The sequence below is a fragment of the Secundilactobacillus silagei JCM 19001 genome (genome assembly GCF_002217945.1).
GTDB lineage: Bacteria > Bacillota > Bacilli > Lactobacillales > Lactobacillaceae > Secundilactobacillus > Secundilactobacillus silagei.
In genome coordinates, this window is the sequence record NZ_BCMG01000005.1 from 1 (window position 1) to 115,343 (window position 115,343).

At 45.4% G+C, this 115,343-nt stretch carries 122 protein-coding genes, 1 tRNA gene, 1 pseudogene and 2 other annotated features (1 of these 126 running past the window's edge); of the genes and pseudogenes, 24 read left to right on the top strand and 100 right to left on the bottom strand.

Features of this window, described 5'->3' with window-relative positions; translation table 11 throughout:
* Window positions 1–3,789: beta strand repeat-containing protein (locus tag CES79_RS05560; RefSeq protein WP_143456346.1), on the bottom strand; the 3,789-nt coding region annotated here is incomplete at its 3' end.
* Between the two features lie 419 nt (window positions 3,790–4,208).
* On the opposite strand from CES79_RS05560, the gene CES79_RS05565 reads away from it, so the two are divergent.
* Window positions 4,209–4,811 (top strand): TetR/AcrR family transcriptional regulator, encoded by a 603-nt coding sequence (locus tag CES79_RS05565; RefSeq protein WP_089136567.1) that lies wholly within the window; start codon window positions 4,209–4,211, stop codon window positions 4,809–4,811.
* Between the two features lie 173 nt (window positions 4,812–4,984).
* Here the strand turns inward: CES79_RS05565 and glpK are convergent, their stop codons facing one another.
* From glpK to CES79_RS05580, 3 genes are all read right to left on the bottom strand, one after another.
* Entirely contained in the window at window positions 4,985–6,496 is a 1,512-nt protein-coding gene (gene glpK / locus CES79_RS05570) for a glycerol kinase GlpK (protein ID WP_089136568.1), read from the bottom strand.
* A 172-nt stretch (window positions 6,497–6,668) separates the two neighbouring features.
* On the bottom strand, window positions 6,669–6,857 hold the full coding sequence (gene thmT / locus CES79_RS05575; RefSeq protein WP_054656371.1) for a 2-hydroxymuconate tautomerase: 189 nt from the start codon (window positions 6,855–6,857) through the stop codon (window positions 6,669–6,671).
* Between the two features lie 64 nt (window positions 6,858–6,921).
* Entirely contained in the window at window positions 6,922–7,812 is an 891-nt protein-coding gene (locus tag CES79_RS05580; protein ID WP_089136569.1) for a YitT family protein, read from the bottom strand.
* 172 nt (window positions 7,813–7,984) lie between these two features.
* Between CES79_RS05580 and CES79_RS05585 the strand changes: the two genes are divergently transcribed.
* A complete protein-coding gene (locus CES79_RS05585) occupies window positions 7,985–9,406 on the top strand; it encodes a C69 family dipeptidase (protein WP_089136570.1) in 1,422 nt (473 codons plus the stop codon).
* Window positions 9,407–9,448: 42 nt separating this feature from the next.
* Here CES79_RS05585 and CES79_RS13140 read toward each other — a convergent pair whose 3' ends face one another.
* From CES79_RS13140 to recG, 17 genes are all read right to left on the bottom strand, one after another.
* Window positions 9,449–9,580, bottom strand: a complete 132-nt coding sequence (locus CES79_RS13140; RefSeq protein WP_263851316.1) for a hypothetical protein — start codon at window positions 9,578–9,580, stop codon at window positions 9,449–9,451.
* 341 nt (window positions 9,581–9,921) lie between these two features.
* Entirely contained in the window at window positions 9,922–10,284 is a 363-nt protein-coding gene (gene rplS / locus CES79_RS05590; RefSeq protein ID WP_054656370.1) for a 50S ribosomal protein L19, read from the bottom strand.
* 123 nt (window positions 10,285–10,407) lie between these two features.
* Window positions 10,408–11,163, bottom strand: coding sequence for a tRNA (guanosine(37)-N1)-methyltransferase TrmD (gene trmD, locus CES79_RS05595; protein WP_054656369.1), 756 nt, complete (start codon window positions 11,161–11,163; stop codon window positions 10,408–10,410).
* Entirely contained in the window at window positions 11,163–11,684 is a 522-nt protein-coding gene (rimM, locus tag CES79_RS05600; RefSeq protein ID WP_054656368.1) for a ribosome maturation factor RimM, read from the bottom strand. Before rimM ends, trmD begins: the two co-directional genes overlap by 1 nt.
* Before the next feature lie 66 nt (window positions 11,685–11,750).
* Window positions 11,751–12,008, bottom strand: a complete 258-nt coding sequence (locus tag CES79_RS05605) for a KH domain-containing protein (RefSeq protein ID WP_089136571.1) — start codon at window positions 12,006–12,008, stop codon at window positions 11,751–11,753.
* Between the two features lie 9 nt (window positions 12,009–12,017).
* Window positions 12,018–12,293, bottom strand: a complete 276-nt coding sequence (rpsP, locus tag CES79_RS05610) for a 30S ribosomal protein S16 (protein WP_054656367.1) — start codon at window positions 12,291–12,293, stop codon at window positions 12,018–12,020.
* A 143-nt stretch (window positions 12,294–12,436) separates the two neighbouring features.
* Window positions 12,437–12,724, bottom strand: a complete 288-nt coding sequence (locus CES79_RS05615; RefSeq protein WP_054656366.1) for a hypothetical protein — start codon at window positions 12,722–12,724, stop codon at window positions 12,437–12,439.
* Between the two features lie 5 nt (window positions 12,725–12,729).
* Window positions 12,730–13,980, bottom strand: coding sequence for a vWA domain-containing protein (locus CES79_RS05620; RefSeq protein ID WP_089136572.1), 1,251 nt, complete (start codon window positions 13,978–13,980; stop codon window positions 12,730–12,732).
* Between the two features lie 15 nt (window positions 13,981–13,995).
* Window positions 13,996–15,153: an ATP-binding protein gene (locus CES79_RS05625; protein ID WP_089136573.1), complete on the bottom strand. Its 1,158-nt coding sequence runs from the start codon at window positions 15,151–15,153 to the stop codon at window positions 13,996–13,998.
* Between the two features lie 65 nt (window positions 15,154–15,218).
* A complete protein-coding gene (ffh, locus tag CES79_RS05630) occupies window positions 15,219–16,667 on the bottom strand; it encodes a signal recognition particle protein (RefSeq protein WP_054656363.1) in 1,449 nt (482 codons plus the stop codon).
* A gap of 18 nt (window positions 16,668–16,685) precedes the next feature.
* Window positions 16,686–17,027, bottom strand: a complete 342-nt coding sequence (locus CES79_RS05635; protein WP_089136574.1) for a putative DNA-binding protein — start codon at window positions 17,025–17,027, stop codon at window positions 16,686–16,688.
* 132 nt (window positions 17,028–17,159) lie between these two features.
* A complete protein-coding gene (ftsY, locus tag CES79_RS05640; protein ID WP_089136575.1) occupies window positions 17,160–18,653 on the bottom strand; it encodes a signal recognition particle-docking protein FtsY in 1,494 nt (497 codons plus the stop codon).
* A gap of 21 nt (window positions 18,654–18,674) precedes the next feature.
* Complete coding sequence (gene smc, locus CES79_RS05645) at window positions 18,675–22,226, bottom strand: chromosome segregation protein SMC (RefSeq protein WP_089136576.1); 3,552 nt, start codon at window positions 22,224–22,226, stop codon at window positions 18,675–18,677.
* Window positions 22,227–22,253: 27 nt separating this feature from the next.
* Entirely contained in the window at window positions 22,254–22,958 is a 705-nt protein-coding gene (rnc, locus tag CES79_RS05650; protein ID WP_054656359.1) for a ribonuclease III, read from the bottom strand.
* A 100-nt stretch (window positions 22,959–23,058) separates the two neighbouring features.
* Window positions 23,059–23,307, bottom strand: a complete 249-nt coding sequence (gene acpP, locus CES79_RS05655; protein WP_054656358.1) for an acyl carrier protein — start codon at window positions 23,305–23,307, stop codon at window positions 23,059–23,061.
* 71 nt (window positions 23,308–23,378) lie between these two features.
* Window positions 23,379–24,416 (bottom strand): phosphate acyltransferase PlsX, encoded by a 1,038-nt coding sequence (gene plsX, locus CES79_RS05660; protein ID WP_054656357.1) that lies wholly within the window; start codon window positions 24,414–24,416, stop codon window positions 23,379–23,381.
* 16 nt (window positions 24,417–24,432) lie between these two features.
* A complete protein-coding gene (recG, locus tag CES79_RS05665; protein ID WP_089136577.1) occupies window positions 24,433–26,466 on the bottom strand; it encodes an ATP-dependent DNA helicase RecG in 2,034 nt (677 codons plus the stop codon).
* Window positions 26,467–26,780: 314 nt separating this feature from the next.
* On the opposite strand from recG, the gene CES79_RS05670 reads away from it, so the two are divergent.
* The 12 genes and pseudogenes from CES79_RS05670 (at window position 26,781) to CES79_RS13200 (ending at window position 35,600) form a co-directional block, all read left to right on the top strand.
* Window positions 26,781–27,236 carry a hypothetical protein gene (locus CES79_RS05670; RefSeq protein ID WP_089136578.1) on the top strand — a complete coding sequence of 152 codons (456 nt, stop codon included), beginning with the start codon at window positions 26,781–26,783 and terminating at the stop codon, window positions 27,234–27,236.
* 88 nt (window positions 27,237–27,324) lie between these two features.
* On the top strand, window positions 27,325–27,660 hold the full coding sequence (locus CES79_RS05675) for a hypothetical protein (protein WP_054656355.1): 336 nt from the start codon (window positions 27,325–27,327) through the stop codon (window positions 27,658–27,660).
* A gap of 33 nt (window positions 27,661–27,693) precedes the next feature.
* Window positions 27,694–28,083 carry a hypothetical protein gene (locus tag CES79_RS12695; protein ID WP_133286337.1) on the top strand — a complete coding sequence of 130 codons (390 nt, stop codon included), beginning with the start codon at window positions 27,694–27,696 and terminating at the stop codon, window positions 28,081–28,083.
* 262 nt (window positions 28,084–28,345) lie between these two features.
* Window positions 28,346–28,702, top strand: coding sequence for a hypothetical protein (locus CES79_RS05680; RefSeq protein WP_054656354.1), 357 nt, complete (start codon window positions 28,346–28,348; stop codon window positions 28,700–28,702).
* Between the two features lie 118 nt (window positions 28,703–28,820).
* Complete coding sequence (locus CES79_RS05685; RefSeq protein WP_089136579.1) at window positions 28,821–29,378, top strand: hypothetical protein; 558 nt, start codon at window positions 28,821–28,823, stop codon at window positions 29,376–29,378.
* A 178-nt stretch (window positions 29,379–29,556) separates the two neighbouring features.
* Window positions 29,557–29,958: a hypothetical protein gene (locus tag CES79_RS05690; protein ID WP_089136580.1), complete on the top strand. Its 402-nt coding sequence runs from the start codon at window positions 29,557–29,559 to the stop codon at window positions 29,956–29,958.
* Window positions 29,959–29,968: 10 nt separating this feature from the next.
* On the top strand, window positions 29,969–30,109 hold the full coding sequence (locus CES79_RS13070; protein ID WP_225362326.1) for a hypothetical protein: 141 nt from the start codon (window positions 29,969–29,971) through the stop codon (window positions 30,107–30,109).
* 92 nt (window positions 30,110–30,201) lie between these two features.
* Complete coding sequence (locus CES79_RS05700) at window positions 30,202–30,825, top strand: hypothetical protein (protein ID WP_089136581.1); 624 nt, start codon at window positions 30,202–30,204, stop codon at window positions 30,823–30,825.
* 68 nt (window positions 30,826–30,893) lie between these two features.
* Window positions 30,894–31,939: pseudogene (locus CES79_RS05705) on the top strand (IS30 family transposase).
* A gap of 533 nt (window positions 31,940–32,472) precedes the next feature.
* Window positions 32,473–33,657 (top strand): restriction endonuclease, encoded by a 1,185-nt coding sequence (locus tag CES79_RS05710; RefSeq protein ID WP_159459465.1) that lies wholly within the window; start codon window positions 32,473–32,475, stop codon window positions 33,655–33,657.
* A gap of 24 nt (window positions 33,658–33,681) precedes the next feature.
* Window positions 33,682–34,497, top strand: coding sequence for a hypothetical protein (locus tag CES79_RS05715; protein ID WP_054656349.1), 816 nt, complete (start codon window positions 33,682–33,684; stop codon window positions 34,495–34,497).
* A gap of 731 nt (window positions 34,498–35,228) precedes the next feature.
* Window positions 35,229–35,600, top strand: a complete 372-nt coding sequence (locus CES79_RS13200) for a site-specific integrase (RefSeq protein WP_089136583.1) — start codon at window positions 35,229–35,231, stop codon at window positions 35,598–35,600.
* A 165-nt stretch (window positions 35,601–35,765) separates the two neighbouring features.
* Here CES79_RS13200 and CES79_RS05725 read toward each other — a convergent pair whose 3' ends face one another.
* On the bottom strand, window positions 35,766–37,469 hold the full coding sequence (locus CES79_RS05725) for a DAK2 domain-containing protein (RefSeq protein WP_054656348.1): 1,704 nt from the start codon (window positions 37,467–37,469) through the stop codon (window positions 35,766–35,768).
* 19 nt (window positions 37,470–37,488) lie between these two features.
* Entirely contained in the window at window positions 37,489–37,851 is a 363-nt protein-coding gene (locus CES79_RS05730; protein ID WP_054656347.1) for an Asp23/Gls24 family envelope stress response protein, read from the bottom strand.
* A gap of 208 nt (window positions 37,852–38,059) precedes the next feature.
* Between CES79_RS05730 and rpmB the strand changes: the two genes are divergently transcribed.
* Window positions 38,060–38,245, top strand: coding sequence for a 50S ribosomal protein L28 (gene rpmB / locus CES79_RS05735; protein WP_020088997.1), 186 nt, complete (start codon window positions 38,060–38,062; stop codon window positions 38,243–38,245).
* 165 nt (window positions 38,246–38,410) lie between these two features.
* Here rpmB and CES79_RS05740 read toward each other — a convergent pair whose 3' ends face one another.
* The 11 genes from CES79_RS05740 to gmk all read right to left on the bottom strand — a co-directional run bounded on the left by CES79_RS05740 (window position 38,411) and on the right by gmk (window position 50,385).
* Window positions 38,411–39,058 carry a thiamine diphosphokinase gene (locus CES79_RS05740; RefSeq protein ID WP_054656346.1) on the bottom strand — a complete coding sequence of 216 codons (648 nt, stop codon included), beginning with the start codon at window positions 39,056–39,058 and terminating at the stop codon, window positions 38,411–38,413.
* Complete coding sequence (gene rpe, locus CES79_RS05745; protein ID WP_089136584.1) at window positions 39,059–39,709, bottom strand: ribulose-phosphate 3-epimerase; 651 nt, start codon at window positions 39,707–39,709, stop codon at window positions 39,059–39,061.
* Window positions 39,710–39,719: 10 nt separating this feature from the next.
* Window positions 39,720–40,622, bottom strand: a complete 903-nt coding sequence (gene rsgA / locus CES79_RS05750; protein ID WP_089136664.1) for a ribosome small subunit-dependent GTPase A — start codon at window positions 40,620–40,622, stop codon at window positions 39,720–39,722.
* 84 nt (window positions 40,623–40,706) lie between these two features.
* Window positions 40,707–42,710 (bottom strand): Stk1 family PASTA domain-containing Ser/Thr kinase, encoded by a 2,004-nt coding sequence (gene pknB, locus CES79_RS05755; protein ID WP_054656345.1) that lies wholly within the window; start codon window positions 42,708–42,710, stop codon window positions 40,707–40,709.
* Window positions 42,710–43,453: a Stp1/IreP family PP2C-type Ser/Thr phosphatase gene (locus CES79_RS05760; RefSeq protein WP_089136585.1), complete on the bottom strand. Its 744-nt coding sequence runs from the start codon at window positions 43,451–43,453 to the stop codon at window positions 42,710–42,712. Before CES79_RS05760 ends, pknB begins: the two co-directional genes overlap by 1 nt.
* Window positions 43,454–43,465: 12 nt before the next feature.
* Window positions 43,466–44,812: a 16S rRNA (cytosine(967)-C(5))-methyltransferase RsmB gene (rsmB, locus tag CES79_RS05765; protein ID WP_089136586.1), complete on the bottom strand. Its 1,347-nt coding sequence runs from the start codon at window positions 44,810–44,812 to the stop codon at window positions 43,466–43,468.
* Window positions 44,809–45,756, bottom strand: coding sequence for a methionyl-tRNA formyltransferase (fmt, locus tag CES79_RS05770; RefSeq protein ID WP_089136587.1), 948 nt, complete (start codon window positions 45,754–45,756; stop codon window positions 44,809–44,811). The genes rsmB and fmt overlap by 4 nt, the downstream gene beginning before the upstream one ends.
* A gap of 18 nt (window positions 45,757–45,774) precedes the next feature.
* Window positions 45,775–48,189, bottom strand: coding sequence for a primosomal protein N' (gene priA / locus CES79_RS05775; RefSeq protein WP_089136588.1), 2,415 nt, complete (start codon window positions 48,187–48,189; stop codon window positions 45,775–45,777).
* A 2-nt stretch (window positions 48,190–48,191) separates the two neighbouring features.
* Complete coding sequence (gene coaBC / locus CES79_RS05780; RefSeq protein ID WP_089136589.1) at window positions 48,192–49,400, bottom strand: bifunctional phosphopantothenoylcysteine decarboxylase/phosphopantothenate--cysteine ligase CoaBC; 1,209 nt, start codon at window positions 49,398–49,400, stop codon at window positions 48,192–48,194.
* 150 nt (window positions 49,401–49,550) lie between these two features.
* A complete protein-coding gene (rpoZ, locus tag CES79_RS05785) occupies window positions 49,551–49,763 on the bottom strand; it encodes a DNA-directed RNA polymerase subunit omega (protein ID WP_054655091.1) in 213 nt (70 codons plus the stop codon).
* Between the two features lies 1 nt (window position 49,764).
* Entirely contained in the window at window positions 49,765–50,385 is a 621-nt protein-coding gene (gmk, locus tag CES79_RS05790; RefSeq protein WP_089136590.1) for a guanylate kinase, read from the bottom strand.
* A 175-nt stretch (window positions 50,386–50,560) separates the two neighbouring features.
* Between gmk and CES79_RS05795 the strand changes: the two genes are divergently transcribed.
* Complete coding sequence (locus CES79_RS05795; RefSeq protein ID WP_089136591.1) at window positions 50,561–50,896, top strand: hypothetical protein; 336 nt, start codon at window positions 50,561–50,563, stop codon at window positions 50,894–50,896.
* A 95-nt stretch (window positions 50,897–50,991) separates the two neighbouring features.
* Here CES79_RS05795 and recN read toward each other — a convergent pair whose 3' ends face one another.
* From recN to fabZ (CES79_RS05930), 27 genes are all read right to left on the bottom strand, one after another.
* On the bottom strand, window positions 50,992–52,704 hold the full coding sequence (recN, locus tag CES79_RS05800) for a DNA repair protein RecN (RefSeq protein ID WP_089136592.1): 1,713 nt from the start codon (window positions 52,702–52,704) through the stop codon (window positions 50,992–50,994).
* A 92-nt stretch (window positions 52,705–52,796) separates the two neighbouring features.
* Window positions 52,797–53,249 (bottom strand): arginine repressor, encoded by a 453-nt coding sequence (locus tag CES79_RS05805; protein ID WP_089136593.1) that lies wholly within the window; start codon window positions 53,247–53,249, stop codon window positions 52,797–52,799.
* A gap of 80 nt (window positions 53,250–53,329) precedes the next feature.
* Window positions 53,330–54,145 (bottom strand): TlyA family RNA methyltransferase, encoded by an 816-nt coding sequence (locus CES79_RS05810; protein ID WP_054655087.1) that lies wholly within the window; start codon window positions 54,143–54,145, stop codon window positions 53,330–53,332.
* 9 nt (window positions 54,146–54,154) lie between these two features.
* Window positions 54,155–55,057, bottom strand: coding sequence for a polyprenyl synthetase family protein (locus CES79_RS05815; protein WP_089136594.1), 903 nt, complete (start codon window positions 55,055–55,057; stop codon window positions 54,155–54,157).
* A complete protein-coding gene (locus CES79_RS05820) occupies window positions 55,050–55,316 on the bottom strand; it encodes an exodeoxyribonuclease VII small subunit (protein ID WP_054655085.1) in 267 nt (88 codons plus the stop codon). The genes CES79_RS05815 and CES79_RS05820 overlap by 8 nt, the downstream gene beginning before the upstream one ends.
* Window positions 55,313–56,668, bottom strand: coding sequence for an exodeoxyribonuclease VII large subunit (gene xseA, locus CES79_RS05825; RefSeq protein WP_089136595.1), 1,356 nt, complete (start codon window positions 56,666–56,668; stop codon window positions 55,313–55,315). The genes CES79_RS05820 and xseA overlap by 4 nt, the downstream gene beginning before the upstream one ends.
* Window position 56,669: 1 nt before the next feature.
* Window positions 56,670–57,521 carry a bifunctional 5,10-methylenetetrahydrofolate dehydrogenase/5,10-methenyltetrahydrofolate cyclohydrolase gene (locus CES79_RS05830; RefSeq protein ID WP_089136596.1) on the bottom strand — a complete coding sequence of 284 codons (852 nt, stop codon included), beginning with the start codon at window positions 57,519–57,521 and terminating at the stop codon, window positions 56,670–56,672.
* 190 nt (window positions 57,522–57,711) lie between these two features.
* The gene (nusB, locus tag CES79_RS05835; RefSeq protein WP_089136597.1) at window positions 57,712–58,134 is read right to left on the bottom strand and encodes a transcription antitermination factor NusB; all 423 of its coding nucleotides are present in this window, start codon (window positions 58,132–58,134) and stop codon (window positions 57,712–57,714) included.
* Window positions 58,131–58,574 carry an Asp23/Gls24 family envelope stress response protein gene (locus tag CES79_RS05840; protein WP_054655083.1) on the bottom strand — a complete coding sequence of 148 codons (444 nt, stop codon included), beginning with the start codon at window positions 58,572–58,574 and terminating at the stop codon, window positions 58,131–58,133. Before CES79_RS05840 ends, nusB begins: the two co-directional genes overlap by 4 nt.
* 30 nt (window positions 58,575–58,604) lie before the next feature.
* Window positions 58,605–59,171, bottom strand: coding sequence for an elongation factor P (gene efp / locus CES79_RS05845; RefSeq protein WP_089136598.1), 567 nt, complete (start codon window positions 59,169–59,171; stop codon window positions 58,605–58,607).
* An 85-nt stretch (window positions 59,172–59,256) separates the two neighbouring features.
* Window positions 59,257–60,312 carry a M24 family metallopeptidase gene (locus tag CES79_RS05850; RefSeq protein WP_089136599.1) on the bottom strand — a complete coding sequence of 352 codons (1,056 nt, stop codon included), beginning with the start codon at window positions 60,310–60,312 and terminating at the stop codon, window positions 59,257–59,259.
* Between the two features lie 65 nt (window positions 60,313–60,377).
* Window positions 60,378–60,674, bottom strand: coding sequence for a 50S ribosomal protein L27 (gene rpmA / locus CES79_RS05855; RefSeq protein ID WP_054655079.1), 297 nt, complete (start codon window positions 60,672–60,674; stop codon window positions 60,378–60,380).
* 21 nt (window positions 60,675–60,695) lie between these two features.
* Window positions 60,696–61,025 carry a ribosomal-processing cysteine protease Prp gene (locus CES79_RS05860; protein WP_054655077.1) on the bottom strand — a complete coding sequence of 110 codons (330 nt, stop codon included), beginning with the start codon at window positions 61,023–61,025 and terminating at the stop codon, window positions 60,696–60,698.
* A gap of 17 nt (window positions 61,026–61,042) precedes the next feature.
* Entirely contained in the window at window positions 61,043–61,351 is a 309-nt protein-coding gene (rplU, locus tag CES79_RS05865) for a 50S ribosomal protein L21 (protein WP_054655075.1), read from the bottom strand.
* Window positions 61,352–61,371: 20 nt separating this feature from the next.
* Window positions 61,372–61,446, bottom strand: a sequence feature (ribosomal protein L21 leader region).
* 73 nt (window positions 61,447–61,519) lie between these two features.
* Entirely contained in the window at window positions 61,520–62,278 is a 759-nt protein-coding gene (locus CES79_RS05870) for a carboxyl transferase domain-containing protein (protein WP_408005811.1), read from the bottom strand.
* Window positions 62,275–63,135, bottom strand: a complete 861-nt coding sequence (locus CES79_RS05875) for an acetyl-CoA carboxylase carboxyltransferase subunit beta (RefSeq protein ID WP_089136600.1) — start codon at window positions 63,133–63,135, stop codon at window positions 62,275–62,277. The genes CES79_RS05870 and CES79_RS05875 overlap by 4 nt, the downstream gene beginning before the upstream one ends.
* A gap of 3 nt (window positions 63,136–63,138) precedes the next feature.
* Window positions 63,139–64,515 (bottom strand): acetyl-CoA carboxylase biotin carboxylase subunit, encoded by a 1,377-nt coding sequence (locus tag CES79_RS05880; RefSeq protein ID WP_089136601.1) that lies wholly within the window; start codon window positions 64,513–64,515, stop codon window positions 63,139–63,141.
* 9 nt (window positions 64,516–64,524) lie between these two features.
* Window positions 64,525–64,974 carry a 3-hydroxyacyl-ACP dehydratase FabZ gene (gene fabZ, locus CES79_RS05885; protein ID WP_089136602.1) on the bottom strand — a complete coding sequence of 150 codons (450 nt, stop codon included), beginning with the start codon at window positions 64,972–64,974 and terminating at the stop codon, window positions 64,525–64,527.
* Between the two features lie 11 nt (window positions 64,975–64,985).
* The gene (locus tag CES79_RS05890; RefSeq protein ID WP_089136603.1) at window positions 64,986–65,447 is read right to left on the bottom strand and encodes an acetyl-CoA carboxylase biotin carboxyl carrier protein; all 462 of its coding nucleotides are present in this window, start codon (window positions 65,445–65,447) and stop codon (window positions 64,986–64,988) included.
* On the bottom strand, window positions 65,447–66,679 hold the full coding sequence (gene fabF, locus CES79_RS05895; protein WP_054655069.1) for a beta-ketoacyl-ACP synthase II: 1,233 nt from the start codon (window positions 66,677–66,679) through the stop codon (window positions 65,447–65,449). The genes CES79_RS05890 and fabF overlap by 1 nt, the downstream gene beginning before the upstream one ends.
* Before the next feature lie 11 nt (window positions 66,680–66,690).
* A complete protein-coding gene (gene fabG / locus CES79_RS05900; protein WP_054655067.1) occupies window positions 66,691–67,425 on the bottom strand; it encodes a 3-oxoacyl-[acyl-carrier-protein] reductase in 735 nt (244 codons plus the stop codon).
* A 5-nt stretch (window positions 67,426–67,430) separates the two neighbouring features.
* On the bottom strand, window positions 67,431–68,363 hold the full coding sequence (locus CES79_RS05905; RefSeq protein ID WP_054655066.1) for an ACP S-malonyltransferase: 933 nt from the start codon (window positions 68,361–68,363) through the stop codon (window positions 67,431–67,433).
* A 1-nt stretch (window position 68,364) separates the two neighbouring features.
* Window positions 68,365–69,297, bottom strand: coding sequence for a nitronate monooxygenase (locus CES79_RS05910; RefSeq protein WP_054655098.1), 933 nt, complete (start codon window positions 69,295–69,297; stop codon window positions 68,365–68,367).
* A gap of 21 nt (window positions 69,298–69,318) precedes the next feature.
* Complete coding sequence (locus tag CES79_RS05915; RefSeq protein ID WP_054655064.1) at window positions 69,319–69,567, bottom strand: acyl carrier protein; 249 nt, start codon at window positions 69,565–69,567, stop codon at window positions 69,319–69,321.
* Between the two features lie 29 nt (window positions 69,568–69,596).
* Window positions 69,597–70,574 carry a beta-ketoacyl-ACP synthase III gene (locus CES79_RS05920; RefSeq protein WP_089136604.1) on the bottom strand — a complete coding sequence of 326 codons (978 nt, stop codon included), beginning with the start codon at window positions 70,572–70,574 and terminating at the stop codon, window positions 69,597–69,599.
* Between the two features lie 11 nt (window positions 70,575–70,585).
* Window positions 70,586–71,044 (bottom strand): MarR family winged helix-turn-helix transcriptional regulator, encoded by a 459-nt coding sequence (locus CES79_RS05925; RefSeq protein WP_089136666.1) that lies wholly within the window; start codon window positions 71,042–71,044, stop codon window positions 70,586–70,588.
* Between the two features lie 69 nt (window positions 71,045–71,113).
* Window positions 71,114–71,557, bottom strand: coding sequence for a 3-hydroxyacyl-ACP dehydratase FabZ (gene fabZ, locus CES79_RS05930; RefSeq protein ID WP_089136605.1), 444 nt, complete (start codon window positions 71,555–71,557; stop codon window positions 71,114–71,116).
* Window positions 71,558–71,804: 247 nt separating this feature from the next.
* On the opposite strand from fabZ (CES79_RS05930), the gene CES79_RS05935 reads away from it, so the two are divergent.
* Together CES79_RS05935 and CES79_RS05940 are read left to right on the top strand one after the other, a co-directional pair.
* Window positions 71,805–72,575 (top strand): biotin--[acetyl-CoA-carboxylase] ligase, encoded by a 771-nt coding sequence (locus CES79_RS05935; RefSeq protein ID WP_159459467.1) that lies wholly within the window; start codon window positions 71,805–71,807, stop codon window positions 72,573–72,575.
* Window positions 72,576–72,638: 63 nt separating this feature from the next.
* On the top strand, window positions 72,639–72,962 hold the full coding sequence (locus CES79_RS05940) for a heavy metal-binding domain-containing protein (RefSeq protein WP_054655060.1): 324 nt from the start codon (window positions 72,639–72,641) through the stop codon (window positions 72,960–72,962).
* Between the two features lie 53 nt (window positions 72,963–73,015).
* On the opposite strand, the gene CES79_RS05945 is transcribed toward CES79_RS05940, so the two are convergent.
* Window positions 73,016–73,513 carry an AP2 domain-containing protein gene (locus CES79_RS05945; protein ID WP_054655057.1) on the bottom strand — a complete coding sequence of 166 codons (498 nt, stop codon included), beginning with the start codon at window positions 73,511–73,513 and terminating at the stop codon, window positions 73,016–73,018.
* A gap of 400 nt (window positions 73,514–73,913) precedes the next feature.
* Here CES79_RS05945 and CES79_RS05950 point away from each other — a divergent pair.
* Window positions 73,914–73,987, top strand: a tRNA-Arg gene (locus CES79_RS05950).
* Window positions 73,988–74,505: 518 nt separating this feature from the next.
* Here CES79_RS05950 and CES79_RS05955 read toward each other — a convergent pair.
* From CES79_RS05955 to miaA, 6 genes are all read right to left on the bottom strand, one after another.
* A complete protein-coding gene (locus CES79_RS05955) occupies window positions 74,506–74,997 on the bottom strand; it encodes a hypothetical protein (protein WP_089136607.1) in 492 nt (163 codons plus the stop codon).
* A 10-nt stretch (window positions 74,998–75,007) separates the two neighbouring features.
* Window positions 75,008–75,940, bottom strand: coding sequence for a hypothetical protein (locus CES79_RS05960; RefSeq protein WP_089136608.1), 933 nt, complete (start codon window positions 75,938–75,940; stop codon window positions 75,008–75,010).
* A complete protein-coding gene (locus CES79_RS05965) occupies window positions 75,933–76,820 on the bottom strand; it encodes an exonuclease SbcC (protein WP_089136609.1) in 888 nt (295 codons plus the stop codon). The genes CES79_RS05960 and CES79_RS05965 overlap by 8 nt, the downstream gene beginning before the upstream one ends.
* 238 nt (window positions 76,821–77,058) lie before the next feature.
* Entirely contained in the window at window positions 77,059–78,399 is a 1,341-nt protein-coding gene (glnA, locus tag CES79_RS05970; RefSeq protein ID WP_054655049.1) for a type I glutamate--ammonia ligase, read from the bottom strand.
* A 47-nt stretch (window positions 78,400–78,446) separates the two neighbouring features.
* Window positions 78,447–78,830, bottom strand: coding sequence for a MerR family transcriptional regulator (locus tag CES79_RS05975; protein WP_054655047.1), 384 nt, complete (start codon window positions 78,828–78,830; stop codon window positions 78,447–78,449).
* A 79-nt stretch (window positions 78,831–78,909) separates the two neighbouring features.
* The gene (miaA, locus tag CES79_RS05980; protein ID WP_089136610.1) at window positions 78,910–79,833 is read right to left on the bottom strand and encodes a tRNA (adenosine(37)-N6)-dimethylallyltransferase MiaA; all 924 of its coding nucleotides are present in this window, start codon (window positions 79,831–79,833) and stop codon (window positions 78,910–78,912) included.
* Window positions 79,834–79,938: 105 nt separating this feature from the next.
* On the opposite strand from miaA, the gene CES79_RS05985 reads away from it, so the two are divergent.
* On the top strand, window positions 79,939–80,112 hold the full coding sequence (locus CES79_RS05985; RefSeq protein WP_089136611.1) for a DUF3042 family protein: 174 nt from the start codon (window positions 79,939–79,941) through the stop codon (window positions 80,110–80,112).
* 153 nt (window positions 80,113–80,265) lie between these two features.
* Here CES79_RS05985 and CES79_RS05990 read toward each other — a convergent pair whose 3' ends face one another.
* From CES79_RS05990 to CES79_RS06050, 13 genes are all read right to left on the bottom strand, one after another.
* Window positions 80,266–81,126: a transporter substrate-binding domain-containing protein gene (locus CES79_RS05990; RefSeq protein WP_054655045.1), complete on the bottom strand. Its 861-nt coding sequence runs from the start codon at window positions 81,124–81,126 to the stop codon at window positions 80,266–80,268.
* Between the two features lie 335 nt (window positions 81,127–81,461).
* On the bottom strand, window positions 81,462–82,202 hold the full coding sequence (locus CES79_RS05995) for an amino acid ABC transporter ATP-binding protein (RefSeq protein ID WP_089136612.1): 741 nt from the start codon (window positions 82,200–82,202) through the stop codon (window positions 81,462–81,464).
* Complete coding sequence (locus tag CES79_RS06000; protein WP_089136613.1) at window positions 82,195–82,884, bottom strand: amino acid ABC transporter permease; 690 nt, start codon at window positions 82,882–82,884, stop codon at window positions 82,195–82,197. Before CES79_RS06000 ends, CES79_RS05995 begins: the two co-directional genes overlap by 8 nt.
* Entirely contained in the window at window positions 82,865–83,527 is a 663-nt protein-coding gene (locus CES79_RS06005) for an amino acid ABC transporter permease (RefSeq protein WP_054655043.1), read from the bottom strand. The genes CES79_RS06000 and CES79_RS06005 overlap by 20 nt, the downstream gene beginning before the upstream one ends.
* A gap of 504 nt (window positions 83,528–84,031) precedes the next feature.
* The gene (locus CES79_RS06010; protein WP_089136614.1) at window positions 84,032–85,444 is read right to left on the bottom strand and encodes a PH domain-containing protein; all 1,413 of its coding nucleotides are present in this window, start codon (window positions 85,442–85,444) and stop codon (window positions 84,032–84,034) included.
* A complete protein-coding gene (locus CES79_RS06015) occupies window positions 85,434–85,910 on the bottom strand; it encodes a PH domain-containing protein (protein WP_170173460.1) in 477 nt (158 codons plus the stop codon). Before CES79_RS06015 ends, CES79_RS06010 begins: the two co-directional genes overlap by 11 nt.
* A gap of 156 nt (window positions 85,911–86,066) precedes the next feature.
* Window positions 86,067–86,477, bottom strand: coding sequence for a rhodanese-like domain-containing protein (locus CES79_RS06020; protein WP_089136616.1), 411 nt, complete (start codon window positions 86,475–86,477; stop codon window positions 86,067–86,069).
* Window positions 86,478–86,503: 26 nt separating this feature from the next.
* Entirely contained in the window at window positions 86,504–87,478 is a 975-nt protein-coding gene (locus CES79_RS06025; RefSeq protein ID WP_054655034.1) for an ROK family glucokinase, read from the bottom strand.
* Between the two features lie 19 nt (window positions 87,479–87,497).
* Window positions 87,498–87,707, bottom strand: a complete 210-nt coding sequence (locus CES79_RS06030; RefSeq protein WP_054655032.1) for a YqgQ family protein — start codon at window positions 87,705–87,707, stop codon at window positions 87,498–87,500.
* A 39-nt stretch (window positions 87,708–87,746) separates the two neighbouring features.
* A complete protein-coding gene (locus CES79_RS06035) occupies window positions 87,747–88,421 on the bottom strand; it encodes a rhomboid family intramembrane serine protease (protein WP_089136617.1) in 675 nt (224 codons plus the stop codon).
* 10 nt (window positions 88,422–88,431) lie between these two features.
* Window positions 88,432–88,980 carry a 5-formyltetrahydrofolate cyclo-ligase gene (locus CES79_RS06040; RefSeq protein WP_089136618.1) on the bottom strand — a complete coding sequence of 183 codons (549 nt, stop codon included), beginning with the start codon at window positions 88,978–88,980 and terminating at the stop codon, window positions 88,432–88,434.
* A gap of 54 nt (window positions 88,981–89,034) precedes the next feature.
* A complete protein-coding gene (gene rpmG / locus CES79_RS06045; RefSeq protein WP_082593127.1) occupies window positions 89,035–89,184 on the bottom strand; it encodes a 50S ribosomal protein L33 in 150 nt (49 codons plus the stop codon).
* A 147-nt stretch (window positions 89,185–89,331) separates the two neighbouring features.
* Window positions 89,332–91,374 carry a peptidoglycan D,D-transpeptidase FtsI family protein gene (locus CES79_RS06050; protein WP_089136667.1) on the bottom strand — a complete coding sequence of 681 codons (2,043 nt, stop codon included), beginning with the start codon at window positions 91,372–91,374 and terminating at the stop codon, window positions 89,332–89,334.
* Between the two features lie 252 nt (window positions 91,375–91,626).
* On the opposite strand from CES79_RS06050, the gene CES79_RS06055 reads away from it, so the two are divergent.
* Window positions 91,627–94,260, top strand: coding sequence for a YfhO family protein (locus CES79_RS06055; RefSeq protein ID WP_225362327.1), 2,634 nt, complete (start codon window positions 91,627–91,629; stop codon window positions 94,258–94,260).
* Window positions 94,261–94,338: 78 nt separating this feature from the next.
* Here the strand turns inward: CES79_RS06055 and CES79_RS06060 are convergent, their stop codons facing one another.
* The 9 genes from CES79_RS06060 to CES79_RS06100 form a co-directional block, all read right to left on the bottom strand.
* Window positions 94,339–94,644, bottom strand: a complete 306-nt coding sequence (locus tag CES79_RS06060; RefSeq protein WP_089136619.1) for a HesB/YadR/YfhF family protein — start codon at window positions 94,642–94,644, stop codon at window positions 94,339–94,341.
* Between the two features lie 194 nt (window positions 94,645–94,838).
* Window positions 94,839–95,324 (bottom strand): transcription elongation factor GreA, encoded by a 486-nt coding sequence (greA, locus tag CES79_RS06065; RefSeq protein ID WP_054655028.1) that lies wholly within the window; start codon window positions 95,322–95,324, stop codon window positions 94,839–94,841.
* A gap of 96 nt (window positions 95,325–95,420) precedes the next feature.
* Window positions 95,421–96,074 carry a uridine kinase gene (udk, locus tag CES79_RS06070; protein ID WP_089136620.1) on the bottom strand — a complete coding sequence of 218 codons (654 nt, stop codon included), beginning with the start codon at window positions 96,072–96,074 and terminating at the stop codon, window positions 95,421–95,423.
* A 30-nt stretch (window positions 96,075–96,104) separates the two neighbouring features.
* Complete coding sequence (gene mltG, locus CES79_RS06075) at window positions 96,105–97,187, bottom strand: endolytic transglycosylase MltG (RefSeq protein ID WP_089136669.1); 1,083 nt, start codon at window positions 97,185–97,187, stop codon at window positions 96,105–96,107.
* Window positions 97,188–97,497: 310 nt separating this feature from the next.
* Entirely contained in the window at window positions 97,498–99,912 is a 2,415-nt protein-coding gene (pheT, locus tag CES79_RS06080; protein ID WP_089136621.1) for a phenylalanine--tRNA ligase subunit beta, read from the bottom strand.
* Between the two features lie 9 nt (window positions 99,913–99,921).
* Window positions 99,922–100,968 (bottom strand): phenylalanine--tRNA ligase subunit alpha, encoded by a 1,047-nt coding sequence (gene pheS / locus CES79_RS06085; RefSeq protein WP_089136622.1) that lies wholly within the window; start codon window positions 100,966–100,968, stop codon window positions 99,922–99,924.
* Window positions 100,969–101,011: 43 nt separating this feature from the next.
* Window positions 101,012–101,233 (bottom strand) — a binding site (T-box leader).
* 21 nt (window positions 101,234–101,254) lie between these two features.
* Window positions 101,255–101,638: a winged helix-turn-helix transcriptional regulator gene (locus CES79_RS06090; RefSeq protein ID WP_054655027.1), complete on the bottom strand. Its 384-nt coding sequence runs from the start codon at window positions 101,636–101,638 to the stop codon at window positions 101,255–101,257.
* A gap of 26 nt (window positions 101,639–101,664) precedes the next feature.
* Window positions 101,665–102,180, bottom strand: a complete 516-nt coding sequence (locus tag CES79_RS06095) for an HD domain-containing protein (RefSeq protein ID WP_054655025.1) — start codon at window positions 102,178–102,180, stop codon at window positions 101,665–101,667.
* Window positions 102,181–102,274: 94 nt separating this feature from the next.
* Window positions 102,275–103,051 (bottom strand): TrmH family RNA methyltransferase, encoded by a 777-nt coding sequence (locus CES79_RS06100; protein WP_089136670.1) that lies wholly within the window; start codon window positions 103,049–103,051, stop codon window positions 102,275–102,277.
* Between the two features lie 68 nt (window positions 103,052–103,119).
* Here CES79_RS06100 and CES79_RS06105 point away from each other — a divergent pair, with 68 nt between their 5' ends.
* Both CES79_RS06105 and yidC read left to right on the top strand, forming a co-directional pair.
* On the top strand, window positions 103,120–103,392 hold the full coding sequence (locus CES79_RS06105) for an acylphosphatase (protein WP_089136623.1): 273 nt from the start codon (window positions 103,120–103,122) through the stop codon (window positions 103,390–103,392).
* Window positions 103,393–103,498: 106 nt separating this feature from the next.
* A complete protein-coding gene (gene yidC, locus CES79_RS06110) occupies window positions 103,499–104,428 on the top strand; it encodes a membrane protein insertase YidC (protein ID WP_089136624.1) in 930 nt (309 codons plus the stop codon).
* Between the two features lie 48 nt (window positions 104,429–104,476).
* Here yidC and CES79_RS06115 read toward each other — a convergent pair whose 3' ends face one another.
* The 5 genes from CES79_RS06115 to CES79_RS06135 form a co-directional block, all read right to left on the bottom strand.
* On the bottom strand, window positions 104,477–105,436 hold the full coding sequence (locus tag CES79_RS06115; protein ID WP_089136625.1) for a zinc ribbon domain-containing protein: 960 nt from the start codon (window positions 105,434–105,436) through the stop codon (window positions 104,477–104,479).
* A 223-nt stretch (window positions 105,437–105,659) separates the two neighbouring features.
* Window positions 105,660–106,901, bottom strand: a complete 1,242-nt coding sequence (locus CES79_RS06120; RefSeq protein WP_089136626.1) for an acyltransferase family protein — start codon at window positions 106,899–106,901, stop codon at window positions 105,660–105,662.
* Window positions 106,902–106,944: 43 nt separating this feature from the next.
* Complete coding sequence (locus CES79_RS06125) at window positions 106,945–107,997, bottom strand: alpha/beta hydrolase (RefSeq protein WP_054655011.1); 1,053 nt, start codon at window positions 107,995–107,997, stop codon at window positions 106,945–106,947.
* Window positions 107,998–108,134: 137 nt separating this feature from the next.
* A complete protein-coding gene (locus tag CES79_RS06130) occupies window positions 108,135–109,832 on the bottom strand; it encodes a HAMP domain-containing sensor histidine kinase (protein ID WP_089136627.1) in 1,698 nt (565 codons plus the stop codon).
* Window positions 109,829–110,515, bottom strand: a complete 687-nt coding sequence (locus CES79_RS06135; protein WP_054655009.1) for a response regulator transcription factor — start codon at window positions 110,513–110,515, stop codon at window positions 109,829–109,831. Before CES79_RS06135 ends, CES79_RS06130 begins: the two co-directional genes overlap by 4 nt.
* Before the next feature lie 385 nt (window positions 110,516–110,900).
* On the opposite strand from CES79_RS06135, the gene adhP reads away from it, so the two are divergent.
* Window positions 110,901–111,920, top strand: coding sequence for an alcohol dehydrogenase AdhP (adhP, locus tag CES79_RS06140; protein ID WP_054655007.1), 1,020 nt, complete (start codon window positions 110,901–110,903; stop codon window positions 111,918–111,920).
* Window positions 111,921–112,241: 321 nt separating this feature from the next.
* Here adhP and rpmF read toward each other — a convergent pair whose 3' ends face one another.
* The 5 genes from rpmF to rsfS all read right to left on the bottom strand — a co-directional run.
* Window positions 112,242–112,421 (bottom strand): 50S ribosomal protein L32, encoded by a 180-nt coding sequence (gene rpmF, locus CES79_RS06145; RefSeq protein ID WP_054655005.1) that lies wholly within the window; start codon window positions 112,419–112,421, stop codon window positions 112,242–112,244.
* A gap of 54 nt (window positions 112,422–112,475) precedes the next feature.
* Window positions 112,476–113,039 (bottom strand): DUF177 domain-containing protein, encoded by a 564-nt coding sequence (locus CES79_RS06150; RefSeq protein ID WP_054655003.1) that lies wholly within the window; start codon window positions 113,037–113,039, stop codon window positions 112,476–112,478.
* 91 nt (window positions 113,040–113,130) lie between these two features.
* The gene (locus CES79_RS06155; protein WP_089136628.1) at window positions 113,131–114,267 is read right to left on the bottom strand and encodes a nucleotidyltransferase; all 1,137 of its coding nucleotides are present in this window, start codon (window positions 114,265–114,267) and stop codon (window positions 113,131–113,133) included.
* A 31-nt stretch (window positions 114,268–114,298) separates the two neighbouring features.
* Window positions 114,299–115,033 (bottom strand): class I SAM-dependent DNA methyltransferase, encoded by a 735-nt coding sequence (locus CES79_RS06160; protein WP_089136629.1) that lies wholly within the window; start codon window positions 115,031–115,033, stop codon window positions 114,299–114,301.
* Window positions 115,030–115,343: the 3' portion of a ribosome silencing factor gene (rsfS, locus tag CES79_RS06165; protein WP_054655001.1), read on the bottom strand. It continues 43 nt past the right edge of the window; the window shows 314 of its 357 coding nt (coding positions 44–357); its start codon lies beyond the right edge, outside the window; the stop codon is at window positions 115,030–115,032. Before rsfS ends, CES79_RS06160 begins: the two co-directional genes overlap by 4 nt.

Consider the following 115,343-nt stretch of genomic DNA (forward strand, 5'->3'; position numbering starts at 1 on the left):
ATCACTTAAGTCCGAAGCCACCGTGCTTTGATCACTCTGGAAGCCAGTCGAGTCGCTGTTGATCTTCGTCTGATCACTGTTGATAGCGCTCTGGTCATTGCTCAACGCATTCGACTTAACAATATTTCGATCACTAGCATACTTGTTTTCATCACTGATATATTGCTTAAAAGTACCATTATAATCACTTAATAGTACTGACTTTGAGTCCGAAGTAGCAGCCGACCCAAGATCGCTCGTTTCCTTTGAAACATCACTATTCACAGAGATGTTGCTAGTATCCAAATTGCTCAAGTCACTGCTCAAGTTACTTAACTCATTGGAGAGGATACCAGAAGTCGTATCCGAAATTGCCACATCTCTAGAAAAATCTGATTGGTCGGTGTTGAAATCACTCTGTTTAGAATTGAAATTACTCAAATCATTATTAAGTTTGGTATCATCGCTGTTCAACACGCCATCATTACCATACACAGCACTGTCACTAGAAGTATTGGCACTATCTGTATTGAATGTATTAGTATCACTAGTTAACGTAGCATTTTCAGCAGAAGTCCCATTCAATCCAACATCAGACTGTTCATTACTCAAATCAGAGCTAACTTTAGTTAAATCAGAATTCATATTGCTTACATCAGTATTAACAGTAACTAAATCACTGGAAATACCAGCTGAATCGTAACCACTCTTACCTATATCTGAAATAAAATTAGATTGATCACTTGTAAATTTATCAGAAGCGCCATTAAATACACCATCGTCCGAAGCTAAATTGGAAGAATCCTTAGACTGGTTGTTAGTATACGCAACAACTATGCCAGCCTTACCACTGCCGGCACCATCAAGAAGAGCCTCATCATATGTCAAGCTTGTCGCTGGTGTAACTGTTGGCTGCTGAGTACCAGTTGCGTAATTTGAAATCGTCAGTGTCTGACCTAAACTCAGAGTTAAACCGCTATCATCAGCCGAGCCAAATGCCACTCCAGTCTTTTGTGAAACAGTAGCACCATCACTATTAGTAATGGTATAGTCAAAGGTTTGACCTGTAGGTGCATTAGTTGCTGTTACTGAAACTGCTTGAGCCTGTCCTTCTTTAACAGTATTAGAACCATAACTAATCTGAATAACCCCACCGTTTTCTGGAACAGCATACTTACTTAAATCTGATACTGATGGTTCAGAAATTGGCTTACCATCAAATGTCAAACTTGCTGGTAAATTAGAAGTATCAATGCTGCCACCGTATACCCCAGTTAAACTAGCACCATTAGCATTAGTGGTAATTGGTTTACCGAGATTTGTAACAGTCGTACTGATAACATCGCCATCACTGTTCGTCAACGTTGTTGTATATACAGGCTGTTCTGAATAAGACAATGCGTTAGCCTTCACTGCAGCATCATAAAAACTTGTAAAGTAAGCTTTGCTTTGCGGACTAACATAGTTGGCCTGTTCGTGTGGGTTAGTCTCAGATGTATCTACGCTAGCGTCTGGTGTTAGCGTAAGGGCATCTCCTGCGCTATCCTTAAGTATTTGGCCACCCTTAGTTGGATCAGTAACTCGACTCCATACAGCATCCTCTGTTGCTTGCTCAGTAGCGCCAGAAATCTTTTTATTATTTGCAAGGTCTTTTAGAGCAGCATCATAAAATGGTTTGATGTAGTGGTAAACATCCCAAACACCTTGTTGGAATGTTTCTACCTGTGTAGTCTTAGTTGTATCAATAGATGAATCTAAATTAGCAACTTTAATATCACTGGGTGCAGTAGTTGCACTTATTCCAGCCGCTGTCCACGCAGCATCAGGATCAGCTGCATTTTCTGAGTACATAATTGAAAGCGCCTTATATTTCCCGAACATAGCTGAACCGTACAGCGTACTTACAAGTGCCCTTGAATAGGCATAATAAACGTTATTCCAAGTTGAAAAGTTAGAGAATGCCGTCATCTTACCATTTGCAGCCGATGTTCCAGTTACTGAACCATAAGCCGCGGCCCCAACATATTCAGCCAGTGTTTCAGTTTCAGGTGCGCCAACAGCATCACCCAAACTTCCCAACTTTGCATACATAGAATCCAACTGCGGCACAATGGTTGTTAACGAATAACTGCCATCAATTGTCATTAACGAATGAACTAATTGATACAGGCTACCATCTACCGAATCCCTGATGCCAGCGTCTGTCGTTGCGGTCATTCCCTGCGTATCAGTAATTGTATCAACAGCTGGCATTATCTTATTAAGAACGTACTGTTCGGCAGAGGGCACAATAGCATCGATGTAAGTTGAAAAAATACTATTTACAAACTGACTAAAAGTAGTATAAAAATCCGAATCCATACTAGCAGGTTTAGTGTATGTTCCAAGCGGGGTAGACGAAAAGCCAACATTGTTTTCCGTTGCCACTAAAATATGACTATTTGAAAAAGTATCTGAATTATGTTCCAGGGAATCCATAGGGGTCGAGTGTATATCATTCACCCCATCTTGTGCCATCGCAGCCTTCTGTTGTGGACTCATCTGATTCAAAGCAGTCGACAACTGATTAATATAACTATCACTAGCACCATTAAAATAGTAATAAATTTCGGAAAAGTAGTTCATATACTTAGCAAACGTATCCGCATTAGTACCCTTCAGAAAACTATTAAATTTGAGTGGATCTTGTTTACCAACTGTGTATTTTGTTTCAAGTTCATTATAGTAAGTTTGAAGTTGAGCAGCTGTTGCATTCGTCACTACTGTATTCGTATTGAGATCCGGATATGATCCAGTACCAGCTGCAGTTACAAGTGCAAGGTCGCCCATTGTTATAGGATTTGATAATTCATTCTGAACCGTACGAGCTTGTTCATCAGATACCGTACTTGTAGAATACGTCCGCCACGTTTCATCTGCCGCCGAAGCCGTTAAATTAACCGACTTAAAACCGGCAGTTACCAGTCTCGATTGGATTGAGGTAATTGTCGTTTCGTCAGTAGCTAAGGTCAAGGCTATCGTTAAGGTACCATCCGTACCGACTTTATAAGTAGATCCAGTTGGTAGGCTGGTCAATACTGCAGTTTGAGCAGCAGTTAAATCAACCTTAGCTACTTTAGCTGCATCACTGGAAGCTGTGTTAGAAGCGCCTTGGCCCAACTTAACTGAATTTTGAGTTAAATCTAAGGTTGTCGTATTTGAATCAGATGAAGCTTGCCCTGTTTTTACGTTATCGCTGCTATTTGTTGTAGCAATCTTGCTGGTTGTATTGGCTGTGGCTGCACTGTTATCAGACAGTGCACCCGCATCAGACAAGGAGTTAGTACCGGACAAGGCGCTAGAATCAGTCTTGCTCGTCACACGTGAAGCAGGCGTGGCTGCAGGTTTAGCTGATGTCACATTACTGCTGCTGGCATCAGATGAGGCAGGATTGGCAACTTTTGTAGCGGACTTTGTAGTAGCATTATCCGTACTCGTTTTTGTTGAATTAGTAGTCGCTGTAGCAGCTGTTGTTGGCGTATTAGCCGCAACATCGCTGCCGCTAGATTCACTGGAACTAGACCGTAAAACAGCCGTTGTCGATGATTGGTCAACTGCTGATACCGTTCCAGTAGATTCTGTTTCTGTGTCTTGTTGCGTATCGGCACGAACAGTATTTGGTGAAAATGTCGCTAGTACCGCTGAAAAGCCTAAAGTTAACAAGCCGGCAAATACGAAATTCTTGCCAACTTTATACATCTTATAATGTAATTTTTCATCCGTTAAATCATGAATTAATTTACGTTGTCCATGTTGATTTTTTTGTATCATAAAATTCCCCCCAATTCTAAAATTTTAGGACCGACAACTATATTGGTAGTTGCAAAATCGAGCACCTGTTTGGCCCCACTCCTCCAAGAAAGGGACTGCCACTCGAAATTAATGATCCATATCATACACTTAACTAGTATTGTACATTTTTTATACTTGATTCATATAAACATTTCGGTTAAAAGTGTTTATTTTTACTAATTTTTTAATAGTAATAATTATATTTTAAAAGGATCGTATACCTATCGATACAAATTTGATCATAAAAAAGGTTCCCCTTTTACATGGATATCTCTATTAGTGAAGATTATAATCAATACTATTCTTTTAGCCTAATGGATGCTTACTAAAAGTAATATATAGTGGTACAATGCTGACATTGAACCCTAAAGCATCACATAAAAAAGGCGGCGAATAATATGGCTGACAATTCCTTACCACGTCATCATCAATCACATCGAACCACTGAACAACTGATTGTTCAATCCTTCATTGATTTGTTAAATGAGACCCCCAATCACCCACTGAAAGTGATCGATATTTGTCGGAAAGCCTACATAAATAGAGGCACTTTTTACCATTATTTTGAAAGCGAAGAAGAACTAGTTGAGGCTTGCGAAGACCATTTAGTCAATAAACTTTTTTTATTCGGACAAAAAATTTTTAAACACCAAACTCTGGCTTCCTTTACAAAGCAGCTATCAACTACTCATCTTAATCTTTTCAAACAATTTGTTGATGAACTGCCGCTAATCGATGTATTGTTGCATAAATCAACCAGATCTCACCTAACCGATAAATTAATCGAAGTCATTGAAAATAGTGGTGCTGCAGGTTTAGCAATGTTAGCGCCGCACTCAAATAAACAGCTTAGAACCCTGATTGCAGTCGATAGTGCCGCCGAAATAATCGGGCTGCTGTCGTATTGGAGTATGCATCCCGATATAGAGCCTAGCGTTCTAGCCAATTTATTAGCACTTAGTGAAAAGGGGCAATTTGCCCTGCTTCAAAATAAAAATTAAATGATTTTAGACCGACAATTTCTGGTATTGGTGAATAACCAATGCCAGTTTTTTGATATATAACAGAAAAAAGTACAGCCACAAAATTGTGACTGTACTTATAAGGCACCACCGATACGATCTGACAATAATCTAATTAATGGTGAAGCAGTTTTTTAATGTTCATTTAAAATTTACAGATTCTTCTTCGGTTTAAATAACTGGGTAGCCTTAACCGCTTGCTGCCAGCCAGAGTAACAATTCTCACGGTCTTTAGCAGACATTTGCGGATCGAATTCTTCGCCAGCTTTATGCATCTTTTTTATTTCGTCCATATCCTGCCAGAACCCGGTTGCCAGACCAGCTAAATATGAAGCACCCAACGCAGTCGTTTCAGCAATCGCGGCTCGTTGAATATGGGTATTTAGGATGTCAGCCTGGAACTGCATCAAGAAGTTATTGTTGGCAGCCCCACCGTCCACACTCAGCGTCTTAATATCGATGCCGGTATCAGCAGCCATAGTGTCCACAACATCTCGCGTCTGGTAGGCAATGGCTTCCAGCGTAGCTCTAATAAACTGTTCTCGAGTTGTCCCACGTGTCAGTCCAAAAACCGCTCCACGGACTTCCTGATCCCAGTAAGGCGCCCCCAGACCGGTAAAGGCTGGTACCACGTAAACGTCGTTAGTCGTCTTGGCTTCCACGGCCATTTTTTCAGATTCGGAAGCGTGTTTAAACAGCCGCATGCCGTCTCGTAACCACTGAACGGCTGAACCGGCCACGAAGATACTGCCTTCCAAAGCGTAAGTCACTTCATTATTGATCCCATAAGCAATGGTCGTTAATAACCCCTTGTCAGACAAAGTCGGTTCGGTACCGGTATTCATCACGATGAAGGCACCAGTACCGTAAGTGTTCTTAACGGAACCCTTCTCAAAGGCGGTCTGTCCAAACAAAGCCGCCTGCTGGTCACCGGCAATCCCGGCGATTGGCACCTGCAGGCCAAAGAAAGTAAACCCAGCCGTGTAGCCAAAGGTATATGAAGATGGGTGAACTTCTGGCAACAGACTAGCCGGAATGTTTAACAGGTTTAAAATCTCCTTATCCCACTTTAAATCGTGAATGTTAAACAGCATGGTTCGTGAGGCGTTGGTATAGTCAGTCGCGTGTACCCGGCCACCAGTGAGTTTCCACAAGATCCAGGTATCAATGGTCCCAAATAACAGTTCACCCTTTTCAGCCCGTTCACGTACGCCGGGAACGTTATCCAAGATCCACATGATCTTAGTCGCTGAGAAGTAGGAGTCAATCACCAGACCGGTTTTCTTGTGAATTAGATCAGCGTAACCCTTGGCTTTGAGTTCATCCGCAATCTGACTAGTCTGCTTTGATTGCCAGACCACGGCATGGTAAACCGGTTCGCCGGTATTCTTGTCCCAGATAATGGTCGTTTCACGTTGGTTGGTGATTCCGATACCCCGGACTTTGTAGGGCTGAATCTTCGCGTCAATGACCGCGTCTGAAATCACCGACTGCACGGCACTCCAAATCTCATTGGCGTCATGTTCCACCCAGCCAGGCTTTGGAAAATGCTGTGTGAATTCACGTTGCGCCTGACCCACAATTTGACCATCCCGGTTAAATAGAATTGCCCGTGTACTCGTCGTACCCTCGTCAATTGCCATTATATACTGTTCGTCATTCATCGATAAGTCTCCATTCGTTTACGTTCTCAAGATAGTTAATCAACCTACAGTATACCGAAGAACGGCGAATTAGCCAACTAAATTTCATTAAAAAGGGGTGATATCAGTGCTGTAATCGGTTACACAAAGCCCATCAAAAAAGGGTTAACGCAGTTTCGTTAGCCCTTTTGAATTACTTTTCGTCGCTTTTAAGAACACCGGCAACACCGTAACGGTCCTTGGCCATTTCTCTCAAAATAACGTGAACGTGTTCAGCGGGTGCATCCGTATCTTTAACAACTGCATCAGTCACGTCTTTAACTAAGTTTTTAAGCTGTTCTTGTGAACGGCCTGCAATTAAATCAATGTTTACGATTGGCATGTGAAGTGCCTCCCTTGTTTAAGATGTTAAAAGTATACCCTGTTTCCAGCTTTCAGGCAAGTTTCTAAGACTGTTCCTGTCGCGCCTTTAGCTGCTCCGTTTCATCGTAGAAGTTACCTTCAATATCCACGGTACTGACGAGGTTCACAAACGACCCGGGATCCACCGTTTTGACCACGTGTTCCAGTTCGTACAGTTCATAGCGGGAAATGACCACCATTAAAACGGCTCCTGGGCGTCGTTTATACGCCCCTTGAGCGGGCAGAATCGTCACCCCGCGGATCAGCGTGGCCTTTAGCCCATCGATTACATCATCCGGCTTAGTTGTCACAATAAACGCGGTCAGTTTTTGGTGCCGGGTATGAATGGCATCCACTACCCGCGACATCCCATATAGTGAAATAATCGTGTACATGGCATTTTCCCAGCCGACTAGGGTTCCAGCAACCAACACGATCACCATGTTAATGGCGATCATCAACGTTCCAATCGTTTTACCCGTAGTCTTCTCCAGAATCACCGCAATGATATCCATCCCGCCAGTAGAAAAACCATACTTGAGTGGATAAGCCACCCCGACACCGGTTAAAATGCCACCAAATAACGCACTTAACAGTGGATTATGCGACAGCGTCTGAATCGGCAGTACTACGGCTAGAATAGAAGTGAGAAATGAGGTCAAAAAACTGTAAATCGTAAATCCCCGACCAATTTTTAACCAGCCCAGAATGCCAATCGGCACGTTAAATAACAGAATCAGCCAACCGGTATTAATATGGAAATGAAACCACTGCAGCGCCAAGATGGATAGAATTTGTGAAACTCCATTGATCCCCGCGCTAAAGATATTGCCCGGAATCAGAAAAAAGTTCAGCGCAATGGCGTTAATGAACGCTGATCCAACAATCAAAGCGCATTTAATTGCGAAGTCTTTACGGTCGATAATTGCCTGCATATCAAGCACCCTTTCAACTAATTTGAGTCACAGCATTCATTTAATCACATTTTAGCGGCTTTGCCTATATCAATTAACCGTTTTGCTTGCTTTTAGACTGGTCTATAATACCATGTCTTGGACTAATCTATGATAGAATGCACTTAGCAATCAAGCATTGGAGGAATTATACATGACAGTTACACCTTATTCAGCCTGTACCAGTATTTTGATCGGTAAGCAAGCCTCGGTTGATGGCTCGGTAATGATCGGCCGAAATGAAGATTCACGTCCGGCCTGGCCAAAACACTTTCTGGTTCATCCAGCCGCCACAACTGAGCAAGCCAGTTTTGAATCAACGGATAGCAACTTTAAAATGCCGTTACCGAAAACCGCCTATAAATACACCGCTACTCCTGAGTGGACCGATAAATACGGTTTGTTTGAGGAAGACGGCATTAACGAATACGGCGTGGCAATGAGTGCCACCGAAAGTACCTATGCCAATGACCGGGTATTAGCCGCTGACCCTTTAGTCAAAGATGGGATTGGTGAAGAAGCGATGGTCACGGTCACCTTGCCCTACGTCAAAACTGCTCGTGAAGGCGTCAAACGGCTGGGTGCCATCGTAGCGCATTATGGGACGTCCGAGTCCAACGGCATTTTATTTGCTGACCGCGATGAGGCTTGGTATTTTGAAACCGGTTCTGGTCACTACTGGGTCGCTCAGCGGATCCCGGATGACAGTTATGCCGTGGTGGCTAACCAAATGGCGATTCAAGAAGTTGATTTTGACGACCCAGAGCACTTTATGTGGCAGCGTCACATTAGTGATTTTGTCCGTGAAAACGCGCTGAATCCGCACCGTAACAGTTTTAATTTCCGGGAAATCTTCGGCACTAACAACCAAATGGACGCCTACTATAACCTGCCACGGGTCTGGTACGGTCAAAAAATGTTTAACCCAAGTATTGAACAAGCGACCAACAGCCATCAGTTACCCTTCATCCGCCAAGCAGAAAAACTCTTGTCAGTGGACGATGCCAAAGCGTTCTTGAGTTCTCACTTCCAAGAAACCCCTTATGATCCAATTGGTGCGGGATCTGAAGCGGATAAGAAACGTTTCCGGCCAGTTAGCCTCGCCACGACCCAGGAATCCCACATCCTACAACTACGACAATTTAATCAACCTGGATTGTCTGGCATTCACTGGCTATCGATGGGGCTTACCGCTCAAAGCGTTTACGTGCCATTTTACGCCGGTATTACGGAAACACCAGCCGAATACCAGCGTGGTCTGGAAACGTACAGTCCAGACAGCGCCTACTGGGTCTTTAAACAAGCTGGCGTTTTGGTCGATGCGCACTATGACCAATTTGGTGACTTATTAAAACAAACGCAAACAGAGTTGAACCAATACTTGGGCCGTTCAGTATTGCAGACAGATCAAAAAGCGCAGCACTTAAATGGGATTGAACTGAGTGCGCTACTTACACAGGAAAGTATGGCAAATGCGGCACTCGCTTTGAAAAAATACCGTGAGTTAACCGCCAAATTAATTACCCAAGCCACTGCTTTTTCACCGTTAAGTTATAAACATGATGCGAACTTGTAACAATAAGGCACCCACCTTTGAGTGGATGCCTTTTTGACTACCTTAAACTTGAGATAAGAAGTAAATGCCTAGGATCAGAAACAGCGCTGCTTCAAAACTCATGGCGAGTTTTGGCAGCCAATTTCGACTGACTTTAGTGATTCGACCGGCCCGCTTTTGCGCACTAACAATCACTGCGCCTAATCCCCACTGCACCAGTATGATCACAAACATCGCTATTAATACATTACCAGTAAGAAATTGAAATTTTCTCTCTATATTAACCTACCAAAGAAAATCAGAAGTAATAATAATAGTTAGATTTAATCCCTATCGAATAACTGTGTGAATTTATCACTGTTCCCAAATCAGTACTTTTAATCACTTTTTTATTATTCCCGAGTTTAAGCTCTAAGTGCAACGATAAATAACTAGACCTAACTACAACTGTACTCACCCAAATCAACAAAAGCACACAAAAAGCGTTCACGTCAGCTAACTGCCAACATGAACGCTTTTTTAACAGAAACAGTCGACTACTTACGAGGACGACGAGCTTCTGGGATACGCGCTGCTTTACCGTTTAATGCACGGATGTAGTAAAGTTTAGCACGACGTACACGGCCGTAACGGATAACTTCTACTTGGGCAACACGTGGTGAGTGAACGGGGAAAGTCCGTTCAACACCAACACCGTTAGAAATCTTACGAACAGTATACATTGATTGGATACCAGTACCGTGACGTTTGATCACGACACCTTCAAACAATTGGATACGTTCGTGAGTTCCTTCAACAACCTTGGCGTGGACACGAATGGTGTCACCAGGGCGGAAGTCAGGAATATCAGTCCGTAATTGATCCTTGTTGATCTTTTCGATTAATTGGTTTTGGCGCATATTGTTTCTCTCCTTCAATCAACATTCATACTCATTCTCGACAGCGGAATGTTGTTAATTGTGGCTAAACAGCCAGTTACTAGAATATCATATCTAAATACCTGAGTAAAGGTTTATTTATAATTACTGCTGGTTATCATCTAAATCGATCTGAATATCACGCAATTTACGTTTTTGATCGCCAGTCAGATCTAATTTCTCCAATAAATCTGGTCGTCTGAGCAGCGTACGTTTCAGTGACTGAATTTCCCGCCATTCATCGATTTTCTGATGGTTGCCGGAAATCAGCACATCGGGCACCTTCATACCCCGAAAGTCAGCTGGCCGCGTGTATTGCGGATATTCCAGCAGCCCGGTCGAAAACGAGTCGCCGGGAGCGGATTCTTCGTTGCCTAGCACTCCGGGTAACAGCCGAGAAATCGCATCGATCATCACCATAGCCGGCAACTCACCGCCAGTTAAGACGTAATCGCCCATGGAGATTTCATCCGTGACTAAGGTTCGAATCCGTTCATCATAACCTTCATAATGGCCGCAAATAAACGTCAGGTGGTCTTCATGAGCAAAGTTTTCGGCAACCTTTTGCGTAAAGGGTACCCCAGCTGGGTCCATCAAAATGACCCGGCCCTTTTCATGGCCTAAGTCTTGCGCCTTTTTCTGCGTGGCAGCCATGGCATCAAACAATGGCTGAGCCTGCAGCAGCATTCCCGCGCCGCCACCGAAAGGATAGTCGTCCACGTTACCGTGCTTGTTGGTGGAATATTGACGAAAATCGGTCACTTCAACTTCCAGCTCATCGCGATCCAAGGCTTTACCGACAATCGAGTCGTGCAGCGGACCGAACATATCTGGAAATAAACTGAGTACATCGATTCGCATTACTCCAAGCCCTCCATCAATTCAACAATTACCTGTCCGGCCGGCAGATCAATCTTTTTAACCACTTGTTCGATCACGGGTAACAGCAGATCATCCTTACCAGGCCGTGCTACCACCCAAACGTCATTGGCGCCGGGCGACATGATTTCTTTAATGGTCCCTAACTGCTCGCCGTCTTCCGTGACCACGTTGAGGCCAATGATTTGATGATAATAGTACTGACCAGCGTCTAAATCGTCGTCACTCAGATTTTCTTCTGCAACTTTCAAGATCAGCCCCTTATATTTTAAAACGTCGTTGATATTGTCATAGCCGGCCAGCGTAATGAGGATAAACCCCTTGTGCTGACGCGCACTGTTGATCGTGATCGTGCCAATTGGCTTTTGATCCTGATCGTTTTTAAAGAGCGCTAACTGGCTACCCTTCTTAAACCGCTGTTTGGGAAAATCGGTTTCGGCAACCACGCGCAATTCACCACGAATGCCGTGGGTGTTAACAATGGTTCCAACTTTATAGTACATTTAGGCACCTGCCTTCCACTTGATAATTTATCTACGAGTAACAAAAAAGCTCCCGAGACATGAGTCTCATTTGGGAGCTTTAGACTCATCGTTAATGACAAGTCGCACACGCTTGGGATCATTGATCCGTACGCTATATACGATTGTGCGAATTGCAGAAGCAACGTGCCCCCGCTTACCAATTACACGACCCACATCGTCACCGGCAACCGTTAAGTGATACTCGTAAAACCGATCAGTTTCAACGCGCTTGATCTCAATGGCTTCTGGATGTTCAACTAGGGGCGTTACAATCGTGGTAATTAATTTTTTAAAGTCAGTCATGACTGATCACTACTTTTTTGAAAACTTAGCTTCGTGATACTTCTTCATGATACCTGCTTGGGAAAGTAATGTCCGAACAGTATCTGAAGGTTGGGCACCGTTGTTTAACCAGTTCATGATACTCTCTTCTTCAAGTTCAACTTGAGCTGGTTCTACAAGTGGGTTATAAGTCCCAACTTTTTCGATGAAACGGCCATCACGAGGACTCCGTGAGTCCGCAACAACAATACGGTAGAATGGGCGCTTCTTAGAACCCATTCGCTTTAAACGAATCTTTACTGACATGCATGACACCTCCTGTTAATTCTTTCAACGATAAATAATATACCAGTTATCTAGTGGGTTGTAAAGGTTTTTTTCTTTACACCTTGAAACAATGTGGCTGTAAGCCTGAATAACCTTTTTAAATTTAATCACGCAAAACAAATTCACTTAAAGGACCGCAGTAAAAATTCCCGGCTACCTGGCGCAAGATCAGTCTGATGCTGATGAATAAATGTCATGACGCTGCCATAATCGCTGGGATCCGCAAACTGATGATCAGCCTGAACGGCCTGCAGCGACAGTGCAAATTGTAAATCATCAACCGTCATGAACTGCCTGGCTAACGGATTTTCGTCATTCACGCGCTGCCAGTCATTTTTCAAAATACTCTGTGCCCGCTTAAACGGCAGATCTTGCTGGATCACGGCACGTAATTGCTGTCCTGTCAGCATATAAGCTACTTCCTTTCACGAATCACGGTGACCCTCCCAATGGGCTTTTTAACCGACAAATCAGCCTTAGTGGTCGTTAAACCCCAGATCAAATTGGTTAATCCATGTGTATCCACCACATCTTCACCATGCCCATCGGTTAGAATCAGTACCAGCGCATTACCATCGTTGGCACCCTTCCTAAGTAACCAATCAAAAATCGGCTGATAAGCAGTCCCGCCGCCAGCAACCCGCTGAAAGACCACTTGGTTGCCGTGCGCAACGGATTGCTGCCGGTCATCATACACAACCGCGTCAAACGGAATTATAGTTATTTTATCACGATACTGCTTTAATAGCTGAACAATCTGTCCGAGAATGTTTTGGACTTCATTATCCGTCATGGAACCGGACTGGTCCACAAATAAAAACAACTGGCGGGTCGCCGCTCTGGTCACCCCTGGTAATTCCAGTCGGTATGGCTGGCGGCGGTTAAACCGGTTGAACGCTGGTTCCTGTAATTTTCGTGGCCCGTTTAAACCGACCATGACGAGCTTGCGCCAGTCTAAGCCCAGTTTTGCCGGTTGCCGATTCAGCCGGTGCTGTAATCGTGTTGGCACTAACCCCCGTTGCTTGGTCGGGGTCTCCTGCCACGAACTCGCCACCAACTGATTTAATTGCAGTTTTGCCTCTTGATTCAGTTCCTGCCAGCCAACGTGGGTTTCCGGGGACTGACCCAGCATTTTTTTGACCTGCTGTGCCTTGGTGCCATCTTGATCTTTTTTTAAGATTAGTTTCAGTTGCGCCAAATACTCTGCCGACCCCAGATCAGCCGTTAAATGCAAGCCCAATTTAAAATTAACCTGCTGCCGCGTGACGGCCCCTGGATACAGCGGGTGCAGATGGTCGTTGATTGCCATATCCGTTGCTAATTGAACCAGCTGGTCAGCGCCTTGTCCCGCGTAACGCTGTGGGTGCTGCCACGCTAAATGACTGACTACGTGTTCCACTAAACTCAACAGATCTTCATCCGAACGCACCATCTCATTTAAGCGCTGTGGGTTAATTAACAAGGCTGGCCGCTTAGCTGTGGTCAGCGCAATGGCTACTGGCAGCTGCGAATCAACCCGTTTATCTAGACGCAGCAGTAACTCACCGTAAAAGCGCTGAGAATTCAGCAACTGACTGGTAACAGTCGCAAACAGTTCTTGTACCTGTTGCTGAGCCGCTTTTGAATCTTTTGGGTTCGCCAAGTCATTTAACTGCGTATGAAACATTGGCTAGACCTTCTTTTAGTTAACGTCATTTTTCAATCCAATGGCCGTCAGCTGGTCGTACAGCTGCTTAACGACCGGATGCTGCTGGGCCGCTTCATAAAGCTGCTCTAATAAATTCGGCACTTCGGCCAGCTTCAAGGCCACCGCGAACTGACCGTCCACCGGCATCAAATTTAACAACGTGGTAAACCGCGCGGCGTAAGTTTCCTGAGTCAGTGGAAATTCTCCGGTCTGCTGAATCAGACTGTTCATGATCGACTGCTGCTGGTCAATGCCAGCCTCATTAAAGATCTGGGTCACTGTCGGGTCTAATAGATTGCCAGCATAGATTTCCTGTGCGCTGAGGCCCACCTGCTGCTGACGGACGAACTGTTCGAAGCTGCGAGCCACCGTGACCCCTAGATCACCTTGAAGCAAGTCTAAGCGCAATTTTGCCTGCTGATCAGCGGGCAATTTATTAAGTTCTTGTAAGTTACGCGACACGCGCTGCCAAGCCCGTGGTGTGGGATAGAGATCATCATCGTGGTCAGCCGGCGCTAATTGCTGCGGATTTTCTTCAATAAACCGGCGCACGCTTTGAACAATGTTGCCCGAGCCTTGCGCCCACTGCAGCCAATCCGAGGTATCTGCTCGCATCACCAGTCGCACGGTCCGATCATTGATGGCAGCATCCCCCACCGTCACGCCATAGTCGCTGGTTTCAAATCCAGTCATGGTCGCATCAGGGTTTTCAGCTAATACCATATGGACCTGATCTGGTAATCGCAAAGAATTGATCTGCCGCTGAAGCACCAGGTTCATCAGTTCACTTTGAACTGCCTGCGTACCGCGATTAAACTCATCCAAAAACCAAATAATCGGTTGTTGTGGGTGCGCTTCGGCCCACTGAATAATTTCAATCAAGGTATGGGTATAGCCAAACTTCACGTCTGCTAATTCACCATACTGCGAAGTTTTCACAAAGGCCGCATCCGTCATGGGTGGTACTGGAATGGCCAGATCACCCTTTTCAGACAGGCTGACCACAGTTGTAAACAACTTGGCATTCATTTTTGCCGCGATTGTTTGAATTAATGCTGATTTACCGATTCCAGCTTCACCAACCACGGCCGGCACGTTACCAGCCTTGATCACGACCGGAATGGCTGTTACTAATTCTTGAAACGATAACATCTATCCGCCTTCTTCTTATTTCCAAAAAAGAGCCCAGGATATGCACCCCCGACTCCATAGTTTGCTTATTTACGACGGCGCCTTAAACTGTTACGCCGCTTTTTGTTTTTCTTGATGCGCCGAGACATTGACTTCATCGCCATCTGACCCATTTTACCGCCTAGGGCATTACCCATACCGGCATTGTTCATCATGTTTTGCATCCCGGACATATTCCCATTTGAAACTTGATTCATCATCTTTTTCATTTGGTTAAATTGCTTGATCATCCGGTTAACTTCTTGAACTGGTCGCCCAGAACCGGCCGCGATACGCCGGCGCCGTGACGGATTCAGCACGTCTGGTTCCGTTCGTTCTTGTTCGGTCATTGAGTAGATGACCGCCTTCACGTGTTCCAGATCTTTAGGATCCATTTTAGCGTTGGCTAAAGCCGGGTTGTTGGCCATCCCAGGGATCATCTTCATGATCTGATCCATGGGACCCATCTTTTGAATTTGCTGCATTTGATCCAAGAAATCGTTGAAGTCAAACGAGTTCTCACGCATCTTTTCGGTTAATTCCTTGGCGTGTTTCTCATCGACATCTTTTTGAGTCTTTTCAATCAGGGACAGCATATCCCCCATACCCAGGATCCGCGAAGCCATTCGGTCGGGATGGAAGACGTCCAGATCAGACATCTTTTCACCTTCACCGACAAACTTAATCGGCTTGCCAGTCACCGCACGAATTGACAGCGCGGCACCACCACGGGTATCACCGTCTAACTTGGTTAAAATGACCCCGGTAACGTCGAGCTTATCATCAAAGCCCTTGGCAGTCGCCACGGCATTTTGACCAGTCATGGCATCCACGACCAGCATAATTTCATCTGGATGAGCCAGTTCTTTGATCCGTGCCAGTTCGTCCATCAGCTGTTCGTCGATTTGCAGCCGACCAGCGGTATCAATAAAGACGTAATCGTTATGGTCAGCTTCGGCCTTAGCCAGCCCTTGACGTACAATCTCCACTGGGTCAGTGTCCGTTCCCATTTCAAAAACGGGGACGTCGATCTGCTTTCCAACGGTGACTAATTGATCAATGGCGGCTGGCCGGTAAACATCGGCAGCAATCATTAACGGACGGGCTTTTTCTTCGGTTTTAAGCCGGTTAGCTAATTTGCCGACCGTGGTCGTTTTACCAGCCCCTTGAAGCCCAGCCATCATGATGACGGTTGGAATCTTCGATGACTTATTTAGCGGGACGGCCGTTTCACCCATCGTTTTGGTTAATTCTTCGTCAACGATCTTGACGATTTGCTGCGCTGGGTTTAAGCCTTCCAGCACCTTGGTACCCACTGCTCGGTCACGGACCGTTTTAACGAAATCCTTCACCACGTCAAAGTTAACGTCGGCTTCTAGTAAAGCCAGTCGAATCTCACGCATGGTGTCGCGTAAGTCGCCTTCAGAAATTTTACCCTTGCCACGAAGTTTCTTCATGGCGTTTTGTAAACGCTCGGTTAGTCCTTCAAATGCCATTTGTTATGCACCTAACTTTCATTCTTCTTCAGCCGATTCCAATTGGTGGACCAGCTGGTTAAGTTGTTGATCTTTTGGATAATGTTTTGCGACATAGCTCTGAATCTCGTCCGCTAGCTGATTGCGCTGAGTGAACTCTTCCAGCAGATGGAGCTTTTTTTCATAGGTTTCCAGAATCTTCTCGGTCCGCCGAATATTATCATAGACTGCTTGACGACTGACGTTAAAGTTTTCCGCAATTTCACCTAGTGAATAATCATCGCCGTAATAGAGCTGCATATAATCATTTTGCTTCTTAGTCAACAGCGGCTGATAAAAGGCAAACAGCGAGTTGATCCGGTTATTTTTTTCAATCTCCACGTTGCCACCTCCATTCGCCTGCAGATAAGTTTAATCTAGCCTATTCATTATACCAAATTCTAACTATTACGATAGGGTTTCCTTGGAAAAGTCAAAAAGTCGTTAAGTCCAGATAGACTAACGACCTCATGTTTACTTCACATCGATCAATCCTTTGAACAGCCCGTAGACAAATTCGCTTGGTTCAAATGGCCGAAGATCGTCCACCTGTTCACCTAAGCCCACGTACTTGACTGGTAGATGCAGTTCGTTTCTAATGGCCAAAACGATCCCGCCTCGCGCGGTTCCATCCAGTTTAGTCAGGACAATCCCGGAGACGTTGGTCGCTTCCTGAAACAGTTTAGCTTGATTCAAAGCATTTTGACCAGTGGTGGCGTCCAACACAAGTAACACTTCGTGAGGGGCGTCCGGAATCTCGCGGGTGATCACCCGCTTCATCTTCTCCAATTCGTTCATCAAATTGGTTTTGTTTTGCAGCCGGCCAGCCGTATCCACAAACAAAATGTCATAGTTTTCGGCTTTGGCCTTTTTTAGGGCATCGTAGACCACGGCAGATGGATCACTTTGCTCTGGCTTTTTAACGATGTCCACGCCATCACGCTGCGCCCAGACATTGAGTTGCTCAATTGCGCCGGCACGGAAGGTATCCGCTGCGGCTAGGAGCACTTTTTTACCCTGCTGTTTGAACAGGTTAGCCATTTTACCGATCGTAGTGGTCTTCCCAACACCGTTAACGCCGACAAATAAAATCACGGTTGGCCCCTCTTTAGCAAAGGTCAGCCCATTATTTTCGTTGGTGCCAGCCTGATCGTAAAGTTCGATCAATTTTTTAACCACCACGTTTTGAACGTCCTTGGACTTCTTCACGTTTTTGAGCTTCACTTCTTCACGCAGCTCGTCGCTGATCTTCATGGCCATATCGTAGCCGACATCCGCGCCAATCAGCGTTTCTTCCAGATCATCAAAGAAGTTCTCGTCCACAGATCGGAAATTGGCCAGTAAGTGATTTAATCGCTGACCAAACGTTAACCGCGATTTTTCCAGACCTTTGTCGTAGCGCTCAGCATCGGTTGTTGCTGGTTGTTCGTCATCACTAGATTCGGCATTACTGGTTTCAGTATTGTCAGTTTCAGTTTTATCGGCAGCTGGTGTCGATTGTTCGCTATCAGTTTCAGCTTGTTTCTCTTCTGGTTCAGCTGATACTGGTTGCTGCGGTTCAGGCGCCTGAGATTCAGATTTTTGTGACTCAGGTTCTTGATTAGTGCTTGTTTCAGGCGCTTCAACTGTTTCTGTCTGCTGCTCATCTTGATCAGCAGGCGTTGCTGGTTCTGCTGGCTTTTCTGAAGTCGGTTCAGTCGCTTTAACCGTTTGCGGTTCTGCTGGTGAAGTGACTTCATCAGACTTAGTTTCATCAGTCGCTGTTTCAGCGGTTTGAGCTGGCTTTTCCGCTACTGATGTATCCGACGTAGGGGTAGTCTTAGCAGCTGATTCATCCGTTTTTGAGGCTTCTTTTACTATTTCTGTTGAATTTTCGGTTTTTGGTGTTTCCGTTTCTGGTGCTTGTTCGTCAGTTTTTTTCGACTTATCCTGCTTGGAACGGCGTTTGAAAAAATCAAATAATCCCACAAGATCACATCCTTTATCCCATTATTTTGAGGCTGGTACTTGATCTAAATCTACGGAAACCAGCTTGGACACGCCGGATTCCTGCATCGTAATGCCGTATAGACGATCAGCTTGAACCATGGTTTCCTTCCGGTGGGTGATCACAATGAATTGCGTATCATCGTTAAAATTGTTCAAGAAGCTTGCAAATCTGGCAGTGTTAGCCGGATCCAAAGCCGCTTCTGCCTCATCCAGTACACAAAATGGTGCTGGCTGAACTTGCAGGACCGCAAACAAAAGCGTAATGGCCGTCAATGCCCGTTCACCGCCGGAGAGCAAGCGCATATTTTGCAGGCGTTTGCCAGGCGGTTCAGCCATGATTTCAATGCCGGTCGTCAGTAAATTCTTGGGTTCGGTCAACACTAACTTGGCTTCACCGCCACCAAACATTTTAACAAAGGTTTCCTGAAACTTCTGGTTTAAGGCTTTAAACGTCGTATCAAAGCGTTCAATCACCTGCTGATCCATTTCAGTCATCGTTTCTAACAAATTATCTTTTGAAGCGCTGAGATCTTCTTTTTGCTGGGTCAAAAAATCATAACGAGTCTTGACTTGGTCATACTGGTCAATGCTGGCAACGTTCACGTCACCTAAATCAGCCAAGCCACGCTTAAGTAACTTCAATTTTTCTTGAATCTTAGCTAATGGTAACGCCACCTGATGCTGTCTGGCAAAGGCCAGACTCACGTGGTAAGTTTCGGCCAGCGTTGTTTGGTGCTGATCGACTTGCGAACTGAGCTGTGAACAGGCCACGTCTAATTTCTGGACTGCTAACTGTTCGTTATTCAGCGTGGCCGTAGCCAGTTGATTGGACCGTTCCAAAGTAGCTTGCTGGTCATTAGCAGTACCCAGATCCAGATTCAGCTGTTTTAAGGTGGCCTGCAGGTGTTGCTCTTTATCAGTCAGCTGCTTCAAAGTGGCTTCGTGCGTCTGAGTCGACTCGCCAGTCTGAGACTGGGCCGTATTCAGCGTGTCGATACGCTTCTGCAACGTCTCAATCTCATCTTCCAGCGTCTTAACACGCTGGGCTTGTTCCGTAGTCTCTTTACCCAGTTGTTTGACTTGCACCGACTTGGTGGTCACGACTGCTCGCTGATCTTGATACTGCGCACTCAATTTCTGAACTGAGTCACTGCGCTGATCCTGCTGCTGTTTAAGCGTCGTCATTTGGGCTTTTAACGCTGCCAGTTTTTGTTCAGCAGTCGCTGTGTCTTGCTGGTTATGTTTTAACTGACCCGCAAAGTCTTCACCATCCTGGTCAAGGCCCCACTGCGCTTGGTGAGTCGCAATCTGCTTTTTAATTGAAGCCACGCGATCCGACAGTAATTTAACCTGATTTTCGGCTTGCTGACGCGTCTCGTTTAACACATTGAGCTGGTCTTGATAATCACTGGGATCAGCTTTCGCCTGAACAGTCTTCAACTGCTTTAATTCGGTCTGTTTAGCTGCCAGTTGACTGGTCATCTGTGCGATGTTGGCCTGCAGCTTAGTTAGTTCTTGCCTCTGACTCAAAATACCGTGGTGCTCGCGCTTATCCTTACCGCCAGACATAGCCCCGCTCGTCGAGATGACTTCCCCAGCCAGCGTAATAATGCGGTAACGGTGATGAATCAGGTTGGCTAAGGTCACGGCATGGTCTAAATCAGCCGCAAAAATTACGTTTCCCAGCAAATGGTCAGCGACCGGTTTTAACCGCGTCTCGCTGACCTGCACTAGATCCGCAGCCACGCCTAAGAAACCGGGCGCCTGCTGACATTTAGCTAACACATTTTCAGCCACGTAAGTTATTTTCAGTTTATTCAGTGGTAAAAAGGTGCTGCGGCCGAGCTGGTGCTTGGTTAAATACCTAATCGCCGCCTTACCAGCCGTTTCATCGCTCACCACCACGTGCTGCTGTTGGGCACCAATGGCCGCTTCAACCGCCTTGGTGTACTTTGCTGGCACATTTAAGATCTCTGCTACGGGACCGATGATGCCGGTCAGCTGATCAGCTGCTTTTAACACCGCTTTAGTCCCTTGATAAAAGCCGGTATAATTTTGCGCTAATTCCTGCAGGCTTTTCAAGCGGGCCTTAGCTTGCTGGCTGACTTCCAGAGCAGATAGCCATTGCTCGTTTAACTGGTCAATTTGCTGCTGGCGTTTTTGGTGCTGTTCTTTGAGCTGCTGACAACTGGCTTGCAGCTCGTCAAATTGTTGCTGTTGCGTCCGCAATTGCTGCTTAGCCGTGTTTAATTTGGCCTCCTGCTGGGCCCGTTCAGTCTGCAATTCACGCAGCCGCTGATTGGCCTGCTGACTGGCAGAAGTTGCCCGCTGCTGATTCTTTTCTAAAAATTGCTTTTGATTATGCAGCGTCGTCAGCGTTTGCAGCTGATCAATGTAGTCATTTTGCAGCTGGTCAGCTTCATCCGCCAGCTTTTGCTCATCCAAGGCCGCCAGCTGAGTTTTCAACTGACTAGCATTGTGACGATCAGTTTTCAAAGCTTGTTTTAACGTCTGCAACTGCATCTCAGTTGCCGTTAGTTTAGCTTGAGTCTGTTTCAGGTTCGTTTGGGCAGCGTTAACCCGTGTGCTTAACTCACTTAAGGTTTGCTGCTGATGTTTTTGGCGTTCTGAATCCACCGCCTGTGCGCCAGCCATTTGCTGTCTGCGCGACGTAATATCCAGTAACTGCTGGTTAGTGTCGTCCTTTTGCTTGGTGAGTGACTGTGTGGCCTGTCGCGCCTGTTCTAACTGTGCTGAGTTGTCGGCCAGCTGTTTTTTAGTGGCCGTTACCCGTGACTGCTTTTCCTTCAGTTCAGCGCGCTGATTCTTCAACTGCGTCTGTAAGTCATCACTTTCGAGGACAAGCCGCGTCTGGTCTAATTCATCAAACTGCTTTTTTTGCGCCACGTATTCCTTAGCTAAACTGGCTTGCTGCGCTAAGGGTTCAATTTGGCCCCCCAGCTCAGTCATGAGATCGTCGACCCGGTCAATGTACCCTGCCGTTTGGTCCAGTTCACGCTTGGCTTTTTCCTTACCCAACCGGTACTTAGAGACGCCGATCAGTTCTTCAACGATAAACCGCCGTTCTTTGGGTTTACTGTTAAAAATCGCTTCCACGCGACCTTGCGAGATCATCGAAAAAGCATTATCACCAATCCCTGAGTCCATAAACAGGTTCAAAATATCTTTTAACCGGCAGTCCTGACCGTTGAGCTGGTAACTGCTGTCGCCATTTCGAAACAGTTTTCGAGTAACGTTGATCTCACTGTATTCTGACTTTAAATACTGATCAGAATTATCCAAAACCATGGTGACGCGGGCCCGATTCAACGGTTTGCGTTTAGCAGACCCGTTAAAAATAACATCTGGCATCCGACTGCCACGCAGGTTCTTGGCGGATTGTTCGCCCAGCACCCAGCGAATCGCTTCACTGATATTAGATTTGCCACTCCCATTGGGGCCCACGATGCCAGTAACGCCATCCTCAAACTCGATTTTGGTATCGTCCGCAAACGACTTGAAACCACTAATTTCTAGCGATTTTAGTTTCATAAGAGTTGCTCCCCACTAACTTCAATATTAGGCTTCGTGATCTGGTTCAAGCTTAAACAACGCCTGCTTGGCAGCACCCTGTTCCGCGTTCTTCTTGGAGTGGCCAACGCCGACACCCAGTTCTTTACCGTCAATTTTGACGGCCACTTTAAAGGCCCGGTCATTATCCGGTCCATTTTCAGACAGTAATTCGTAATCGATTACCGCAGGACCGTTCTTTTGCGCAACTTCCTGCAGTTCCGTCTTGTGGTCAAAGAATTCATCAAACCGACCCTCATCAAGTTTTGGAAAAATAACCTGGTCAGAAAATTTACGGACTGGTTCCACTCCTTGATCAAGGTATAAAGCGCCAATAAAGGATTCAAAAATATCGCAAAGTAATGAATCCCGTTCCCGAGCGTGCGCCTTCTCTTCACCCTTGCCTAACCGAATGTACTGGTCAAAGTGGCATTCCCGAGCGAAACTGGCAAAACTGTCTTCGTTAACCATGGCTGCTCGCAGCCGCGTCAACCGGCCCTGAGGCATTTTGGTGTACCGTTTATAAATATAGTCTGAAACAACTAACTGCATAACGGCATCACCTAAAAATTCGATCCGTTCGTAAAACTTTAAGTTTTCATTGGGATGCTCGTTGACGTAAGACGCCTGCGTAAACGCCTCATCCAGCAAACTCTTATTTTTTATTACAATATTAAAATTAGTTTTAAGTAACTCATCTAATCCCTTAATCAAGATTCGTAACGCTCCTTTTTAATTTAATTTGATACAAGGAAAAAGGCTGTGACAAAACAAATCGTTTCACCGCAACCTTTCCGTTTATTAATCGATACTGCTATTTCTTCGCACTGTTAGACGCAATGTAATCAACAGCTTCACCCACAGTGTTCAGGTTTTCGGCCGCATCGTCCGAAATTTCCGCACCAAAGGTATCTTCCAGTTCCAAAATAAATTCCACAAAATCAATGGAATCCGCATCAAGGTCGGTCTTAAAGTTTAAGTCTAACGTGATCTTGTCACGGTCAACTTCAAACCGGTCCGCAATGATGTCGGCTATTTTATTAAAAATTTCATCTTTAGACATAATTTACCTCACCCTATTTAGTTCAACAATCAGTTTAGCACAAACCATTCAGAAACGGTAGAACTACCTACCTACTTCTGCATGTCAGCCTTGGCCTGCGCCATTTCTTCACTGTGGGCATCAAAGTAATCGACCACGTTATCAACGGAGTGGTTTTTAAGCATGGTTTGAATCTGGCCGATCGTGTTGGCAATGGTTTCAGCTTTGGCTGAGCCATGGGTTTTAATGACCGGTGCTTTCACACCCAGCAAAACGGCGCCACCATACTTTGAATAATCCATTTTAGATTGAATGTCTTTAAAGACCGGTTTCAGCATGGCTGCTCCTAGCTTACCGGAGATCCCGCCAGCCATAATGCTGCTCTTGATCAGTTTTAGCATGGACAGCGCGGTGCCTTCGGTGTTCTTAAGTACGGCGTTGCCAGTAAAGCCATCCGTGACCACCACGTCAGCCACCCCGTTTAAGAGTTCACGTGACTCCACGTTACCGATAAAGTTAAGGTCTTTAGCAGTCGCTAAGACTTCATGAACAGCCTTGTGGACCATATCGCCCTTATCCGCTTCAGTTCCGTTATTGAGCAGACCGATTCGGGGGTTCTTAACGCCCATGACGGTCTGCGCATAATACTTGCCTAAAATGGCGTACTGGTACAAATTAAACGGTTTGGAATCGGCATTAGCGCCCACGTCCAGCATCAAGAACTGATCCTGATCCGGCTTATTCAGTACGGGCAGCGTCGTGGTTAGACCGGGACGATCAATGCCCTTAATTCGGCCAATGATCAGCAGACCGGCTGCTAACAAAGCCCCGGTATTTCCTGCTGAAAAGAAGGCGTCATCCTTGCCATCACGAACGGCCTGAGCACCCAGTACAATGCTGGACTGCTTTTTGCGCCGAATGGCACGAACGGGCTCGTCTTCCATCGCAATCACTTCATCCGCTTGAACGAGATTGATATGATCCGCGTTGTTCAAAAACGGTTTGACTTTATCAGTTTGGCCGTATAGATCAAACTCGATTTCTGGATAGCGGTCACGGGCAAGTTCGATCCCCGCAACAACTTCTTTAGGGGCGTAATCGCCGCCCATTGCATCAACAGCAATTTTCAATGTTATTCATCCTCTCTTAATCAAACATATAAGCGTGTTCTTCAGCTTGTTTGAGATAACTGACTAAATTGGCATTGTCTGGTTGATCCTGCCAGCCAGGGGTACTGGTCAATTTTTTAGCTTCATCCTGGGCCACGCTCAGCATGGTCAGATCAGCAATCGGGTCCCCAACCTTAAAATCGGGCAGACCAGATTGTTTCTTGCCTAACACATCACCGGACCCTCGTAACTCCAAGTCTTTTTGCGACACCACAAACCCATCGTTGGTTTCAGTCATGACCCGCATCCGGTCGACACCGTTTTTATTCTTGGGGTCAGCAATCAAAATACAGTAAGACTGCTGATCAGACCGGCCGACTCGACCGCGAAGCTGATGTAGCTGTGCCAGCCCGAAGTGGTCGGCGTCATAGATCATCATCACAGTGGCGTTTTTCACGTCCACCCCAACTTCGATTACCGTCGTGGCAACGAGTACTTGGTATTGGTTTTCCTTGAACGCCTGCATGACCGCTTCTTTTTCATCGTTTTTCATCCGGCCGTGCAGTAAACCGACCTGATAATGCTGTGGTGCGAAGTAGGCGGAGAACCGTTCGTAAATTGCTTGGGCGTTCTTCATGTCCACCGCTTCGGATTCTTCAATCAACGGGGTGACCACGTAGGCTTGATGTCCAGCGGCTAACTCCCGCAAAACAAACTGAATGGCGGAATCAATCTGAGCATTCTTGATCCAGTGGGTCGTGATCGGCTTTCTGCCAGCTGGCAGTTCATCGATCACTGAAATATCCATTTCACCGTAGCTGGTGATCGCCAACGTTCTAGGAATTGGCGTCGCGGTCATCGCTAGGACATCGGGGTTAGCCCCCTTTTGCCGTAACGCTTGTCGCTGGGCCACGCCAAACCGGTGCTGCTCGTCAATGACCACTAAGCCCAAGCGGTGATAGTCAACGCCCTCTTGAATCAAGGCGTGCGTACCAATGATCAGGTTGATCTCACCAGACGCTAACCGGGGCAAAATTTCTTTGCGAACGGCTGGCTTAGTGGACCCAGTCAGTAACACGATATTCACCGGCAACCCTTCAAAGAGTGCCTGCAAGTTATTGGCATGTTGCTCTGCCAAGATTTCAGTTGGCGCCATCAAGGCCGCCTGGTAGCCGCCAGTAATGGCCGCGTACATACAAATTGCCGCTACCACCGTTTTACCACTGCCAACGTCACCCTGTAAGAGCCGGTTCATGTGAATTGGCCGTTTTAAGTCGGCACAGATTTCATTGACCACCCGTTTTTGGGCCGCCGTTAGTTCATAAGGCAACGCTTGAACGAAGCGCTTCAGTCGCTGGTTGTCATAGTCAATGGCAATTCCGGCCTGGGTTTCATCCCGCCGTTTCAGCAATTGCAGCTGCATCTGAAAGCGAAAGAACTCTTCGAATTTTGCTGATCGCCGGGCCGCCTTAGCCGCCTTAAGATCCTTTGGAAAATGCATATCGTGAATCATCTGCGCCCGGTCCAGCAACCGGTAATGCGTTTTAATCGCAATGGGAACTAAATCGTGAATCTCCGTGTGGTATTTGTCCCAGGCCGCAACGACTAATTGCTGAATGGTCTTTTGGCGAATCCCCTGATTAGACGGGTAAACGGAGGCCATGGGGTCAGCTTTGCCGCTGCTAAGGATCTTCATACCATTAAGCTGTTTACGGTTCGCATCGAAACGGCCGTAGACCATGATTGGTGATTCAACTTCGATACTCTTTTTTAACCATGGCTGATTGAAGAAAGTTACGGGAACCACGTCTTGGCCAATCAGCAGCCGAAAATTCAACCGGCTCTTTTTGCGGCCAAAGCGACTTAAGGTTGGCGGTGCGGCCACGATGCCCTTTAAGGTCACTTGCTCCTGGTCACCAATTTCGTTTAAAGCCTTCACCCGCAGATCTTCGTAGCGAAACGGATAGTAAGTCAGTAACGATTCGATTGTCGTAATACCCAGATCTGCCAGTGCCGCAACCCGTTTCGGTCCAACGCCTGGCAATACCGTCACGGAATCAGATAACCCCACGAAACTCCCTCCTAACCTAACAACTAACAAACAAAGTGCCGGTTCTATTGAGCCGCCACTTAATGAAACTGAATGACTTTAATTATTCGACATCATTTGTGGTGTTCGAAGTTCAAATTATCAAACAATATTTTAGTTTACAACGTCCTACATTATAATCGAAACAAACCGAAAAAACCAGCCGGACATCGCGTGACTCTGGGAATGATTCACTGGCCTAACAACGTAAATGGCCAAAATAACTTAACGTTAATTACTTAACTAACGTCCTTTTTCTACTCAGTCAGCGTAGAATATTTATCGAGGAGGAAATCATGACTAAAACTGGATTAGTAACAACCGCTTTAAGTATTGGCCTATTAGGCACACTGGCTACTTCAACGATCACTGTGCACGCTGCAACGTTACATAAAGGACTGCCCCAGGCCTTTGTTGGAAAATGGAAACACCATATTGATTATCAAACAGTTCAGGGCAAGACCTACGAACAAGCCCATTTATACCAAGGCACGAAACACGGTTTTGCATTAAGTACCACTTACAATGATCCCTTGTACTTTCCCGTCCGGTACAATCAATATCTCGGCAACCACACTTACAAAATTCATATGACTGCTGCGTATGGTGGCCAACATGGTATCATCTTTTTTCACAAATACTCCCCAAATAAAATTGGTTTTAAACTTTCCGCTCACGGTAAATACATGTCTTACAATAGCAGGAAGCCCGTGGAAAACTATCCTTATTCGTGGCTGGGTTTAGACGATTAGTACGTTTCGGAGTGTTTAAATAAAATATATGATTAGTCCAGAAACCGATGACGGTAAAAGCTGAATTCATTTTAGGAGATTGAATCTTATGTATTTCAAGAAACTTGTCATGTTAGGTGTGACTGCTCTTTCATTAGGTGCAACCGATGTCGCATTGGCACAGCCACAAACCGCAGAAGCCAGTACACACAGTATTTCTAGATCGTGGAGAGGTCATTATTCAGGACCACAGCACCTGACACTGTCGGCCCATTATCTGAAACTTGGCGGTGTCAAATCACACGTTAAATACATTACCAAGTCTTCTCATGGCTATCATTGTATTCATTTTTCAAACGAACAGCCACTATGGTTAAAGCATGGATACAACAAGATATATTTGCATTATGGTGTTGGCGGCAGCACTGACGTCTATTACCGTTAATAATTTTAAATAAATAAACTGGAGATATTTCAATTGAAATTAAGAAAATATGTATTATTAGGCGCTGCTGGCCTAGTGCTGGGAACTGGCATCCCTTTTGCACAATCAACTGCTGGAGCCAGCACCTATCATTCAATTCCTAGCTCAATGAGGGGTTATTACATTTCATCAAGTAATCAGGCTATGTGGTTACGCAAACATACAATAACTGACGCAATACCACAGGGGGATGCTGATTCTTTTCACATCAGCAGGATCAATCACAACGGTCATCATTATACGATTCATGCTTCAGTTTATATGGGAAACACGGTACACGTTACTTACAGGCTGAATCGTTACGCCAAGAATAAGTTTAGTTATCGTGGCCGTTATTTTCACAAGGTTTCTAAATCTCACTATTATTACTATGTAAATCATTAAATCTAAATAAATGTTCCAGAATTTGTGACTATGAAACGAAATACAACATCAATAAGTACTCAAAAGAACGGCCAATACAAACAAAAAATGAGGTGTCCCATAGTAGTTAAATTTCTGTCTAACTATTATGGAGCACATGCCATCCAACCTAGGATGGCCTTTTTTATTTGCTGGATTGATTTTTAAATATACTTGGTTTATCAAATAAATCTGTTAGTTATATTAGAACTCCTGTATACTTATAAATCGGGAGATGAAGAAAATGAGAATTGGAACAAAGTTTGCTTTAATCGGATTAGCTTTTGCGTCTGTACTGTCTGTTACGCCAACGGCACAGGCTAAAGATCATAAGGTAGATGGGATGCCTAAAACTTTCCAACATGTTTGGCATTGTGGCAAATACAAAACCAAAATTACCAAACATCATATTTACTGGGCTCCCAAAGGTGGCAAATACATAACACATATTACTTTTAAGTGGGTTCTTAAACAGGGCAATAAATATACTGTAGATAGCATGAAGATATTAGAACAAACACCCTATTGGACTAAAGGTCACACCATGTACCATGGCATCAATAATGATTCAATGTATAAGACAACTAAATGGGTACGGTAATTGATTAGTCCATAGAGATGTGGACTTTTTATTTTGCCTCTTTATCTATTTGCTTGACTTATTACAACTATTTCTAACAAATTAACTAGAGTAATATATTTATTACTAGGAGGAAAATATGAAAAAATCTGTATTAGTAACACTTGCTTTAAGTATTGGTCTATTCAGTGTAGCAGCTACTTCAATTACAACTACTGATGCTCAAGCTAAAACAATAAATTATGGTTCGATAGCTCGTTCTTCTGACTATGATGGCGTTCATTTTAAATTTAAACTCGATAAGCAATTATCGCGTGTCACAAACAATTCATCGGACTGGAATGACGTTGCTGTATATGATACACGAATCACCAATCGTACAAACAATTCCGTCAAATTTTACTTTACCCAAATGTATATGTCTAGTCTTAGTCCTGACCCCGATGGAAACTATACAAAGCGAGTTGATCATCCTCATTCTCACGTTACGGTTAAACCACACGGTACTATAACTGTTTACAATAGCTTCCGTGATACGGATAATGCTGCATACAGCCTTTTCATGCCACACAAGAAAGATCAAGACGTCCTTCAATATTACCGAGACAATGACTATTACTTGATGAACATCAACAGGTTACATAATTCCGCAAAGGGATATGGCTGGCATCCTAAGAACAGTTGGACAAACTCATAATAGCAATTATTTTTTAGAAGGCATTTCGCCTTCTTTTTTTCTGTCAACTTTTGTCATGTCATTGCATCTTGCCAATCGTAAAATGCATCACGGCATGGACATACATTCTATTGTCCTAATTGTCATTAACTAATGAACGGATTAGCAGTATATTTAAGCTTGTAGGGGGAATTACATTATGAAAAAATCTATCTTAGTCACGTTAGCATTGTCAGCTGGCTTAATTACTGGCGTTGGCGCTATATCTACAACTGCCAATGCAGCAACATACCACAAGGGTTTTCCAAAGAGTTTACGCAATACAAAATGGCGTGGGAGAACCGCTGGTGTTTCCGCAGAGGTAAAATTTGGCAAATCAACATTATACTATGCACCATCTATGGGTGGCGATCCACAATATATGCTGCACACAAAATATCGCTATCTTGGACATCATGTTTATTATTTAAAGGGCCGTGTATACGATAATGCACCAGCAGGTGGTATTTCATGGAGTTATAAGGTTAAACGGTATAATTCCCATAAACTATATTTCAGGGATATGCGCAATTCAAACATTAAAGGTATGTTCAAGCGTTAGGAGTAATATTATGAAAACTGATGGAGAGTTAATTTCTAAGCACTTAATGGAATTAATTACTAAAAGGAAACTACCAATTAACCGAATCGCTACTTTAGCTGATATGAGCCAATCAACAGTTAATGCAATGTTTGAAGAGCGTAGCAAGTAGCCAACTATCACAACTATTAGAAACGTTTATCGCGTGCTTGGAATTTCTGTTCATGACTTCTTCAACTTCTCGCCTTGTAACAAGGTGAAAGCATGAACGGGATAATTGAATGGATTTTGCATCAAGTTTCAACTCAATGGATAGCAATCATCACAGCCATAGCAGGCTTTATAGCATGGAAAAATAGTAATGCCAAATTATTGATAGAATCTGATAAAATCGCTAAACCCGCAGCCGGAATTCTTTTAAATGATGGTGGTTCCATTCTTAATCAGGAAGTTAGTATCCAGCATTTAACTTTGTGGATAATTAACCCTTCAGCAAATGACATAAGCTATTTTGATTTACGAATGCTTTCAGATTCAGGAGAAATTGATTACTATACGTTAATCAAATTCACTTACTTAAATAATTTGGCTGGAAAAACTGCAGAGGCCCTAATACCATTCAAAGATGGGAAACCATCCAGTGAATCAATCGCAATAGAATTACCACGAAACAACTATGGAACTGTACCAGCACACGGCTTCGCTCAACTTGATTTAGTCTTTCACGCTGAAGAACCGTATAGTGATGGAATGATTGTGATGAAACTTGCCCTTCCGCACAATCTTTGGAGCCGTTTCCGTCATTCGAAATATGCTCCAAAATGGTTACACCCAAAAATGGGTTATATTTTGTCCCCGAGTTTAAACTCTAAGTGCAACGATAAATAACTAGACCAAAAAGGTCATGATGACCTATTCTTATTAGTAACCACACCACTAAGAAAGAGGAATCCATCATGACCCAATCTCAGACTATCATGTCTCATCATTATACACAACTGTCTTCCACAGAAAGAGGCAAGATTGAAGCCTGGCGGACGCCACAGCGTCGGAGTGACGGCACTACGAAACCACTTCCATCAATTTCGGAAATTGCGCGACGTTTAGGCCGTAATAAGGCTACTATCAGCCGTGAAATTAAACGTGGTACTACCACTCAGATTAAGGGTAATCACAAACGGGTCACTGTCTATTTAGCGGACACTGGGCAAGCAGTTTATGAGCGACACCGTCAGGGGTGTCGCTCGCAGCACAAATGGCAGACCTGCCCAGACTTTTATACCCAGCTACAGGTTGAGCTTCGCCGGCGACCACGCGTACACAGTGTGGATACGTTCGTTCACTACTATCGGCAAGCCTATCCAGAGCGAGATTGTCCATCAACTCCCACAGTATACCGTGATATTGATTCTGGGGTCTTGTCCTTACGCAATAGTGATCTGCCGATGAAATTACGCCGACGTGTTAAAGGCAATGGTAAGTCCCATGCACGCATGAGCACATCTTAGGAGCCTCAATTACTGAACGGCCGGCAGTTGTTGCAACGAGAACTGAAATTGGTCACTGGGAGGGTGATCTGGTTAAAGGTAAGCGGACCGAAGATCAACCAGCCTTAATGACTTTGACAGAACGAACTACCCGTTTTCAGATTATCTATAAGATCCCGAATTATCATGCTGTAACTTGTCGTAACAGTCTTCAGACGATTCTGGCTGATTACGGTGATGAACACTTTAAGTCCATTACTTTTGACAACGGTAGTGAGTTCGCAGAGCTCGCTCAGGTCCAAGGAACACAGATCTACTTCGCTCATCCCTACTCGCCATGGGAACGGGGGACCAATGAAAACCACAATGGACTTATTCGTGAGTTCATTCCCAAGGGACACTCTCTGCATGATTATGACATTACTATGATTCAGGCTGTTCAAGATGCACTAAATAACCGTCCAAGACGAATTCTAGGATATCGCACACCTAGTTCACTTATGCCTGATTTATAGTCGCTACTAGACCAATTATGAGAATAGGTCATTAACGTTGCACTTGACTTGACAATTCGGGGTTATATTTTGTCTGAAACTCAAGAAGTTTCTTTGTCATTTCAGGTGAAAGATATTCAAAAATTAGTACAGCCGAGTTAAATCGAGATTTAATACTGTGATCAGTTGCGATGATTGCAACGCAGATTGTCACTCATCGATATCACACTATCGACCCATTCACGATGGTATACGAGCTGGGACATGTGATTATGTAGGAAGGCTTGATTGACTATTATTATTTAAACAACCACGCTCACTCTGTTTTAGAGAATGAAGCCAATGAGAGTTTACAGTGTCCCTGCCGGCTCAACTTTATATAGAAGAAAATGACTGTTTACCAGCCAATTATTCTGACTTGATCTGTGCATATAGGCTGTCTGGAATGGCATTAGGCTAGTGATTTTTTGCCTTTATGTATGGGTTTCTATTACAAATCAATCAAATAAAGACATAATCAGATAGAATGCATCTCACTAAGTAAGGAAGATATGATGTCAAAAGCGCTAAAAATCTTCCGATATTTTTTATCGTTTGTAATTATTTTAGCTGGATTGATTTCCGCCATGGCATTGTTTGAACCTGGTATAAATTTTGGTACTGCCGTTACTATTATTATCATCGTATTAATAATCTGGGCAGTTGGCCTACTTATTATGCCTCCGGTGTGGTCAAAGTTTATTGCACTTTTTTATACGTCTAAAGCAGCCCAGTTGAATGAAAGCACAAAGTGGCTCCACAAACAGCAAGTGGAAGCAAGCAATAGACTGACTGAACTTAATTCAAATATACAAAAGAAACAGGCAAATTTAGATACTTTAAACTTTTATCTAGCCGAAAAGCAGTCAAACTTAGATTCTCTCAAAGATAATATTGAACACCAACAAGTAGTGTTAGAAAATGCCAATAGTGAAACTGAAGAAATTAAAAACAACAAAATTATGCAAGAACAAATAGCGTTAGGCGACGTTAAAAGAGCGGTTAAAGGAATCGAGAACAGAAAAGTTGTCCGAGAACAAGAAGCAAACCAAATAGAATCTCGCATTGCAGGCAAAAATTCAGAACTTGATTTCATTCGAGAAAAAATTACGAAATCAAAAAAAGAACTGCAGGAAGTTAATAACAAAATTGCAGATCTTCAAAAAAAGCTTTCTGACCCCGACAATGCAAAGACATTACAAGAGATTGAACACGTTAACCAAGAAAAACAACAAGTGATTTTCTTCTACTCCAGTGAAATATTTCAAAATTTTTTGGACTATTCGGCTGATAATGAACTAGTAAAGATTGACGGTATGACCGGTTTAGGCTTTGAAAAATATGTAGCCGATCTTCTAAAACGAATTGGATACACAAATGTAGCCACCACTTCTGCTTCCGGCGACAATGGACTAGATGTACTAGCACATAATGGAAATACCTACTATGGCATCCAGTGCAAGCTGTATACCACGCCAGTTGGCAATTCAGCTGTCCAAGAAGCATACTCTGGCGGATCGTATTATAAAACTGACAAAAATATAGTTATCACTAATAACTATTTCACACCCAATGCTACTGACGCTGCAGCTACAATGGATGTTGACTTATGGGATCGAGACAAGCTTAAAGAACTCATCCTCGAAACATACAATATTTTTAATGAGCACCGTTCAGACATTGATGATGATAAAAGCTGAATTAAATATTAGGAGATATTTCAATTGAAATTGCGAAATTATGTATTATTAGGTATTGCTTCCCTTTCATTAGGTATAGTAGCAATTACATCACAACCGGCACAAGCTTCAGCAGCCGCAGTACCAGCTAGAATGCGTCACGATTGGCATGCAAACAAATGGGGTGAAAGCTACTATCTAAACTGTCATAAGTATCATGCTAACTTCTACGATGGTGCTTGGCATACACTTTATTATTCTCCCGCCGGCTACAACAAATATAATCTGAATCCAGCCCACCACTCTTACGATGGTGTCTCTATGACGTATAAAAGTGCTCACCGAGTAACCGTACTCTATGACACAGCTTATTTGCACTTTACCCGTGGTAGTAGTCATGAAATGTCGCCTAAAAAGGTTAATTTTAGGACAGCCGACAACATCAACTTCTTTTATAATTCTTGGAGCCCTGCATACTTAGATATACATTCTACTGGTATAGATTTATATGGTTCAGCCGATAATGCGGAAAACCAGAATGATTCAGTTGGGACATTTTCAAATGTAAGAAAACAAGTTTCTGCTAAATGGATTAATGAAAATGAACAAAGCAATGTCTTAATGCTAAAAGTAAACGGCAAAGTTTACTATTCTGACAACAAAGGACATGATATTCGACCATATAGTGCACATCGCGAAAAGGATGGTATTTGGTCAAGCTTTAAACCCACAAGCAAATATGCACGTCTCAAGAAAAGCACTCATGTTTATGTTGGTACTGAATGGACATATGAAAATGATACTGATACTGATTTAAAAACCTATAAATATAACGGATCACATTGGAAATTCGAATACTAAATTTTAAAAATACTAACTAATTAATAATAAGCAAACAACCCTAACGGCTGTAATCTAAGGAGATATTTCAATTGAAGTTAAAACACTATGTAATGATAGGTGTGGCTGCCCTTTCATTAGGCGCTGCTACCACTGCACAACCACAAACTGCAAATGCCAGTTCATATCATCGAGCATATGTTACACGTAGTATAACCGTATACCACTTCATTTGGGGTGGCAGTTTTGCTAATAGTTCATTAGGCAGTTATCTTCGTCTACATGCCGGACGTACGGTTCACGTAAAACCGTTCTATCACATGGGTAAAGATGGCTATATGCTGCATGTCTCTGGTCATGGGTCAAGAACGTATTATGCCAGAACGAATAGTTCAAGCTGGTATCGAAGATAAATACAAGCAACGTTGGATATTTTGCCCTGCACGCCAGCAATGGCCTGCTGAGCATCGGGTGAATTCAAGGAAAATCTAAACGCAAGCAGGCTTATCCAAGTTTGCCGTAACTAGTGTAAACAACAAAACTGACGCTGAAATGGCGATAAACACTAATGGGCACAATACCATAAATATTGATTTACAAATTATATTTAAAAAGATTAATGGCTTTCTTGACGGTGAAGAAACGGGACTGACTAATCAATTAGTTTTTCCTATCTATCTAATTGATTCAAACTAATTGATTCAAACTAATTGATTCAAACTAATTGATTCAAACTAATTGATTCAAATAATATGTCCCAAAATATCGGAGACAGTCCCCTTCAGACATTGAAATATGAGATTTTAAAGGCACAGTCCCCGATAACTATTTCATCTGGGTCAATCCTGATACCGGTAAACCCATATCAGCCAGAACGACCAGCGGATTTGTTTGCCAGGATCAGCCTTGTGTCCGGTGTTAAAATTAATCCCCACAAATTTAGACACTACTTTGCAACCAAGGTACGTTCAAATGCAAAAATTTCTGACACTGACGCGATGCACTGGCTTGGCCATTCCAACATTGAAATGACCGACTCATACACCAGAGAGACCCCAGAAGGCTCAATTCAAGCCTTTAGAGGGGTTGAGGATGATTTAAGCCCAATTCCGTCCAATAAATAGTTCGGCTTAAAACGCCATTTAGCTGGATGTTACCATTTTTATTTGGGTGTCACCAACAGCCACCAAAAACACTAATTAAATGCAACCAAAAAAATGGAGACCCTCGTTAAAAGAGCGTCTCCATTATGTTTTAGTTCAATTTAGTTATGCTGATTCTGAATAAAGTCATTCCACCGAGATCACAAACGGATAAACCGGTTGGTCCCCTTCGTGAATTTCAACTTCCAGCTCATCGTCGATCTTTTCAACGGCTGCCTGAACGTGTTCAGCAGTTTGCTTATCCGTATCGACACCGTAAATGATCGTCACGATTTCACTGTCTTCATCGACCATCTTAGTGACCATTTGAATGGCGGCTTTTTCGGTGCTGTCAGTCACAACCGAGATCTTACCGTCAATGATGCCCATAAAGTTGCCCTTCTTGATATCAAAGCCATCGACTTGGGTATCACGGATAGCGTGAGTGACTTCACCACTCTTAACGGTCGACAGGTTGTCTTCCATAGCGGATTGGTTTTCTTCAAGGGTATGATCCGGTTCAAAGCCCAACATTGCGGTCATGCCTTGAGAGATTGTCTTGCTGTGCACGATCACTGCCGGAACATCAACGACCTTAACTGCTTGTTCAGCAGCTAAGAAAATATTGCCGTTGTTCGGCACAATGATGGCCTGCTTAGCGTGACTTTCTTGAATTGCATCCGCAATATCTTGGGTACTTGGATTCATGGTCTGACCGCCAGAAATAACGGTGGTGGCCCCTAAACTCTTAAACAGGGTCTGCATCCCCTTACCAGCAGCAATCGTAATGATGGCCGTCTCAGGGGCTTCAGCAGGCGCTTCGGCAGTGGCAACTGGTGCTTCACTCGCAGCGTTTTCCTCGTCATTTTCAATGATGGTCTCTTGCTGGAGACGCATGTTATCAACTTTGACTTTAGCCAGGTCACCAAATGACTGGCCCCAAGCCATGACCTTACCTGGGTGTTCCGTATGAACGTGGACCTTCACGATTTCGTCATCGTTGACCACTAATAATGAATCGCCCAACTTAGCCAGATAATCATAGAAGGTATCATAGTCAAACTTGTGTTCAACTTGTTTACCCCGGCCGATACGAACCATGATCTCGGTGCAGTAACCATAGACAATGTCGTCAGGGTTCAATTTACCCTGCACACTGCGATGGTGTTCAGCATCGACCATTTCATCCATCTCGGTAGGATTAGGCTGGTGAGCGCCCTTTTGAGCCGTTTCACGGCCATTTAAGACATCATCAAATGCCTGAAGCACAAAAGTTAGCCCTTGACCACCAGAATCCACCACACCAACCTGCTTCAAAACAGGTAGTAGATCAGGCGTGGTTTTTAAAGCAGCCGCAGCCGCATCATAAGTGGCATCCATCACGGCTACGATATCATCTTCGCGAGCCACCGTCTTACGGGCCGCCTTAGCAGCTTCCCGAATAACGGTCAGGATGGTGCCTTCAGTTGGCTTCATAACCGCTTTATAGGCGGTTTGAGCACCGGCCGCGATGCCATCGACCAAGTCAGAAGCTGACAAGGTATCTTTGTCCGCAATGGCCTTTGAAAAGCCCCTAAAAATCTGCGATAAAATAACACCAGAGTTACCACGGGCACCCATTAACAGTCCCTTTGCGAGGGCTTGGGCTAATTCACCGACTTTGGTGCTACTTGATTCGTTAACGTACTTTAAGCCGCTATCCAACGACAAACTCATGTTAGTCCCAGTGTCACCATCGGGCACCGGAAACACATTTAATGAATTAATGAATTCAGCGTTTTGATCCAGTGCTGCTGAGGCAGCCTCAATCATTTTGATGAACTCACGATTCGTTATTTCTTTCGTTTGCAACAACTTTATCCTCCGCTTCTTACTCACTTAATACTTGAACGCCTTGAACTGTAATGTTAACAGCATTGGCAGTAATTCCAAGCATCGTTTCCAAATTATATTTCACTTTTGATTGAACGGTTCGGGAAACTTCTGAAATCTTCGTTCCGTAGCTGACAATAATATTGACATCAACTGCAACCCCGTTATCTTCTTGACGGACGACAACGCCCTTGGCATAATTATTACGATTCAAAATAACATTTACGTTATCCCGGATCTGGTTCTTGCTTGCCATACCTACAACACCATATGAATCAGTGGCAGCACCACCAACGACTGTAGCAATGACATCATTATCAATATCGATTAAGCCATGTTTTGTTTTAATTTTTACGGCCATCTAGAGTAGCCTCCTTGCATACTAGTCTTCACGATAATTTATATTACCACAAATTGGGCATTACCGTTATGATAATTAATCGGATTGATTGCTGTCAAGTAAAATTACTTGAAAGAAAACTATTGCATTCCACCGGGGGTTATGATAAATTATTTTAGTGAGCTAAAAAGCAACGTTTTTTAGATAAGTCTAAAAGGAGGTAGTTACCATGGCAAAGGATTTCATCAACGGTAAGCGCACCCGTTTCGGTAACAAGCGCTCTCACGCCTTGAATTCATCACGGCGTGCTTGGAAGCCAAACTTGCAAAAAGTTCGTATTTTAGTGGATGGCAAGCCTAAGAAGGTTTGGATTTCTGCACGAACTTTGAAGTCAGGCAAAGTGACTCGAGTTTAGTTAAGAAAGTTTGGCGCGGTAGCCAAGCTTTTTTTGTGAATTTTTAAAATCTTTCTTTCAACCAAAAGAACCACTGTTAACGATCAATTTCGTTAGCGGTGATTTTTTTGTGCACCTAAAAAAGTTAGGTGCGATTGATCAGCACCTAACCCCTTCCAAAAATGATTAATCTTTACTTTGAATAACAGCCACCATGCCACTATCAAATGAAAAATGACCGGTGTCGCCAACAAATTCATTACTGGCGTAAGAAATTGGCCGGGTCACGTTTTTACCCTGCAAATTGTACTTTTCATCAGGCAAGGTCAAGTTATTCACCTGTTCAAGAGTCACAAAGGCCAAATATTTTTTATCCGGTTCCTTAGTGATCTCATACGAACCCGGTGCGTAAAACGTAATCGTGTTTTGCCGATCAATAAAGCGAATCTTCGGTGCAAATTGGCGGTACCGCGGTTCCAAAACGATCCATAGGTTAGCCAGGAAATGGTCTAAACGGCCACCAGTGGCCCCGTAAATGTCTAACCGGTCGTAGTGAAATTCATGTAGCGCCACGGTCACAGCTAGCTGCGTATCGGTTTCGTCCTTTTCCGGTTTGGCCTGCCGAATGTCAGCAACTGCACCTTTAACGCGCTTTAGTTCATCAGCAGTCAGCGAATCAAAATCGCCAATGGCCACTAATGGCGTAATGCCCAGCTTTAATAAGCGCAGCGTGCCACGGTCAGCACCGATCCAGTCACCGCTTACCTTGCCAGCACTTAACTGCTCAGGCCATTCACTGGTAGGACCACCTACCAGCAAGTTAAGATGTGTCATTTACTTGGTCGCATCCTTCAAAGCTTTAACTTTAGCAGCAGGGTCAACCCCGTCAAAGACGTATGAGCCAGCAACAGCAACGGTTGCACCAGCTTTTTGGCAGTCCACGATGGTCGTGTTCTTAACGCCGCCATCAACTTCGATGTCAAAGTCATAGCCTTCAGTTTGCTTCAATTGGTCGAGTTGCGTAATCTTCTTCAACGTTTCAGGCAGGAACTTTTGGCCACCAAAGCCGGGGTTAACCGTCATGACAAGTACTTGGTCAACCATATATAAAACGGGCTTGATTGCTTCGACAGGCGTCCCTGGGTTGATCACAACTTCGGCCTTGGCACCAGCGTTTTTGATCAATTGCAGTGCCCGGTGAATATGTGGCGTTGCTTCAACGTGCACACCAATGATGTCAGCACCGTTTTCAGCAAACTGTTCAACGAACCGTTCTGGGTTTTGGACCATCATGTGAACATCCAAGGTCATGTTAGTAATTGGGCGAATGGCCTTTAACCAACCTGGACCATAGGAAATAGCGGGTACAAATGAGCCGTCCATAACGTCAATATGGAGGTATTCAGCACCAGCCTTGTCCACTTTTTCAATATCTCTTTGAAGATTAACATAATCAGCACTTAAAATTGATGGTGCGATTTTCATACATAATCCCTCATTTCTCAGATTTGCGATAATTTGGTTTTTGATTCTTCAGAGTCTGATACAGCTGCAGGTAATTGTCATAACGCGATTGTAAAATATCACCTGACTCAACTAATGCCTTCACAGCACAGCCGGGTTCATTGACGTGGACACAGCCCCGAAAACGGCAATCAACAGAGGCGCGACGGAATTCACGAAAATACTTGCCTAATGATCTGGCATCCATTGAAAACGTATCGTACGATGAAAATCCTGGTGTGTCAGCAATTAAGCCACCAGCCACTGCCAGTAATTGAACGCGCCGGGTGGTATGCTTCCCACGATTTAAGGCAGCAGAGATCTCGCCGGTGGCCAATTTTAAATCTGGCGCCACGTGATTCAGCAAAGTTGACTTACCAGCCCCAGTCTGACCCATGATGACACTCACTTTACCAGCTAGCAGGTCGTCCACTTCTTTTAGTGCCGCTGCCGAAAATGGTTCGGCCGTATACACGACCTGATAGCCAATTTTGCGATACGCAGCCGCAATTCCAGCAAATTCAGTCTGTTCAGCTGCCGTCAGCAGGTCAGTCTTGGTCAGATAGATCACCGGTTCAATATCGGCAATCTCCAGGGCCAATAACTGCCGGTCAAGCAGATTAGTTGAAAAGGCTGGCTGGCGCACAGCCGTCGCCACGATTGCCTGATCAACGTTGGCAACTGGTGGTCTGACCAATGAGTTGCGCCTGGGCTTAACCTCTAAAATATAGCCTTCGTGATCGTTAGGCGCATCGATCACAACGCGATCCCCCACTAGCGGCGTAATCTTCCGGTTACGGAAATTACCGCGAGCACGGGTGCGTACCAGTCTTCCTGAGTCCGTCATGACATCATAAAAGCCACTTAATGATTGTCGAATTTGGCCTTCCGCCACATCAACGCCACCTTTCATAATTCTGGATAATTAAAACCAGTTCTCTTATATTATAAAAGAACTGGTTTTAAAATGCAGTAATTATTAATGAGAATTTTTAGTCACGTTGTTATCGGATAAAATAACCTTACCATCCCGAACGATTTTATAGCCGCCACTCTTACCGGAAGCCACCGCAAACGGAATCGAGACTTGGGTATCCTGAGCAATAGTTAATTGCTTATAAACCGTTTTGTAGCTATGATCGTGATCCCGGATGTAGATTTGAACGGTATTCACGTCGTCACTAGATGAAGACGAGCTGCTAGTCTTGCTTGAATCACTGGAGCTAGAAGCACTGGCTTCAAAGGGAATATCAACGTCAACGTTAAAGTCTTCAACTTTTGGTTCGGACTTCGAGACTGGCTTTTTCCCTCTGGACAAGGTGACAACCACGGTTGACCCTTCCCTGACCGTACTGCCGGCCCCAGGAGTTTGGTCAATGACCGTGTCTTTAGTTCGGTTATCATACCGGTACCTAAAGGAAATATTGATCGACTCACGCGTCGCATACCGCTGAACCTGAGCCTTATTTTTACCCGTTAAATCAGCCAGCTGCAACTGCCGCTGACCAGCTGAAACCGTTAAAGTCACCGTGGTGTTTTTCGGATCGATGCGCTGGCCATTTTCGACACTTTGCTGGAGCACGTTACCGATGGGCACCTCGTTAGACGACTCATTTTGCCGCTTAACGGTGATCCCCTTGGCCTTCAGCAGCGCTTCCGCCCGTGTATAGGATTGACCCACGTAGTTGCCAACTTTGACTAACCGCGGTCCCGTACTGACGTAGAGGCTGATCTTAGCGTTCTTTTTAGCCGTTTGCTCCGCTGCTGGTGACGTTTTAATGATCAGGTTCTTCTTAATATCCACACTGGATTGCCGTTTAATCGAACCAGTATTCAAATCATTATCGGATAATTTTTGCTGCGCCTCATTTACCGTCAGGCCACTCACATCCGGTACCGTCACTGATTGGGGACGGCCCAGCCAAAACGCCAGACCCACCGCTGCCAGCAAAATAACCGCTAATCCCAATAAAATGTAACGTAAGCGCCGCCGATGCCGCCGCTTTTTTTTCGGCTTAACCGGTGGGGTGTCATCATCTTTTACCGGCGGGGTCTCAGTCTCATCTTGAACCGCCTGCGAATGTAAAGCAGCCGGGTCAAGCACCTTGGTTTCACCATCATCAACTTCTGAATTAGGTACAAACTTCGGTTCTGATGCCCGCCTCGGCGATAACGCCGTCTCCAGATCATTGGCCATATCGGTCACCGTTTCGTAACGGTCAGCCGGCCGCTTGGAGGAGGCCTTTAAGACCACGTTTTCTAACGCCTGCGGAATCCGCGGATCAAATTCACGGACGGATGGAATATCGGATTGAAAGTGCTTGATGGCAATTGAAATCGCGGTTTCACCCTTAAAGGGCACCGTTCCCGTTAAAAGTTCATAGAGAATGATCCCTAACGAGTAAATATCCGACTTTTTAGTCGCCATACCGCCACGGGCCTGTTCTGGGGACAAATAGTGAACTGAACCCAATACCGTGTTCGTTTGAGTCAGTGCATTCTCTGATAAGGCCACTGCAATCCCAAAATCGGTAATCTTGGTGACCCCATTTTCATCGATCAGGATGTTTTGCGGCTTCAGGTCACGGTGAATAATATTGTGTTCATGCGCGACTGCCACGGCCGACAGCACCTGTTCCATAATGTTGATGACTTCCTGATAAGGAATGGGAAAGTGCTTTTTGATGTAGGCCTTTAAGTCCATCCCCTTCACGTATTCCATCACCATGTACTGCATGCCGTTTTCTTCACCCACGTCATACACGCTCACGATGTTTGGGTGAACCAGCTCAGTGGCCGCTAACCCTTCCCGCTGAAACCGCTTGATGGTATGGGGATCGTCGCGTAGATCAAGTCTTAATAGCTTCACGGAAACGTCCCGGTCTAAAATGAGATCATGGGCTAAATAAACGTTTGCCATGCCGCCTTCGCCTAAGGCTTTCAGAATTCGGTATCGGCCGCCTAAAACGTAATTTGGTCGCATTAGTCAGCCACCTCCGATTGGTCATCGATCAAGATCACACTAATATTATCCAAACCGCCAGCATCGTTAGCTAACTTAATGAGTTCATCACATTTTGCCTGCAACGCTGCGTCAGATTCAAGGACAGCTTGAATCTGATCATCATTGACCATATCGCTTAAGCCGTCCGAACAGAGCAGCAGCATATCGTTATCCGTTAATTCTAAGTAATGCATGTCAATTTGGACCGCTTTTTCAATCCCCAAAGACCGGGTAATGACGTTTTTTTGGGGGTGAACCCGGGCCGCCTGCTTTGACAGTTCACCCCGTTTGACCAGTTCATTGACCAGCGAATGGTCTTCCGTCACTTGAGAAAAAACGTGATCACGCAACAGGTAAGCTCGGCTATCACCAATGTTGCCAATCAGCACCGTCTGGTCAAAGATCACCGTTAGCACCACGGTCGTCCCCATGCCCTTTAGATCAAGGTACTGTTCAGACCGATCGCGAATGTCCTGATTTTCAGATGAGATCTGGTTTTGCAGCCAGTTTTTGGTTTCGTCGATCGTTTTGACCGTGGTCGGCTGAAACGAATGGCCCATGTGCGCCACCGCCATTTCAGAAGCCACATCGCCACCCTGATTACCACCAATACCATCCGCAATGATGGCCAGTGTTACGCCACTCTGGTTGGTAAATATGCCAATGCTGTCTTCGTTATCTTGTCGGCGCTTCCCTATTGCTGTTCGATAAGCAATCTGCATGAGTAACCTCCACTAACGTACCCGCTTGAACTGACCGATAAAGAAGCCGTCAGAATCAAAATCATCCGGGTAAATTTCAAGATAATCAGTTGTCCGGTCCGCCTTTAGATCACGGGCGGTTTCAACCCGTTGTGATTCAAAATCAGGGTGTTCAGCCAAGAAGGCCTTCACTACGTCCCGGTTTTCCTGATTAAGTATCGTACAAGTACTGTAAGTTATTATACCGTTAATTTTCACTTTTTGAGCAACGGCGTTTAAAATATCCAGTTGAATTTTAGCCAAGGACGTCACGTCTTTCAGCTGCTTTTCGTAGCGAATTTCTGGCTTACGACGAACCAGGCCAATCCCTGAACAGGGCGCATCCACTAGAATTTCGTCAAAGGTCTGATCTTTAAAGACATCCTGGATCTTACGGGCATCAATAGCCTGCGTAACGACCCGATCACTCACGTTCATCCGGCGAGCGTTTTGTTTGACCAAATGAACTTTGTGTTCGTGAATGTCCAAAGCCACGACTTGACCGCGTTGATCAGCTGACAGCTGTCCGGCGATCTGAACCGTTTTACCACCGGGTGCTGAGCAGGCATCAAGGATCATCATGTTAGGCTGAATCTGCATACTTTCTGCGGGCAGCATAGCACTTTCATCTTGAATGGTCACTTGACCGGATTTAAAGAGCTTCGCCTGATTAGCGGGTTTACCGCTGAGTACGAATCCCTGAACGGCCACTTGACTGTCCGCTACTTTGTAGCCTTCTTCTTCCAAGGCCGCCTTCGCATCCGCCATGGAAAGCTGTTCCGTAGCGACCCGAATCGACTGGTTAGCTGGATGGTTAATACTCTTTAAAATACTGGTGGTCTTATCGGCCCCCAACTGGTCAGTTAACTCATTGATCAGCCATTCTGGGACGGAATAGACCAGACTTTGCCGTTTGATTGGATCATCAATGTCAGCAGGGTCTTTGATCCCCACCCGGTCCATTTGGTGCAGCACGCCGGTCACAAACCGGCGAATACCCTCATGGCCACGGGTTTTAGCAATTTCGATCGATTCATCAAAGATCGCCCGCTTGGGAACCCGTTCTAGATACTGCATCTGATAAACGGCAGTCTCTAGTAAGATCATGACCCAGTCAGCGACGCGCTTTTGGTTCTTGATGAAGGGTTCTAGCTGGTAATCGATGGTCATGCGGTGCTGAATGACGCCGTACACGATGGTGGTCATTAAACCGGCATCACGTTGGGAAATATTGGAATCATCGATCATTTGATTCAGTTGCAGATTAGAATAGGCGCCATTTTTGACGCGGGTCAGTGCTGTAACGGCCATTGACCGCGGATTGTTATCAACTTTACTCATAGTTTAACCACCTGTTCGCCCTCTGTTAGGGCATCCTCAGTTCCGTTCAAAAAGTCAGTAATGCTTTGTTTCGGTTTTCCTGCCGGCTGCAGTGCATTGATCTGCAGGGTGCCGTGATCGCCAGTCGATAGAACTAGCCGGTGCTTTTCGTGCACAACGACTTTGCCTGGCGTTAAATCCGTTTTATCAGGGAGTACCGTGACGTCCCACAGCTTGGTTCTCGTTCCCGATAAAATGATATACGACGTTGGAAATGGCCGCAGACCGCGAATCTTTGCGTCGACCATTGTCGCTGACATACTGAAGTCCACTTCTTCTTCAGCCGGTTTGATGGTTGGCGAAAAGGTGACCTTCGCCTCGTCTTGTGGCACCGGATCGACATCACCGTCAATTAACTTCGGCAAGGTTTCCAGCAGTAGGTCACGACCTAACACGCTTAATTTATCAAACATGCTGCCCACGTCATCGGTCTTTTCAATGGGGATCGACTTTTGGCTAATAATATCGCCAGCGTCCATCTTTTTAACCATGTAAATGATTGAAACACCGGTTTTAGCATCGTTGTTCATCACGGCATAGTGCACTGGCGCGCCGCCACGATACTTAGGCAATAACGAGGCGTGCACGTTAATGGCGGCCGTTTTAGCCGACTTTAACAGCTTGGTGGGCAAAAATTGCCCAAAGGCCGCCGTAACGATAAAGTCCGGTGCCAGCTCAATGGCCCGGGCCATTTCTTCACTGCCGCCAATTTTTTCCGGCTGCAGGACTTCAATATTGTGCGCCAAAGCGACCTGTTTAACCGGTGAAGCAGTCAGCACGTGTTTGCGGCCAACTGGTCGGTCCGGCTGCGTCACAACGGCTTTGACGTCGTAATGGTGTTGAATCAGCGCTTCTAGAATTGGCGCTGAAAATTCGGGTGTTCCCATGAAGACGATTGATGTCATACTTATTCTCCTTTTGGCTTACATAAAGCTCATTGGATTGCGGTCGATTGCAATTTGCAACCCGCCACGAGACTGTTTTTGAGCCTGTCCTAAAATCTTGAACAGGGCCGAATCCAGTTGTGATTCACGTTTATATTTGATCACTAATTGATAATAGTAGCGTTTGTTCACGCGGGCAATGGCGCCTGGCGTGGGCCCTAGGATGATTGCCTGGGGACTCAATACCGTTTTTAACTGGCGCACGATCTTAACCATGGCTTCAGCTGCCTTGCGTTCTTCCACGTCACTAGCGGTCAGCTTAACCGCAAAATAATACGGCGGGTAGTTGCCCCGGTGACGCAGCTGCATCTCCCGGCCGAAGAACTGTTCGTAGTTCTGCGTTTTCGCCAGTTGAATCGCGTAGTGGTCCGGATTATAAGTCTGGATAAAGACCTGACCAGGTTTGGATGCTCGCCCGGCCCGGCCGCTGACTTGGGTCAGCAGTTGAAACGTCCGCTCGCTGGCCCGAAAATCCGGCAGACCCAAGGCGGTATCCGCATTCAGCACGCCAACTAGGGTCACATCAGGGAAATCCAGCCCCTTAGCGATCATTTGCGTCCCTAATAGGATATCTGCCTGGTGGTCACCGAAACGTTTCAGCAGACGCTCGTGAGCACCCTTTCGCCGGGTCGTGTCAACATCCATCCGAATGACGCGAGCAGTTGGCAATAATTCAGTCAATTCTTGTTCAACCTTTTGAGTACCCGTGCCATAATAGCGGATATGGCGCCCATGACAGTTGGGACAAACGTGCGGAATCGGTTCTTCATGGCCGCAGTAATGGCACTTCATCGTTTTGGTGTCCATGTGCAGTGTCAGCGAAATATCGCAGTTGGGACATTGTAAAACAAACCCGCAGTCCCGACACATTACAAATGACGAATATCCGCGACGGTTCAGCATCAACAGCGACTGTTCCCCGCGCGCCAGCCGGGTCTGCAAGGCCTGCAGCAGCCCGCTGGAAAAGTTACTTTCCTTGTGGTGCCGCAATTCCTCCGTCATATCAACGATGGTGACTTGCGGTAACGCCTGGTGATTGACCCGGTTGGGCAACAACAACCTAGTATACACGTTCTTTTCAGCCCGTGCGCGACTTTCTAGTGACGGCGTGGCACTGCCTAAAACCACGGGGCAGTGATGGTACCGTCCCCGCCATAACGCAACGTCACGGGCGTGGTAGCGAGGATTATCCTCTTGTTTATAGCTACCTTCGTGTTCTTCATCCACAATAATGACGCCTAAATGCGTCAGCGGTGCAAATACCGCAGAACGCGCGCCGACCACGACTTGGGCTTCGCCACGCTGAATTCTGCGCCATTCATCAAACCGTTCACCGCTGGACAAACCGCTGTGCAGTACCGCGACTTGTTTGCCAAAACGGCCACGAACCCGGCCGACAATTTGTGGCGTTAACGAAATTTCAGGGACCAGCATTAAAGCCTGCTTGCCCTGCGACAGTGCGTTGGCCATCGCCTGTAAGTAGACTTCGGTTTTGCCGCTGCCGGTGACCCCCTCTAATAGAAACGTTTCGGATTGTTCATGATCAGTGGCCGAACAAATCGCACTGACCGCCTTATCTTGATCCGGATTTAATTTTAACGGCTTCGTTTTAACAACAGCCGTCTGAAACGGATCGCGATAAACTTCCACGGCCTTCCGGGTCAGCCAGCCATTTACTTCACCGGTTTTTAAACTGCTGCTGGAGAGCTTTAACTGATGTTCTAAATCCGGCTGGCTGATGGTGTCGCGATGCGCAATTAAATAATCGAGCAAGGTGGCCTGCTTCACCGCCGTTTTTCTCAGCGACGAACGCGCAGCCGTTAATTCAGCCACGTTCATCGCTGGTTTGATCATCATCACTTTTTTAACTTTGGACTGGTTACGAACTTCGTAGCGCACGGTGATCAGATGCTGGCGATTCAAAGCCAGTAACTGTTTGACCGTGTCCGTGGGCAATGAATCATCCCACAATAGTTCTGGCTGATTGCCGAACAACTGCTGACGAATATCGTTAGCCAGCTGTTCAGTGGGCCTGGCCCATTTTTGATACTTCGCTTTTAAAGCGTTGGGCAGCATGGTCTGCAGACACGTAATGGTAAACGCGTACGTGGTGTGCGCCAGCCAATCCGAAAGCTGCATCAGTTCGGCGTTCACGATGGGTGCTGGATCCATCACGGTATCAATGGCCTTCAAAATCACGTCCGGATCCGGTTTAGCGTCTGGTTTGACCTGCCAAACAAAGCCCTGCACTTTACGGCTGCCGTTACCAAAGGGAACCACCACCCGCATACCGGGCTGCAGCTGGTCAACTAAGGCTGACGGTATTTCATACGAATAAGGCGTGTTGGTCTGCATCGTTGGTACATCCACGATGACCTCAGCGATTTGCGTCATTCCTACCCCTCTTTTTGTAGCCGTTGGCTGATCTGATCAACCACTTGCTTAGCGATGGTGTGTTTATCCGCCAAAGTGGTTTTAATGGGTGCCTGATCTGGCTGTAAAATGGTCACTTGGTTCGTATCGCCATTAAATCCCACCCCTGGCTTGGAAACATCATTAGCAATTAACAGATCAAGCTGTTTGGCAATCAATTTCTGGTTAGCATTATCCAGTAAGTTTTGCGTTTCAGCCGCAAAGCCCACGGTGATCTGACCCGGCTGCTTTAACCGCGCCACCTGCTTTAAAATATCGGTTGTTTTGGTCAGTTTGATCGTCAGTTGATCATTATCAGCGGACTTTTTAATTTTTTGATCTGCCGTATTCACGGGTTTAAAATCAGCGACCGCCGCGGCCATGACTAAAATGTCGGTTTGTTTAAACGCCTTAGTCACCGCGTCAGCTAAGTCTTCCGTTGTCAGCACTGGAATCAGTGAAACGCCCGCTGGCGGCGTTAACTTCGTTGGTGCGGAGATCAAGGTCACCGTGGCGCCACGCTGCTGCATTTCTTCGGCGATGGCATAGCCCATTTTGCCTGAAGAATCGTTAGTAATAAAGCGCACCGGATCGATCCGTTCACGAGTACCGCCGGCGGTTACCAGTACTTTTTTACCGGTTAAAGGCGTCGTTTGTGGGCGCAGAGTTTCAATTTGCTGCATGATGGCTGCCGGTTCCGGCATTCTGCCACGGCCGCTATAGCCTTCAGCTAAGAAACCCGTCGCTGGTGTCATCACAGTGACGCCATCCTGTTTTAGTTGCGCGATATTCCGGTTAGTGGCCGCACTGTCTAACATGTGCTGATTCATTGCCGGCACGACTAACTTAGGCGCCGTGGTGGCCATCAGCGTGAGACTGGCCATATCATCCGCAATGCCGTTAGCCAGCTTGCCAATGATATCGGCACTGGCGGGCGCGACAACCGCTAAATCGGTCCAGTCAGCCAGTTCGATATGGTCAACTGCCTTAACTTGGGTACCAGCAAACATCTCAGTCGCCACGGCGTTTTTGGATAAAACTTGAAAACTGAGCGGCGTCACAAAGGCTTCAGCTGCTTTCGTCATGACCACTCGAACTGCCGCACCTGATTTAATCAGCAGGCGGGTCAAGGTCAGTGCCTTATAAGCCGCGATACTGCCAGTAACATACAGTGCAACGTGTTGTTTCGCCATTTTAAATACCCCCAAACGTTTCGTTAATTGTTTCGTTAATTAATCTTTATTATTGTACCAAAGTAAATGCCACCTTGCACAAACAAAACCGCCATCTTAACACCCACTTAATTGGGGGTCAAAACAGCGGTTCAGTAGTGGTGAAGCTCATTAGATCTGGTCAGTTTCATCTGGGTCGATAATAATTTTACCAGCCGCAATTTCTTCCAATGCACGGCCAATCGTTTTTGGTGATTCATAGTGGTCTAACAGTGGCTTAGCGCCAGCATCTAGTTGGTGCGCACGCTTGCTAGCAAGCATGATCAATGAATAACGGGAATTAACACGTTCAAGTAACTTATCTACTGATGGGTATAATAACATTCTATTCGTCTCCCTCTAATAACATTTGTTCATAATCTGGCATTACCCGGTTGACCCGTAAGCGTTCTGAACGTATAATCGTTCGAATACGCGCAACCGCGTTTTCAACTTCATCGTTCACAACGGCGTAATCATAGTTACGCATCATTTTAATTTCGCCAACCGCTTTTTTGATTCGAGCGTTGATCACGTTCATCTCTTCGGTCCCACGGTTGATCAGTCGGTGCTTTAATTCCATTAAATCAGGTGGGGTCAAGAAGACAAAAACAGCATCCGGTACGTTTGCACGAACCTGCATCGCACCGTTGACTTCAATCTCTAGGAAAACGTCCTTACCCGAATTTAAAGTCTCATTAACATATTTTAATGGCGTTCCATAGTAGTTGTCAACATATTTGGCGTATTCGAGCATCTCACCATTCTTGATGTTCTCTTCAAACTGCTCTTTGGAAACGAAAAAATAATCAACGCCATCCTTTTCGCCTTCGCGCGGCTTACGGGTAGTCATGGAAATGGAGTACTGAAAATCAGTGTCTGGCTCATCAAACAAAGCCTTACGGACAGTCCCTTTACCAACACCGGACGGCCCGGATAACACAATCAACATCCCTCTTTTAGTCATTACTTGAGATCCCCTTATCTAGTTTCAAAATGATAATAAGAACCATTATCGCACGCCAGACCGCGCTTTGACAAGCTCTAACTCAGGCTTTTCAAAATAATCGTGATTTAGACTTGCAAAGACAAACGTAGGTTCGTATAATAATAAATGCAAACAAATGTTCGAGGTGATTAAAATGTCCAATCAAGTATCTGCAATTAAAAAATTCTCGTCCCAGTTAAACGACCGTTACCGCCAATTTTTAGTCATTGATCCTACCGAACCGTTGGGAATGCCACAAGCGCAACGCGATTACTTTTTAGAACAAGCGTTGACCCGTCACTACCACGTGACCCTGCACCTGAATTTGCCAAGCGAACCAGGTGAACCCAGCGAAAATGAAGCGTTGATGTCTGGCTACCTTACTCAGGGGCCTAAAGACACCCTGTTAGTCACTAATGCCAGTCAAAATATCACTCAAGTCGCTCATTTGAATCAAATCAAGTTTGTTGAAAGAAACGATTATCGCTAAAACAGCTCGTACAATCAATTAATTTTATATTTAAACCAAATACTAATGGCGTGTTAACACCTCTCAAACGAGAGCTGCTGACACGCCATTTTAGATTACTTGCTTGGAATCCGTTGCTGTTTTTCTTCAGTCGCCATGTCCAATAATTCTTTTGCGTGGTCCAGCGTTAATTCCGTCACTGTGGTCCCGGCCAGCATCCGTGCCAGTTCTTTGACTCGCGCTGACTGATTCAACCGTTTAATGTGGGTCACCGTTCGATCACCCGTCACCTGCTTATCAATAAAGTAGTGGTGGTCGCTCATAGCAGCCACTTGCGGTAGGTGGGTAATGCAAAGCACTTGCGACTCGTTTGCGATGCCACTGATCTTTTCGGCAATCGCCTGCGCCACGCGACCAGAAACGCCAGTATCGACTTCATCAAAGATAATCGAAGTGACGCCTTGTGACTTCGAGAAAATCGTTTTTAACGCTAACATCAGCCGCGATAATTCCCCACCGGACGCAATCTTAGCTAAGGGCCGAATCTCTTCACCCGGGTTGGGCTGAATGTAAAACTCAACGTCATCCATCCCCGTGGCAAAATACTGCTGATCATTGGTTGGCTTAAAACGCACTTGAAAGACCGTTTTAGCCATGTAAAGGTCCTTTAGCTCTCCCTTGATTGCTGACTCCAGCTTGGTAGCGATTTTATGTCGCTCGGTGGTCAGCTGCTGGCCATACTTAAGCAGTTGCTGCTCTTTTTTGGCTAACTCTTCATCGAGGTCGCCTTCATCAATTTCAGCGGCCTCCATATCAGCTAATTCTTTTTTGATTCGTTTCAGATAACTTAAAATCTGCTTTTCGGAATCGCCATACTTGCGCTTTAATTGGTGAATCACGTTTAAGCGGGCTTCGATCTCATCTAACTTGTTATCGTCCCACTCCAGCTGATCGACTTGTTTGGAAATCTCACCAGAAGCGTCTTGTAAGGCATAGTAAGCCGACTGCAACGACTCAAACAACTGGTTAAACGCTGGATCCAGATCCGCAATTGCAGACAGCGAATTCATCGCTGTCCCGCTAAGATCCAAAGCCCCGGTGGACTCTTCATCACCATTTAAAGCCAAGAAACCCTCCTGCAGCGATGTGTTGATCTTCTGATAGTTCATTAACCGGTCGCGTTGCTGACTTAACGTGGTCTCTTCATCCGGCTGCAGCTGGGCATCCTCAATTTCTTTAACTTGAAACCGCAGCATATCCAGCCGCTGCGCCCACTCTTTTTGGTGGGTATTGCGCGACACCATGGAATGGTGCAGGTGCTGATAATCCTGATAAGTGGCTTGGTAACGCGATCTAATTGAAGACAGCTCGTCACCGCCAAATTCATCGAGTAACCGCAAGTGCTTGTCTGGCTGCATCAGTTCCTGGTGTTCATTTTGCCCGTGGATATCAACGATGGTCTCCCCCAATTGCTTCAGGGTACTGGTGTTCACTAACATCCCGTTGATCCGGCAAACGTTTCTGCCCGAGCGATAGATCTCGCGTTGTAAGATCACCGTGCCGTCATCGTGGTCAATGCCCAGCTGATCTAATTGGCCATAGGTCTGACCGCCTTTAGGGAAGACGAAGGCCCCCTGAATAATGGCCTTATCGGCACCGGTTCTCACAAAGTGCTGCGAACCACGGCCGCCAGCTAACAATCCGACGGCATCAATGATGATCGACTTGCCGGCACCCGTTTCACCCGTCAGAACCGTCATGCCATCCTCAAATTCAACGTCTAAGCTAGCAATAATCGCAAAATTTTTAATTGAAAGTTCCTGAAGCACCGGATTACCCCCTGTAAGTTGTCTAGACTAATTATACCCGATAACTCAAAAACGAGCTAGACCAGACACTTAAAACTGGCCTAACTCGTTTACTATTCTAATAAATCGTTAATGGCTGCCTGCAGCTTCTGCGACCCTTCATCATTCGTACAAATCGCCAAAACCGTTTGGTCATCACCAATCGTACCGAAAACAAAGTCATAATTCATCTGATCGATCAATGCGGACATGGCCGGTCCATTACCGGGTAAAACTTTAATAATGACGTCCTTACCCTGAGCCGCGATGCTCACGTAAGCATCTTGCAGGGTCCGCTTTAACTTCTTTTTGGTATCCAGCGTTTTTTGAATCGGCATGTTGTACCGATAACCGCCGGAAGCAGCTGGTACTTTAACTAACTGCATTTCCTTAATATCCCGTGAAATGGTGGCTTGGGTCACGTGAATATTCTGTTCTTCAAGCAAACGAACAAAATCTTCCTGTCGCTCAATGTCTTGTGAACTTAGTAATTGACGAATCAAACGTTGCCGGTCTTGCTTCTTCACGCCGCACCATCTCCAATCGAGAAATTTATTTAGTTACATCATACAGCTAAGCTGCTGATTTTAAAAGTAAATTGCAGATTTTATGCAGTTAATATACGGTGAGCCTTTTCAACCGTGCCAGCCACGTCGATTTCCGGTGCCACTTCAGGCGTCCCAGCGACCGATTTCAAATGAATCAGAAATTCAATGTTGCCTTCGCCACCAGTAATTGGTGAAAAATCAAGGTGGCGGGGACTAAAACCGCTATCCACAGCCAGTTGAATCACCTTTTGAATCACACTTTCATGAATTTTAGGGTCCTTCACGATGCCGTGCTTACCCACGTGCTCCCGGCCGGCTTCAAACTGCGGCTTGATCAGCGCCACAACTTCACCATCGGGTTCAAGGATCTGCTTTAGTGGCGGCAAGATCAAACTGAGTGAAATAAACGACACGTCGATCGATGAAAAGCTTGGCTGGCCTTGGGTGAAATCTTCCGCCTTGCTGTAACGGAAATTAGTGTGTTCCATGACGACCACTCGCGGATCTTGACGCAGTTTCCAGACCAGCTGATTGCTGCCGACATCTAAGGCGTATGACATTTTGGCGCCATTTTGCAGCATCACATCCGTAAAGCCACCAGTTGACGACCCAATGTCTAAAACGATGCGATTCGAAACATCAATCTGGAACACTTTGAGGGCCTTCGCCAACTTAAAACCGCCGCGACTGACATAGGGAATCGGCTTGCCCTTGATATGTAAATCAGTATCGATGGGGATCTTAACCCCTGGCTTATCTAGCCGTTCTTCATTTTTGCCCAGCACTTCACCCGCCATCACAGCACGCTTAGCCTGTTCACGGGATTCAAATAATCCTTGAGTTACTAATAATACATCAACGCGTTGTTTTTCCATAACGGGCTCCTATTCTTTAATCTTAAAATAACTGCAAAAAGCGTTCAGCAAACTAAAATCGCGACCAGTAGCGTGGTTTAAAGCCACTAATTGCGCCTCAGCATCAGTTACAACTTGTTTGAGCCGTTTTTTGGTACCAGCCACCCCAAATAAGCCAGGATACGTATTCTTTTCCTCATCGGCATCCTTGTGAGTCTTTTTCCCCAGTTCTTCGGTGGTCGCCGTGACATCCAGCAGGTCATCATAGATCTGGTAGGCCAGTCCAAACTGGTCCGCAAATTTTAACAGCCCCTGCCGTTCTTCCGTGCTCACCTCAGCCATAATGCAGCCGGCTTCAACGGCGTAATGCAGTAGTGCACCCGTTTTATGACGGTGCAGATCGGCCAACTGGTCAATGTTTAACTGCAGATGTTCACTGGAAATATCCTGAGCCTGACCGGCATCCATGCCAGCTGGACCGGCAGCGTGACTGAGGGCTCTGACTAACGCTAACTGCTGTGCATCAGGGATTGCCGCCTTACTGAGCCATTCAAAGGCCAGCGTCAGCAACCCGTCACCGGCTAAGGTCGCCATGCCAGCACCAAACTTCATGTGATTGGTGGGTACACCGCGACGCAAAGGGTCATTGTCCATTGCCGGCAGATCATCATGAATCAGTGAATAAGTATGCAGTAATTCCAAAGCACTGGCCGCCATCAACTGGCCATCAGTTGGCTGGTCATGATAGGTTCGCAGTACTGCTAACGTCAATAATGGCCGCAGACGTTTGCCACCAGCATTGACGGAGTAAGTCATCGCTGACTGTAAAATTGGCTGGTCGATCCACCCATCATTTAACCGCTGCAGAGTTTGGTTGATCTGCGGGACGTATTGAGTTTCAAAATCCTTTAAAATTTGTGACGCATCACTCATTCTTATCATCCTCAGAAGCTTCAAACGTTTCAGTCTGATCATCATCGTTCATCATTTCAGCTAACGTCTTTTCCGCATCCGTTAACTTGACCTGTAAATCGTGACTCAAAGCAACCCCCTGCTTAAACTGTGACAGGGCTTCTTCCAGTGGTACATTGCCCTTTTCAAGCGCCGTCACAATTTCTTCCAGGTGATTTAAATTTTCTTCAAACGTTGGTGTCTCGTTAGAAGTCTTTTCGTTGGTTGGTTTTTCACTCATGATTGTCCATCCTTTTTAGTTGGTTGAATTGATTGAATCGTCGCTTCGGCCTGACCATTCGTCAGGTGCATGACCACTTCATCACCCTGGTGAAGCTGCTGCACATCGGCAATGACTTTTTTGTGACTCGTCACGTAACTGTAACCCCGACCCATAATTTTCAGCGGACTTAGATAATCCAGTGACTGAACCAATTCAGCTAACCGCTGTTTTTGCTGCTGAAAATCTTGCTGCATGTCCCGATTAAGTCGGTCAGACAAGGCTTGTTGATCCTGTTTCAACTGGCTGATCTGACTCGCCGGAGAGGCTACTTTTAGCCGCTGATCAACGGCATCCACCTGGGCGCGGACCAAACTTAACTGGTGTGACATGGTCTGCTGCAGCTGCGTGGTGAGTTGATCGACCTTTTGGCTGTAGCCCTCATACAGGCGCTCAGGCTGCTGGAAGACATAGGCTTCACGCAGTTTTTTCAGCTGTTCTTGATACATCGCCAAATGATGATGGAAAGCGTGGTAAATTCTAACGCGGTCTTGTTGGATCTCTAGTAAAACGTCGCTTAAGACTGGCACTGCCAGTTCAGCCGCCGCTGTTGGGGTCGCTGCACGAACATCCGCAACCAGATCGGCAATCGTGGTATCCGTTTCATGGCCGACTGACGAGATCACCGGAATTTGGCTGTCAAAAATAGCGCGAGCAACCGATTCCTCATTAAACGGCCAGAGGTCTTCGATTGAACCGCCGCCCCGACCAATGATCAGGGTATCAAAATTACCGATTCGATTGACCCGTTCGATCTGACGCACAATGTCGCCAGCCGCTTCGTTGCCTTGAACCAAAGCTGGAAAGAGGACGATCTGCGCAATCGGATAACGCCGACGCGTCGTGGTAATAATATCTCTGATCACGGCCCCACTAGGACTGGTCACTACCGCGATCCGTTTGGGAAAACGGGGTAACGGTTTCTTAGGCGCGGAAAAAACACCCTCCTGGCTTAACTTTCGCTTTAACTGTTCGTAAGCCTGATAGAGCTGACCCACGCCATCCGGTTCCATATGATCCACGTAGATCTGGTAGCTGCCACTAGGCTCGTAAAGCGAGATCCGGCCAGTGACGAGGACCTTCATCCCCTCTTCCGGTGTGAATTTCACCCGTGAAAAAGCCGATTTAAACATAATGGCACTGATCTTAGCGTGATCATCCTTGAGACTAAAATACTGGTGTGCATTAGGACGTAGCCGGAAGTTAGAGATTTCACCCGTGAGATAGACCTTGCCCAAATACGGATCCACATCAAATTTGCGTTTAATATAACTCGTCAGTGCACTGACGGTTAGATAGTCGCTAGGTTCCAAATTATTCACTCCATTTTGCTAATTCAACGGTCTGCTGCATCAGAGTGGCAATGGTCATGGGACCAACACCACCGGGTACCGGCGTAATCTTACCGGCTACCGGCTGGACGCTGTCAAAATCAACGTCACCCGTTAAATGACCGTTTGCATCACGGTTCATGCCCACATCAATGACCGTGGCACCCGGTTTAATAGCGTCGCCCTTAATCAAATTGGCGATTCCCGTTGCCACCACTAAAATATCCGCATCCCGTGTATAAGCTGACATGTCTTTCGTATGACTATGAACCACCGTGACGGTTGCGCTGGCGTTTAGTAGCAGCGCTGCCATTGGCCGGCCAACAATGTTAGAACGGCCAACGATGACGGCGTTTGCCCCAGCTAGTTTCACCTGATAAGCCTTTAACATGGTCATGATGCCCTTAGGCGTACACGAAACGGGATAGTTTTGATCCGAGTCCGAATATAACTTACCGACGTTTTCCGGGTTGAATCCGTCAACGTCCTTTGCTGGTAAAATTGCCCGCGTAATTGCGGCTTCATCAATTTGTTCAGGCAATGGTGACTGGACCATGATGCCGTGAACCGTTTCATCCTGATTATATTGGTCGATCAGACTCAAAATCTCTGCTTGCGTGGTGTTTTCAGGTAGCCGTTTGGTCTCGGAAATGATGCCGATCTGAACGGCCTTACGGTGCTTATTACGCACGTAAATTTCACTAGCTTCATCATCGCCAACAATGATCACGACTAATTTAGGGGCGATACCCCGTGCTTTTAATACCGTTACTGAGGCTTTCGTTTGTTCATTGATCTTTTTTGCTAACTGTTTGCCATCAATTAATTCTGCCATTACCTTCACACTCACTATCTTCGTTAATTTGATGGCTGCCCATCACTATTTCATAAATCTACTGCAGTTTATTTTATCACATTTCAATTCGTTAGGTGCTATGAGCCGGTACTTTGCAAAAACCAACGCCTTAAATCAGCAAAAAAGCACGAAATAATCATTAAGATTATCTCATGCTTTATCTAAAAGCTTATTTATCTGGTTCAATTTCGTGTGACAGCACACCGTTAATAAACCGGCGTGAACGGTCATCACTAAATTGTTTGGCTAATTCCAAGGCTTCGTTAACGGCAACCCGCTTTGGAATGTCAGTTTGATAATCAAGTTCATAAAACGCAATTCGCAAGATCACCAAATCGGTTTTCGCAATTCGCTGTAACGTCCAGTTGGTCGTCAGATACTTTTTAATTTGGGCATCCAGTTCATCTTGTTTATCCAAGACACCGTCAACCAAAGTTTCCAAGTATGCTGGAACCGCTGCTGTTTGCCCATCTTCATCAGCCAATAGCTGCTGGTAGATCACATGCCGATCAGCTTCTGGATTAGCGTTCATGGCAAATAACGTTTGAAAGGCACGTATGCGAATCTGGTGTCGAGTTAATTCTTCAGTCACTTATCCTCACCATTTTCACTTTCGTCATTATCGTCAAAAAGATTATCAGGATCAACCGCCTGAGTCGTCTTTTCAGGAATCACACCTTGAATGTGGACATTAACTTCACTCACGCGCAGATCAGTCATGAACAAAAGCTGCTGTTTGACCTGTTCTTGAATGGCCAAAGCAACCCTTGGTACTGACACACCATAGTTGAGATAAGCATACACATCAACGTTCAGTGTATCACCTGTTACGGATAGTTTAACACCCTTACCGCGTTCCTTTTTGCCGAACAGCTCGTTGACACTATTGGCGATAGAGCCGCGCATTCGAGCCACGCCATCCACGTCACTGGCAGCAATGCCGGCAACGATTTCGAGGACTTGCGGTGCAACTTCAATTTTACCCAGAGTAGGCTCGCTCGCTTTTAAAACAATGTTTGTATCTTCAGCCAATTTCAAGCCTCCGTTTCAAGAAGTCAGTTGTTAGTTAGCACGTGAGATGTATGAACCGCCGTCTTGCGTGTTGATTGAAAGTTTGTCACCTTCGTTAACGAAGAATGGCACTTGAATCACCAAACCGGTATCCATGGTAGCTGGCTTGGAACCACCTGAAGCCGTGTTCCCCTTAATGCCGGGTTCAGTTGACTTAACCGTCAAAACAACGGTGTTAGGCACTTCGATGTTGATGGTTTCTGAACCGTATTGCATCAAGTTAACTTCCATGTTTTCTTGCAGGAATGGGAGTTGATCCTTAATGTTTTCATCCGGCACTTCGATTTGTTCGTAGTTGTCAGAATCCATGAAGACCCGGGAATCGCCGTCTTCGTACAAGTACTGCATCTTGCGAGTGATGATTGGTGCTTGTTCCATCTTAGCACCAGAACGGAAAGTTTTTTCTTGAACGGCACCAGTCCGTAAGTTCTTTAATTTTGAACGAACGAAAGCGCCACCCTTACCAGGCTTAACGTGCTGGAATTCAACGATCCGCCAAATTGCGCCGTCAACCTCGATGGTTAAGCCGTTTTTAAAATCTGCTGTAGAAATTGCCATATTATGTTTCCTCCTAAATAATTCTTACTAATAATACCAATTAAGTGCGTGCAATTGCAAGCTACACCCGTAAATAATTGGCGAATCACAGACTGATCAGGTCGGTCGGACCGGCCGTTAAAATGCGGTGACCCGTTTTGGTAACTAAAATATCGTCCTCGATACGAATCCCGCCAAGGTCTGGTAAATAGATCCCGGGTTCTGCGGTAATGACGTTACTTGCCATCATTTGGTCATCTGAACGGGTCGATAAAGCCGGCCCCTCGTGAATATCAAGGCCGATGCCATGGCCGGTACCGTGATTAAAGTACGGTCCGTAACCGGCAGCTGAAATCAAGTCACGCCCAACTTCATCCAACTGCTGGCCAGACACTCCCGGTTTCACCGCATCAATAATTGCCTGCTGAGCTTGTTGCACGATGCCATAAACTTGTCGGAGTTTTTCACCTGGATCGCCTAAAGCCACCGTGCGCGTCATATCAGAGGTATAGCCCTCAAAATAGTAGCCAAAATCGATCGTGATCAGCTCGCCCGTTTGAACCTGCTTGGCAGTGGCCGCACCGTGGGGCAAAGCGGCTCGCTTACCACTGGCGACAATGGTATCAAAGCTGGCTTTTTCAGCGCCCAGATCGCGCATAATTGCATCAAGTCGATTAGCTAGATAACGTTCCGTTACGCCAGGCTTGATCAACGGTAAAAGCGTCTTAAACCCCTTAACCGTCATCTGGCAGGCATGCTCTAGGATCTGAACTTCTTCGTTTGATTTAAGTTCGCGCATCTGCTCGATCAAATTAGTCATGGGAACAATGTCTGAACTCATGAGTTCGTCAATTCGGTCATATTCGTGAAACGGAATACTGTCTTCAAACCCCAGAACCGTAATGTGCTGTCTTTCGATCTGCTGAGCCGCAGCTTCGAGGTAGTAGCGGGTAATGATCACCTTAAAATCATGGTCGGTGCGTTTCAGTGCTGTTTCATACCTCGAATCAGTAATAACATAAATTTGGTCTGCCGTCACTAAAATCACACCGTCACCATCAAAACCTGTCAGATACTGCTTGTTGACCGTGTCCGTCACTAAAAACGCGTCGATCCGTAATGCATCGAACTGCGCCTGAAATTGTTGAAGCCGATTATTCACGATGAGCCTCCCTCATAAACACCAAATTAAGTCAAATAAAAAAGGCCCCTAAGGGCCCTTTTTTATTATCTAGCTGCAGCTTCTGTCACAGGATAAACGGAAACTTGGCGCTTATCACGGCCTTTACGTTCGAAGCGAACAACACCGTCGACCTTTGAGAACAAAGTATCGTCGTTGCCACGCAAAACGTTAGCACCTGGAAAAATATGCGTACCACGTTGGCGGTAAATGATTGAACCACTGGTTACAGTAGAACCGTCAGCAGCCTTCGTACCGAGACGACGTCCGGCAGAATTACGACCGTTGGCAGTAGAACCGCCCCCTTTATGGTGAGAGAAGAATTGTAAATTCATTTCTAACATGAGTTTCACCTCCATAAAAGATTAGTTAATTCGAATGTACTTCGAATATTGTTTTTCGACATCTAAAAGTCCATTTTGAAAACTTTGCAATAACGCTTGACTGATTCGATCCTGAATGTAGTCATCCACCGGTGGCATCCGGAGACTTAAAAAGCCACCTTCTGCCTGTTTAGCAACCACTACGGGCTCGATAGAAGCCACGGCTGCTAAACCGTTCACGGTACTGATTGATAATGCTGAGACCGCCGAACAAACGATATCACTACCGTAAGGGCCGCTATCAGCATGACCGGTCAGCTTAAAGCCGATGATCCGATCATCATTATCGTAGTCAAATGCTGCTTGAATCATAAGATCACCCACAGATATTAAGCGTTGATAGCATCAATAACAACCTTGGTGTATGGTTGACGATGACCAACTTTAGTGTGTTGACCCTTCTTAGGCTTGTACTTGAAGGTAACAACCTTCTTTTCTTGGCCTTGCTTTTCAACAGTTCCAGTTACTGAAGCACCTGAAACTAAAGGTGTTCCAACCTTAGTTGAATCGCCACCAACAAAGACAACTTGGTCAAAAGTAACCTTGTCGCCAGCATTGGCATTCAGCTTTTCAACGTAGACTGCTTCGCCTTGTTGAACGCGGTATTGCTTACCGCCAGTTACGATAATTGCGTACATGTATGTGCACCTCCTTTTTATATATCACTTAGACTCGCCGAGAACAAGCGCTGCATAACAGACTTAAGACTTGGCCCGTGCGGTTGCAGCTGTGGAAGCCCACAAATACAACAAACTGTATTTTACAAAACATCCAGCCATCCGTCAACCCTTAAAACCAACAAACCGTTAAAATTTTCGAAAAAAGGCGGCTCGTTTGGCTAGTCTAGTTGCATTATCCTGCTGACAAAGTTCACCAATGGCACTGGTCAAAGCCGTTTTCAGTGACCCATCCGTCAGCATTTTTTCGGGAATGATTCGGTGAATAGCGTGCTGCTTTAATAGCCAATCTGGGGTCAATCGCATCAATTCAGCAGCCTTATCCGCCAAATGCGCGTCCTTCCACATGATCGATGCAAATCCTTCTGGAGAAAGCACCGAATACATACTGTTTTCAAACATCCAGATCTGATCTGAGCAGGCCAGTGCCAGTGCCCCGCCAGAACCGGCTTCGCCCACGATCAGGGTTAAAATTGGCACCTTTAATTGGAGCATTTCACTGATGTTTTTAGCAATCATCTGTCCCTGTCCGGCCGCTTCAGCATCCGCTCCCGGATAAGCACCGGGGGTATTAACTAACGTAATAATAGGAAAGTTTAATTTTTCAGCTAATCGCATGACCCGTAACGCTTTGCGGTAGCCGGCCGGTTCCGGGCTGCCGAAGTGCGTCGCCAGCCGATCTTCTAGATTATTGCCCTTTTGAGTGGCAATTACAGCGATCGGCTGATCGGCTAATTTAGCTAGGCCAGCAACAATTGCGGGGTCATCACTGGTGATTTGGTCGCCATGCAGCTCAAAGAAACCGGTAAATAACTGATCAATCATGGCATAAACGTTTGCTTTACAATCACTTCGAGCGCCGGCAATCACTGTCTGGGTATCGGTCACTGCGTCTCACCCCACTTTTTAGCTTCCAAAATACTTAGTAACTGACTTAACCGCTGAGCCAGCTGCTCTCGGGGGACGATCTCATCGATCAATCCCCGCTGATAACCGTTTTCCACACTTTGAAAATCATTGGGCAGCTGTTTGTTGATGGTCTGCTCGATGACCCGTTTGCCCGTAAACCCATATAACGCTTTGGGTTCGGCCAACGTTACGTCAGCCTGGCTGGCAAAGCTTGCCGTGACCCCGCCAGTCGTTGGATCCATAATCACTGAGATGTAGGCTAACCCAGCTTTTCCGTGGTCGTTAACCGCCTGACTGATCTTAGCCATCTGCATCAATGAATAGATACCTTCTTGCATGCGTGCGCCACCGGAAGCTGTCAGCACGATTACCGGTAATTGCTGCTCAGTGGCTTTTTCAAATAACCGGGTCAGCCGTTCGCCATTAGCGGTGCCTAAACTACCCATGATAAACAGCGGGTCCATAATGCCTAAGGCAACCGGATAATCGTCGATCAGCGCTTTACCCGTCAAGACGCCATCTTTTAGATGTGTCGCAGACTGCGCTTTTTTAATTTTACGCTGGTAGTCTGGAAATTCGGTGGGATTGCGCGTTTCTAAATCACTATCCCACTCCTCAAAATGCTTCGTCAGCATCTTCAGACGCCGGCGAGCTGTGACCCGAAAGCCATAACCGCATTCCGGGCAGACCCGGTATTGCCCCGCCTTCTTAAAGTAAAACCCGGCATGACAATGGGGACACTCCTGCCAAATACCGCTGGGCACCTTAGCTTGATCGTGTTTTAACTTCGGCACGGAACGCGATGAAAAGCGTTTAACGTGTTCACCAAACAGCATCGACTACGACACCTCCTGAACATTGCGTTTCATAAATATTGGCATGAATCGCTCTGTCACGTAGGCCGTGGTGGCAGTCCCTTGCTGCACAACGGGATCCGCTAATAAGGCCTGCAAGAAGTTTTGGTTAGTTGCAATCCCCACGAGTTCAAATTCGGCCAGTGCCTCACTAAGCTTCTTCAGTGCTTCTTGATAAGTAGGCGCATGCGCAATTATTTTGACGATCATTGAATCATAAAACGGTGAAATCATATCACCGGCCTGAATCCCGTTATCAACTCGGATACCAGGTCCACCGGGCAGTTTAAGCTGCTTAATGACACCGGCTTGCGGCATGAAGTTCAGCGCGGGATCTTCCGCGTTGACCCGGGCTTCAACCGCAAAGCCCTGTACTTTTAGATCTGCCTGATCAAATGATAGCGGTTCTCCGGCTGCTACCCGCACTTGTTTCTTCACGAGATCAACGCCGGTCACCGCTTCGGTAATCGGGTGTTCGACCTGAATACGGGTGTTCATTTCCATGAAGTAAAACTGATGCTTAGCGTCCATCAAAAATTCAATCGTCCCCGTATTTAAGTAGTCAATAGCCTTCGTTGCCCGAATCGCAATTTGCTGTAGCTGCCGCCTTTCTGGTGCTGACATCTCCGGGCAAGGGCTCAATTCCAAAACTTTTTGCTGGCGGCGCTGCAAGGAGCAGTCCCGCTCTGGAAAAGCCGTCACGTGTCCAAATTGATCAGCGAATACTTGAACTTCAATGTGTTTGGCTGGTGAGATGATTTTTTCTAAGTACATCCGCTGATCACCAAAGGATAACTGAGCTTCTTTAGTTGCGGACTGATAAGCAGCCCGCATCTCATGTTCGTTGGCCACTTGGCGAATGCCCTTGCCGCCACCGCCAGAAGCAGCTTTTAACATAACTGGGTAGCCGACTTCACCAGCCACCTTGACCGCATCCGTTTCATCCTTTAAAAAGCCGGTACTGCCAGGAATCACCGGCACCTTCCCCGCCTGCATTTGAATTCGAGCGTTAGCCTTATTCCCCATTAACGAAATGGTTTGAGGTTTCGGCCCGATAAAGGTAATTTGACAGGACTCACAGAGCTCCGCAAATTCCGCGTTTTCAGATAAAAAGCCGTAGCCTGGATGAATCGCTTCAGCACCTGTCAAAACCGCAGCACTGACAATGTTTTGCATATTCAAATACGAATCAGCCGGCTGCGGGCCACCCACGCAGATGGCTTCATCAGCTAATTTAACGTACTGAGCATCCGCGTCCGCCGTGGAATAGATCGCCACTGACTGGATATTTAACTCCCGCAGTGCCCGAATGATGCGCACCGCGATCTCGCCACGGTTGGCAATCAAAACCTTTTTAAACATCTTATTCACCTACCCAATCATAAAGGTGAGCTCTCCTGAACAAACTTTTTTACCCTCAACGTATGCTTCACCGTGTCCTAACCCCGCGTGACCGCGAATCTTTTCTAGGGTCACAACGAGTTTCAACGTATCCCCCGGTTTGACCATCTGCCGAAATTTAACTTTGTTCATCCCGCCAAAATACGCGGTCTTACCCTTAAATTCCGGTACCGTTAGTAACGCAATCGCACCCGCCTGGGCCATAGCTTCAACGATTAAAACGCCAGGCATCACGGGATTGCCGGGAAAGTGTCCCTGAAAAAAGGCTTCGTTCACGGACACGTTTTTCCTGGCGATCACTTTTTCTCCCGGAACGTAATCCAGCACCCGGTCAACCAATAACATCGGGTATCTGTGCGGTAAAATTTTTTGAATCTCAACCACGTCTAATTCATGTGTTGCTGCTGTTTCTTCTCCCAAATTTCATCACCTCATTGCGTTACTTCAAACAGCGGCTGATCAAACTCAACCACTTCTTCATTGTCCACTAAGATCTGCGAAATCGTACCAGCCACCTTACTCTTGATCTCCGTCATCATCTTCATGGCTTCGATCACGCATACCACTTCACCGGCGCTAACGTGGTCACCCACTTTTTTATAGGATGGTTTATCAGGCGTTGGCTGCAGGTAGATCACCCCGACCAGCGGTGCTTTAATGGTCGCTGCCTTCTGCGCTGGCTGTGAAGTTTTCACCTTAGCCGGCTGATCGGGCTTAGTTTCTTTTATGCCCTTAACTATCTCAGTCGGCTTTTGCTGGCCTGTCTCGACTTGCTGGTGACTAGTTTTATTTTTATTTAGGTAAAGGTGCATCCCTTGATAATCAAGTTCAATTTCGCGAATATTACTATCATTGATCTGCTGAATGATCGTCTGTAGCTCGTCAAATGTCATTACTCCGCCCACTTTCTAAATGCGAGAACGGCATTATGACCCCCAAAGCCAAATGAATTACTAATGGCGTATTCAGTTTGACGGTCACGGTTATCAGCGTTCACTAAGTTCACTTGACAAGCCGGATCTTGGTGAGTCACACCGACATTTTCCGGTAATTGACCGGACTGCAGTGCACCGACTGTCGCCACGGCTTCAATGGCCCCGGCTGCGCCTAACAGATGACCGGTCATGGATTTCGTACTGGAGACCAGAACGTCGCTATCGCTGCCAAAAACGCTGTTGATGGCCTTTGATTCAGCACTATCGTTACCCATGGTCGCGGTGCCGTGTGCGTTAATGTAACCAATATCAGCCGGTTTAACCCTCGCTTCATCGATAGCCAGCTGCATCGCACGGGCAGCTTGAGTTCCCGCTGGATCTGGTGATGTCATGTGATAGGCATCGGCAGTCGCCCCATAACCGACAATTTCGCCTAAAATCTGAGCGCCACGAGCCTGCGCGTGAGTCAACGATTCCAGCACCAAAGTCCCGGCACCTTCACCCATCACGAAGCCTAAGCGATCCGCGTCAAACGGCAGTGAAGCCCGCTGAGGATCAGTTGCTTTAGACAGGGTCGATAACGCTGCAAATCCGGCGATGCCTATTTCGTTGACCGAGGCTTCTGACCCTCCTGTCAGCATCACTTGGGCGCGCCCTGACTGAATTTGCCGAAAGGCTTCACCAATGGCGTTCGTCCCAGAAGCACAGGCCGTCACGATGGTCGTACAAATGTTTTTGGCATGGTAGCGAATGGCCATGTTACCAGAAGCCATGTTGGAGATCGCCGTTGGCACAAACATCGGTGAGACCCGCTGCGGCCCCTTGTTAACCATTTTAATGACTTGTTCTTGAATGGTGGTCAAGCCGCCAATACCTGAACCGTAAATGACCCCCATGGTCTCAGGTTCAGTATTCGCTTCATCGATTCCAGCTTGTTCAACCGCTTCTGCCGTCGCATACATCGCGTATTGACTAAAGGCATCCATTCGCCGCAAATCCCGTTTACCGAGTCGTTTTAACGGCTCAAAATCGTGTAGTTCACCAGCTAAAGTGATCCCGGTTTCACTGGCATCAAAATGGGTAATGGGCTGAAAGCCGACTTTGGCAGTTCGTAAACCCGCTTCAAACTCCGGTACGCTATTGCCAATCGGCGTTAAGGCACCCATTCCCGTAATTACCACTCTAGTCATACTTTTCCTCCTTACTGCATGGTCAAACCGCCATCAACGGTAATGGTCTGACCCGTAATATAGTCGTTTTCGGCTAAAAAGATCGCTGTCTGGGCAACTTCAGCCGTCGATCCCAGCCGTTTAAGCGGAATCTGCTGCAAAATGCCAGTCTTGACTCTATCCGCCAGCTGAGCCGTCATGGCCGTGTCGATCATCCCGGGCGCAATCGCATTGCATCGGATACCACGCATAGCTGCCTCTTTGGCCACTGATTTAGTCAGGCCAATAACGCCAGCTTTACTGGCCGCGTAATTTGCCTGACCGACGTTGCCGGTAAGCCCAATCACACTGGCCATGTTGATAAAGGCACCGCTGCGGGCTTTATACATTGGCCGTAAACAGGCCTTGATCACGTTAAACGTCCCGGTCAGATTCGTGTTGACTACCTGACTAAAGTCCGTTTCGCTCATCCGGTTAAGCAGTTTGTCATTGACGACACCGGCATTATTCACCACAACGTCTAGGCGACCCGCTTTTTCATAAATAGCATCAATCATTGTTTGAACCGCGTCAGGGTCAGTAATATCTGCTGAAAGGTCCCAGCAAGACACGTTTTCAGCCTGAATCGAATCGATCACCGTCTGTGAAACAGCGTGGCGGCCATTGACCACCACGTTGGCACCCTGTTTGGCAAACGCCTGCGCGATGGCCAGTCCAATGCCCTGCGTACTGCCTGTCACTAAAACCGTTTTATCCGTTAATCTCAACTTGACTATTCACTCCTTAATGCCGCTAACGTTTTATCAAGGGAAGCCAGATCATCAATGTGATAATAATCAATCCCCTTAACCGTTTTGCGAGCAAACCCCATCAACGTTTTACCAGGACCCAGCTCGATGACCGCATCAACTTGACCCTGCAGCTGTTGAATCGCATCCGTGAACCGGGTGGTGGAAACCAGCTGCTGCGTAAGTGTCACCGTCAGCTCATTAGGGTCAAACGGTGCTCCAGTGGTCGTGCTGATCACCGGAAATGTTCCTTGCGACCAGTTGACCTTGGCTAGAGCGGCTTGCAGGCTTTCCTGAGCCGGCTGCATCAATGGTGTATGAAAGGCCCCGCTAACGTTTAGTGGCACCATTCGTCTCACCCCCTGTGACTGAAGGTCAGTAACCGCTGCGTCTACGGCAGCAGTTTCACCGCCGATCACAACTTGTTTTGGCGTATTGATATTGGCAATCGCCACGATTCCTTTTACGGTAGCCGCATCACAAGCCGCCTGAATCACTGATAATGGCGTGTTCATGATGGCCACCATCTTGCTGGGTTTGGCATCACTGGCTTGCTGCATCAGTTCGCCACGTAATTTAACTAGTCGCAAGGCATCATCAATGTCAACACAACCACTGGCAGCTAAAGCACTATACTCACCTAAGCTCAGCCCGATACCCGCCACAACGGCTGGTAATTGCGGCTGAACCGTTTTATAAAGCGCCCAGCTCATCGCCACAATGGCCGCTTGGGCGTACCGGGTTTCAGACAACTGTTCAGCATGACCCGCATCAAAGTAAAGTTTGGGCAGATCCAGTTCCAGCGTTTGACTGGCCTGGTCAATGGCCGCCTTATAAGTCTGGTTTTGCTGATACAGATCCATACCCATACCGGTCTTTTGTGACCCTTGGCCGCTAAATAATAACCCGATTTTCAAGTTAGACACCACCCATCAATTGCGTTGCCTGCTGATAAACGTCAGCTAAAATTTCTGCTGCCGGCTGGGCCTGTCTGACCATGCCTGCCACCTGACCTGCCATGTAAGCCCCATTCTCGCGGTCACCAGTTAACACGGCGTTGCGTAAAGCACCGTTACCGATTTCCTCAACTTCGCTAAAGTCCGGGTCAGCCTTGGCTGCTTCCGTCTTCTCAAGCCTAACAAAGCGTTTAGCCATGGGATTTTTTAACACTCGAGCTGGGTGCCCGGCAAATTCACCCGTGATCATGGTATCGATGTCCTTAGCTTTGAGCACCGCTTCTTTATAGGTGGGATGGACTTTGGATTCAGTGGCCACTAAAAACCGCGTGCCCATTTGACCCCCAATCGCCCCCAGCATAAACGCGGCTGCCAAACCACGGCCATCACCAATTCCGCCAGCAGCGATTACCGGAATGTTAATGGCATCAACTACTTGGGGAACTAACGCCATGGTGGTGAGCTTACCAATGTGGCCCCCCGACTCCATGCCTTCAGCAACCACTGCATCAGCTCCCACTCGAGCCATCCGTTTGGCTAAAGCAACTGAGCCGACAACGGGAATCACTTTAATGTTGGCCGCTTTGAATTCAGGCAGGTACTTGGACGGATCACCAGCACCCGTTGTCACCACCGTAATGCTGTCATGGGCGCTTAAAATAACTTTTACGACATCGTCAACGTGCGGTGACAGCAGCATGACGTTCACGCCAAAGGGCCGGTCTGTCAGTGCTCTAGCCCGTTTAATTTCCCCTTCGACCACTTCACCGGAAGCATGACCCGCACCAATGATGCCTAATCCGCCAGCGTTGGAAACCGCTGCTGCTAACCGGCCATCTGCGACCCATGCCATACCGCCCTGAAAAATGGGATATTTTAATCCTAATGACTGCATAAATGGATCTAAAGGTCTCACTTATTTCTGCTCCTGAGCTAATTGCTTTTCAACGAAGGTCACCAGATCAGAGACGGTTTCAATCCCCTCTTCAGTTTCGATCTTGATATCAAACTCATCTTCAATTTCGTTAATAACTTCAAAAATGTCTAGACTATCAGCATCTAAGTCTTCTTTGATGTTCGTCGTCAACGTGACCTTTTGCTTATCTTCACCCGTTTGATCCACAATAATTGCCTGTACTTTAGAAAAGATTTCGTCGTTAGTCATGATATTAAACTCCTTCATTGTCATTTATTTTAGTATTTGATTACTTGCGTGCCGACGGTCAGCCCGCCACCAAAACCACTCAGTACGATCGTTTGACCGCGCTTGATCACCCCAGCTTGAATCGCTTCAGCTAGTAAAATAGGCACGCTGGCAGCCGAAGTATTGCCATATGCAGCCACGTTTGATAAAAACTTATCACTGGGCTGGTTCAGCCGCTTAGCGATTTGGTCAATGATGCGTTGATTAGCCTGATGCAAGATAAAATAGTCAATGCCCTGAACTAATGGGCCAGCTTTTTGGAGCGCCCGTTCGATCGATGCCGGGACCTCGTGAGTAGCAAATTTATACACCGCCCGGCCATCCATTTCAAAATATTTCTGGTGGGCCGCCGTTGTATCCGTTGCAAAGACCGAATTCACTGGCTGATAACCAGCTGTTAGTCGGTCACTAAGCTCCCCAAAGGTCTGCAGATCAGTTGCCAGAAAAGCTGATATCTGTGACGGCTCATTTTTCAGCAAAACCCCCGCGGCACCGTCGCCAAACAAAACTGCGGTTGAGCGTTCGTGCCAATCGACCAATTTAGATAACACTTCGCCGCCAATCAGCATGCCGCGACTGCCAGTAACCTGCAACAGTCCCTCGGCAACTTTTAAGCCGTAGATAAAGCCGGAGCAGGCAGCGCTTAAATCAAAGGCAAAGGCTTTTTTCGCCCCAATTCTGCCCTGGACAATAGCTGCTGTGGCGGGTGTCAGATAATCTGGTGACATGGTCGCCACAATGATAAAATCCAAGTCTGCCGCCTGCCAACCAGCTTGCTGCAACAACTTCCGTGCAACTGACGTACACAGGTCACTGGTCGTCTGTCCAGTAGAAACGTGTCGCTGTTTGATCCCGGTTCGTGTGGTGATCCAGTCGTCTGAGGTCTCCATATAGGCATTCAGCTCGTCGTTTACAACCGTACGCGCCGGTACTGCACTGGCACTCTGGACAATTTGAATACCTGTCATTAAATCACCCCTCACTTCTTTGGAGTTGGATCGGCGAACTCCAGAAACGCTTCTAGATTCAAGAGCGCTTTTTCAATAATCTGCAGTTGTTCGTCATCCATATCTTTCGCAAAACTTTCAACCATCTTGCGGTGAAAAGATTCGTGCGCGCGGTAGATCAGCCGTCCTCGCCGCGTCAGCCCCAGTCGGACAAAACGACGATCATCGTCACTTCTGATTCGCTGCACGTAATCTTTTCTGACTAAATGATTGACCATGGTCGTCAGCGTCCCAGGCGTGATCCGTAATTCACGGGCCACCTGCGACGTGGTTTTATGTTCGTACATTGAAATGGCGTCCACAGCGTGTACTTCTTTGATGGAAATATCTTTGAACTGGCTCTGCCTGAGCGCTAATTCTTCCACCCGCACAATGTCGCCATAAACCGTTGTTAATAATTGATTGATCCGTTTAGCTGTCGCGTAATCCATGTGTTCACCACCCATTTTGATTCTCAAATAGTTCTAACATCAAAATAATAGCAGTGAGGATATAGGCCGTCAACGCACGGGTGCTTCGGGCTCAACAATAAACAACAGTTCCGCCGTTAAAACCACTTCTTCGTTGACCACAGCTTTGCAGGACACAACGCCCATATTGTCGCGCTGCTTTCTCATTTTGACTTTCAATGCTAACTGATCTGCAGCATGAACATCTTTTAGAAATTCAGCTTTGGAAATGCCACCAAGGTAAGCCGTTTTATGCGCAAACGCTGGTGACTTTAAAATCAGAATTGACGCCGCCTGTGCCAATGATTCAACGATCAGCGCTGGCGGCATCACGTACTCACCGGGACGAAAACCATTCACAAAGCTCTCATCCGCAGTCACGTTCTTGATTGCTGTAATTGATTCACCAGCCACTAGTTCTTTGACCCCATCCATGTAAAAAATCGGAAACCGGTTAGGAATCAGCGCCTGAATCTCTTGAGAAGTTAATTGCATATGACGCAAGACACCTCCTTCAAAACTATTTCAAACATCAAAGTATTTGATGGCAGTATCATATTCTAAACTAAGAGTCGCTGTCAAGTAATTTTCTAGAACGAACCGCTTCTAGCCCGTCTCTACCCAGCATTGAAGCTAATTATTTAAGAAATATTAAAGGCCTAGTAGTTTGAGTATCAAACTACTTCTTGAAATTTAGCTTAAATCATGTATGCTAGTCTTATCACATACTGGGGGTCAGAGAATGGATGATAACGATATCGAAAACGCGTTAAATACTCAAACTGACGCCAAGCTCAGCTTACTGCATTTTGCAACGATTGGTTCGACTAACCAATACGCCAAACAGCTCTGTGAGCATACCGCGTACCAAACGCCTTGTGTGGTGTGGGCGGACCAGCAAACAGCCGGTGTGGGCAAATTTTCCCGGCCCTTTTACTCCGCTGCTAATGGCGGACTCTATACCACTTTGATCATGCCCAACCTGTTAATTAGCGCCCCTAAAGTTGGTCTATTTACAACCAGTCTCGCAATGGCCACGGTGAGCGCCATTCAAACCTGTTTTAACCTCACCGTCGACGTCAAATGGGTCAACGATATTTACCTGCATGACCGTAAAATTGCCGGCATCCTAGTTGAACAAGGCGCCCATAATGCAATTATTATTGGTATTGGGATCAATCTGTTCCAGCAAAATTTCCCGAACGAGATTCAAAAAACAGCTGGTAATCTCCTGACTGCCGCACCTTCTGAAACGATTCGGCAACAATTTTTCATCACGCTGATCAGCCAGCTCTACCAGTCATGTTTTACCTATACCAATCTCAAATTTTTAAGTGACTATAAACGCCACCTCATGTTAATGGATCACCGAATTCAGCTGCAGCTGGGCCGTTCGGTGATCACCGGTACAGTGACTGATATCAATCAGTTAGGTCAGTTAGTCATCGTTGACGCAACGACTCACCAGCACCGCTCGATTCCCGCTGGTGAGGTCACCAAGGTTTTCCCGTGATCATTTGTCGCTTAATTAGGTGTAACATGCTAAACTGAACGCAAACCAAGGGAGGTTATTATCATGTCAGAAATTATTGTGACGACGACCGAAAAGATTCCCGGTCAGGAATACGAAATTATTGGCGAGGTATTCGGCCTGACCACGCAATCCAAAAACGTCGTGCGCAACATTGGTGCTGGGCTGAAGAACATCGTTGGTGGTGAAATCAAGGATTACACGAAAATGCTGGTGGAGTCTCGGGACACGGCTATTGAACGGTTAAGACAAAACGCTGTTAAAATGGGAGCGGATGCCGTGGTCATGATGCGGTTTGATTCAGGTTCGATCGGCACTGATATGCAGTCGGTAGCCGCCTACGGAACAGCTGTTAAATTTAGCCATTAAAAGTATCAAAAAAAGGGAGTACTGGATTTTATCCAGTGCTCCCTTTCAATAAACTACCCCACGACTTGTTTAGCCGTTTTAGTAGTAGTCCTGTGCCAGTATAATTTTTCAGCTTCTTTACGGGCATCAATGGCTTCTGCTTTATTATCAAAACTCTTCAGTAAGACATAGTGACCGCCATACATTAACCGCGCCAGCCAGCGATTCGTTGTCTTATCATATGACACGCCAACGACGCCAAAAGTATTACGTGGTGATTCTTTTAAAGAAGAAACCATAATGCCATCACTATTCCGCAGATTTGCTGGATTCCCCATATTTTTGGTGAACCCTTCGTTTTGACTGTAACGTTCATGGGCTAGTTCCCGGCGTAAACAACCGCAACTTCTCACGTAACCACCGCGAAGCCGAGCACCATCCACGGTAACGATCTTACCGCAGCTGCACCGGCATTCCCACAGCAAATCAGCGTTCTTGGGATCTTGTCCATTCTGACGAATTACCGTCAAGCGACCAAACTGCTTGCCTTTCATCTCAATCATTCTACTCATTACGCACACCCCATCCTTTAATGAAAATGACAACCTCCATTGAACATTTCACCGAAAATCTTTTATGCCTATTCACCAATTTGATTAATAATCTCATTAAAATTAAATGTACTCCTCCACAAGCGCTTTCAATTTTAATTAATTGGTTCGCACTAATTTTATCAGTGCTAGTGAGATATTTCAATTGTAAAGAGCTAAATGATGAGAAAAGTTATCTATTTTTTCATTAATTTACCATAATCATTAAAAATTTTGGTTCATTTTAGACCAAACAGCTAAGTTTTTTTTAATTGTAATTTCCAATTTCGAATAGATATTAGTTTAAGGTGTTTAAACCCACTTTTTGAATTGACTTAACCCCCAAATTCACATATAATTATACATGTTGTTTTATTGTTATGCGGCAATAGCTCAGCTGGATAGAGCAACGGTCTTCTAAACCGTAGGTCGAGGGTTCGAACCTCTCTTGCCGCACTAGATTAATCAGATCATTTCCAAGTAGCTGTCTCTTAGCTAACTTGGAATTTTTTTTGCCCTTTTTGGGTGTTAAAAGGTGGCTAGTTTCCCCCCATCTAAGCAATTCGTTTAAAGTCTTTTATCATCCCTTATTGAGCCATACATCTATTAATGTAAGGGCTTTCTGTGCTACGCAATGAATTATTTGTATTCTCAAATTTTTTTGATAAAATTACTTGCAAATTTTTCGTCACAAAACGATAATGTAACTGTAACGTAATTGAAATCTTTTATGGGGAGGCATTGCGATGATTTTTATTTCATTTATTATTGGCTTGTTTCTATTTGCAGGCGTATGGGAATTGTATCTCAGCGCAAGCCGTCAACGTGCACAATCGAAACACCTTGTTACCGCACCAAAGCACTCTTACTTGCAGCTATTTTTCAAATTACTACACATTAGCTAATTGCTTTTATATTTTACACAAAAGGCCCCGTTTATCACAAATGATAAACGGGGCCTTTGTTCAGTCAGCCTATTCATTCAAATAAGCATCTTGAATTTGAGTTTCAGTAAACTTAAGATCCACAAGACCGAACTTTAAGATCAAATGCCAAGCGTGCCGAAAAGCAGCCTGCTGCCGATCAAAAAACGATTGGTCGAGGAAGTGCGAAATCGCCAAATATTGTTGACTCGGGCTTTTAGCTGGTGCTTTATGAGCTAATTTATCCAAGTCTTCTGGCTTCATCACAATTAAGTGCGACCAAGTTTGTCTGGCGGCTACCTGAAACGTATGATCGATCACTTCAATATACGCTTTTAACAAGTCCTCAGACGACACAGCCGGCTTTTTTTGCCCCAGCTTAAACCAGCCCATCAGGTCAGACAAGTGAGCCAAAGAGACACTGAGTGCAACGTAGTCGACCCGTAGCCCCTCTTCTGGGCTCACTGCAACTTGATGGTCATAGTTATATTGATTCCGCCGCTGAATAGCGGTTTGTAGTAAATTTGCTAAATCTAATGTCAAAATGTCACCTCTAAAAAACTAAGCTGTCGGAACGAATCTGTAAATCACCAATATTTTCAAGGTACCATTTACGCAAGAACGGATATTCTAGCAAGACCTTAAACCAGGATACTGACTGGTCTTTATCGGTCACGTAAAGACCCCAAGCTGCCCCGCCATTGGCGTTGTGGCTCGCAATTTTAAGCGTTAGGTCCGGTGCCAGTTCCAAAACAGCACCATCCTTATCGTGCTTCAGCATATAGTTTTCCTGTGCTGCAGCCACGAATAATTTATCAACCACTTCACTGCCCAAGTTACTAGTGGCAAATTCGTAAAATTCATTATTATTTGTATCTAACAAGTTGAAGTCCACATCAAAGCCGAAGTCGGTTTTAAGGGCCTGGCCAAATGCAATTAACAAATCAGTCGCCGTCAGTAATTGATCCTTTTCGATCTTGTCGGCATACGTCTCAACAAATAGCTTCGTAATGGCACTGCTATTGAACCGCATCATCCGTCGTGAAAGGTTTAAATAAAAGAGTGTCTCATTCGTGACCCGGTCCTGATAATAGACCCCGCCATTAGAATCATTAGCACCGACAAACGCAAACACCCCGAGATCACCCAACGCGGCGATCTGCTGAGTCAGGTGCTGATCATCTTCGTGAGATTCCAAGGTAATGGCTTCACCTTGGTCATGCAGCTCCAATAAACGGCTCATAAAGATTAGGTAGTAGTCCGCGTTATTGTACTGATGCGGAAACGTGACATAATCACTATCAAGCTCAAAAACGGACAGTGTTTGAGCTGCTTCAACCAATTTTTTAGGATCCTTCGTGTTGATCAATTGGTCCATGAGTTCGGTGAATTGCTGACCAGTCTTTAATCCCTCTTTGACCGCATTATTATAGGATAATAACCGTCCGCTAGTACTTAGCGTTGATGGATCGTTCTCATTAATCATCAGCCTTCACCTGCCCTTTACCAATTAAATTTGTCAGGTAATCCGTATACAAACTCTGATTATGTGATTCAAAGTGTGAAAAGTCTTCAAATTTTTGCTGGATACTTTGTTTTTCGTAGGTTAAAATCGTATCTTCTTTTGACAAGCTCAGAATCTTTTCATCATTTTCCTTGATCTTTTTGTTAGCATTAATCGCTTCTTCATCGTCATCTGCTAATTTCGACAGCTGATCGACAATCCCTTGGCGTTCTTCTTTGACCTTACCAGAATCCCAAGGCAACGTGCTTTTTTGACTGACTTCTTTCAATTGCTGTCTGAGCTTTTCCTTTTCGTGGTCACGTTCATCCTGGCCTTCGATCAGTTTTTGCAGTTCAGCACTATTAGCGGTGATATCAGCGATGTTTTCTGTGTTATATCGCTGATTGAGCGCATCGAGCTCAAAAGCCCGCTTAAGCTTGTTATATTCGGTTTCATCAAACTTAAAAGCCACGTTTAAAACGTCCAATTTACCAAATTTACGGCGATCCCACCAATTACCAAAGTAAATGTCAAATTCGCCGTCCTTAACTTCATCATAGTAGAAGAAAGGATAGGTTTGTCCGAGGTAATCGATCAGCTTTTCGCTTAAGTAATGGCTCAATTGTTCATGATCATCAGCCACTAAGTCTGCTAATTCCTGCGTTTTAGTTGTTGAACGCGACTTCTTAACTTCCCGCTCATAACGGGTCTTATCGATCAGCTCGTAAATCTGACGATCATCATGGTCGTGGAGTGCTGATTGAAGGGTCTGCAAATAGTTAATTTTTTGGGTGATAGATGAGTCAAGCTGAGCCTGGCCTGGCGTAACTTCTTGCGTTGTATCTTCATTATTATTCGGCATTTAATTATCCCTCGATTGTTATTTCTCACTGTACATAGTTTAATCTTAAATGATAATTTAAGATTAATAAAGCGGTTTTAAAGAAAAAGTTGAGATTTAAAGGAAATCTGAATCATTCCCCACACTCAACACAGCGTGATTACCGTAACGTTTTGATAGTCATTTTAACCAAAATAAATAGCCTGCCGATTAGTCAAATGACTGGTCAGCAGGCTATTATTAAATTCAGTTTAAAAGTTTAGTATTGTTCGAGGTATTGATCGCGTTCCCACTTAGAAACTTGGGTACGGTAAGCATCATATTCCAAATTCTTAGCTTCAATGAAGCTGGCATATAGATGCGGACCCATTGCTTTGCGCATGACTTCATCAGCAGACAAGTCTTTCAATGCGTTGTGCAAGGTATCTGGTAAGTTGGTAATGTGGCTTTCGCGACGTTCCTTATCATCCATCCGGTAAATGTTACGATCAACGGATTCTTCAGGCACCATCTTATTATTCAAGCCGTCCAGGCCAGCTTCCAAAACAGCAGCAATGGCGAGGTATGGGTTAGCGGTTGGGTCAACACTCCGGAGTTCAAGACGGGTTGATAAACCACGAGAACTTGGTACCCGGATCAATGGTGACCGGTTGGAACCAGACCAAGCAACGTAAACGGGTGCTTCGTAACCGGGAACTAACCGCTTGTATGAGTTAACAGTTGGGTTGCAGATAGCAGTAAAGCTACGAGCATGTTTCAATAGACCACCCAAGAAGTAGTAGGCAGTTTGTGATAACTGCAGATCACCCTTTTCATCGTAGAAGGCATTCCCCTTGTCATGGAAGAGTGACATGTTCAAATGCATCCCGGAACCATTGATACCAGTCAAAGGCTTTGGCATGAAGGTTGCGTATAACCCAAACTTACGGGCAACCGTCTTAACCACCAGCTTAAAGGTTTGAATGTTATCAGCAGCGTGCAAGGCATCAGCATACTTGAAATCAATTTCGTGTTGGCCTGGTGCCACTTCATGGTGGGCAGCTTCAACATCAAAGCCCATGTCTTCCAAGGTTAACACAATTTCACGCCGGCAATTTTCACCCAAATCCATCGGGGCCATATCGAAGTATGAGCCTTGGTCATTTAAGTCCATTGTTGGCTTACCCTTATCATCCATCTTAAATAGGAAGAATTCTGGTTCTGGTCCAATGTTGAAATCAGTAAACCCAGCTTTACGCATATCACCGAGGACCCGGATCAAGTTGTTTCGTGGATCGCCTTCAAATGGCTTGTTATCTGGTGTATAAACTTCACAAATAACACGGGCGATTTTACCACGATCACTGCTCCAAGGGAAAATCATCCAGGTTGAAAGATCAGGATAAAGGTACATGTCACTTTCTTCAATGCGGACAAAGCCGTCGATTGAAGAACCATCAAACATTAATTTGTTATCAAGTAACTTTTCCAATTGAGAAATTGGTACTTCAACGTTTTTGATTGTTCCAAACAGATCCGTAAACATCAGCCGTAAGAATTGAACATCCTCGTCTTTGGCCATTTGACGAATATCGTCTTTGCTGTAATCGTGTTTTGGCATAAAATCGCTCCTTGAATGATAGATTGTGTTAATAGTCAGCAATAATGTTACTTAAGGGGGCGCTGTGAATGTAATGAAGTCCCAGAATTAGGTTCAAGTCCACTAATATTCAAAAATTCATCATGTAAGATTCGACGAACATCGTTATCAGTCAACGAATCGTTTTTCAGTTCATTTTGACGTTTCTTTTGTTGGGCATAAATTGCTTTGATGCCTGCCATGTTGATGCCATCATTTAAATAATCTTTGATTTCAAGCAGCTTATCAATATCGTTTAGTGAATACATCCGCCGGTTACCTTCCGTTCGTTGCGGAATCACCAGCTCCTGTTCCTCATAATAACGAATCTGACGGGCCGAAAGATCAGTTAACTTCATGACCGTACCAATTGGCAAAACTGACTTGGATCGCTGTAGTTCTTTTTCTGCCATTACACTCACCTCCCTCTAACAAGTTTAATCATACCACTATTCGTTTGCCTGTCAACACTTCATGTCATGTTTTATTACATCATTTTTCTAACCAGGCTGAAACCGCCGTACCAATGGCTTCCTTTGGGGTTGGATCAGCGATAATATCGTACCAATGGACCGGAATCTGGTGCCGAAACCAGGTCAACTGCCGTTTGGCGTAGTGCCTAGTATCCTGTTTGATTTTTTCAATCGCTGATGCTTTTGAAATATCATCCTTAAAGTAGGGGAAGAGTTCCCGATAACCAATTCCCTTACCGGACTGCCACTGTTCACCGCCTGCTTCATACAGTTTGCGGGCTTCTTCCAGTAAGCCCATCGACAGCATTTGGTCGACTCGCTGATTGATCCGTTCGTATACCTTGGCGCGATCGGTATTCAGGCCAATCACATAGGCATCGTATCTGGGTTGCAGCGTCGTTTGCTGCTTCGAAAACAGGGTTCCCGTCCGTTCATACACCTCTAGTGCCCGGACCACTCTGCGTTCGTTTGTGACCGGAATCTTGCAAGCAGCGTCCGGATCGATCTCATTTAACTGATCCCACAGTGCCTGTTGACCATGCACCGTGGCGTAGTCATGCCATTTATTTCTAACTTGTTTGGATTGTTCAAAATGATCGCCGCCCAGGTTCATGTCGTAGAGCAGCGCTTTCAGGTAAAATCCGGTTCCTCCCACGATCATGGGCAAACCGCCCCGCGCAGAAATGTCGTCAATTAACCGCCTGCTTTCCGCCACAAAATCAGCCACGGAATACCGTTCATCGATATTGCGAATATCAATTAAATAATGCGGGATGTGTTGCCGTTCTGCGGGCATGATCTTAGCCGTCCCAATATCTAACCCCCGGTAGACCTGCATGGAGTCCCCAGAGATAATCTCCCCTTGAAATTTGGCTGCCAGTTCCAAAGATAGCGCGGTCTTGCCCACCGCTGTCGGCCCAATAATGGCCAATACTTTCTTCACGTTTATCACTCCGTTATAATTTTGTTAATTACTGGAAATTCAAGCCTAAAACCTGCATAATGTAGGTAATCAATCATATTTTAACCTGTTAGGGGGTCTTTAACAATGAAACATTTTGTCAAGGGATTTTTATTTGGCGCAGTCGCTACAGTCGGTGCAGTCGCTGGTGCCGCTTTATCGTTTAAGAAAAAGGTTGTTGAGCCCATCGAAGACGAAGAAGAACGGTTTGAAGAAAACCGTAAACGGGCCGCTCGTAAATCACGTTCTGCTCACCACTAGACAGTTAATAACGAAGATGCGATGCCCGCTACTTAATCAGTAGCGGGTTTTTATTGCTACTAAAAGATCAAATAAAAAGGCTTATCACCCGAATTCTTGTCATTTTACAAGGATTCGGGTGATAAGCCTTTATTTGTAACTTAATAACTTACTTTATTTAATCACAATATCTGATGGTCGAACTTCTTTACCGAAGTATGGCTTCAATTGTGAATTGTAATCTTTTTCAAAGAAACCATTATTGTTCAACTTCTTGATATCCTTATTCGTCCAGTTCAAAAGGGACTTGTTACCCTTCTTAACGGCTGGCGCAATGTATTGCTTAGGACCGATGGACTTAATGCCAACGGTAAACTTCGGCTGGTTCTTAACCCAGGCGTAAAGGTAAGAATTATCATCCGCTAAAGCGACCCCACGATTGTTCTTTAAGGCGTTAAACTGCTGCGTCTTAGAATCAAACTTCAACAGGTTGACGTTTTGCTGCTTTGTCGTGAAGTAGTTTTCAGCAGTGGTCCCCTTAGTGACGATCAAACTCTTGTTTTGCAGCTGACTGACCTTGGTCACCGGCTTAGACTTCGGTGATACCACGCCCACAGAAACCTTCATGTATGGTGACGCAAAGTCAATCACTTGTTTCCGCTGCGGCGTCACGGTGAAGTTCGCCAAAACTAAATCAACTTTATTGGAGTTCAATGCATCCACTCGGTTATTAGCATTGACCTGCACAAATTTCGGCTTAACCTTAAGATCCTTGGCAATTTGCCGTGCTAACGTCAAATCATAACCGACTCGTTGACCCTGCTTGTTGACCCAGCCGTATGGTGGCAGATCGCCGAAGACCGCGATTCGAATCGTCCCACGCTTCTTGATCTGTTGAACCGTGCTGGGATTATTGCTGCTCGAACTGGCCGATTTGCTGCTCTTACTGCTACTGCCGCAACCGCTTAAGACCAACGTTAAACTAGCTGCAATTCCTAAGAACAAGGCGAGTTTCTTGAACCCAAATTTCTTCATCTGTGTATCCTCCTATATTTTTGATTGGTTTTTTAAAGCCTGGTTGGTTAATTAAATGTGATACCTGTAAATAATGGCTACTGTTTTCGGCTTCTCAGCCGAAACGTGTTCAGCAAGGCAGATAGCTGCATGTAAGCGAACTTTAACATAAATCCAAACCCGGGATTTCTGTCAGCCTTCTTTTAAATGATGGCTACCCTGTTTTCGGCTATCCAGCCGAAACGTGTTCAGCAAGCCAGACAGCTGCATGTAAGCAAGCTTCAACATAAATCCAAACCCGGGATTTCTGTCAAAGCTTGCTTACACTCCGCTATCTTACCGGCTTGCTTCACACTCTAGAAATCCATACTCTCCAAAAATTCCTTGGCCCGATCCGTTTGCGGCTGCTTGAAGAACTGGTCACCCTTAGTTTGTTCCAAAATCTTGCCATCTTCCAAGAATAAAACCCGGTCAGCAATTTGCTGGGCGAAGTTCATTTCGTGAGTCACTACGATCATCGTCATATCAGAATCTTGGGCCAATTTTGAAATGATGTTCAGCACGCCCCGGACCATTTCCGGATCAAGCGAAGCAGTAACTTCATCAAACAGCATTAGCTCGGGGTTCAACGCTAAAGCGCGCACAATGGCGATCCGCTGTTTTTGACCACCCGATAACTGCCGCGGATACACGTTTTCGTATTCCCGCAAGCCCACTTGATCGAGCAATTTTTCAGCCGCTGCTTTTGCTGTTTCTCTTGACTGCTTTTGCACCTTAACGGGGCCTAGCAAGATATTATCTAACACCGTTAAATTAGGAAATAAATCATAGGATTGAAACACCATGCCAATTTTTTGACGGAGCTTCTGCCAGTTTTTTTCCGTTGGTACCACCTGGTCACCGTTAAAGCTCACCGTTCCGTTTTGATAAGGTTCCAATCCGTTCAAACACCGGATCAGCGTACTTTTTCCCGACCCAGATGGACCTAACAGCGCCACAACCTCACCCTGATCAATTGAAAAATTGATATCGTGCAGGATGTGGTCTTTTTGATAATATTTCTCCAAATGTTCGACTTTGATCACTTGTTTAGCCATTTGCCCGCTCCAATCTCTTCTTATCCATCCGTTTTGCCCACCAGGACAGTGGGTAGTCGATCGCAAAATACATCACGAAGATGATGCCGTAAACCCAAAAAACACCCGTGGGATACTTTTGATTATTAGCTTCTACCACTTGCTGACCGACGTTAATGACATCCATCACACTGATCAGCATGAGCAGTGAAGTCGTTTTGATCACCCGGGTCACCAGATTAATGGTGGCGGGCAATTCCAAGGAAACCGCCTGCGGAATCAAGACGTAGCGGTAAAGCTGCAACCGGTTAAGGCCAATTGCCATACCCGATTCACGCTGGTGCTTGGGTACCGAGATCAACGCGCCACGCACGATATCACTCATTTCAGCGGCCGTCCACAGCGCAAACACAAGCGTTGCTACTTGGTTAGCGGGCAGGTTAACCCCTAATTGTTTCGGTAAAATATAGTAAAACAAGAAGAGCAAAACCACGGTTGGTACGATCCGGAAGAATTCCAGATAGAGCCGTAACACTAACCGTAATAACCGGTTAGGAAAGGTTCGTAAAACACCTAAGATCACACCTAAGATCAATCCTAAGACTAACGCAACCGCCGCAATTTCAACGGTCGTCCATAACCCGCCAAATAACCGGATGAGGTTGCGCCCTTCGAATAAAACATTAATTCCCGAATGCGCCATAACGAACCCTCTTTTCTAGTAGCGTCAAAATAATTGACAACGGAATCAAAATAATCGCGTACCCAATCACGAGCACTAACAGATACTCGCTGGACCGGTAATACATCCCGATCAAATCCAGTGCGGTGTTGGTTAATTCCGGAATCGCAATCACCGTAAAGATCGAGGTCTCCTTGATCAAGAAAATGATGTTGGCGGCCAACGCGGGCACACTTAACGTAAATCCTTGGGGAAAAACAACGTAACGGGCCAATTGCATCCGCGATAAACCAATTGCTTTACCAGTTTCAACTTGGGTTTTACTGACGCCGTCGAACCCGCCGTTGAATCCTTCGGCCATGTAACTGCCACCGAGGAAGATTAGGCCAACGATGCCACACAATTCAGCGTTTAACTTAAACCCAAAAACCGGAAAGGCGTAATACAGGAAGAACAGCTGTACTAGCAGCGGCGTGTTTCGGGAAATCTCAACGTAAACGGCAGCTATCTGACTGAATACCGGTACCCGAAAGTACTTTAACAAGCTACAGATCAGGCCAACGATAATCGAACCGATGATCCCGATAAATGACAGCCAAAGGGTCAGTATGAAGCCCTTTTCAAAAAGCGGTAAACTTTGCTGGATAATTTGCCAGCTACTCATGTGATTTTGCCCCCTGACTTAAAATTATCACATTATATTTTAATCTTGTTTTAGAAATTACTCAGTTTTGGCAAATAAAAAAGCCCCCATCAGCTCATTTCTAAACTGATAGGGACGATTAAAATCGCTATTCCACCCTAGTAATATACTATCTATGGCTCGTCATCAAGCCCGGGACGATAACGTGTCCTAACGGTCTGCTATTGAGCAGATGGGTTTCTTGAGCAGGCGCACTTCGTTAAATCACTAGGATCCCTTTTCATCAACTGGGACTTTCTGTACCTAGCAGATTCAATTACTCTTCTCGCTCATAACCTCTAAAATAAGATTAAAATGAAATGAAAATGTAAACCTTTATTGGCTCCTATTATAAAGGGCTGAAATTACACTTGTCAACCCTCCACGAATAATATTCTGAATATTATTCCCAACAGTTAATATCCTACCACTTCTTGTGAAAATGGTACACGCGTTTGCTTACTTTTTATCAGAAAATTTCATTTTTTATCTGCGATACCATTCATAAAGTGATTGCGCCACCTGGGCCGGTAAGTAGCGAACCTCAACTTCCTGGACGGCATCACCATGCCGTAATTCAAGCTGCAAATGTGCGAGCTGAGCACGTTTCATCCAAACTGATTGCGTCACCATCATGGCCTGAATGCGATGTTTAGGAATTAGATAAGTCGATCGTTTAAAAAAGTGACCATCCTGCGTACTCATCAACTGCGGGCTTAAAATCGCCACACCCATATTCCGGCCAGAGTAGGCCCCTAATCCCACCGCTATTGGCAATGCGACTAGTGAAAGCCAGCCCCATGGCCGAAAAACGATTCCTAAAATCAAGACTGGCACAGTGACAATCATAACGGCATTGCGAATTAATAACCATTTTGCCCACGGACTGATCCGGGTATACGTTGGCAGCACTTGCGGCAGCCACTGAATAAAAGTACGCGCCTGGCTATAGTGCTGCTGCTTGACTACCGGCATCATAACCAGATTATTCTGATCCTCATTATTGGTCGCTGATGACGCCAGTATCACTTGAACTGACACCAGTTTTAGCCATTGTCTAAGAATCGTTTGCGAAATGACCACTGCTTGAATTCGGTCCAATGAAGCCACAATCGTATTTCGCTGAAAAAAGCCCTTTTCAGTCAACAGTCGCTGATCTTGTTTTGCCAGTTGAAAATGATAATAGCGCTGAATAATAATCAGATAGCTGATCAGTATTCCAGTAATCAAGACCCCGATCACAGCCCCCACAATGACTAAAACACTAAACTGTGATGTGCGACTAAGCACCGCATTCAACCATTTTTGCGGCAGTATATCATCCAGCTTACCGTACAGCCAGCCCAAAGCAATCAGCAGTGGCATAATCCCCATGGACGTTACCGCATAAGCGTTTAAATCCGACCAGTTGATGCGGTAAACGGTGCTGGGTTTCGTCTTGTAAGTAGTTATTGCAGACGTTTGAGAACCACCATTGACCACCGCCTGCAACTGATCGACCACGTGTTTAGTGACCATTGGCAACTGGCCTTCCGCTTTGGCATGGGATTGACCAGCCGTTTCGATGCTCACCGCAAAGACGTGAAATGGTTTCATGTAAAACCACTGTTTCAGCTGTAAAGTTTGAATCCGGTTATAGGGGATGTGAATCTGCTGGCGAAAAATAACGCCCGAATGAATGGTGATTGCCTGATTTCCCAATTCATACGTCAGGCACCAATATTTTAGGATCGCTAACAGGATTGCTAACGACACCACAATCCCTAAAATCGTGAAATACTGCCACTGTTTTAGGGCTTTAAATAACCCAAACACGATTAGGACTGAAAAAATCACGTTGACGAGGTTCTTCCACATCATTGGCAAGATTGCCAGCGGATGTAAGTGTTTAGCGGTCATCCGGCTTCGCCTCCAGTGCTAAGGCCATGATCTGCTGCTTTAATTGTTGGGCGGTTTCCGGTAATACCGACTCAATCTTGTGAGACGTCGCAGCCGTTTCAATACTGACAGTCTGCAGCTTTTGCCACTGAAGAATCGGGCCAGCTTCCAGCGTGACATTTTGAATGCGGTTAATGGGAATCGCCGTTTGCTGGTGAAAAAAGAACCCCGATTCAATTTCCACGTCACGTTCTGAAATCCGGTAACGCCAAAACCGGTAGCGATAAGGAATCAATGCCAGCTCGATAACAACCTCAGCGACGGTCAAACCCGCACTGATCAGCCAAAATAAGCGTGACCATTGCCAAATGACGGTGGCCGTTAATAGACCTCCCGTAATCAACAATCCGACTAAAAATGAACATCCCGCACTAATCCGCCACACCGTTTTAATCTTTGCTGGTAACGCCTGTCCGCTTTCCATAATGCCCTCCGATTAGTTAACCAGTTGCTTTTACTAGTATTAGAATAACCGATTACTTGAAAATTAGCTATGATGTCGCCATAAAAAAAGCCTGACCCCTGTTAAACACAGAGATCAAGCCAATGATTAAAAAATTCATTTATTTACTTTTTATAAACCTTATTCGGACTTTTTAGTCTTACCATCCCACCGTGCGTAACCGGTCTTTAAGATATAGATCTCTTTGTAACCATGCTTTTTTAAAAGCACCGCTGACCGCGAACTCATGGTTTTCCCTTGATCATAAAGGTAAACGGGCAGATCTTTTCTGATCTGTTGATAATAAGCGCGCATAGTTGAGTAAGGGACGCTGCGAGCACCTAAAATGTGCCCGGCATCAAAAACCTTCTTCTCTCTTACGTCAATGACTTGAGCTTTACGCATACCTGCTCTAAAAGTTTTTTCATCAATTAACGTTGCGGCTTGATTGCGTTGATAGATACCATAAAGATACCAACAAGCATACGCAACTAACAAGATAACTAAAACAATCGTATAAAGTGCCGATGTCGAAATTGCTGCAACAACCATGTATCTCGTCCTTCCAAATTAACTAATTAAGCGCCTGCGTTTTCAAACCGGAGTGCCAATGAAGCAGCACCAATTGCACCAGCATCATTACCAAGCTGAGCCAGCTTAATTCGGGTTGAATCACGAACAGCAGGAAAGGTGTTTTCCTGGAAGTAACGGGTAGTTGGTTGCAGTAAGGTGTTACCGGCTGCTGAAACACCACCACCAATGATAATATTGGCAGGATTTAAGATATTGGCACAGTTAGCTAATGCTAAACCAAGGTAAGAAGAAACCTTATCCACGATCCGGTTAGCTAAGATATCACCATTATCGGCCAAGTAGACCACCATCTTAGAGGTAACTTCTTCATGGTTATCAAAGAGTTCCTTCAACCGTGATTTACCGGTAAATTCAGCCGCCATGTCCTTAGCAACGTGGACGATCCCAGTTGCTGAAGAGTACTGTTCAAGACAGCCGCGTTTGCCACAAGTACATAGGTAGCCGTTTGGTTGTACCGTAATATGCCCAATCTCACCAGCACCACCGTTAATCCCGTGTAAGAGTTGGCCGCCAGCAATGACACCGCCGCCGACACCAGTTCCAAGGGTGACAAAAATGACGTCTTGATCCTTTTCGCCGGCACCCTTCCAGAACTCACCCAGAGCGGCAACGTTAGCATCGTTTTCCAAAACGAGTTGTAAACCAACACCTGCTTGAATCTGATCACGCACGTGCTGAGTGGTCTTCCAATTTAAGTTGAAAGCACCAATAACTGTCCCATTTTCAATATCGACAGCCCCTGGCGTACCCATTCCGATACCCATAAACTGATCCTTAGTATAACCAGCATCCGTCATCGTTTTCTTAAGTGACGTAATAATATTCGGCACAATGTGCTTACCATTTTCACTGATATCAGTAGGAATGCTCCACTTTTGCAGAATGTCGCCATCCTGAGAGACAAACGCAATCTTAGTGGTGGTCCCACCTAAATCAATACCAATCAAACTCTTTGCCATGAACTTGTTTCCTCCAGACTTATTTCGTGTTCTCTCGTAATTCTTCGAGACGGTGCTCGTGTGTTAAAACTAACTTCGCATGCGCAAACGTTTTGTGATCGATCACCTTAGCATCATGAAGATGGTCCAGTTCCAAGGCCATGACCTCAATATCCCACAAACGTTTGCCGACATAAACGTAAATTCCAAATTGTTTTAGCAGCTGTTGTACATCATAGAGCGTTTTCATTTCGACATCCTCCGAAATTCGCACGACTACTTTTCTATTTTACAACGTTACGCCATAATAGTATAGCCCAACCATAATGAGAATGGCAACGATTACAGCAATAATTCGCTTAACCGAACTGATTCGCCCTAATTTAGGCACGCCAACAACGTAGGCCATAAGAAATCCAATGACTAACCCGCCAATGTGGCCAAAAATATCTGTACCGGGGCTGAAAAGATCGAACGCCAGATTAAGCACAGTAAACATCAAAAACGTTTTTGTCATTTGACGGATATAGGGGTTCTCCCAAAAAGACTCCCCTAGCATCAGAAAAGCGCCAAAGAGGCCAAAAATGGCTGTACTAGCACCTGCCGAAATCGCATTGGGATTAAATGCAAAGCTCGCTAGATTGCCACCAATGCCTGATAATAAGAAAATGATCAGGTAGCGCCAATGGCCAAAAATGGCCTCAATTTGAAAGCCAATAAAGTAAAGTGTCACCATGTTAAACAAAATGTGTTCAAAACCCATGTGCAGAAAAATGGGGGTGATCAATCGCCACCATTGCCCAGCCGTAATCAGGGGGTTGTATTTAGCCCCAAAGTTGACCAATACCTGGGTATTTTGACTGCCACCAGCTAGCGTCATTGCACCATACACGATAACCATCAGGACAATTAAGCCAACGGTCACGTATGGCCCAGCTAACCAGCGTTTCAGTTGTTGCTGCATATTTGCCCCCCTAGCGGCTTGTGATGACGTGCTGAACGAGAATATCCGTTTCAGCAACTGGCCAGGTTGGTGTTTTAAACATTTGAGCTTCAAAAGCCAGAGTCACTGTTCGGCCCTGATAATCAGCTAAGAAACGGTCGTAATAGCCACCGCCGAAACCTAATCGAGCACCCTTTTTGGTAAAGCCCAGACCGGGAACAACAACTAGATCAATTTGATCTTTCGCTACGGCAGTCCCGTTTTCCGGTTCCATAATGCCAAAGTTAGATTCTTTTAGAACACTAGCATCCGTCAATGGCAGAAAAATCATTCGCCGATCAGTACTAAACGTCTTGGGAACAACGACCTGTTTGCGGGCTTGTTTAGCCGCTTCAATAATCGGTTTGGTGTCCAGTTCAAAACCAGTCGACAGCGTAATCGCCACTGTCTGGCTATGATTCCACTCTTCGGATTCAAATAACCGTTCATATAAAATTCCAGCTTGAAAACGATGCACATCATCTGGCATGGAATTTAACGCTGCAATAATTTGTTCACGAACTGCTTTTTTTGTTGCCACCACCGATTCCTCCTATTCTTAAATAAAAAAGGCGCAGGCTCATCGCCTATGCCTTTACTTTGTTTCTTTGTGTAACGTCACCTTGTGTTGACGTGGGCAATACTTCTTCAGTTCTACCCGGTCAGGATTGTTACGACGGTTTTTACTTGATAAGTAGTTTTGTTCGTGACATTCGGTACATTCTAATGTAATGTGTACGCGCATGGCTTCTGACCTCCCTACGTTTTTAAGATTTGGCAAATAGCCTTAACTCGTAGTATTTTATCATTTATTCAAACTAATTACCAGCCCAAATATTATATTTGTTAAGTAAATTTACTTTACAGCTAATATTTAACCGCAATTTAAATTCTATTGTTGCGGTTGCGCTGTCTGCTGAACGTTCGAGCTATTTGAACTGCTGGTTCCCGATTTCAGAGTTGAAGTCGACTGAACCGTATCCCAATAAGCTTGGTAAATTGACTTAGCCAGCTTCATGTTATTATCTTCGGCGTTGTAATCCAGGTTTGGCATTGCCAAGGCAACCACCACTTGTGGGTGGGTCGAAGGGGCATATGAAGCTAGACTCAGCGTAACCGTTTCAGTCCCCTTATAGAAGGTTTGAGCAGTCCCGGTCTTAGCAGAGATCTCTGGTTTAATGGTATCCAGTTCCCCACCAGTCTTCCAGGTGTTAGTCCCATGAACAACGTCATAGAGACCTTCCGTAACCATTTTACGTTGGGCTGATGTCATGTCAATGTGGTTCAATACGGTTGGTGTAACGGAATCCTTCACCGCACCTAAACCGCCATTTTTACTCGTCCCTCTAATTGAGGACAAAATGTGCGGCTGAATTCGGTAACCGCCATTAGCAATCGTGGACATATACTGTGCCACTTGAATCGTGGTGTAGGCATCGTAGTTCCCATAGGCTTCATCCAAGGCATTCCCTAAATGGGCTCTAGAACTCGATCCAGCCAGCCCAGTGGTTTCACCAGGCAGGTCAATACCGGTTTTAACACCTAAACCAAACTGGTTAAAGTACCCGCGTAACTTATTGAAGATATTCGGGTTCATATTCAGTGCAGCACCTTCATGGTAGTGGAACCCAGCTTCCTTCATCGCTAATTGCATCATGTAGGAGTTAGAAGAAACTTCCAGTGCAGTTGACGCGTTGACGGCCATGTTGGCACCACCATTTTTGTTAAACCAAGAAGCTTTCTTGGTTCCGCCAACCGTAATTGGCATATCGGTCAGGGTACTGTTTTCCGGCGTGATCACGCCATCCATCAAAGCACCCGAAACCATCGCACCCTTAACTACTGACCCCATGGTAATGGAGTTATTAATGGCACCTAAGGCGTTATTAGTGATCTTTTGAGTGCTTGGGTTACGGTCAACCCCCGCCATCCCAATAATGTTACCATTGTTAGGATTCATGACAACCGCGTAGGTCCCAGTAGAAACCCCACCGGCACCACCTTCAGCTTGACGAACTAAGGATTGCAGTTTCTTTTGGAACCCAGCATTAATGGTCAGTTGCAGGTTATCACCTTTTTGTCCGCCATAACGCTTAACTTCCTTCATGATCTTAGTACCTGAAACTTCCACGTCAGTTTGTGACTTACTGCCTCGCAAAACTGGTTCGTACTGCTGTTCAAGGTAACTTTGACCAACCGAATCGTTGCGGGAATAACCCTGTGCCAAGTACTGATTGACCTTATTATCTGGCAGCCCAATTTTTTCGGAAGAAACCGTCCCTAGAATACTCTTGAGCGAACTGCCGTATGGATAATCACGGGTCCAGCTTGTACCGACCTTGACACCTGGTAATTCACCTAAGTGTTCACCAACTTCTGCCAATTCCTTACCAGTCACACCCGTTTCTTTAATATAGGTGGTTGATAATGAATAAGCACCGCTCATTCGAGCGTAGATCATGGCGTCATTTTTTTGCTGTTTACTTAATTTGAAAGCAGCAGGATGGGCATACAGATATTGAAGTTCTTTGTTATTCACATCTGACTGAGCGGCATTTTTGATCCCTGGAATATTTGAATCAACTTGCTTTTCCCGTGAAGAAGATGCTAAGAAATAATCTGCTCGGTTACGTCTAGTCAGCGAATCAGTTGGGACCTTTAAATACTTGCCCAACCGGTTAGCCGTCCGGTACATATCCGGTGCCATGACGTTGACACCCTTAGTATAACTGATGGCCTGGTGGGTTTTATTCCCAACCAGGACCCGGCCAGTAGAGTCGAAGATCATGCCCCGTTGCACATTATTGGTTTCAACGGTACTGTCGGTCCGGCTCACTTCGGCTTTAAGCTGCGTGCCGTGGAGAATTTGTAAATATGCTAACTGTGCAATTAACGCCGCAAATAACAGTCCCACAATAATGAAGAGAAAGTTCATTCTAAATGGAATCTGAGCTGTGGTTGACGTCTTATTGCGAGACGTTCGGTGTTGAGTAACTCGACTAAAGAAATTTTTCAATGTCCTAACGCTCCTTATCTAACTTCATTATTCTACCAGAATTTTCCTAACGAAACCATTAACACTGAACGGTTTTAAAACTTTTTATGAGTTTTTTATGATATGCTAAATACTTAGAATCATACTCGTAGATGAATCACCATTTTACGGGGTTATCGGAGGTTTTTATTCTTGAAAATATTCATTCAATGGGTGCGTCAGCACGAAAAATTATCATTACTGATCTTAAGCTTTTGCATTCCAGCTGCCGTGATGGCCGCCTACTTTAGCTATCGCGGTATGGGACCGTTCGGCAATTCAACTTTGCTCACCGTGGATCTCGGTCAGCAGTACGTTGATTTTTTTGCCTATTTTCGCCATACCCTGCTCAGTCATCCCAGCGGCTTATTTTACACGTTTCAAAAAGCGCTCGGTGGCGAAATGTTTGGCGTGTGGACTTATTATCTCATGAGTCCCTTTAATTTGCTCCTGTTATTATTTCCCGATAAATCGCTGCCCAGTGCGATCTACTGGATCACCATTCTGAAGTATGGCGCTGCCGGACTGAGCTTTGCTTGGTTATTAATGAAGACTAAGGTTCAAAAACACCTGCCAGTACTGGCTTTCTCAACGAGTTACGCGTTGATGGGCTGGATGGTTGCTAACCAGCTCAACTTGATGTGGCTGGACGCGGTCATTATTTTACCCCTGATCATCTGGGGCATCATCCGCCTCGTTGACACGGGAAAAATGCGCGTCTATGTTGGCTGGCTGGCGGCCCTTTTGATCATCAACTACTACATGGCTTATATGGTGTGCCTATTTGCCGGTCTCTTCTTTTTGTGGTACTGGCTGTCAAACACCCATTGGGGTAAAGACGCTATGCACTCACTGGGCCGCTTCGTTGGGGGCTCACTACTAGCGGCGGGGATTGCCGCCGTTACCCTGCTGCCCACGTGGTACTCTTTAGCCATCAGTAAGAACCAGTATACGCAAACGGACTGGTCCGCTAAGTTCGAATATTTCCCACCTAAAATGCTTGCCAAATTCTTCTTAGGCAGTTTCAATTTTAGCCAGATGCCAAAGGGAACGCCCAACTTGTTCATTGGCAGCATCATGGTCTTAGGGGCCATCTTTTATTTCTTACAAAAAAATCATCGTCCACGCACAAAATGGTTAGCGTTAGCGATGACCTTGATTTTAGCACTGTCAATGTGTTTTGAGCCACTAGATCTACTATGGCACGGGATGCAGTTTCCCATCTGGTACCCCTACCGCTTTTCTTTTGTCGTCAGCTTTTGGCTGATCTGGCTAGCGGCTAACGCATTAAATGCCGAATTCACCCCAACGTTAAAACAGCTGATCGTGCCAATCCTAATTTGCACAGCTACCGTGGCTTACGTCTGGATCAATGTCGGCCAATTTTCATTTTTAAGTCAAAACCAGATGCTGATCGGCAGTTTATTGCTGGTCGCCGCGTTTTGCTTAATCGCACTGCCTAATAAGCAGCCGTGGTTTTATCAAGTGGCCTTCGTTTTGTTTGCCGTTATCGAAATGTCCAGCAACGCCACCACCAGTTTGAACCGGATCAGTTACGTCACGAAACCGGAATATCAAAATTATCAGCAAGTCTTAGCGACACAATCAGCTAAGATCACTGATCATGACCACAGCTGGTACCGGATGACGCCAACCTTTATGCGGACTAAAAACGATCCTTTATCCGGACAATTCAATGGTGGTTCCGTCTTCTCATCAACGCTTGAAAAGAGCATGCCAACCTTTATGGGGAACATGGGTGAACCTGACGGCGACGGCTTTGTCACCTACACCAACGGTACGTTACTGAGTGATTCGCTGCTCAACATGAAGTACGTCATGAACCGGCAATCCAATTCCGGGACGTTAGCAGCCAATGTCATTGATCCAGTTTCTACGCGAGCTGATCTAACGACTTATCAGCGGGTTCGCAAAGATGGTTTGATCACGACCTACAAAAATCCTGACGCCTTACCATTAGGATTTCTGTCCAGCAACAAGATTTTGACTTTAGATAATACCACGAAGGATCCAACCCAGTATCAGGCAAATCTGTGGGCCGGCTTAACCGGTAATCCTCAAGATCAACACCTGTTCACCGCGCAGAACTTTGATCACGTGGTCTTCCAAAACGTGAAGCAGCAGACCAAGCTGACCGGGGCGATCCTACAGAAAAATAACCTCATCAAGCCCGGTGTCATCACCTTTAACTTTACGCCCAAGACCAATAATGCTTACTACCTGACGTTAGGCTCAAATTTGATTGACGATAACGTGTCCATGCGGTTAAATAACCATCCGCTGGCCCAATACCCCACCTACCGCAATACCATTGTGGTCAACATCGCTGATCACCAAAAGGGCAAACCGGTCAAGTTACAATTAACTCTAAAAAAGTCAACTCTGTGGTTGCAAAACTTCACGCTGTATCAATTTAACAACCAGCAATTTAAAGCTGGGCAGCAAAAATTGGCGGCCAACCCAATGATCGTCAAACAGCACAGTCAGAGCAGTTTGACCGGCTCAGTTAAGGTTAAACCTCACCGAGCAACGTTAATGACCACCATCCCCTACAGCCAAGGCTGGCACGTAACGGTGGACGGCCATCCTGCTAAACCGGTCAAAGTTGCCGGGATCTTCACTGCTCTAAAACTGACTCATGGCCAGCACACGATTCACTTTAGATACTGGCCGCCAATGCTGAATATTGGCCTGCTGATTACGATTATCAGCTTGGGTATTTGCGCCATTTCAATTTATTGGCAACGAAGGAAAAACAAATATTAATTAAAATAACACCAGTCGAATCATCATTCTAGTGATGACTCGACTGGTGTTATTTTTTAACCTTGAAAATGAACTGGCTTACATTTCACCGTTTTCAACGTAGTTATATCTGGGACTATCATGATCGGCATCATAGTCAATGATCAGATCATAACCCTTGAAAAACCAGCGGTCATCTTCAGGAACGTAGTAGTTAACCCCATCTTTTTTAGTGATCGCATATGGGTTTTCAGGATGGTCGTCAGGTGTCATGGCCAAAGAGAATCCCTCATGAACCGGTGTACTGCCATAGACCTTACCAAAGAAGCGGACACCACGGCCGTCTGACAGCCCCATTTCGCTCTGAAACCACTTACTGACGCGATCAGTTACAATAATTTTCATGACGACAGACCTCCCTATTTTGCACAAATGTTTGCGCTTTCATTCAACTCATTTATACCTTAAGTTTCACAAAAGTGCAAGTTATCAGAATCATCATGGGTACCGACCGTCGTTAAAAGGCCTTTAAAGTCAGCAAAAGAGCCACCCTAATTAAGAGTGGCTCTTGGTCATATTATCGAAAAAGTTTGTGAAATCTATGAAGCATCTTCAACTTTTAGAATTTTAACTTTCATATCGCCGGCGGGAATTGCAATCGTGACTTCTTCGTTGACCTTGTGGCCTAACAAGCCCTTAGCAATCGGTGAGTCGTTCGAGATCTTACCAGACATTGGATCAGCTTCAGCTGCCCCAACGATGGAGTATGATTCTGGATCTTCATCGGGTAATTCCTTGAAGGTAACCTTCTTACCCACGTTGACTTCATCCTTATCAGTCGCACCGTTATCGACCACATCAGCGTATTGCAGCATGTGTTCAACCGTGGTGATTCGACTCTCAAGCATACTTTGTTCGTCCTTAGCAGACTCGTATTCAGAGTTTTCAGAAAGGTCCCCAAAGCCACGCGCGATTTGAATGCGTTTGATGACTTCAGGACGCTTGTTCATTTTTAAATCTTCTAATTCTTTTTCCAACTTAGTTTTACCATCAGCGGTCATTGGATATGATTTTTGTTCAGCCAAAATAGCACCTCATTACAATTTTATTGTTTACCGTCGCCTACAATAGCATGCGACAATCTTTCATGCAAGTTTTAATTTTGAATCCGGTCGCGCGAACTACTTCGCCCGGCCATTTTTCTTTTGTGCCAAAATGGAACGGATCTTGGTCGTCAAAAGATCAATGGCGACTTGGTTTTCGCCACCTTCTGGTACGATCAGATCAGCGTAACGCTTGGTTGGTTCGACGAATTGGTGATACATCGGTTTAACGGTCGTCAGGTACTGCTTGATGATCCCATCAAGATCCCGCTGGCGTTCCTTAATATCCCGTTCGATTCGCCGAATGATTCGAATATCGTCATCCGTATCAACGAACACCTTGATATCCATCAAATTACGCAGCCGTTCATCATCCAAGATCAAAATGCCCTCAAGAATGATGACGTCCTTAGGTTCTTGATGAATGGTCTGCGCACTACGGGTATACTGCGTGTAATCATACACTGGTTTTTCAATAGCGTGATTATCCCGAAGCTGCTTTAACTGTTCGATCAATAGATCGGTGTCAAATGCCAATGGATGGTCGTAGTTAACTGCTTTACGTTGTGCCATCGTCATCTTGGCCTGGTCATTATAATAAGCATCCTGCTGCAAAATCATGATCGATTCATTTTGCAATTGATCGTAAATCGCACGGCTAACCGTCGTTTTTCCACTGCTAGAACCACCGGTAACCCCAATGATTACTGGTCTTGACTGTTGTACTGACATGAGTAAGTTAATCCCTTCAATATAAAATGATTAGTTGTTAACCTTTGATAGTGATGAAACCCGTTTGTTGTGTTGTGCTAAAGTCTTTGAGAAATAGATCTTACCGCTCTTAGTGTTCGCCACAAAGTACAGGTAACCCTGACTGCGTTTAGATGGATTTAAGACCGCCTGAATTGCAGACATGCTAGGGTTATTAAATGGTCCCGGCCCGTAGCCAGCGAACTTATAGAGGTTATAAGGTGAATTTGATTGAAGATCCTTAGTTGATAGATGCTGCTTATGGTGGCCAATCGCATATTCTACGGCCACATCAGATTGCAATGGCATTCCTTGATCAATTCGATTCAGGAAAACCCCCGCAATTTGACGGCGATAGGCCTGACTAACACCTTCACGCTCAACTAATGAGGACAACGTCAAAACTTGCTGAACCGTTAATTTTTGTTTTTTGATCTTCTTATAGTACGGTGTTAATTCGTCATTCGTATGGGCCACCATTTGATTAACTAACTGTTTTAGTGACATGTGTTTGTTCACAATGTAAGTTGCCGGATACAGATAACCTTCTAGGTGGTATCTGACCTGCTTGGTTGCCATTGATGATGACAGCAGTGCTGGATACTGTTTCTCTAAGGCCTTCATGTAAGTCTGATCCTTCATCAAGCTTAAGAATTCCGCCTTGCTGAAGTCAGTGGTCGTAGAGATCTTATTGGCAATATCGGCGATGCCGGCCCCCTCTTGAACGAGGACCTTCCCCTTACGACTTTGAATCGGTTCACTGGTACCACCCTGTTGCAGGCGTTTAGCAACTTGATTCAACGTCATGGAAGCATTCAATTGGTAATACCCCGCTCTAAGGTCGGAATAGTTATGCGATTTAACGTAGTAGTTAAAGACCGAACCGTTTTTCACGATCTTCTTATCCTGCAAAATCGAACCGATCCGTTTGCTTGACGCGCCCATTGGGATATCTACCTGTACAACTTCTGAACTCTTAGGATCCAGTGGTTTTAATGCTGACTGGAAGTAATGATAGAAAACGACGCCGCTAATAATAAGCAAGACGACTAAAATACTGACGACTCCCGTGATTATCTTTTGTCCGGTCGACATTTTTTTCTTCCCCGGCTGCCTGGAAGTGCGTTTGTCGTTATTGTCGTTATCCAAAATGTTTCCTCCGTTCCGTTCTTCAATATCTGCACCATTATACAAGATTTTAAGTGCCAATGCAGTAAAAATTTGGTGAACTTAAGAATTTTGAAAGACACCGGTCTTAACCTCGCCACATTTAGTTAAAGCAAAAAACGTTAGAACAGCTTGATTTGCAAGTTCTAGCGCTTTTTAACTAGTAAATTAGGCACTTTTAATCATTCAGTTTAACGTTGACTGATCGCATAGACGTTCAATAATCGGTCTTAACCCATTATCTAATTTCTGCTCCCAGTTCACTGACCAACGTTTTTTGAACCTTTTCAAAGGCTTGGTTGACTTCATCATCCGTCAACGTAGCATTCGGGTTTTGATACGTCAGCGTATAAGCTAATGACTGCTTACCGCCAGGCAGATTCTTACCATCGAAGATATCAAACAGGTGAACGGACTTCAAGTAAGCGCCGCCCCGTTTGTGAATCTGGGCCAAAACCTGTGCGTTAGTAACGGACTTATCGACTAATAACGCCACGTCACGCGTAATCGAAGGATACTTCGAAATTGGTTCAAACTGGTTCATATCCTTTGGCATCTCGATCAAGGCATCTAAGTCTAATTCAAACACGTAGGTCTGGTTGATCTTGTAAGCTTCAGCAACTGAAGGATGCACTTGACCAATAAACCCAACGTAGTGACCGTGAATGAAAATGTCTGCTGTCCGTCCAGGATGCATTTCCGGATACTGATCCGTAGCGACAAATTCAATGTCACCCTTGATGGCTAAGTTGTTCAGATACTTTTCAACGATGCCCTTTAATTGATAGAAATCAATGGCATTATGCTTCGCATTCTTCAACGGGTCAACGACTAATTGGCCGCTCACTGCCCCAGCAATGTGTTCGTGCTCGCTGGGTCTAACTTCGTCTTCTGAGTCTTTGTAGAAGACCCGACCCTGTTCGTACAGCGCAACGTCTTTTACCCGACGCGCATTGTTGTAAGCCACGTCGTCCAGTAAACCGCTGATCATGTTCATCCGCAACGTAGTGTGATCAGCCGTCATCGGCCAGCTCAAATGCGTTTCGGCACTCTCGCGCATCATAAACTGCTTGGCTTTAGTATCCGTTGTCAAGGCGTATGAGATGGCTTGGTTAAGGCCTAATGATTCCAGCACGTGGCGGGAATCCCGCATCAGTTTCTGCTTTTCAGTCAAAGCGCCAACCGTGGTTGGGCCACTTGGCAGTGTTGATGGAATCTTGTCATAGCCATAGATTCTGGCAACTTCTTCTACTAGGTCAGCTGGAATATGGATGTCCCAACGAGTTGAAGGCACAGTAACCGTGTACTTTTCACCATCGAGCGTCACACCAAACCCTAACTGTTTGAAGATTGCCTTTACTTGGTCAAGACTTAAATCAGTTCCTAAAATATGGTTGATTCGTGAAAGCGTGATGTTCACCACGACCGGTTTAACATCATAACTTGAACCAGTAACGATGCCCTTTAAAACATCGCCGCCAGCCAATTCATGCATCATTTGAGCAGCCGCATCAGCTGCTTCTTCAACACCACCGCGGTTCACGCCACGTTCAAACCGTTGAGAAGCATCCGTATGCAGGTTTTGACGCTGAGCGGTCTTCCGAATCAACGTTGGGGTGAAAACGGCTGATTCAATGGCGACCGTTGTGGTCTGGTCATCAATTTCAGAATTAAGGCCACCCATGACCCCAGCCAGTGCGATTGGTTTTTGGTCATCGGCGATCACAATGTCTTTTTCGTCAAGGTCATGTTCTGCTTCATCCAGCGTGGTCAGTTTTTCGCCCTTTTGCGCGTAACGGGCTTTGATCGTTGACCCCGAAACCTTATCGTAATCAAAGGCGTGCAATGGTTGACCATACTTCAATAAAATGTAGTTAGTGACATCGACCACGTTATTTATTGGCCGCACACCGGCGTTCCATAATTTGATCTGTAACCAAAGTGGACTTGGTTGAATCTTCACGTTTTCAACGATGCGCATCTTATAGATCGGTGCGAGTTTCTCATCGGCTTCAATCGTGACTTTATCAGCAGCAGCCGTGGCCACCTCTTCGACTTTAGGGTGATTCAGCTTAGGCGTCTGCGCGTAAATGGCACCAAGATCACGGGCCACACCGTAAACACTGAGCATATCACCACGGTTAGGAGTCACATCAACATCGATCAGATAATCATCCATGCCCAGATATGGGAATACTGGTTCGCCGATCTTAGCGTCTTCTGGTAAGAAGTAGATGCCATCCGCCCATTCCTTTGGCACAACGTCTTTTGAAAAGCCGATTTCGTCTAAGGCACAGATCATGCCGTTGGAAACGACGCCGCGCATTTTAGAACGCTTGATCTTCACGTTGCCGCCAATGCGTGAACCTGGCAGCGCCACGATCACTTTTCGGCCAGCTGCAACGTTGGGTGCGCCACAGACGATCTGAGATAAGTCATCATCGCCGACATCAACTTGGCAGACCTGCAAATGATCTGAATCAGGATGCGGTTCCATCGACATAATTTTACCAACCACGATCTTCTTTAAGCCATCGCTAGGCTGGGTAACGGAATCAACTTCAACGGAAGAACGTTCAATTTTTTCTCCCAAATCCTTAGGGGAGACTTGGATATCTAAATATTCTTGTAACCAACTGTAAGCAATTTTCATTTTAGCTGATTATCCTTTCTTTGAGAATTGAGTGAGGAAGCGAACATCATTTAAGTAGAAGTTTCTGATATCGTCCACACCATATTTCAGCATTGCAAACCGGTCTGGACCAACACCAAAGGCGAAACCACCGTAAACTTCTGAGTCGACCCCAGCCATTTCGAGAACGTTTGGATGCACCATACCAGCACCTAAAACTTCGATCCAGCCCGTGTACTTGCAGACCGCACAGCCTTTACCGCCACAGTTAAAGCAGGTGATATCAGCTTCAACGGAAGGCTCCGTGAATGGGAAGTAACTTGGCCGTAAGCGGATATCAAACCGGTCACCGAACAGTTCGTGGGCAATTAATTCCAAGGTGCCCTTCAGATCAGCCATAGTAATATGCTTATCGATCACAATTCCTTCCACTTGATGGAATTGATGGGAGTGGGTCGGATCATCGGTATCCCGACGGTAAACAACTCCGGGTGAGATCATCTTTAGCGGGCCCTTGCTGAAATCGTGCTTTTCCAAAGTCCGCGCCTGCATTGGTGAAGTCTGCGTCCGCATCAGAATTTCTTTGGTGATGTAGAACGTATCCTGCATATCACGGGCTGGGTGATCTTTGGGTAAGTTCATCATTTCAAAGTTATATTTATCTTCTTCAACTTCGGGACCAGATAAGACTTGATAGCCCATCCCGATAAAGAGGTCTTCAATTTGGTCGATAATTTGTTGGATCACGTGCGGCTGCCCTTGGGCAACTGGCTTACCGGGTAACGTCACGTCGATGGTTTCGTTTTGCAGCTGCTTATTTAACAGCGCTTTTTTTAATTCATCACGCCGCGTTTCAATGGCTGATTGCAATTCATCTCTGACGCTGTTAGCAAATTGACCAAACTTAGGCCGTTCGTCGGCTGACAAATTACGCATCCCTCGAAGTGCCTGCGTAATGGGGCCCTTTTTACCTAATAACTCAACTCGCAAGGCGTCTAATTTTTTCAGATCACCCACGTCTTTAATATTTTTCTCTCGTTCTTGCCGGATCTTTTCCAGATCGTCTCTCAGTGTCATGTCTGACCCTCCTTAACAAAATAAAAAAACTCCGTCCCCAATATAAAGGGACGAAGCTTTCGCGGTACCACCCTTGTTTACTTTAATAAAAGTACACTCGGTAATTTAATAACGGTTAATTAACCGGAAGATCTTTTGTTACCTCAGTAACGCCCAACCTCTGCTCAAAAAGTGAATTCATTCCTAGCCAACCACGGATTTCCACCATAGTATCCGCGTCGCTGTGATGGCATCAGAATTACTAATCTCTCATCATTGCATTTGTTCAATTTGCACAATCACTAGTTTACAGCGGTTGATGGCATTGGTCAACCTTAGGTGCCGTTTGATTATCACACCATTTTTCTGACCAGCCATGCACTGACCGCATCACGTCTGCTAAATCTTGCCCCTTTTGCGTCAGCGCGTACTCAATCAACGCTGAGTTGCGGTAGGTCTTGCGCATAACGATACCGTCAGCTTCCAATTCTTTCAAACGTTCAACTAACACCCGATCGGAACACTTGCTTACCTTATTAGCGATGTCTTTAAACCGTTGTGGTCCAAGGTTTAACAATACATCAATAATAAGACCGTTCCATTTTTTCCCTAAGATTGAAAATGTCCACTCAAATTTCGGACAAAGCTCGAATTGAGCAGCATCTACGGTCTTGTTAACGACTTGGTCCATTTCAACACCCCTAATTTATACCAACCTTATTTTTCCAACAAATTCAATACTCGGTCAACATTGCGCTTGCGCCAATCCATGACCCGTTTTCTCATGGGCGACATGAATTCAACGACTGCTTGTCGATCATCGACTAGACTCACGATCACACTCTCGCGGTATTTTGGCAGTGCGGCTGTCGCACCCCACATATGCTTCAGAATAATATCTTTTTCCATCGGGCTCAGTTCAGTGAGCTTTTCTGCGTTTCGTAAAGCTACTCGTGGATGAATGAAAGCGTGCGAACCTAAGTTAAACTTAGTGGTCCGCCAGTCATAGTAAAATAAATCGTGTAGCAACCCTGCCCGTGCAGTGGCACGAACGTTCAAATGATGCTTTTTAGCGATCAAATAGCTCTCATAAGAAACGGAAATGGAATGGTCCAACCGATTGGAGTGGTGGTGCTGGGTATAATTAGCCAGTTTTTGAACTTCTGGCTTAGCCAACAGATCACCGACTAGAGCAATATAATCTGAATCTTTTTGCCAATCATTTCGTGTCATACAACGCTTCCTTTACTTTTTGTAAGTTTATTCTGTGTAAACTATACTGAATGTAATCAAAGATTGCAAGCAAAATACCCTCAAAACCGGTAATTTAAGCCAGTTTTTGGTTTAACTTAAACATGAGTATACCAGCGGCAACCGCAACGTTTAACGATTCTGCCTGGCCCTTGATGGGAATGTACAGGTTAGTTGTCGTTTGGGTCATCAGCCGTTCAGACATCCCCTGTCCTTCATTACCTAAGATCAGTCCAAAATCAGCCTGTGGGGTTACCGTACTGTAATCCTCAGCCTGATCATTTAATGCTGAACCATACACTGGAATTTGCCGAGCCTCTAAAGCTTTGACCCAGTCTTCCAGGTTACCGTGGGTCAGATCAATATGAAATTGACTGCCCTGCATGGCCCGGACAACTTTTGGTGTGTAGCGGCTAGAAGTACCGTTACCAAAAACGACGCCCCTAAAACCAGCCGCGTCAGCCGTCCGTACCATCGTACCAATGTTACCAGGATCTTGAATGCGGTCCAATAATAACCAGGCGCCCGTTGCGGTTTCGGGGTCGATCGTTTCGCTTGCCAAAATATCCATCACGGCAAAAATTCCTTGTGGGGTAACCGTGTCGGATAGTTTTTTGGCAATCTCTGGGGTGATCTCAAACGTTTCAATGTTTTCCGGCAGTTCTCTTTGATGGGCATCAAGCTGTTCGCCAGTCGCGATGATTTGGACCACTGGCTGTTCTGCGGCTAAGGCGTCAGAAACAATGTGCCAGCCTTCTACCAAGTATTGGTGAAACTTTTGATGACCTTTCTTAGTGGTTAAATGCTGCCACTTTTTTACCTTTGCGTTTTGAGTTGATGTAATTTCTTCGATCATGAATTGCCTCTTCTTTCCGATTTTTGTTACTATTATCCATAATATCACGATTAGGGGGTGCAATGATGGAATCTGCGATAATTTCAATTCACGGCCGGGTCCAAGGCGTCGGCTTTCGCTGGACCACTGCCCATTTAGCCAACCGGATGCACATCGTGGGCTGGGTCAAAAATGAGATCGACGGCTCAGTGACGGTGCGGGCGCAGGCTGACGAAACCAGTTTCAACGCTTTTATTGAAGCTTTGAAGCATTCGCCAACTCCCTACGCCAAAGTCAGTCATCTGACGGTGACCCCTAAAAATGTTGAAGACTTTAAAAAATTTACTATTACTGATTGAAAAAGCCCTTCATATCAAGTAAGATTTAACCTGTTGTCATCGTTAGGGAAATTAGCTACTATATTATAATGACGAATTTGTTTAGAAGGGAATTGAATATTAGTAAATGAAATCAAAAAAGCCTGTACAATTAGGACTTGCGCTAAGTGCACTGCTCCTAATACTAAGCGGTTGTGTGCAACGAACGAAGAGCGGTAAACCATACGGTATCGTGTATGATTACCTCGCTGTCCCTGGACAGCATGTCATGGAATGGTTAGCCAACATGTTAGGCCATTCATATGGCTGGGCCATCATTGTCGTGACGGTGGTCGTTCGAATGGTCTTGTTACCACTGATGGTGCGTCAATTACGTACTTCCACGGTCCAACAAGAAAAGATTTCAGCCATCAAACCACAAATGACTGAAATTCAAAACCGGCAAAAGACCGCTACAACCCAAGAAGAAAAGAACGCCGCCGGTCAAGAAATGATGGCACTTTATAGCCAAAACGGCATTAGTATGACTGGTGGGATCGGTTGTTTACCATTGCTGATTCAAATGCCAATTTTTGCGGCTTTGTACGCTGCCATTCAATATTCACCAGAGCTGTCATCGTCAACCTTCATGGGAATTCCACTGGGGAAATCTTCAATTCTACTGGCCATTTTATCTTTCTTGGCCTATCTGCTGCAAGGTTACCTCTCAATGATTGGGATGCCTGCTGACCAACGTAAGGCCATGCGCATGACCATGATAGTCAGTCCGGTTATGATCCTGTTCTTCACGATTTCGACCTCCGCTGGTTTAGGCCTTTACTTCTTCATTGGTGGAATCTTCGCCTGTGTCCAAACGCTGATCATCAACTTATACCGGCCACGGATTCGTCGCGAAATTGAAGCCGAAATGAAAAAGAATCCGCCTAAAGTGGTTAAGCCAAAACCAGTCGTTGCCGCCCAGCCGGCTGCAACAGCTGCTACCACACCAAAGCCCAGCACCGTTTCTCAAGATAAGCGCAATCGAAACCGCAATGCTGGTAAACAGCGTCACCATTAAATTAATTTTGAGTTTAAAAAAACTTCCCTAAAACTAGGGAAGTTTTTTTTAAGGCATTTTTTGCGGTGTGATTAGATTTTTAACAATGCCAAGTCCATAGAAGATCACGGCCAGCCAAGGCAAGAACGGCAATAAAACCGCGCCAATGGTACTGATCACACTCAGAGTTGCGGTCGTTGCAACACCATTTTGATACATCGCTAAGGCTAATAGCATCGTCACAATAGCGGTAATGATCCCCCAGCGCTTCAACCGCTGACCGCCAAATTGATGATGAATCACTGACTTCATTAAGCCACCAATCACCATTGCAGTCGCAATTCCTAAAACGCCTAGCCCAATGAAATAAACGTCAGCCGTGATGCCTAAGTTAGTTTGATTAAAGATTTGAGCAGTCTGAATGCCACGCTTAGTCATCACCTGCCTAGCAATTAAATAGCCAATTAAGCTGGGAATGATCAGGATACTGCCAGTTTTAAATTCTAAATTCGAAGCAAAATGAAAACGACCTCGCTTAGATACTTTCTGATTCTGCGTTGGCTCAATCCTTGGTTTAGACTGTACCCTAGCTGCTGGTTCAGGCTCGCTCACTGGTTGATCATTTGGTTTATCATTCGACTCCGGCTGGTTTTTAGGACTTAAAAATGCTGTTTTGCCAGTGAGTAGCGGAAACAAATAGTTAATCAGAATAAACAAGCCGAAGATTTCCCAGCGCCAGTGATTCAACACGAGGCTGGCCACGTAAACGACCAGTAGGAACCAACCGTTATTCACCATGAAGTAGCCAACCCGTTTAAGGTGTGCCACATTAGGGATCAAGCGTCGCTGCCAGGTATCGGCTGGCCGTCTTGACCGTCGCAATTGTGCCCCATCAGCCTGGTCAGTCTGGGTCAGGCGAGATGAAGTTGGACTGTCATTTTCTTCAGTTAAGTGGGCACCGCAATCCGGACAGAAGATTGATCCTGCCGGAATTGAGTGGCCACAGTTTGGACAATGCATCATTGTCATTTTCGTCACTCCGATCTACGAATAGGTCTTTGAATATACAAATACTATACGTAATTTTTAAGCTTGACGACATTCAAAAATCAAAAATTAAGGGAATCAAAAGAATCTCAATCAACGGCTGCAATGATCAGAGAAGTCTGAAATTTAAACGGGCAAAAACAACTTCCTGAATTTTGAGGAATTATTTTTGCCCGTTAATATTAGCAATCTCTAGCTATTATCATTACAGTTTGTCGTTTGCTTGGTGTCTTTGCTTCAGCCAATTAATCAAATCATGCCATTGCCATTTACCGGCTTTGGTACGCTGAAATCGGCGATAAAGAATCCCCGCGATTAGTGGTACTGCCGTTGCAATGAGCACCTGTAACCAAAATGAATCCGTCAGCTGAGTCCGTTTCACAACGTTTAGAACCATTTTATGCATATACATAATAATCAGGGAGTGCCTGCCCATGACGAATAACGTTTCGGTGATGAACACAAGTGGTGACAAGATAATTTTTGCCCGTGGGCTTGTGAACCTTAAGGGATAAGCAATGATTCGACTAATTCCAAAAACCACCAGGGTACAAAGAACTGGAATGATCCCAACCATTAACGCTAATTGCGCATGAGTGACTGGCACATTTTCGTAAGCACCAGAAAGTTGATGACTGCGCATGAACAAATCAAAAGAAAGTTTTCCCGATTTTAGTTGCAGAAACAAATAACCAACCACGACTGCTGAAGGTAAAAAAACGTACCCCTTAATCAAATAATTCTTACAAAAGTGAAACAGGTTATAGCCAATCAGCATATAGGCCATCACCAGTACGGCCACATCCATGTCCCAAGGCGCTGTCACCACACCGAAAAAGTGAAATTCTGTCAATTTAACATAACTGGTAGACCAATAGACAAAATAACCAGCAATAATCAGCTGTAAAGGCCTCAATCGAATGAGACTAATGATCACGGTAGTCCCAATGATTCCCAGAATATAGGTCTCCGGGTACCAGAAAATAGTGGTGTAATGACGTAACGCCTGACCGCCGTAAAAGAGGTCAAGCACATAGGTCATACTGCGTGTAATTGACTTATTATGAATAAACTTATACGCAATGATCAATAATATACCGGCAAGAAAGTAACTCTTTAGTATCGGGACGACCCTTTTTTTAAGAAATGCCGTCACCTTTTGGATATCCTGTAAGTTAATGGGCTTTAAGAAAAAACCACTAATCAAGAAAAATAGTGGCATATGCCACCAATAAACGAAATTATATAAGTATCGGCTGTCTGGATTTTGCTCAACATATGATTTCAAATTATGCCCGCAAACCACTGCAAACATCCCGATCCCCTTAGCGATGTCTAGCCAAACAATTCGTTTGCGCTTCTTAACCGGTTGCGGGTCACGTAGCGGATGCCAATTATCGTGGTCATTTGCCGTTAAAGAGTGACGCTTTCTGTTTATAAAATCCATAATAAGAAATCATTCACCACCATTGATTACCCATCCTTAATGATCAATACAGCAAAAAGTCATTAATTAAACGGTCAACTTTTAAATTATTAAAGTGTAACCGGCTGTGTTGCGCGTTCGGGCCGGTAACTTGTCTTTCCCGATAGCTGATCTTAACGTGACTGGTGTTGACTAAGTACCTTAATGACCGCGCACTCGTCGTTGTCACCAGACCATCACTATCAGAACCATCTTTGAGATTGCCATAAATATTTAAGATTTTCAGGTTAGCCGGTAAGCGGTGACTGTTCTTTAAAAGATGCTTAAATTCCGGACGTTCGATTTTAGGACGGCCATTTTTTCTCAAGACATTCTGACCAACATAGTCATCCCATAAGCGACCAACACGCGTATTTGCAGCTGGCTGGTCTGACTTATGCCGGTTCAAAATGCCATCAAATGGTCCGGCAATCGTTACTAGCCGATGCGGTTTGATCTGACTAACCTGGTTAGGATGAGTTTCAAAATAGTTCACCCACGCGTACGATCCCATCGAGTGGCCAACCGCATCATAGTCTTTAATATGATATTTCCGATTAAGTTCAGGCATGATCTTAGCTAGCATGGCACTGTAATAAAATTCACCCGCATGATTGTTCTTGATCACGATCGGAATAACTTCTTTGTGGGCAGCGGTTGGATGATATTTGCCCATCAGATGAACGTGACTATGTTTATCAACGTAAACCATTAACTGCTGCTTAACTAAGTGCGTCTGATGAAGACTGGCGATAATGTATTTTTCTGAATTATAAGAACCCCCAAAACCATGCAGTAACAAAATGGGGCGCTGGGGATTCTGTGGCACCGTTTGCGCGTGTGCTAGTCCTTGCTGCTGCCGGGTAGCCAGCAACCGCTTTTGATGTTTGAAACTCTTGATTGCCCGGGTCAATTGTCGTTGGGTCTGAACCTCGCGCTGATGCAATTGGTACTGCTGAAAGCTATAAACCGACAGTCCAACCACTAGCACCCCTACTAAAGTCAATAACCACTTGTGCTTCAGTAAAAATCGACCAACTTGTTTGAGATGAGCAAACCAATTCATAATCGTTGCCATTTTGTTCACTCCAATCTACCAATAGCTCATTAAATATGTTAACACGATTTGAATCTCTACTGCACGATTTAACGCCACATTAAAAACGGGTTCTCTGATTCTAGAGCCCGTTTTGGTTGCGTTAAAACTCACTAGTATTATTTAGAATCATCGTCATCTGATTGCTGTTTGTCAGGATCAGATAGGTCAGAATGGGGTTGTTCACTAGCCCGATAGACCCCCGGAATAGCTGATGAGTCTGATGAACTCGGGTCAGCCCCCAGATTAGTTGCCAGAGGATCACTGACCGTCCGTTCTTCTTCGTCTTCTTCCTTAGCGTGATCGAGTTGGATTTTAATCTCTTCTGAAATTAATGGCAACTCAATTTGGAAGATCGACCCATAACCCAGCGCACTTTCAATACTGATCTTACCGTGATAGGCCTCTACCAACCGTTTAGCGATAGAAAGCCCTAACCCGTTACCGCCCTTGTTGCGGCTGCGAGCCTTATCCACGCGGTAAAAGCGGTTGAAGACCCGTTTTCGGTTTTCTTCTGAGATACCTTCACCAAAGTCTTGCACGGCAATTTGTGCCACGTGACCGCTGGAAGACAAGGAGAGGTGGATCTCCTTTCGTTTCACCGAATATTTAACGGCATTGTCCAGCAAAATGATCAAGATCTGTTCCAGATGGTTCCGATAAATTTGTGAATAAGCGTGCCGTTTGACATCGTCATCCAAAATAAAGGTAAAGTCCGGGTGAATCATCTTAAAGTCGTTGAAAACCTGGTTAACAACTTCTTTAATGTCTGACGTTTCATGGTTCAACGTCACTTCAATCTGTTCTGCCCGGGTCAGATCCAGCATTTCCGTGACCAGACTTTGCATCCGTTTAGATTCCTGCATGGCGGCAGAAAGTGACTCGTTTAAGACTTCCGGATCATCTTTCCCCCACCGCTGCAGCATTTCAATGTGTCCTTGAATAACGGCCACCGGTGTCCGCAACTCGTGGGAAACATCCCCCACGAACTGCTGCTGCTGATCAATATAACGCTGCATCTGATCCAGCATATCGTTAAATAGTTCACTCAGATCCGATAATTCATCATTTCGACGCGTGATGGTTACCCGCTCATCAGACTGCGGATCCGAACGCACTGCGCGCATTGTTTGGTTAAGCCCAGTAATGGGTTTAAGCAACAGGTCTGCTAAACAGTAGCTGAAAATAGAAGCCACAAACACTGCAGAGATGACCAGTACGATCAGAATAAAGGTAAACCGGTTACGGGCTGCCTTATATTCCGTCATCGCGTTGGTCACTTGGACGTAACCCAGCAAACGGTGACTGTCTTGCGCATAAATTGGTGCTTGGCCAACTAACCCATCGAAATGACCAGTTTTCCGCATTTTGGTTTCCCGCTTTTTGGTTAACTGATTGTTATCAAGGTGGGTATTACGGGAATTAAAGATTTCTTTCTTCTGCGCGTTATAAACGGAAACTCCAGTACTGTCTCGCGAAAGATCCGTAATGACCGAATTTTGATAAATATTGGCCTTCTCAGATATGGCACCGCTGGGCTGATTCAAATTAGGCTGCAGGGCACTGTTGACTGATGAGGCCGTAAAGTGACCCTGCAGATTATCTACCCGGCTAATGACGGTGTCCAGCGTGCTGCTGACGTGGTTGCGTTCCTGCTGCAGCAGCACCCCTGATAAGCCTTGAAACATCAGCACCGAAAAAACGAGAAAGATAAGAAAGACGCCGGTTGCACTACCCAGCGCCCACTTCCACTTCATCGATAACCGATGTCGTTTTTTTAAATTTGTTTCATCTAACCGGTTATCTGTTTCACTCATGAACGCATCACGTACCCAGTACCACGAACCGTTTGAATGTAACTCTTTTCACCTGGTCGATCGATCTTATTCCGTAAGTAACGGACGTAAACATCGACCACGTTAGTTTCAACTTCTGACTCATAACCCCAAACCTTGTTTAACAAAACGTCACGCGCCAAAACAACGTTAACGTTCTCCATCAAAGTCAACAGCAGTTCGTATTCACGCTTGGTCAAGTTAATGACTTCATCGCCACGGCGAACCACCCGGTTTTCCTTTTCAATGGTCAGATCCTTGTAAGTGACAGTGGTCTGCTTAAAGTCCTTTTGTTCGCTTTCAATGTGAATCCGACGCAGTAAGGCCCGAACACGAGCTAAGAGTTCTTCAATCGCAAATGGCTTAACAATGTAGTCATCAGCACCATGATCAAAGCCGGAGACCCGATCAATCACGGAATCCCGGGCAGTCATCATGATGATCGGCGTACTCTTAACTTCACGAATCCGGCGAGCAACGTCGATCCCGTTAAGTTCTGGCAGCATTAAATCCAGGAGAATCACATCAAAGTCTTCAGCTAAAGCAGCATCTAACCCGGTACGGCCATTGAACTGCACTTCAGTATCATAACCTTCATGCTTTAATTCCAGCTCTACAAAGCGAGCTAAGTTTTTTTCATCTTCAATAATTAAAATTCGACTCATTTTAACGAACTCCTCTTATTTATAATTTTCTTTTTTCGTTCAGAATAACTTCTGATACACCGTTAATAGTGTACCATACAGTCCATCAAATTACTTTTACATCTTACTATATAAATTAAAATTTGGCGAATCTAACGTGAATCAATGCAGAAAATTCTAAATTTAGTGAGTTAGTGAAATAAATTTTTCCTGAGTAAAAACTATAAATTCTTAGAAAAGTAGTTTGATTCAAGGTGTAAACCGCTTTCTTGGAAATTTGTTTTTTTGAAATAAATTATCATTGCTCAAAAAATCACTTGTATTTTTAGTCGTTATGTGATTAAATAACATTGTCAAATTGTTTAGGCAATCTTGTGAAAACATAAACGAAAGAGGTAATTGAATAATGAAAGCTGCTGTTGTACGCGACCCAGTTGATGGGTATGTTGATATTAAGGACGTCAAACTTCGCTCATTAAACTATGGTGAAGCTTTAGTTGACGTTGAATACTGTGGCCTATGCCACACCGACCTTCACGTTGCCGCTGGTGACTTTGGTAAAGTTCCTGGCCGTATCATTGGTCACGAAGGTGTCGGTATCGTTTCTAAGCTTGGTGAAGGTGTCGAAAACTTAAAGATCGGTGACCGTGTCTCCATCGCTTGGTTCTACAAGGGCTGTGGCCACTGTGAATACTGCTTAACTGGCCGCGAAACACTTTGCCGTAACGTCAAGAACTCTGGCTTCACTGTTGACGGTGCTATGGCACAACAAGTTATTGTTGATGCTAACTACGCCGTTAAGGTTCCAGAAGGCTTGGATCCCGTTGAAGCAACGAGTTTAACCTGTGCCGGTGTTACCATGTACAAAGCCCTTAAAGTCGGCGAAACTAAGCCCGGCCAATGGGTTGAAGTTGTTGGTGCCGGTGGTTTAGGTAACTTAGCTATTCAATACGCTAAGCACGTCTTCGGTGCACACGTTGTTGCCGTTGATGGTAACCCTGACAAGTTAAAGGCTGCTAAAGATGGTGGCGCTGATATCTTAATCAACCGTAAGACTCAAAACGTTGCTGAAGAAATTCAGAAGCAAGTTGGTGGTGTTCACACTGCCCAAGTTACTGCTGTTAACGATGCAGCGTTCTCTCAATCAGTTAACGCCCTTCGTCCAGATGGCCGTTTAGTTGCCGTTGCCTTACCACAAGGTGACATGAAGTTAAACATTGCTAAGACTGTTCTTGATGGTATCCAAGTGGCTGGTTCACTTGTTGGGACTCGTCAAGACTTAGCCGAGACTTTCCAATTCGGTGCTGAAGGCTTAGTTCACCCAATCGTTAAGACGCGTCGTTTGAGCGAAATCAACGACATCATTGACGAAATGAAAGCTGGTAAGATTACTGGCCGGATGGTTGTTGACTTTACTAAGGAATAATCATTAGTCATTAAACTGCATTAAAAATGAAGCACCGGAGATGAATGATCATCTCCGGTGCTTTTTTATTGTGTATTACTTCCTATATTTGTAAGCATAGTTAGTTCAACAAATAATTAGGCTAATCATAAATCCAGTCAAAAAGACCCCTGTCCTTAATTCTAACCTGGTACCGTATTTCTTATTCACAAATTTATCATAAGCGCTTATACGGTTATTATCTGCGCGTTAACAACGTCACACGGATAATGTCTATAAATATGTACAAAAAAAGAAGCAGCCAGAGACCGCGGTTCTCTTGGCTACTTCTTTTTTAATTAATTAGTTGTTAGTCTTAACAACCTGACGACCATCATAGAAGCCGCAGTTAGGGCAAACAACGTGTGATTTACGTAATTCACCACAGTTTGGGCAAGCACTCAAATTAGGTACTTGCAACTTAATGTTTCCTCGACGCATACGTTTCTTCGTCTTAGAAGTTTTACGTGCTGGTACAGCCAATGGAAACACCTCCTTATTTTTAAAATTATCCACTAGTGAAAGATTTTTAAAGCCTTACTTTTTATCGCCTTTCGACGACTCATCAAAGAAGTTTTTCAACTTAGCAAGACGTGGATCAACAGTTTTAGAATCTGACTCATCGGCCTCTTTGTCACCTTCAACCGTTACCTCCCAGCCGTGGCCTTCGGGTAACTGATCAGCTGACTGTTCAGCCTTCGTCAGTACTTGCATCGGAATCTTTAATAACAGATTGTCAGCAATTGCTTTGTCCACATCAATCACGTCATCGGCAACCACTAAAACGACATCGGTCTTCTCGTACCGGTCAACGGCTGCCTGTGAGGCAACGTAGAACTCAGTAACGTCAAACGCCATTGGTAGCTCAACTGGTGTTAATGAACGGGTTGATGGAACCGTCATAGTGGCCTTAACGTGCGCGTAAAACAACGCATCGCCACCATCTTCGACACTCACCATCCCACTGATGTGAACTGGGGTTACGTCAAGCACTTCATCCGGATAACGTTCCATCAGATCTGCTTTTAAATCCAGGGCCTCATCGAATTTAAGCGGTTCATGCCGGTACTCTTTTTGTAACTCGGATAACGACAATTTCAATTCAGTATCCTCCTAACGCAACTTTATTATTATAACTATGGCTTGTGGGGATGTCAAGGGAATTTACATGACACGTGGCAAACAATTTCAATTAAACGATAACGGCGTGCCGCAGTCGGTCTTGATCGATACCACTCACCATCTGACGCAGCAAACCAGCCTGATAATCCAGCCGGTATGGACCATTGATCCAATCATCGGATACACGGGAAATTAACGGTAGCTCTGACCGTTTTTTCAGCTGGCTTAAGTGTTGCTGCCCAACACTGTTAAAACCCAGCACACGCGCATATCTGACCTCAGTTGGTAATTCCACCCGGTTGACCTGCAGCAGAATATACACGCAGAGCCGCTGCAACCGCGCATAGGTAAATCGTTTCGTTTTAGCATCACGCAAAAACTGTTCAAAGTTTGGACTAGTCAGTGCGGCCTGCTTCAGTCGATACTCAATGCCTTCGCTCATTTGATAGATCTCATGGAGGTCAGCCAATGATGTAGAAAGGATCTGATACCTCAAGTACGGCCAAAAATCGTCCCAGGTCACCTGCTGGTCCTCCCGTAATGCTGTGGCCGTTGCAGGTGACACCATTTGGTCAACGGCTGATTGCTGGCCGTTTTTTATCGCTTGGCGAATAGCCGCGCCACTGGCAATCGTCGCATCAGTATCAATGGCGGTCTCCTGATGAGCACTGCCCTGCCTCTTAATGGGTAGGATCTCCAGTGGCTGCTTTAGCTGCTGATTAGCTGCCACGTAACTAAATCCCAGGATATCGTTAGACGCCCGAAGATCCAGCCCAGTTTGTAACTGGAGATAGTCATTAAACAGTGTGGGATACGTTTCATCGAACCGTTTAAAATGACTAGCAGCATGCGCTGGCTGATTAGCGACCAGCTTAGCAAAATTAAGTTGCGGATGTTCAGCACCAAACGCTAAGCTGGTACAGCCTAATTGCGATAGTAACAACACGGCACCCTTCGCAAATAAATCGGCAGGCTGCACGGCAAATTGAAAGGGCAGCTCAATAACTAAATCAACGCCCGCAGACAGTGCCAGTTTTGTCCGCTGCCACTTGTCCAATAACGCCGGTTCACCGCGCTGCATCCAGTTACCGCTCATCACAACCACGGTCACGTCAGCGTCAGCACGCTTCTGGGCCTGATCAAGCTGGTAAGCGTGGCCATTATGAAACGGATTATATTCTGCCACGATTCCTAATATCTTTGCGATACTGCCGCCCCCTCAAGCTCAGACGATAATCTTACTTAGTGCAAACAAAAAACCACCGCGTCGTATCAGCCTGCACGCTGGCTTGACCAAAATCAGCACTCACTTCAACCTGCTTAAAGCCGGCAGCCTTCAGCAACCGTTGATAAACAGCGAGTTCGTAGGTCCGTTCATGGTGCAGTTCAGCGACTTCATCATAGGCGTCCTTAGCCTCATTATAGGTAAAAAAAGTCAGATCATGGTCAACTGAATGGGGCTCGTCGCCGGCTTCACTGGACCACATGAACGCCCGATTCGTATCACGGAAATTATACATGTAGCCCGGATAAACGGTATCGGTTTGATGCGGCGAGATCACGTCAAACAAAAATTGCCCATCATCATCTAGATGACGTGCAACTTGCTCAAATGTTGTGGCCAGCGCAGTTTCATCAGGCAGATAACATAGGGAATCAGCAAAACAGGTCACCGTATGATAAGTGTCTAAATCACTCAGATTCAGCATGTTACCTTCAATTAACGGTAACGTCACCTCAGCCTCACGGGCGTGCTGATCAGCCAGACTGAGCATTTCATCTGACAGATCAAAACCAGACACGTTATAGCCGTCCTTTGCTAACAGTACGGCTAACCGGCCAGCACCGCAGGCCAATTCCAGTAACGGCTGCTGTTTATCTAAAACCCGCCGTTCAACAAATGATTGCCATTCAAGGTACAACTCGCTGTCAAACAGCTCATCGTATAGTTTGGCAAAGGTCTGATAGATCATGCTTCGACCCAATCGTCAACGTTAACTAGCGGTGCTTCTGACCATAATTTTTCTAAATTGTAATGTGCCCGTTCGTCCTTTTGGAACACGTGCACCATCACGTCGCCGAGGTCGATCAGGACCCAGCGAGCAGCGTTGCGGCCTTCGATCCGTTTAACTTCAATTCCGGCTTTTTCACAAGCTTCCTGAACATTATCAGTAATCGCTTGAACCTGACGGCCAGACGTCGCGTCAGTGATCATGAAGTAATCCGTGATCAAACTCACCTGCTGCATATCTAAGGCAACAATATCTTCTGCTCGCTTGTCTG

Coding starts and splice junctions, on each gene's coding strand:
- CES79_RS05565 (WP_089136567.1), top strand. CDS start 4,209: ATGGCTGACAATTCCTTACCACGTCATCATCAATCACATCGAACCACT.
- glpK (WP_089136568.1), bottom strand. CDS start 6,496: ATGAATGACGAACAGTATATAATGGCAATTGACGAGGGTACGACGAGT.
- thmT (WP_054656371.1), bottom strand. CDS start 6,857: ATGCCAATCGTAAACATTGATTTAATTGCAGGCCGTTCACAAGAACAG.
- CES79_RS05580 (WP_089136569.1), bottom strand. CDS start 7,812: ATGCAGGCAATTATCGACCGTAAAGACTTCGCAATTAAATGCGCTTTG.
- CES79_RS05585 (WP_089136570.1), top strand. CDS start 7,985: ATGACAGTTACACCTTATTCAGCCTGTACCAGTATTTTGATCGGTAAG.
- rplS (WP_054656370.1), bottom strand. CDS start 10,284: ATGCGCCAAAACCAATTAATCGAAAAGATCAACAAGGATCAATTACGG.
- trmD (WP_054656369.1), bottom strand. CDS start 11,163: ATGCGAATCGATGTACTCAGTTTATTTCCAGATATGTTCGGTCCGCTG.
- rimM (WP_054656368.1), bottom strand. CDS start 11,684: ATGTACTATAAAGTTGGAACCATTGTTAACACCCACGGCATTCGTGGT.
- CES79_RS05605 (WP_089136571.1), bottom strand. CDS start 12,008: ATGACTGACTTTAAAAAATTAATTACCACGATTGTAACGCCCCTAGTT.
- rpsP (WP_054656367.1), bottom strand. CDS start 12,293: ATGTCAGTAAAGATTCGTTTAAAGCGAATGGGTTCTAAGAAGCGCCCA.
- CES79_RS05615 (WP_054656366.1), bottom strand. CDS start 12,724: ATGCTGACAGGACAGCAATTACGTGCCGTGATCCAGCAAGATCTGCCG.
- CES79_RS05620 (WP_089136572.1), bottom strand. CDS start 13,980: ATGTTTCATACGCAGTTAAATGACTTGGCGAACCCAAAAGATTCAAAA.
- CES79_RS05625 (WP_089136573.1), bottom strand. CDS start 15,153: ATGTTATCGTTTCAAGAATTAGTAACAGCCATTCCGGTCGTGATCAAG.
- ffh (WP_054656363.1), bottom strand. CDS start 16,667: ATGGCATTTGAAGGACTAACCGAGCGTTTACAAAACGCCATGAAGAAA.
- smc (WP_089136576.1), bottom strand. CDS start 22,226: ATGAAACTAAAATCGCTAGAAATTAGTGGTTTCAAGTCGTTTGCGGAC.
- acpP (WP_054656358.1), bottom strand. CDS start 23,307: ATGTCTAAAGATGAAATTTTTAATAAAATAGCCGACATCATTGCGGAC.
- CES79_RS05670 (WP_089136578.1), top strand. CDS start 26,781: ATGACTAAAACTGGATTAGTAACAACCGCTTTAAGTATTGGCCTATTA.
- CES79_RS05675 (WP_054656355.1), top strand. CDS start 27,325: ATGTATTTCAAGAAACTTGTCATGTTAGGTGTGACTGCTCTTTCATTA.
- CES79_RS05680 (WP_054656354.1), top strand. CDS start 28,346: ATGAGAATTGGAACAAAGTTTGCTTTAATCGGATTAGCTTTTGCGTCT.
- CES79_RS05685 (WP_089136579.1), top strand. CDS start 28,821: ATGAAAAAATCTGTATTAGTAACACTTGCTTTAAGTATTGGTCTATTC.
- CES79_RS05690 (WP_089136580.1), top strand. CDS start 29,557: ATGAAAAAATCTATCTTAGTCACGTTAGCATTGTCAGCTGGCTTAATT.
- CES79_RS13070 (WP_225362326.1), top strand. CDS start 29,969: ATGAAAACTGATGGAGAGTTAATTTCTAAGCACTTAATGGAATTAATT.
- CES79_RS05700 (WP_089136581.1), top strand. CDS start 30,202: ATGAACGGGATAATTGAATGGATTTTGCATCAAGTTTCAACTCAATGG.
- CES79_RS05710 (WP_159459465.1), top strand. CDS start 32,473: ATGTCAAAAGCGCTAAAAATCTTCCGATATTTTTTATCGTTTGTAATT.
- CES79_RS13200 (WP_089136583.1), top strand. CDS start 35,229: ATGTCCCAAAATATCGGAGACAGTCCCCTTCAGACATTGAAATATGAG.
- CES79_RS05730 (WP_054656347.1), bottom strand. CDS start 37,851: ATGGCCGTAAAAATTAAAACAAAACATGGCTTAATCGATATTGATAAT.
- rpmB (WP_020088997.1), top strand. CDS start 38,060: ATGGCAAAGGATTTCATCAACGGTAAGCGCACCCGTTTCGGTAACAAG.
- CES79_RS05740 (WP_054656346.1), bottom strand. CDS start 39,058: ATGACACATCTTAACTTGCTGGTAGGTGGTCCTACCAGTGAATGGCCT.
- rpe (WP_089136584.1), bottom strand. CDS start 39,709: ATGAAAATCGCACCATCAATTTTAAGTGCTGATTATGTTAATCTTCAA.
- pknB (WP_054656345.1), bottom strand. CDS start 42,710: ATGCGACCAAATTACGTTTTAGGCGGCCGATACCGAATTCTGAAAGCC.
- CES79_RS05760 (WP_089136585.1), bottom strand. CDS start 43,453: ATGCAGATTGCTTATCGAACAGCAATAGGGAAGCGCCGACAAGATAAC.
- rsmB (WP_089136586.1), bottom strand. CDS start 44,812: ATGAGTAAAGTTGATAACAATCCGCGGTCAATGGCCGTTACAGCACTG.
- fmt (WP_089136587.1), bottom strand. CDS start 45,756: ATGACATCAATCGTCTTCATGGGAACACCCGAATTTTCAGCGCCAATT.
- priA (WP_089136588.1), bottom strand. CDS start 48,189: ATGACGCAAATCGCTGAGGTCATCGTGGATGTACCAACGATGCAGACC.
- coaBC (WP_089136589.1), bottom strand. CDS start 49,400: ATGGCGAAACAACACGTTGCACTGTATGTTACTGGCAGTATCGCGGCT.
- rpoZ (WP_054655091.1), bottom strand. CDS start 49,763: ATGTTATTATACCCATCAGTAGATAAGTTACTTGAACGTGTTAATTCC.
- gmk (WP_089136590.1), bottom strand. CDS start 50,385: ATGACTAAAAGAGGGATGTTGATTGTGTTATCCGGGCCGTCCGGTGTT.
- CES79_RS05795 (WP_089136591.1), top strand. CDS start 50,561: ATGTCCAATCAAGTATCTGCAATTAAAAAATTCTCGTCCCAGTTAAAC.
- CES79_RS05810 (WP_054655087.1), bottom strand. CDS start 54,145: ATGGAAAAACAACGCGTTGATGTATTATTAGTAACTCAAGGATTATTT.
- CES79_RS05815 (WP_089136594.1), bottom strand. CDS start 55,057: ATGAGTGATGCGTCACAAATTTTAAAGGATTTTGAAACTCAATACGTC.
- CES79_RS05820 (WP_054655085.1), bottom strand. CDS start 55,316: ATGAGTGAAAAACCAACCAACGAAAAGACTTCTAACGAGACACCAACG.
- CES79_RS05830 (WP_089136596.1), bottom strand. CDS start 57,521: ATGGCAGAATTAATTGATGGCAAACAGTTAGCAAAAAAGATCAATGAA.
- efp (WP_089136598.1), bottom strand. CDS start 59,171: ATGGCAATTTCTACAGCAGATTTTAAAAACGGCTTAACCATCGAGGTT.
- rpmA (WP_054655079.1), bottom strand. CDS start 60,674: ATGTTAGAAATGAATTTACAATTCTTCTCTCACCATAAAGGGGGCGGT.
- CES79_RS05860 (WP_054655077.1), bottom strand. CDS start 61,025: ATGATTCAAGCAGCATTTGACTACGATAATGATGATCGGATCATCGGC.
- rplU (WP_054655075.1), bottom strand. CDS start 61,351: ATGTACGCAATTATCGTAACTGGCGGTAAGCAATACCGCGTTCAACAA.
- CES79_RS05875 (WP_089136600.1), bottom strand. CDS start 63,135: ATGCTGTTTGGTGAACACGTTAAACGCTTTTCATCGCGTTCCGTGCCG.
- CES79_RS05880 (WP_089136601.1), bottom strand. CDS start 64,515: ATGTTTAAAAAGGTTTTGATTGCCAACCGTGGCGAGATCGCGGTGCGC.
- CES79_RS05890 (WP_089136603.1), bottom strand. CDS start 65,447: ATGACATTTGACGAGCTACAGACGATCATTCAGCAGATCAATGATAGT.
- fabF (WP_054655069.1), bottom strand. CDS start 66,679: ATGACTAGAGTGGTAATTACGGGAATGGGTGCCTTAACGCCGATTGGC.
- CES79_RS05910 (WP_054655098.1), bottom strand. CDS start 69,297: ATGCAGTCATTAGGATTAAAATATCCCATTTTTCAGGGCGGTATGGCA.
- CES79_RS05915 (WP_054655064.1), bottom strand. CDS start 69,567: ATGACTAACGACGAAATCTTTTCTAAAGTACAGGCAATTATTGTGGAT.
- CES79_RS05920 (WP_089136604.1), bottom strand. CDS start 70,574: ATGACAGGTATTCAAATTGTCCAGAGTGCCAGTGCAGTACCGGCGCGT.
- CES79_RS05925 (WP_089136666.1), bottom strand. CDS start 71,044: ATGGATTACGCGACAGCTAAACGGATCAATCAATTATTAACAACGGTT.
- fabZ (WP_089136605.1), bottom strand. CDS start 71,557: ATGCAATTAACTTCTCAAGAGATTCAGGCGCTGATTCCTAACCGGTTT.
- CES79_RS05935 (WP_159459467.1), top strand. CDS start 71,805: ATGGATGATAACGATATCGAAAACGCGTTAAATACTCAAACTGACGCC.
- CES79_RS05940 (WP_054655060.1), top strand. CDS start 72,639: ATGTCAGAAATTATTGTGACGACGACCGAAAAGATTCCCGGTCAGGAA.
- CES79_RS05945 (WP_054655057.1), bottom strand. CDS start 73,513: ATGAGTAGAATGATTGAGATGAAAGGCAAGCAGTTTGGTCGCTTGACG.
- CES79_RS05960 (WP_089136608.1), bottom strand. CDS start 75,940: ATGATTAATGAGAACGATCCATCAACGCTAAGTACTAGCGGACGGTTA.
- CES79_RS05965 (WP_089136609.1), bottom strand. CDS start 76,820: ATGCCGAATAATAATGAAGATACAACGCAAGAAGTTACGCCAGGCCAG.
- glnA (WP_054655049.1), bottom strand. CDS start 78,399: ATGCCAAAACACGATTACAGCAAAGACGATATTCGTCAAATGGCCAAA.
- CES79_RS05975 (WP_054655047.1), bottom strand. CDS start 78,830: ATGGCAGAAAAAGAACTACAGCGATCCAAGTCAGTTTTGCCAATTGGT.
- CES79_RS05985 (WP_089136611.1), top strand. CDS start 79,939: ATGAAACATTTTGTCAAGGGATTTTTATTTGGCGCAGTCGCTACAGTC.
- CES79_RS05990 (WP_054655045.1), bottom strand. CDS start 81,126: ATGAAGAAATTTGGGTTCAAGAAACTCGCCTTGTTCTTAGGAATTGCA.
- CES79_RS05995 (WP_089136612.1), bottom strand. CDS start 82,202: ATGGCTAAACAAGTGATCAAAGTCGAACATTTGGAGAAATATTATCAA.
- CES79_RS06000 (WP_089136613.1), bottom strand. CDS start 82,884: ATGGCGCATTCGGGAATTAATGTTTTATTCGAAGGGCGCAACCTCATC.
- CES79_RS06005 (WP_054655043.1), bottom strand. CDS start 83,527: ATGAGTAGCTGGCAAATTATCCAGCAAAGTTTACCGCTTTTTGAAAAG.
- CES79_RS06010 (WP_089136614.1), bottom strand. CDS start 85,444: ATGACCGCTAAACACTTACATCCGCTGGCAATCTTGCCAATGATGTGG.
- CES79_RS06020 (WP_089136616.1), bottom strand. CDS start 86,477: ATGGTTGTTGCAGCAATTTCGACATCGGCACTTTATACGATTGTTTTA.
- CES79_RS06025 (WP_054655034.1), bottom strand. CDS start 87,478: ATGGCAAAGAGTTTGATTGGTATTGATTTAGGTGGGACCACCACTAAG.
- CES79_RS06030 (WP_054655032.1), bottom strand. CDS start 87,707: ATGAAAACGCTCTATGATGTACAACAGCTGCTAAAACAATTTGGAATT.
- CES79_RS06035 (WP_089136617.1), bottom strand. CDS start 88,421: ATGCAGCAACAACTGAAACGCTGGTTAGCTGGGCCATACGTGACCGTT.
- rpmG (WP_082593127.1), bottom strand. CDS start 89,184: ATGCGCGTACACATTACATTAGAATGTACCGAATGTCACGAACAAAAC.
- CES79_RS06050 (WP_089136667.1), bottom strand. CDS start 91,374: ATGAACTTTCTCTTCATTATTGTGGGACTGTTATTTGCGGCGTTAATT.
- CES79_RS06060 (WP_089136619.1), bottom strand. CDS start 94,644: ATGAAAATTATTGTAACTGATCGCGTCAGTAAGTGGTTTCAGAGCGAA.
- udk (WP_089136620.1), bottom strand. CDS start 96,074: ATGTCAGTACAACAGTCAAGACCAGTAATCATTGGGGTTACCGGTGGT.
- mltG (WP_089136669.1), bottom strand. CDS start 97,187: ATGTCGACCGGACAAAAGATAATCACGGGAGTCGTCAGTATTTTAGTC.
- pheT (WP_089136621.1), bottom strand. CDS start 99,912: ATGAAAATTGCTTACAGTTGGTTACAAGAATATTTAGATATCCAAGTC.
- pheS (WP_089136622.1), bottom strand. CDS start 100,968: ATGACACTGAGAGACGATCTGGAAAAGATCCGGCAAGAACGAGAGAAA.
- CES79_RS06090 (WP_054655027.1), bottom strand. CDS start 101,638: ATGGACCAAGTCGTTAACAAGACCGTAGATGCTGCTCAATTCGAGCTT.
- CES79_RS06095 (WP_054655025.1), bottom strand. CDS start 102,180: ATGACACGAAATGATTGGCAAAAAGATTCAGATTATATTGCTCTAGTC.
- CES79_RS06105 (WP_089136623.1), top strand. CDS start 103,120: ATGGAATCTGCGATAATTTCAATTCACGGCCGGGTCCAAGGCGTCGGC.
- yidC (WP_089136624.1), top strand. CDS start 103,499: ATGAAATCAAAAAAGCCTGTACAATTAGGACTTGCGCTAAGTGCACTG.
- CES79_RS06115 (WP_089136625.1), bottom strand. CDS start 105,436: ATGACAATGATGCATTGTCCAAACTGTGGCCACTCAATTCCGGCAGGA.
- CES79_RS06120 (WP_089136626.1), bottom strand. CDS start 106,901: ATGGATTTTATAAACAGAAAGCGTCACTCTTTAACGGCAAATGACCAC.
- CES79_RS06125 (WP_054655011.1), bottom strand. CDS start 107,997: ATGGCAACGATTATGAATTGGTTTGCTCATCTCAAACAAGTTGGTCGA.
- CES79_RS06130 (WP_089136627.1), bottom strand. CDS start 109,832: ATGAGTGAAACAGATAACCGGTTAGATGAAACAAATTTAAAAAAACGA.
- CES79_RS06135 (WP_054655009.1), bottom strand. CDS start 110,515: ATGAGTCGAATTTTAATTATTGAAGATGAAAAAAACTTAGCTCGCTTT.
- adhP (WP_054655007.1), top strand. CDS start 110,901: ATGAAAGCTGCTGTTGTACGCGACCCAGTTGATGGGTATGTTGATATT.
- CES79_RS06160 (WP_089136629.1), bottom strand. CDS start 115,033: ATGATCTATCAGACCTTTGCCAAACTATACGATGAGCTGTTTGACAGC.